Origin of the sequence: Rhizobium glycinendophyticum, assembly GCF_006443685.1 — a bacterium.
In the GTDB taxonomy this organism is placed as follows: Bacteria; Pseudomonadota; Alphaproteobacteria; order Rhizobiales; family Rhizobiaceae; genus Allorhizobium; species Allorhizobium glycinendophyticum.
In genome coordinates this window covers 1-115,343 of record NZ_VFYP01000002.1, presented here as the reverse complement: position 1 = coordinate 115,343, position 115,343 = coordinate 1, and the positions used below count along the sequence as shown (strand labels likewise).

The window sequence follows — 115,343 nt, the reverse complement described above, 5'->3', positions numbered from 1 at the left end:
GCGGTTTCGCAGAAATTCTGCGGCATAATACCAGGCGACGCTATAGACAGCGATGAAGAGGACGATCAAAACGCCGAGCAGGAGCACCTTGCGACTGGTCGGGCTTTGCGGCGCTGTCGACGGCATGGCCATGGAAGTCTCCTCGCTGCGTAGTTTCTATTTATGGATTGGCCTGGGATATGGACGAATTTTGGGTCTTTGGCTACGGCTCGCTGATGTGGAACCCGGGCTTTCCTTATGAGGAAAGACTGACGGCGCGTCTTGCCGGCTACCGGCGGTCTCTCTGCGTGCGCTCCTATGTCCACCGTGGCACGGAGGAGCGCCCCGGTCTAGTGCTCGGCCTCGACCGCGGCGGGTCCTGCAAGGGCGTGGCCTTTCGGGTCTCTGAGCCGGACTGGAACCATACTCTCGCTTATCTGCGCGAGCGGGAACTGGTCACCAGCGTCTATCTTGAGCGCTCGGTGCGTCTCGTGCTCGGCGATGGGCGTCAGGTCTCTGCGCTCACCTATGTGATCGATCGCTCCCATCCGCAATATGCGGGCAATGTCAGCGTCGATGAGGCCGCGCGGGTCGTGCATGGCGCCGTCGGCCGCTCCGGCGCCAATCCGGTCTATGTCGCCAATACCGTCTCCCATCTGCGCGAACTCGGTATCCGCGATCAGTGGCTGGAGAGCGTCGTCGATGCGATCGCGAAGTTCGACCACACCGGCTGACAAGCGTCAAACGTCTCTCGCTGCGCCCAGTTCCTTCAACCGTTGTATGGCCGTCGGCGGCAAGGGAAGCTCCGGATTGTCGCGAGCGGTTTGAACCAGCAGTTCGTCGCTTGCCTGTTCCAGGTCATGCATCAGCTTGTCGTGGAAAGCATCCGGGTCCATGCCCGGCTCGATCGGCGGCAGGATGCGCACGGTGAAATGGCCGGGGAAGCGCAGGAACTTGCGCCGTGGCCAGAACAGGCCGGGATGCATGGCCACAGGCACGACAGGAACATTCAGGTCGCGGTAAAGCCGCGCAATGCCATATTTGTATTCCGGCGGGGCTCCCGGCGGGCGACGCGTGCCTTCCGGATAGATGATCAGCTGGCGGCCGGTTGCCATTTCCATCTTGGTGCGCTCGATCACCTGCGCCATGACCTTGCCCTTGGCGCCGCGGTTGACCGGGATCATCCGCTGCTTGGCAATGTACCAGCCGAAGATCGGAATCCAGGTGAGCTCACGCTTGAGGATATAGACCGGGTCGTCGAGCCAGGGCAGCAGTGCATAGGTGTCCCAGAAGGACTGGTGCTTCGGCGCCAGGATGTAGCCGCCCTTCGGAATGTTCTCCAGTCCCTCCACGGTGAAGGTCGTTCCGACGATCGTCTTCATCAGCCAGTGGTTGGCTTTCGCCCAATTCTTCGGAATGAAGTAGGCGCGCTTGCGCGGAAGCAGGAAGTAGATCGGCGACAGGACAATCATCCGAAGGATGAGGTTCGCATAGAAGGCAGTGTTGAACAGGATGGACCGGAAGGCAATCATGAAGGGCTCTCTCGACGTGCAGGTCGTGCTTAGACCAAAAGCGTCGCCAGCAAAAGCCGACTCACGGTCAGGAGTTGCGGCCAGATTCGGTTATTTCTCCGTCGGGCCGCAGTCCCTTGTCGCCACTCCAGCCGATAAGGCCCCTGACATAGGCGATGATGGTCTTGCCATATTCGAACAGCATGGTGCGCATGGCATCCGGCTCGCTGTACCAGGCTTTGGTTTTGAGATCGGAGGCAACGACCGGATAGCCGACGAATTCCGTGCCGGGGTCGCTGCGGCGCAATTCCATCAGGCTGCGGGCAAGGTGATAGTTGCTCGTCACCACCAGAACGGAGCGGTAGCCCTTGTCGCGGATCCACGATGCCGTTTCATTGGCATTGCCGATCGTGTCAATTGCTGAATAGCCGATATCGACGCAGCACTCGAAGATGTCAGGTGAGGTGCGGGTCGCCCTGCGGATCTGTCCGGCTGTCGTCTGTGGATTGACGCCCGAGATCAGCAGCCGCTTGCCATAGCCACGTTTCAACAGGTCGATTGCCTGTTCGATCCGCTGGTAGCCTCCGGTCAATACGACGATCGCATCCGCCTTCGCCACCTCCGGCGGTCGCAGATTGGTGACCTGGTCGGCAAAGACGAGAAAGCCCGCAACGATCATCGCGATCCCCAGCAGGACGAGGATGCCGCCATAGCGCAGCACGCGCCGGATGATGCCGCGGCGCGCAAACAGGCCGGCGCTCGGGCCGGGGGCCGCGCCGTTGCTGAATGGCTCGTTCTGCGGCTCGTGTCGCGTCATCCGCTCCATGGTCTTCGTGGGTGAATCGCCGGCATGTCTCACACGGAACAGGCGGCTTTAAGGCGAGTCAACATGTGAGATGTCATCAATCATCCAGTAACCCGTCGGTGCGGGATGGGTCGGACCGGATCAGGTCGATCTCGTAGATCGTCCGCATGACCGTGATCCGCGCCGTAATCGTCGTCAAAAGGGCTATGACGATCATGGTCGCAAAGATGCCGAGATAACCAGTCCAGCCAATGGTGAAGGTGCCGAAGAGTGCCGTTGCCTGATCGCTTTCCGGCGTCGCCAAGGACCGGCTCTGCCAGAAACTCGCGAGCGCAAACAGAGCTGCTGCCAGAATACCGCCGGCTGCCGCCCCCTTAAGGCTGATCTTCAGGAAGTGCTTCTGGAATTCCTGCGCCACGAAACTGCCCTCGGCGCCCACGAAATGCAGCACCTCAATGATGTGGCGATTGCCCGAGAGTGCGCCACGCGTGGCGAAAACCACCGTCAGCACCATGGCTGTAAAGACGAGGATCAGCACGCCGGCGCCAATCAGCACCGTCGTATGGGCCATCTGCACCAGTCGGTTCACCCAGGTGCGGTGGTCGTCGAGGAAGGCTTGCGGCACTTCCTCTTTCAAAAGCGCCCGCATCGCCTCGAAATCCGGAGGGTTGGTCTCGTCAATCGTGACGACGATCAATCTGGGCACCGGCAAGTCCTCGAGGTTGAGGCCGGTGCCGAGCCATGGCTCGAGCAGGCGGGCCGTTGCGCTGTCGTCCATGATCTGTCCGTCGCGCGTGCCGACGAAGGTGAGCGCCAGATCGCGCGCCTTGACAAGGGCTGCTCCCATATCCAGCCCGTCTTCCGGCTTGATCTGGATGGTAATCTCGCGGGAGATCTGACTTTGCCAGCCGGTCGCAGTCGCGCGCACCATCGAGACCGCGCCAAGCGTCAGACAGGCGAGAAAGGCCATGATGGCAATCACCACCATCAGCGCATTGCCCTGGATGTTCGAGGGCGGCAGGATCGGCGCGGTCGGCCTCACCGTCATCTCGACGCGGCGCTTCTGCTGCTTTGGCTCCGGCTGTGCGCGCTCATTCATAGATGTCGAGCCGCCCGTCGGTGAGGATCATGCGCCGCGCATCGACCTGATCCATCAGCGCCAGATCATGGGTCGCGATGATCACGGCAGTGCCCAGCCGGTTGAGTTCGAGGAAGAGGCTAAGCAGGCGTCTCGCCATCGGCGGATCGACGTTACCCGTCGGTTCGTCGGCGAGCAGGATTTCCGGCCGGTCGATCAGCGCTCGGGCGATCGCCACGCGCTGCTTCTCGCCGCCCGAGAGCACCGGCGGCAGCACATTGATGCGCTCGCCAAGCCCCACCCATTTCAGAAGTTCGATCACATCCTGCTTGTAGCTCTGCTCCTCTTTACCGCGCACGCGCAGCGGCAGCGCCACATTCTCGTAGGTCGTCAGGTGCTCCAACAGGCGGAAATCCTGGAAGACGATGCCAACGCGTCGGCGCAGCATGGGAAGCTCCGCGCGGGGGATGCGGGTGATGTCGCGGCCGAAGCTGCGGATCAGGCCGCGGGTCGGCTGCAGCGACATGAACAGCAGGCGCAGCAGCGTCGTCTTGCCGGCGCCCGAAGGTCCCGTCAGGAACTGGAACGACCCCTTCGGCACGTCGAAAGTGAGGTCGCGGAGAATCTCCGGTCCCATCCCATAACGCAGGCCGACATTTTCGAAGTGGATCAACGGCTGGGCCCAGTCTGACAAATCCGAGGTCTGGGGCTCGTAAACGAGGATCGTCAACGGCCGGTAAACGCATGCGGGGAAAGCGGTGCTTTAAGGGCTTCTTTCCGAAGCATTAACCATTTGAATTTACGTCTGGAGTGGATTCGTTTCAACCGCCGAGTTTCGGAGTCCCCGAATTTGGCTGTGCGAAAGGTCTAACCCATGCGTGCATTCCGTCATCAGCCGCAGGCTGCCCCTCCCGAGGCGAACCTCCTGCCGCCGGATCGTGCGCGACGGAAGCTTGATCGCAATCCCTCCCGCCCGTCCGGCGCTGAAGTCATCGATGCCCAATTCGTCGTCATCAGGGAGGTGCATAAGGACGCGCCGCGCACACAGGTAACGGAGATCCGGTCTCCGGTTGCCGAGCTGCAGGCCCGCGTCCGCACTGCCTTCGTTACCGTCGAGAGCCGGCTGCAGCGCCTTTCCGAAGTTTCTTTCGCGCTTATCGTCGCATTGGCCTTCGTGTCGATCTTCTCCCTTGCCGGTCATCTCGCCTTTGGCGGGGCGAGCCATCCCGAACTCGATGCCCGCCCGCTCGACCTCACCCATGTCAATCTCACCCCGCAGGACAAAAACGGCATGCGGGTGCTGCTGATCAGCGCCATCGTCGAAAACCGCACGGACCGTGAGGTCGCGCTGCCTCGTGTCCGGGCCGATCTACTCGTCGGCGGTCAGGTCATTGCCAGCACCTATGTCGAGCCGCCGGTGGCCTCTCTTGAGGGCGGGCAGAGCCGCGGCCTTGCCGCCCGCCTCCAGCATCCTGGGGGAAAAACGCCGGAACTCCGGCTTTCCTTCGAAGATGCGGGTGCCTGAGCCATTCGACTGTGCTAATGGCAGTGCCTTTCCGGCGGAGCTTGCCGGGTGAGGCCATTTCCGGCCCGCATCAAGGAGACCGCCATGCCCGTCGTTCGCGGAAAGAACATCGAACCGCTTTTCACACCTGAGCAGATTGACGCCCGCAATCGCGAGCTTGCCGCCGAGATCATGAAGGGTCCCTGCGACGACCTGCTGGTCATCTCCGTGCTCAAGGGCTCCTTCATCTTCGCCGCCGATCTCATTCGTGCGTTGCATCACGTGGGCTTGGCACCGGAGGTCGAATTCATCACCCTGTCCAGCTATGGCACAGGCACGGTGTCGCAGGGCGTGAAGATCATCAAGGACATCGACAGTGACGTGAAGGGCCGCAATGTGCTCCTCATTGACGATATCCTCGAGTCCGGCCGAACCCTGCTGTTCGCCAAAGAGCTGATGTACGAACGCGGCGCGGCAAATGTCACCATCGCCGTCCTTCTCGACAAGAAAGTAAAGCGGAAAGAACAGTTTGAGGCCGACTACGTCGGTTTCGAATGCCCCGATTACTTTGTCGTCGGTTATGGCATGGACGTGGCCTATGCCTTCCGCGAACTCCCCTTCGTCGGTGTCGTCACCGGCGACGCCTGAGCCGTCCCGATCTGGCACGATCCGTCTCCTCGACGAAGAGACTTGTTAACCATGGCGCCGGACGAAAGGTCCGGCGTTTACCACTCGACAAGGAAGATCTGGTGATTTGCCTGCCTGAACAATGAATCCATGACGGAGGCAGATTTCAACCATGGCGCGAATTCTCATTACCGAAGACGAAGACTCGCTTCGCTCCTTCGTCGCCCGTGCGCTCCGTCTGGACGGTCACGAGACCCATGAGGCCGCCGATGGCGCGGAAGGCTTAGAGAAGCTCTCCGAGGGCTCATACGACCTGCTGCTCTCCGATATCCGCATGCCGGTCATGGACGGCATCGAGCTTGCCCATCGCGCCTCCTCCGATTTCCCCGACATGAAGATCCTGCTGATGACCGGCTATGCCGAACAGCGCGAACGCGCCGACGATCTCGCCGCAAAGATCGTTGATGTCGTGTCGAAACCCTTTGCGCTGCCGGACATCCGCAGCGCCGTTGCCCGGGCGCTGGCGGGCTGACAGATTTCTAAACGTTCGATATTTTAGAAACGCTCCTGGTGCCCTCGGGCGCGAAGGACGTGCTGTGTAAGAGACGGGGCAAAAGCCCCGCTCTTCCATCTCATTGAATATCCAGCAACCGCTCAAGATACCGCCGCTCGATTTCGGGGCTGGAGTTTTGCCCAAGCTTTTCGCGAATGGCTTCTAGGATTTCGCGGGCGCGCTGCACGTCGATCTCGTCCGGCACCTTTACCCGCTCGCCGAAATCCGGGCCATTGGTGGCGCGGGGGCGGCCGAGCGGGTCGCGGTCGTTCTGGTTGCCTCGACCCTGGCCCATTTCCTGGCCCTGACCCTGCTGGCCGCGCATCGCCTGCATCATCTGATTCATCATGTCGCGGGCGCCCTGGCGGAGTGCTTCCATGGCGCGGCCCTGGCCTTGGACTGCCCGGTCGCCCTGGCTCTTGCCGAGCGCTTCGCCCGCGCCTTCCATTTCCTGCTGAGCCTGGCCAAATCCCTTGCCCGGTTTCATGCCCAGCCCCTTCAGCCCCTCCTGCAATTCACCGAGCTGCTTGCCGAGCCCTTCCTGCTGCTGCCGTAACTGCCTGAGTGCCTCGCGCAACTGGTCGGCTGTCATGCCGTCAAGATTCGGCTGACCGCCTTGCTTTCCCTGCTCGCCCTGCTGCCCCTGTTGACCCTGCTGGCCCAGATCCTGCTGCTCGCCTTCGGCGCCTTCTTCGCCCTGCTGCGGGTCGCCGCGCTGCATGCGGTCGCGCAGTGCCTGGTCGAGGCGGAAGGTTTCGTCCATCAGCTGCTGCTGCTGCTGCATGATCTCACCCAGCTTGTCGATCTGGCGGCGGGCCTCGCTGTTTTCCTGCTGCTGGCCCTGTTGCGGGCGTCCGGCCTGCAGGTTGTTCATCATGCGCTGCAGTTCGGACAGCAGTTGCTGCGCCTGGTCGCGATTGCCGGACCGCGCAAGGTTCTCCAGTTGGTCGAGCAGGTTTTGCAAGTCTTTCTGGCGCAGCGTGTTCTGTGCGTTCTGCTGCTGCTCTCCGCTCTGGTTGGGCATGCGTTGGGCGAGTTCCGAGATGAAGTCGTTCATCGCGGCGCGCAGCTCGTCCATCAGCTTCTTGATCTCTCGATCCGTCGCCCCGTTCTCCAGCGCATCCGCCAGCGCCTGCTGGGCGTCGCGCAGCCGTTTTTCCGCGGTGGAGAGCTCGCCATCCTCGATGCCGAGCGCGATTTCCCAGAGATAGTCCGCCGTGTCCTTCAGCGCTTCTTCGCCCTTGGCCTGAGCCATGCGGGCGCGGGCACTCTCGATCAGCAGGAAGTGACCGAGATTGGGGATGGTCTCGTCGGCACGGATCACCAAAGCCTCGCTGAGCGCGATCGCCTGCGGCATCTCGCGGGTGTCGAGCGCAAAGGTCTGACGCTGTTCGGCCACTGCTGCTGCCAGCGGTTCTGCAAAATTGCGCGTGGGCAGGACCATTTCGACCGGCTCGCTGCGGCCTGTCTGCCCGGCGCCATCGGTTGCCACCAGCGTGATCTTCACCTTGCTGCCGGCGAGCGGATGTTCGGTGATGTTGCGGCTCGCGACGCTCTTCATGTCACGGGCATTGTGGCGCGGCAGATCAAGCTTGTAGTCCGGCAGCGGATAAAGCGGCTTAGCGTCCGTCTTTTCCTCCACCGGGACAATTTCGGCATGAGCCTTCTGCAGGCCGTAGTCGTCCTTGGCGGTAAAGGCAATCTCGAGCGCCCCGTTCAGCGCCCGGCGCGGCTTGCCGTCAAAGGCGATTTCGGGCGCCTTGTCCGGCGTCACGCCGATCGTCCATTGGCGATCTGCCACGCGCAGCTGCCCGGCCTCGGCAAGGTCCAGTTCGTGCGTGCGGGCGACCTGTGGGGCAGTGGATACACCCGCCGGGGCGGAGGCCGCCTGCGGGGCTGCCGGTGGAAGCGCGGTTGGCGCCGGCGTCGCGCCATTCGCCGCCGCCTTCGGGTCGCTGGCTGCCACCTCGACCACCGTGCCGTCGCCCTGCTTGACGAACAGCACCTTCTCATCCGTCGCGCCACCGCTGATGCGCACGGTCATCTTGGAATTCTGCGGCACGACGATGCCGGAGGTCTGCGTGCCCAGCCCCGACAGGAAAACCGGAGGCTGGCCGGTATAGGCCGGCGGCGTGATCCAGGCATCGATGCGGATCGCCGGCTGCTCCGTCACCGCCACATGGCGGCGGAAGGCATCGGCGATCGTGCCGGCGCCATTGGAGCCGGAATAGGCAAGTGCCGTCACGAAGAGCAGGGCCGGAACGGCTCGCAGGGCATGGCGGTCGTAACGGGCGATATCGGGCTGCGGCAGGCCCGCGTCGAGAGCGGCGATGCGCTCGGCCATGCGCCTCTGGTGCTCCTGCCACAGCGCGCGGGCAAAGGGCGTGTCGGCCGCCAGCGCATCGTCCTGGACTGCGACCGGCTGATGCGGCAGTCCATTGCGTTTCTCCAGAAGCCGGTCGGCTTCACGGGCCGTGGGCATGGTCAGGCGCAGGAAGGGCAGGAAGGAAGCGACGAAGGCAAAGATCAGCAGGAAGACGAGGCCGAGGCGCAGGATCTCCGGCAGTTCGCGGAACACGCCGAACCACGCAAGCGAGACGAACAGTGCTGCGATGCCGAGGATCGGCAGGAAGAGCGGCAGGATCCGTTCAGCCAGAAGCACGCCCCGGGCCAGAACGCGTTTTACCCCGACGCGGCGCGCGAGCGCCGGGTCGTGCTGCAACGCGCCTTTCCGCTGGCTGGCCGGGCGGGAAAAGATCATCCGTCTGGTCTCCGAGAGCGCCGCCGATATGGCGGTGCTCGTGACATCAGAAGATAGCAGTCTTTGTGGCGAAGACGAGGGCGGGCAGGCGTCAGCGCCGCTTTTTCCCGCCCCATCGCTCAATTGTGAAGGATCAGGCCAGCCAGTCGGGCACGGAATCGAGCGCGATAAGATCCTCGTAAGTCGGACGCTTGCGAATCACATGAAACTCGTCGCCCTTCACCAGCACTTCGGGAATGAGCCGGCGGGTGTTGTAGGTGCCGGCCTGCACCGCCCCATAGGCGCCGGCCGAACCGACCGCCATCAGGTCGCCCGGCTTCGGCTTCGACATTTCGCGGTCGAGGGCCAGATAATCGCCGGTCTCGCAGACGGGACCCACGACATCCGCCTTAATGCGGGGCGCGCTCGCCGCCTGCAGCACCACCGGCTTCACCTCGTGATAGGCCTCATAAAGCGTCGGGCGGATCAGGTCGTTCATCGCCGCGTCGACGATGACGAAGGTCTTGTCGCCGCCGTCCTTCACATAGATGACTTCTGTCACCAGAATGCCGGCATTGCCGACGATCAGGCGCCCGGGCTCGGTAACGATGCGGCAGTTGAGGCTTGCTAGCTGATCCTTGACGATCCGGGCATAGGCGTCCGGCTCGGGCGGCGGGTTGTTGTCATCCTTGTAGGGAATGCCAAGGCCGCCGCCGACATCGACATGGTCGATCGAGTGGCCATCGGCGCGCAGGTTCTCGACCAGTTCGCGCAGCAGGCGGAAAGCGTCTTCGAAGGGCTGCAGATCGGTGATCTGGCTGCCGATATGCATGTCGATGCCGGAGACCTGGATGCCGTCCAGCGTCGCTGCACGGGCATAGACGGCGCGGGCGCGCTCGTAGGAAATGCCGAACTTGTTTTCCTTCTTACCGGTCGAAATCTTGGCATGGGTCTTGGCATCGACATCCGGATTGATGCGGAAGGAGACATGCGCCTTTTTGCCGGCCTTGATGGCGCGCTGGTTCAGGACTTCCAGCTCCGGCTCGCTCTCGACGTTGAAGCAGTAGATGCCGGCTTCCAGCGCCAAGTCCATTTCACTCGGCGTCTTGCCGACGCCGGAGAACATGATGCGGTTTGCCGGGATGCCGGCAGCGAGCGCCCGGCGGAGTTCGCCTTCCGAGACCACGTCGACGCCTGCGCCCAGTTGCCCGAGCGTCTTCAGCACCGCCTGATTGGAGTTGGCCTTCATCGCATAGCAGACCAGCGCATCAACGCCATCAAAGGCTTTCGCAAAGACCTTGTAGTGACGCTCCAAGGTGGCAGTCGAATAGCAGTAGAACGGTGTGCCGACCGCGCGTGCGATCTCAGGAATGGACACGTCTTCGGCGTGAAGAACACCGTCGCGAAAGTCGAAATGGTTCACGGGTAAAGCCCTGTCACAGAAGCGGATCGAGTAGGAAAGGCTTGTCAGCCACAGGTGCTACCTTGCTGTCGCGCTTGTTCTGCTGGTCCACAGGCGTGTTCGGCGGGTCGAGATCGCCCTTGCGGCCGCAGGCGGACAGAGCCAGCGAAGCGGCCAGCAGCAGAGAGAGCGTGAGCGTCGTGCGTTTCAGCGAATTCACCATGACCCGGTCCATGAAGATATTGTTGTGCTAGCGTGTACAGAAAAAAGGGGCGCTTGTGCACCCCTGATCTCGTGATGTGTCCCGCATGTGCGCGTGATCGGTTGCCCTGTCAGTTGCGGGCCCGCCACCAGGCGATCTGCTTCCTGACTTCCGACGGCGCCGTGCCGCCAAAACTCTTGCGGCTGGCGACGGAGGCTTCCACGGTCAGAACGTTGTAAACGTCAGCGGTGATCGCCGCATTGATGCTCTGAAGCTCTTCCAGCGAAAGCTCGGCGAGATCGCAACCCTTCTTCTCCGCCATGGCCACCGCATTGCCGGTGACGTGATGCGCATCGCGGAAGGGAAGGCCGGCTTCGCGCACCAGCCAGTCGGCGAGATCGGTTGCCGTCGAATAACCGGAACCGGCCGCCGCCTTCATCTTGTCGGTGCGGATGGTCATGTCGGTCACCATGCCGGTCATGGCGGCAATCGCCAGTTCCAGGCTTTCGGCCGCGTCGAAGACCTGTTCCTTGTCTTCCTGCATGTCCTTGGAATAGGCGAGCGGCAGGCCCTTCATCACGGTCAGAAGGGCGATGAGCGAGCCGTTGATGCGACCGGTCTTGGCGCGCACCAGTTCGGCGGCATCGGGGTTCTTCTTCTGCGGCATGATCGAGGAGCCGGTCGAAAACGCATCCGACAACCGGATGAAGCCGAATTGTGGGGTCGACCAGATGACGATCTCCTCAGCGAGCCGCGACAGGTGCACGGCGCAGATCGATGCGATCGAGAGGAATTCGAGCGCGAAGTCGCGATCGGAGACGGTGTCGATCGAGTTGCGGGTCGGCTCGCGGAAGCCGAGCGCCTTGGCCGTCATGTGGCGGTCAATGGCATAGCCGGTGCCGGCCAGGGCTGCTGCCCCGATCGGGCTTTCGTCGAGGTGTTCGATGGCATGGCGCACGCGCTGGCGGTCGCGGCCGAACATCTCGACATAGGCCATGCAATGATGCCCGAAGGTCACCGGCTGGGCCGTCTGGAGATGGGTGAAGCCGGGCATGACGGTGTCGGCATGCTCTTCCGCACGGTCGAGGAAGGCGGCGATCAGGCCGGAAAGCGCTGCTTCCGTCTTCTGCAGCTCTTCCTTGACCCACAGGCGGAAGTCGAGCGCCACCTGGTCGTTGCGCGAGCGGGCGGTGTGCAGACGGCCGGCAGCCGGGCCGATCAGTTCGGCAAGGCGAGCCTCGACGTTCATATGGATATCTTCGAGCTTGCGCGAAAAGACGAACTGGCCGCTTTCGATCTCTGACAGGATCGTGTCCAGGCCGTGAAGGATCTTGTCTTTATCTTCGCCGGAGATGATGCCTTGGTGCGCCAGCATGGTCGCATGCGCCTTTGAGCCACGGATATCCTGGGCGTAAAGCTTCTTGTCGAAACCGATGGAGGCATTTATCTCCTCCATGATCGCCGATGGCCCGGAGGCGAAGCGACCGCCCCACATCTGGTTGGAGGATTTGGTGTCGTTAGAGTCCTCGGCCATGGAATGCCCGTCCTGGAGAATGACATGACAGACAAAAGACGCAGTGGTCTCTTCTCTACCAAGCTGGTTGCGATCGCGGCGGTGGCCGGCATTGTCGCCGGCGCGGCTGCGGTATACGTGAGAGAGACCACGTCTGGCAATGCCGAGACGGCTCAGAATGCAGGGCCTTGCGCAGGTTCGCTCAACAAGGCGCGGGCGCTCGAACCCTTCTTCAAGGGCGATGTCGCGGCCATGGTGCCGATCGATCAGCCGCAGGCGGTCGAAGGTCTGACCTTCACCGATGCCACTGTCAAGGTAACGAGCATTGCCGACTTCGCCGGCAAGACCACGCTGGTCAATCTCTGGGCCACCTGGTGCGTGCCCTGCCGCGAAGAAATGCCGGCGTTGAACGGCCTGCAGAAGGCACTCGGCAGCGACCGATTCCAGGTGGTTGCGATCAATATCGACACCGGTGACGCCGAAAAACCGAAGGCCTTCCTTGCCGAAACCGGCGTCGATGCGCTCGGCCTCTACCGCGACGCCTCAATGGGGGTGTTCAATACGCTCAAGAAACAAGGCCTCGCCTTCGGCCTGCCGGTCACTCTTCTGGTCGACGGCAAGGGCTGCCTGCTTGGCCACATGAACGGCCCGGCCGCCTGGGACAGCCCGGATGCCAGGGCGCTGATAACGGCTGCGACCGGCGCCTAACTGGCGGCCTGCGGTAACCCCTATCTGTGCATGACTGCTGCTGCAGGCCGCCCCGCCATCAGGGCCTTGCGGCTCTGACCGATCTCTCCGCTCGCTCGGGCGATCAGCGGAGTAACCATATTCGCCCCCGTGACTTTACAATCACGGGGTGTGCGTGACATTACTAATTCATGTACTTCAAATGATCTGCTTTTCCAGACGGGTGTATTATGTTTCCTTCGTCCGTTGCGCCGCTTGGGCAGTTGAACGATATTCCGCTGGTCGTTGATCTTGATGGAACGTTGATTAAGACGGATCTACTTTACGAATCTCTCTTCGACGCCCTCTCGCGTCGGCACATCGAAGTGTTCAATCGGGACCTGCCGTCTCGCCTTTCTAGAAACGGCATCAAGCGCCATCTCCTGTCCTTCTGCGACATCGACCACGGCAATCTGCCCTACAACGAAAATGTCCTTTCTATTATCAACGCGGCCCGGGGCGCAGGACGCAAGGTCTATCTCGCGACGGCAAGTGATCGCTTTCATGCTGAAAAGGTGGCGGACCACCTTGAGGTGTTCGATGGCGTGTTTGCTTCCGACGAACACCAGAATCTAAAAGGCGAAACGAAGGCGCGAGCGCTCGTTGAGGCCTTTGGAGACGGGGGGTTCGACTATATCGGCAACGACACGAGCGACAAGGCAATCTGGCGTCACGCGCGGAGGGCTTATGGTGTCCATATGTCCGCCAGCCTTGCACGTGACCTGGCTGCAAGCCACCCGGATCATGTCGCCGTGCAGGGGAAACAGAGCCGCTGGACCGCGCTTGTTTCAGCCATGCGACCTCATCAATATGCCAAGAACGGTCTGATCTTCGTGCCGTTGCTTACCGCGCATCAGTTCAACCTCGAGGCTTTGTTCAATGCGTTCCTGGCCTTCATTGCCTTCTCTCTATGTGCATCCGGCGTCTACCTGCTGAATGATCTCCTGGACATTCAGGCAGATCGCGCGCACCCGACAAAACGGAAGCGGCCTTTCGCGTCCGGCCAGCTGCCCATTGCATTCGGCATGGCCTTCATACCGCTTCTGACCCTCGCCGCCTTTGCCCTTGCCTGGTGTATTTCTTTCCATTTCTTTCTGACGCTGCTCATCTACTACGTCGTGACCAATGCGTATTCATTCGTCATCAAGCGTAGGATGATCATCGATGTCGTGACCTTGGCCTGCCTCTATACGCTTCGGGTCTTTGCCGGTGCGGCTGCGATCGACGTGTCGGTATCGGACTGGCTCTTCACATTTTCCTTGTTGATCTTCACGGCGCTCGCATTGCTCAAACGGTACATCGAGCTTGCCGGTCGTCTTGATCGCCAGCTCAGTGATCCGAGCAATAGAAACTACAAGGTCGCGGATCTGCCTGTGATCATGGCTCTTGCTGCTGCTGCGGGCATGAATTCGGTCATGGTGATCGCGCTCTATGTTTCGTCCGATACCGTTGCCGGTCTCTACACCCACCCGCGTTTGCTCTGGGGCCTATGCCCGCTGTTCCTCTATTGGATCGCACGCGCCGTCATGCTCGCCCATCGGCGGTTGATGGATGACGATCCCATCGCCTTCGCCTTGAAGGACAATCGGAGCTGGGGCGTCGGCCTCGCCGCCGTCTCACTGGTCCTCGCCGCCCTTTGAACACAGGTCTTCCCGTGACGTCACGAGCCATGAATGCCTTATCGCAGCGGTTGTCGCAGGTCCTTGATCTGCCGCACTGGCTGTTGATCGCCGCTGCTACGGTGATCTCCTTCCTGTATTCGGGCTACTCGCCTATCTTCAACAACAACATCTATCACGTCCCCATCCTGCTCAAGAGCTACGACCTGCCGCAGTTCTCCGACGACGCCTTCATCCAGTCGCTGCGCAATTTCTCCTCCGGCTTCTGGCTCCTGTTTGCGGGTGCCGGACACGTGGTCGGTGTCAAGCTGTTCCTGGCACTCAGCCTCATCATCACACATCTCGCCTTCTTCATCGCAGCTCTCCATCTTGCCGGGAGCATCGGCCTCAAAGAGACGCGTGCCCGCAATCTGTTTCTCCTGCTCCTGTGCTTTTCCCCTTGGGTCTATGGCTACACTGCGGGAGGCGGCGGGATCTTGCTCAACTATTTCACCCACTCGGAACTGGCCAATGCCAGCCTCCTGATGGGTCTCTCTTTCGCCCTCAGGCGTCGCTATGGGGCGGCGGCCGTTGCTGCTTGCCTGACTTTCTTCCTCAATGCCTTCATGGCCATCTGGATGGTGCCTCCGCTCGCCTTGCTCACCGGATACCAGCTCTTGACCGGCCGGATTACACTTCGGCGCTTGCTGGTCCCGGCGGCGATCGGGCTTGTGGTCGGCAGCCCGCTCCTCTTTGTGCCGCTGCACAATATTCTGCAGAACCCGGAGATCGGGGGCGCGAACCCGTTTTCCTATCGCCAGTATTTGTGGGATTTCTTCCCGTTCCATTTTTTCCTGTGGTCGCTGCCGCCGAGGCAACTCGCAGTCACCGGCGTCCAGATCGTTGTCCTGCTTCTGTCCATCCGCCTGATGGGGGCAAGTTCCAGGGCGGTGCTGATGCTCGCTCTCGGAATGCTGTCGGTCTTGGGCCTTGGTGTGCTGGCGCCGCTGGTGACGGATTCGCGGTTTATCCTGAACCTGCATCTCATCCGCAGTTTCGTGATGATTGCCATGCTGCTCGCCATCAGTCTCGCCATCGTCGCGTCAGGCTGGATCCTCGATCCAGCGCGCCCCATGCAGAAGACATTTGGCCTCGGTCTCGCCGTCGCACTTATGGCCGGCAAGGTCGGGGTGCTGATTGCCCTCGCGCTGTTCCTGTTGGACCTCTGGAAAATCCCACCGGCCCTGAAACTCCCGCTCGAACGCCGCACAGTGCGCGTTTACGTCTCTTGCCTGCTCGCCTTCTGCCTGGTCTTGGGTCTGGTGGCCAATGGTCAGAGGCAGTGGGCTTATGAGCAGGATAGAGCCACGCAGGAAGCCTGGGAAAAGGTTGGCCGCTGGGCAAATGCCGCAACGCCGACCGATGCCGTTTTTCAGGTGCCTGCGGAGGCCTCGCTCGGCTTTAGCCTGACCTCCGAGCGCCAATTGTGGTTCGATGGAAAATATGGTGCGGCGGTCATGTGGTCGCCCTCCTATTATCCGATCTGGAAAGAGCGGCACTCCGTCCCGCTCGCCCGCTCGCTGCTCGATCGCAAGAGCGTCGGGATAGATTTTCTCGCAATGCCGTGTGACGCCAATCTGACTGAGGTCCCCGTGCATCGCGAAGAGGGCATCTGTGTCTACCAGTTGACCTGACCGAACACTCCAACCATCCGCAATCGGAACCGCCATGACCTATGTGCTAATCCTGTTCAGCGTCTGCCTGAGTGCATTCTCCCAGGTCATCCTGCGCTTTGGGATGACCCGCCCCGACGTTGCGGAGGCGCTCGCAGGAGGGGCGTCACCTCTTCAGGCCATTGGCGCCATCGCCCGCTCCCCTTTCGTCATCGGCGGCCTCGCCTGCTACGGCTTCGGCGCGATCGTCTGGCTTCTGGTCCTGTCGCGCATCCCCGTCTCGCACGCCTATCCCTTCGTTTCGCTGGGTATTGTGCTGACCGCGCTTGCCGGTGTCGTCGCTCTTGGCGAAAGCATCAGCCTCACCGCCTGCCTCGGCATCCTGCTGATCATATCCGGGATCCTCTGCATCGCCGTCGGGCGCTGAGAGCAAAGCCCGGCTCTCCGCTGCGGTGGCCTCTGGACGCGGCCCCCGGTTGCGTTATTCTCTCTCCGGTTGTGCGGTGAAAGCAGACGCGTTCTGCCAGACGCATCGGAGAGGATTGCACGCTCCGACCAGGGCGATGGCCTCGCCACACAACTGGAGTGTGAGCGATGTGGCGAAAACCATTGAGCATCACGTTTGTTATACGGAAAACCCGCACGGGCTGGCAGGCTAGCGTGCGGGTCACATTCCGATAACAAGCCAGAGGGGCGGGCGGAAGCTCGCCTCTCACTCCGCCAATATAGTCGCAAATGCCCGCTTCAGCAAGGCGATCTGCCTTACCGTGTCGGCACCGGCACGTCGCCGCGATAGTCGTAGAAGCCGCGGCCGGACTTGCGGCCCAACCAGCCGGCCTCGACATATTTCACCAGCAGCGGGCAGGGGCGATACTTCGAATCCGCCAGACCGTCATGCAGCACCTGCATGATCGAGAGACAGGTGTCGAGGCCGATGAAATCGGCGAGCTGCAGCGGGCCCATCGGGTGGTTGGCGCCCAGCTTCATCGCCGTGTCGATCGCCTCGACAGAGCCGACGCCTTCATACAGCGTGTAGATCGCCTCGTTGATCATCGGCAGCAGGATGCGGTTGACGATGAAGGCCGGAAAATCTTCCGCCACCGTGATCGTCTTGTCGAGCGAGGAGACGAAGGTCTTGGCCGTCGCGAAGGTCGTCTCGTCAGTCGCGATGCCGCGCACCAGTTCAACGAGCTTCATCACCGGCACCGGGTTCATGAAGTGGATGCCCATGAAGCGCTCCGGACGGTCGGTCGCCGAGGCCAGACGGGTAATGGAGAGCGACGAGGTGTTGGTCGCAATAAGCGCTTCTGGTTTGAGCACCGGGCAGAGTGTCGCGAAAATCTTGCGTTTGACGCTTTCGTCCTCGGTCGCGGCCTCGATCACGAGATCGGCTGCGGCGAGGTCATGCACATCGGCGGAGCCGGAGATCAAAGCCAGCGCCTGCTTGCGCTGCTCGTCGGTGATCTTGCCGTTGGTCACCTGGCGGGCGAGATTGCCGTTGATGGTGGCGAGCCCCGCCTCGATCCGCTCCTTGGAGAGGTCGTAGATCGTGACCTTGTAACCGGCGGCGGCGGAGACCTGGGCGATGCCGCAGCCCATCTGGCCGGCACCCACGACACCCACATTGCTGATCTTGTCCGTCATCGTCTCGCTCCTCACCCGTTCTCGTCTTCACTCAAGAAGATGGCACCGACAAAAATGCCGGACCCGCTCATCACGGACCCGGCTGATTGATAGACCGCAAACCGGTCTTTGACCAGTCCTTTCGCAGCTGCGAGATGGCGCTCAGAGCGCCTTCTCGAGCTCCGGCAGGGCTTCGAAGATGTCGGCCACGAGACCGTAATCGGCGACCTGGAAGATCGGGGCTTCCTCGTCCTTGTTGATCGCGACGATGACCTTCGAGTCCTTCATGCCGGCGAGGTGCTGGATCGCACCGGAAATGCCGCAAGCGATGTAGAGCTGCGGGGCAACGACCTTGCCGGTCTGGCCGACCTGCCAGTCGTTCGGAGCGTAACCGGCGTCGACAGCCGCACGGGAGGCGCCGACGGCAGCACCCAGCTTGTCGGCGACCGGCAGGATGACTTCCTGGAACTTCTCGGACGAGCCGAGCGCACGGCCGCCGGAGATGATGATCTTGGCCGAGGCCAGTTCCGGACGGTCGGACGACGACAGGGCGTCGGAGACATGGCTGGAGACGCCCGGATTTGCCACAGCGGAGACGCTCTCCACGGAGGCCGAACCCCCTTCACCAGCAGCAGCGAAGGAAGCCGTCCGTACCGTGATCACCTTCTTGGCATCGGTCGACTGCACGGTCTGGATGGCGTTGCCGGCATAGATCGGGCGCTTGAAGGTATCCGCCGAGACGACTTCGATGATTTCGGAGACCTGCATCACGTCGAGCAGCGCTGCCACGCGCGGCATGACGTTCTTGCCGACCGAGGTCGCGGGCGCGATGATCGTGTCGTAAGAGCCGGCGAGCGAGACGATGAGCGCTGCCAACGGCTCTGCCAGATTGTTGCCGAGCGAGGCGTCGTCGGCGATCAGCACCTTGGAGACGCCGGAAAGCTTGGCGGCGGCATCGGCGGCCGCCTTGGCGCCTGCGCCGGCGACCAGCACGTGGACATCGCCACCGATCTTGGTTGCTGCCGTCAGGGTCTTCGCGGTCTGTTCGGAAACGGTTGCGTTGTCGTGTTCTGCGAGAAGAAGAATAGCCATTTTATGTTTCTCCTGTCCGTTCCGCTTACAATACGCCGGCTTCGTTCTTGAGCTTGTCGACCAGTTCGGCGACGCTCTTCACCTTGATGCCCGCCTTGCGGCCACCCGGCTCTTCGGTTTTCAGAACCTTCAGGCGCGGCGCAATGTCGACGCCGAAATCGGCCGGAGCCTTCTTGTCGAGCGGCTTCTTCTTCGCCTTCATGATGTTGGGCAGCGAGGCATAACGCGGCTCGTTCAGGCGCAGGTCCGTGGTCATGACGGCCGGAAGCTTCACCTCGATGGTCTGCAAACCCCCGTCGACTTCGCGGGTCACGGTCGCCTTGTCGGCGGAAAGTTCGAGCTTGGAGGCGAAGGTCGCCTGGCCCCAACCCATCAGGGCAGCCAGCATCTGGCCGGTCTGGTTCGAATCGTCGTCGATCGCCTGCTTGCCGACGATGACGAGGCCCGGAGCTTCTGCCTCGACCACGCCCTTCAGGAGCTTGGCGACGGCGAGCGGCTCGACGGTTTCGTCTGTTTCGATCAGGATGCCGCGGTCGGCGCCCATGGCGAGTGCGGTGCGGATGGTTTCCTCGGCCTTGGCCGGACCGATCGAGACGACAACCACTTCCTCAGCCTTGCCGGCTTCCTTCAGCCGCAGGGCCTCCTCGACGGAGATCTCGTCGAAGGGGTTCATGGACATCTTGACGTTGGCGAGCTCGACGCCGGAGCCATCCGGCTTGACGCGGATCTTGACGTTGTAATCCACAACCCGCTTCACTGGGACGAGTATCTTCATGGGGTCCTTCCTTCAAATCTTCCGCCGGAAAATGCGCGCAAATGCGCTCCGTCGTTTGTCGATTGGCGACATCGATACGCATTTTTCGTCCAAACACAACGCTTGAACGGGAATGCTTCTCCCTGGCGACAGGAATAATTGACGTTGACGTGCACGTCAATATGGATGGCCGCGACCTGTTGTCATCGGCCCCAATGGGTGACCTTGCGGGGTGGGGTTCCAGGGCCGGCGCCTGTCCCCATTCTATTCTGAACGTCTCTGCCTTCGCTAAAGCCTTGATCTGCGCCCAGGTCTGTCCGGGCTGCGGCTCCATTTCGGGTGGCGACCTCTGTCGTCGTCTCCCCGCCCAGGTTATCGTCCGCCCGCGACGCAGCCGGGGTGCGACCCGCGGCCGGGAAGGGCGGTCTCGCACCCCAGGGTCCTGCTGCCAAGCCGTCGACCGGCTGCACACCATGCTCCACGGCCCTTGGTGTCACGATGCTGCGGTCGAAGAGCGGCACGCCGGGGCGTCGTAAAATGATCACCAGCAGGGTGCCTGCCAGGATGCCGCCGACATGGGCGCCCCAGGAGACATTGCCCTCGGCATCGATGGCCAGCATGACAAATTGCTGACCAATCCAGAACAGGAGGGGGATGAAGGCCGGCAGCGGCACTGGAAAACGCATCAGCACCAGAACCCAGACCCGAACCTTCGGATGCAGCATCACATAGGCGGCAACCACCCCCGACACGGCCCCCGAAGCGCCGATCAGGGGTGCCTGGCTCACCGGGGACACCAGCCCATGCACCAGCGCGCCGGCAGCAGCGCAGGCGAGATAGAAGAACAGAAATTTGAAGTGCCCCAAGGCATCCTCGACATTATCGCCGAAGACCCAGAGGAAGAGCATGTTCGAGCCCAGATGAAGCCAGCTCCCATGCAGGAAGGCATAGGTCACATAGGTCGCCCAATCGGGCACCAACACCAGCGACGGATCGAGTGTGGCTCCGCCCAGCAGGATCGCCGGAATGAAGCCCAGCCCATAGACCCCCAGCTCATAGGCGGCGTCCGGCACTACGCTTGCCAGCGCGTAGGAGATGACATTCGCCGCAATCAGCCCCAGCGTCACATATTGCCGCCGGATGTGCTTCAGCGCGTTTCGGTCATGCAGGGGAATGAACATCGCGCCTCGTCGGGTTGCCGGAATTGCGTCGACGGATGCTAGCGCAGGTTGGGGGATGGGGACAGGGGGAAGGTCACGCAGTCGGCTCCCACCTCCCCCCATGCGGGGGAGGACGGAAATTCGAAGGCTTGAGGTCAGCGCAAGCCGCCTAAACTTCAGATTTTCCAGTAGAGGGGCACGGTTCCGTTGGCACCCACCTCACTCGAGCCCCTCTCTTGCGAAATCTGAGGCTGGGCCCCGATCGGGCCAATTCTTCTCACAGCCTTCGCGCGGCGTCGCGCTCAGGCCTCCGTTCGCTGAAATCGATTCACTGGATCGATTTCTGGCCTTCGGCCAACGCTCCGAAGTCTCCCCCGCAAGGGGGAGATGAGCCCGCAAGGGGGAGATGAGCCCGCGGCCCTCGCTTGTGTCTGGATCCTCGGGTCATCCTCGGGTTTAACCCGAGGACGAGGATGACGACCTTTAGGGGAGACAAGGGTATCCTCCTCAGACCTTGTGCGGTGAAGACATTAGCGGAGGATACCAGGCGCTTTCTCCACACTCCGTCATCCTCGTTCTCGGGTTAAACCCGAGGATGACCCGAGGATCCAAACACAAACCTTCCACGTCAGACGGTCACGCCAGAGCGCGCCATTTCCTGAAGAAAGGGGGGACGCTCCGCAGCGATTTCCCAACGAAATCAGACCCCGACACATTTTTTCATCCCCGCCCATTTTTCCTCCCGTAGACTCAACTCCGTCCCGCCCTCGGATACACCTGACGATGCGATGTCAGGCGAGGCGGGGCCGGCGCCGGGATGGAGGGTTGTCGCAGATCCAAGATCCCGGCCCGCTGCAACGGTCTCCCTCCGGACGAAGGGCTTGACGAGGGTGATGGGGACGGATGCCCCCAAAACCTGGATACCCTGATCGGAAGGACGTGCCTCAGAGGCACACAGACAAGGCGCCCGCGCTGTCGCGAACACCCAGACAGCGGGGCGAAACAAACGGCGGGGATGATGGCCGAGCCAGTGATGGCCAGACGATCATCCCCCGGGCGAGGGTCCCGGTCGGTATGGTGCACCATCCGGCGGGAACCTCCCGGGCCACCGGCCAGGCTCTGGCAGAACACTCTTCGGAGGTGACTGCCAAGCCGGACCCTACGCCCGGTCATCCTCGGTCCTCGGTTAAACCCGAGGATGACGAGGACCGTCGCCGCCTTGCCAGAGGGACGCATGCAGCGGGAATAGACGCTGAACGAGGCGCCGGAAGGAGCCACATATTTACTTAGACAGGTTGCTTCTGGCGCCTCGTCCGAGACAAGTCTGACCCCACCCGGAGGGAGATGATCCCCACCGGTGGCGAAGCTTGGGATTTTTGACAGTCCGAATATGTGCGGCTGCCTTGCACCTTGAGACTGCAGACACGCTAGCAGATCCTCGGGACATCCTCGGGTTTAACCCGAGGATGTCCCGAGGGATCTGCCGAGGGTTCAGCCCGCGCGTGGTCAGCGGTGGGCGCAGGCCTCACTCCCCCATCGCCAAACCTTAAGATTTCGCAAGAGGGGGGGCTTGGTAAGGTGAGCACCAACGGAACGCTGCCCCTCTCCTGGAAAATCTGAAGTTTAGGCGGCTTGCGCTCGCCTGAGCCTTCGATTTTCCGTTCTCCCCCGCAAGGGGGGAGATAGGTCCCGCGCTATCAGAAGCCCTACCTGTTCTTCCCCGGCACCCACAAAATATCCGCCCGACCGCCGTCATTGGCATGCCGTGCCGCGACGAACAGAAAGTCCGACAGCCGGTTCACATATTTGAGCGCCGGCTCACCGACCTCCTCGCCGTCGAAACGGGAGAGTTCGACCATGATGCGCTCGGCCCGACGCGCCGTGGTGCGGGCGAGATGCAGATAGGCGGCCGCCGGCGTGCCGCCCGGCAGGATGAAGGATTTGAGCGGATCGAGATGGGCATTGAGCTGGTCGATCTCCTTCTCGATGCGGTCGACCTGGGCCTCGATGACGCGCAAGGGTTCGTAGGACAGCACTTCGCCGGTTTCGGGGGCTGCCAGATCCGCGCCGAGGTCGAAGAGGTCGTTCTGGATGCGGAGCAACATGGCATCGAGCTCGGGCATGTCCGCCGTGTGCAGCCTTGCGATGCCGATCGCCGAATTGGTTTCGTCGATCGTGCCATAGGCGTCGACGCGCAGGTCATGCTTCAAGCGGCGCGGGCCGGTCACCAGCGCCGTGGTGCCGTCGTCGCCGGTGCGGGTGTAGATCTTGTTGAGCTTGACCATGGCGTCAGCGGCCTCCGCCGGTCAGCCACAGCGTCAGCATGATCAGGGCAATCGCGATCGCCTGCAGCACGATGCGGGCCTGCATCAGCTTGTTGGAGGTGTTGCCGTCGCCGCCCTTCATCATGTTGAAGAGGCCCCGGACGAGGACGAGGGCGACGAGCCCCATGACGATGATGGCGAGGACATAGGTGAATGTGGACATGAGTTAAGATGAGCCTTTGTTCGTCGCCGGTCAGTCCAGCGAGCGCATCAGTCGATAGAAGAGGTCGGCCGGCAGCCAGCGTTTGATCAGTGCCCCCTGTTTCGCCGGCTTGGTCACGAGATAATGTGGGCGGGCACGCTTGGCGGTCAAGGCGTGCACGAGGACTTTGTAGACCGCCTCCGGCCCGAGTTTGTGGCGGTTGACGGGGCCTGTGCCATCAAGTCGCGCCAGTTGCCGGCGGTAGTCCTCGGCATGGACGGAGTTTTCGAGGTCGATCGCCTCGCGGATATGGGTGAGCGCATTGGCGGTGAAGCGGCTTTCGATCGGGCCGGGTTCGATCAGGCTCACCTGCACGCCGGATCCTTCGAGCTCCATCCTGAGCGTCAGCGACAGGCCTTCCAGCGCAAATTTCGAGGCCGTATAGGCGCCGCGCCAGCGATAGGGCACGATGCCGAGGATCGAGGAGCATTGCACGATCCGGCCTTCGCCCTGGGCGCGCATCGCGGGGATCACGCGGCGGGTCAGGTCATGCCAACCGAAGAGATTGGTTTCGAACTGGGCGCGCAGGGCTTCCGTCGGCAGATCCTCAACAGCACCCGGCTGGCCATAGGCGCCGTTGTTGAACAGCGCGTCGAGGCGTCCGCCGGTGCGCTCGAAGACGGTGGAAACCAGCGCCTCGATGCTTTCAGGATCGGTGTAATCCATGAGCAGCGCTTCGATGCCCTGCTCGGTGAGCGGCGCGAGATGTTCGGGCTTGCGCACCGTCGCAAAAACCCGCCAGCCATCGCGCTTCAGGGCCTCAGCGCAATAGGCCCCGATGCCGGACGAGCAGCCCGTGACGATGATGCTTTTCACCTTCGACCTCGACTTTCCTGTACAAACGGTCCCCGGTTTCCCATATTCGCCCGCAGCTTACAATCGGCGCTGTTGCAATCGTATTTGGTCGTCAGAGGAGACTGGATGCCGTCATTCTTCCGCAGGCTCTACCACGTCACCTTCGACGCGCTCTGGCATTTCTCCCTGGATGACGGCTGGGCCATGGCGAGCCATGTGGCGCTGTCGGCGATCCTGGCGCTCTTTCCCTTCTTGATCTTCGGTACGGCGCTGGCGAGTTTCCTCGGCGCCGACCAGTTTGCCGAAACGGCGGTGCATCTGATCTTCGACACCTGGCCGGAGACGATCGCCAAGCCGCTGTCCGATCAGGTGGTGCAGGTGCTGACCATTCCGCGCGGCGGGCTCTTGACGGTTTCGGTTCTGGCGGCCGCCTATTTCGCCTCGAACGGCGTCGAGGCGCTTCGCGTCTCGCTCAACCGGGCCTACCGCGTGACGGAAACGCGGCCGTGGTACGTGACTCGCCTGGTCAGCTTCGGCTTCGTGCTTGGCGCCGTCATCGTGCTTGCCGTGATCAGCCTGCTTCTGGTCGCGGTGCCGGTGGCGCTTGCCTTTGCCGAGCGCTATTTTCCGCTGCTGAAGAACTTCCTTCTGACGGTTGCAAACTGGCGCATCTACGGTACGGTCGCCTTCCTTGTGGTCGGGCTGATGGTGTTCCATCTCGGCCTGCCGGATGGCCGGCGACGGGTCATCGACGTGATGCCCGGCGTGCTCCTCACCTTGGTGCTCTGGCTCATCGGGGCTCTGGTCTTCGGTTATTACATTGGCACCTTCGCCAATTATGCCGCCACCTATGCCGGTCTCGCCTCGATCATGGTGGTACTCGTGTTCCTCTACATGGTGAGCGCCATTTTCATCATTGGGGCCGAATTCAACGCGGCGCTGATGAAGTTTCAGGTGGTGCCGGTGAAGGGACAGCCGGATGTTGGGATTTCAAATCCCGACCATGGCGCGGATATCTGACGGGATCTTGCCGTCGGCGCGCAGGCTCGCCAGCGCCGTGTCGCCGGCACTCTTCGACAGCTTGCGGCCATCCGAGCCCAGGACCAGGCGATGGTGATGGTAGATAGGCTGCGGCAGGCCGAGCAGGTCCTGCAGCAGTCGGTGCACGGACGTCGCATGAAAGAGGTCGAGGCCGCGCACGACATGGGTGATCCCTTGTGCCGCGTCATCCACGGTGACGGCGAGGTGGTAGCTTCCTGGCGCATCCGAGCGCCAGAGCACAACATCGCCCCAGGCTGCGGGGTCAGCGGAGATCTCGCCCCGCTTGCCATCGCCGGTTTCTTGCCAGGAGAGCGGATGACCGACGGCCGCAAGCGCCTTTTCCATGTCGAGGCGAAGCGCATGGCGCTCGGTGGACGCGAGCTTTCCGGCACGTTCCTCGGGTGACAGATTGCGCTCTTCGGTCGGATAGAGCGGCGCGCCGTCCGGGTCGCGGGGCCACACCCTGCCGTTCTCCTCGAAGGCTGCGACCCTCGCCTTCACCTCGCCGCGCGTGAGGAAGGCCGGGTAGACGAGGTCACGGGCGATCAGGGTGTCGAGCGCTTGGCGGTAGAGGGGAAAATGCTCCGACTGGCGACGGACCGGCCGCTCGTAAGGGATGCCCAGCCAGTCGAGATCGTCGAGCACCGCCTGTTCGAGTTCGGGGGTGCAACGAGTGAGATCGATGTCCTCGATGCGCAGCAGTAGCCGGCCGCCCGTTTCGGCTGCCATCTTCGCATTGGTCAGGGCCGACAGCGCATGGCCGAGATGCAGCCGGCCGTTGGGGCTCGGGGCGAAGCGGAAGACGGGGATTTGACGGGGCGGTGCAGCCATGGTTTTCCTTCGCATGATGCGCATGCGAGGAAAAGGGGAGGGCTGCCGATGATCATCCGCAACGAGGCGGATCTGGCCGAAGGTCTCGAGCTCCTTCTGGAGCGGGATCCACGACTTTCGGTGTTGGCGGAAAGCGCAGGGCCCCTGGCGCTGCGGCTCTCGCCGCCCGGCTTTGCCGGCCTCGCCTCGATCATCGTGTCGCAGATGGTATCGCGTGCCAGTGCGGACGCGATCTGGCGGCGGATGACGGCGGTTCTCGGGCTCCGGCCGACGGCGGAGGATTTTCTCGGGCTGCCGCGGGAGGTGGTTGCGACCTTCGGCCTGTCACGCGGCAAGCTCGTGGCGCTCGAGGCAGCGGCAAAGGCCGATCTCTGCGGACCGCTGAGGCTCGATGAACTGGCGGTTTTGCCGGCCGAGCAGGCGATGGCAACGCTCACGGCGCTGAAGGGGGTCGGGCCGTGGACGGCGGAGGTCTACCTGATGTTCTGCGGTGGCCATCCGGACATTTTTCCGGTGGGCGACGTGGCGCTGCGGATCGCCGTTGGGGCGGTGTTCTTTGGCGGCGCGCGGCCGCCGCCGGAAGCCGTGGCCACGCTGGCGGAGGCCTGGGCGCCGGTGCGCTCGGTCGCGGCAAGGCTGTTCTGGGCGCATTATGCAGGGCTGACGGGCCGCACGGCGTTGCCGCGCTAAAGGCATTTCAGGGGCCGCGTTAAAGCGACGCGGCGGGTTCCAAAAATTCAGGCTTCACAATGCTGTAACAACGGACCTAATATAGAAGGGCAGATGCCGAATCGATCAGGAGTACGCCTTGACGATTGCAGTTTCTCCCCAGGCCCTGCCGGCGCTCGTTCTGAATGCCGACTATAGGCCACTGAGTTATTATCCCTTGTCGCTCTGGTCCTGGCAGGACGCGATCAAGGCGGTCTTCCTCGACCGTGTGAACATCATCGCCGAGTATGAACATTCCGTTTGCTCGCCGAGCTTCTCGATGCGGCTGCCGAGTGTCGTCAGCCTCAAGACCTATGTTCAGCCGACGCGAAACCCGGCCTTCACTCGCTTCAATGTCTTCTTGCGCGACAAGTTCGAGTGCCAGTATTGCGGCTCGCCCGACGACCTGACCTTCGACCATGTCATCCCGCGCGCCCATGGCGGCGAAACGACCTGGGAAAATGTCGTGGCGGCCTGTTCGCCGTGCAATCTGCGAAAAGGGTCCAAGCTGCCGAAGCAGGCGCAGATGTTCCCGCACCAGAAGCCCTACCGGCCGACGGTGCAGGACCTGCACAACAACGGCCGGCTCTTTCCGCCAAATTATCTGCACGAAAGCTGGGTCGACTACCTTTACTGGGATACCGAGCTGCAGCCGTAAGCATCCGGTAGGCAGGCTTATTCAAGGCATGATGGACGCGACCGGCGGCTGAACCGCCGGTCTTTTGCTGATCAGGCCGCGCGGTTGCGAAAAGCTGCCCATATGGCGATAGCGGCGAGAGCCGCACTCGTCAGCACGTTCCAGCCGGCAAAGGAAAGGCCGAGCACGCGCAGCGTCGCTTCGGTGCAGGACGGCGCCTTGGTGGCGTTCAACGCATCGAGCACGTTGACCGGCGTGTCCCCGCCGGTCGCGCCGATGGTGCAGCTTGCGGGGCCTTCCCAGAACTTCCACTCGACGCCCGAATGATAGATGCCCAGGCCCATGCCAACCAGCATCAGCACGGCAATAGTCACGAACAGCAGTTTCGTCACAATCGGCGGCAGGCGAAGGATCGACGAGAGGACCGCGACAACGCCGACGCCGATGCCGATGTAATAGGGATTGCGCTGCATCAGGCAGAGCGCGCAGGGAATGTAGCCGCCGATATGTTCGAAGCCGAGGGCCGAACCGACAACCAATGCCATGCCTGCCGTCAGCAGAACGGCAAGAGATGTGTCGGAATGGAGGAGGGACCTGTTGCTGTGCATCGTGTCGACTTTCAGAGGATGACCTTGACCAGATAGAAGCCGCCGATCAGCAGCGCCATGAAGAGGGTGAAAAGAAGGCCGAGATATTTCTCGATGAAGATGCGGATCGGTTCGCCGTACAGCTTCAGGAGGAAGGCGACGAGGAAGAAGCGGGCAGCGCGACCGATGATGCTGACGACCGTGAAGGTCAGAAAGTTGAGGCCGGTCGCACCGGAGAAGATCGTCAGCACCTTATAGGGAAACGGTGTCACAGCGGCAAAAAGCACGCCCCAGCCACCCCAGGTGTTGTACCACTGTGCTACCTGATCGAAGGCGTCTTCCTTGCCGTAGAAGGCGAGGATCGGACGGCCGATCGTCTCGAACAGAAACATGCCGATGGCATAACCGAGGAAGGCGCCCAGAACGGAAGCGACTGTGCACACCACTGCGAGCCGCAGCCAGCGGTCACGCCGGGCGATCACCATCGGGATCAGCAGCACATCCGGCGGGATTGGAAAGAAGGAGCTTTCGATAAAGGAGACGCCGGCAAGCGCTTTTTCGGCATGGCGCGTGCCCGCCAGTGACATGGTCCATTGGTAGATTCGGCGCAGCATGAAGAATTCCGTGGCGAGATGTTCCGGCGTTTTATGGGACTGCGCTGCGGCTGTAAATGCTCCGGCTCCGCGCAACGCTCTGGCACGGGAACATTCGTGTGATGAGGGCTTCGCCAAAAAGGCGGTTGACCGGAGCCCAAGCCTTCGTATAGTCCGGCGCTGTCATCCGACGCTCATGTGCCCCGTTGGCGGAATTGGTAGACGCGCCTGACTCAAAATCAGGTTCCGAGAGGAGTGCTGGTTCGATTCCGGCACGGGGCACCAATTGCGTTTATATCTGCGAACCGTGTTTTCGCTGCTTGATCCGTCATCAAGACCGGTTTCGCGTGTAATCTCACCTTTTAGATCAGACAGCCTGCCAACGATGCTGATGTCACTGCTGCCAACTTCGACGCGGGCAACTACCGCAGCAAGATAGCTTTTCATGCTAACCCGGTTCGATTTTCGCAACCTCTTGATGATCAGATTCGAAAACCAATTGATTTGCTGCTCTGTGATCGTGACGTCATTCTCCCCACTCGCCAGTAACACTTTCAAACCGTTTCGATTTCGGGTCAGCTCACGCTCTACTTCGGCCAGCTTGCTAAGCAAGATGGGTTCGCTGCCAAGCGACTCGGAACTGGCGACAGCTGTCAGCAGATTTTTGTACGCGCGCTCGGAGGCTTCCAGCTCAAGTCGAAGCTCATCAGCGCGGGCTTCACTGTGCCTCCCGGCAACAGCAATCTTCTCATTCATCGAATCGAGAATACCGCGAAGCCTAACAGGCACTAGAACATTTGAGATGACCGACTCTACAACGAAATCATCTAGCTGTTTTTCCGGCACGGTTGCTCCGTTACAAGCATGACGCCCCTGTTTTGCGACACTGGAACAGTGGTAGTATCGATAAATCGCCCCTGAGCGTCCTGTACCTGTGCGGAGAGTCATCGCTGCGCCGCATTCACAGTGCACGAGACCAGATAGCAACAGCGGGCTGCTCACTGTCTTCGCCGCCCCCTTCCGAGGATTCTTTGAACGAAGCAATTTCTGTAATTCAGCAAACTCATCAGGCGTGATGATTGGCGGCACCGGAATTTCTACAATCTCGGCGGCTACCGGCGTCCATCGCTTGGCCTTGGCGTTCTGGTTGTATATCTTTCTCCCCATGTATATCGGGTTGGTTAGCATCGAATGTATGTTGTTGGTTGAGAAAGGCGCGCCTGATCGAGTTCGGTAGCCCGCGCAATTGAGGTACTTGACGATGGCTTTGATGCCTAGGGCAGGACCGTCACCATTCCCGTACAAGGCAAGCTGGAATATTTTCGCCGCCAGCGGCCTCTCAGTCTCGTTGACTACAACACGTTTCCGTCGCGGATTAAGCTCGTCAGGTTGCAATTTATAACCCAAAGGCTGGACACCACCGACGCCGTATCCTTCTTTTGCCATCGACGTCATGGTCCTAGTGACGTCTGTCGAAGTTCGCCTAGAATGATACTCGTCGAATACAGCCGTTGTTGTTTCTGCGATAAACCCGCCCGTATCATTAGAAAACTGCTGAGTTAGACTGACAATCTCAACACCATTTTCGTACAGTTGATTTGTAACACGATTGTAGTCCGCAACATTGCGAGCAAACCTGCTGATAGAATGTACTATTATTTTCTGGACAGGCTGTGATGAATCCAAAGCCTCAGCAATCATCAACTGAAACTGAGGTCGATCCGCAGTTTTGGCAGATAGTCCCGGTTCGATGAACGTCTTACGAACCGTCCATCCGTTCTCGGCTGCGCGCGCTTTGGCCTGGCGTATTTGATCAGGTATAGAAAGATCGCTTATGACGCTTTTGTTGTCGGAAACTCTGCAATAGATGAAAACGCCGAGATTGGCCGTGCTTTCACTAGAGGGGCGCAAGCTTGGCGCTTCAATTGTTCGTCGCCTCGCCTCTACCGAGAGGCGCTTGGAGGAACTGGTCTGCGACGACAGCTTTTCGGTTTGTTGAATACGTTTTTTTCTAGCCATGCTGATCGACCTTTCAATGAAGCGTGAAAGTGAGGCGAACAAACCTGACTGCTATGTTGGAAAGCGTTTATCGTCTTTGAGACTAGGAAAGATCGACCGCAGCTCCTCATGCAGGGCCGTCAGCAAGGCGGTAGTCTCCAAGTCGGAGAACAACCCCTTGCTAGAAAAATGACAGCGTAGGGCCCGCTTTGCTCGCGGTTTAGCCTGCCTAATGTTTTCCTTGCGAAATCTTTTCTTGCCGGTTTTCGTCAGCGTTGAACCTCGGGCCAGCGCTATTTCAAGCGCAGCGGGGCTGTGAGCTTCCCCCTCAGCGCGGCGGTCGCGGTCTTCACTCATCCCAATGCTCCATCCTACCTACAATCAACAAATGGTAACGTGAGGCACTTCCAAATTTCTGCGGCGTTTAGTTGCCTTGAATTGCGAGCGAAAGGCTGTAATACTTCGGTTGCTTTGTAAACACCAAACTATATACGCCATAACGTCACGTACGATTGAAATGCAGTAGGTTGAATGTCAACATTCATGTCATTAATCTCGATTTTTCCTATTTAATTCCTTCCGATTTCGAGAATAAATCCTTGTGTTATCGGACTAGGTATATTTTAGCGTATTCGGGAGAATTTTTTATATATTCAGAATTTCTATTACATTAGTTGCTTCACTTTTTCGTGATAGCTGACGCGAGGTGTCGGAGTGTATCGAAACGAAAGCCCCCATCGGAACAGGCGGCGTTGATAATCCCATCAGAGCAGGGTCATGATTGCTGACGAACAGAACGGCTACACGAGAGCTACGAAATCAAATTTGGAATGTCGCTGTAGCTGGCGGCACGTTTAATTGCCTTGCAAGCTTTGCCTAGGATTGGATTTGCGCGATTGGCGCGCCGGAATGCTTCTAGCGTTCGTTTGTCAACCAGAGTGAGGTCCGCATATGCTGAAAGGCATGCTAGATGCGTATCTGTCAGATCGCTTCCTTTGCGCTCTGGTAGCGAGGGTCCGTGTTGTCTGAGCGATGACGAGATCACCCATGAAGGAATTTGGTCTTGAGACACGGCGCGCTTTAGATCATTGAACGAGATAGTCGAGCGGGCGGTTGCAATCTTCATTTGCCGAAGAAAAAGGCCTCGATCAAGCGCCTGACCCACCGTCATATTCGGTGAGATGTCACTCTCTTCAATGCCCATTGCGGCCAAACTCTGCAGGACTAAATCGGCGGCGGTATCCGGCAAATTTTTTCTGGCTTCAGCAACTTTTTCGACAAAATCTCTAGCAACAGCTTCGGGATTTGTGATGCGCTTGTCTCCGTGCTTAGCGATGTCGAATGCAAAACTGCCTTCAATTAACTTAAGCTGGCGTAAGAGGTCTTTCTCGCCACGTATTTTACCCCGCATGAGTTCACCGAGCGGCATGGAGGAAAGATCGACAACGTTGCTATGTGCGACGGCCACCAGATTGCGCGAGTGCTCGGACCGCCTCAAGAACTCCTCCCTGAGTAGCAACCAATCCTCCAGGAAGGGGCCAAGAAGTTCCTCCCCTGTGCCAACCTGGATTAGAGCACGCGAAGCTAAATCCCGGACTCTGGTGATGCTCGCCCCAGGTTCGGCAAAAGCTGCCAAGGCTTCCGCGCGCATGATGGACGTTACCCCGGCCGGACCTGAGTTCGCCATTCCATCGGATATCCAGGCGACAAAAGGCAGAGAATGGAGAAATCGGAGCCTCCACAACACCGTGTCTTCGTCATTGTGGACACAGAGTTCCTCAATGTGATGCAATGAAATCAAGGGCAATGTGCCGCTACACTTGAGCCAATCTGAAAACGTTTCCGCACTTTTACGTTCGGCGCTTTTTGTTGATAGAGCTTCTCTAATCCAATGATTTAGATGCGAAGTATCGAGTGCAATAAAGAAGGGCTTTATCAGGGGCATAGCCATTTCACTATTTTATGCGCCGCACCGCGTTGTGAACAACCCTTCTGGGGATTGAAGCTCGCGCGCCATTTGATTGCACGGGTGCATTCTTTCGGATTTCTACTTTTGCCTGTGGATTGGGCGGCGGGCTAGCTTTTTCACTCTGACGTTTATCCGTAGACCTCAATACCATACGCAATGGACGGAGCGAGCTTCAGCATGGGAGTTGCCGAAAACTTTCGCGCATTTCGAGACAAGTATCTAATCCCGACGGATACAGTCGGCTCGATATCCTACCGATACAAGCGCATTACCAAGCAGTTGAACAAGGATTTTTGGAATACGGATTCCGAAACCGCTCATAGCTTATACGTTGGTTCCTATGGGAGAGACACTGCCGCAAAGGGCGTGAGCGACCTCGATGTTTCGTTCACGCTACCGAATTCGCTGTATCACACATACAACGCTTACGCGAACAACGGACAATCAGCGCTTCTCCAAGCTGTCCGGCAGTCAATCATGAGAACATACTCGACTACGAGTGTGGGCGGCGATGGCCAAGTCTGTGTTATCAAGTTTGATGATGGCATCACATTCGAAATTCTGCCGGTATTTGTAAACAGCGCGAACACCTTCAATTTTGCCGATTCGAACGGTGGAGGAAGTTGGCGAACATGCGATCCACGGTCGGAGATGCAGGCGTTTCTAGCCCGCAATCGTGAGGCAAACGGCAATTTGAAAGCTATCGCACGAATGGCGCGGGTTTGGAAGCAGCACAGCAACGTCCAGATCAGCGGCATGCTAATCGACACACTCGCATTCAACTTTATCAGCGCTTGGGAGTACAAGGACAAGTCTTATCTGTACCATGATTTCCTAGTGAGAGATTTTATGCACTATATGGCAACACGTGACGTTAATCAGGAATACTGGCTGGCTCCCGGCAGTGGGTCTCGCGTCTATCGTACCGGTAACTTTCAAAGGCCCGCCGCTACGGCATATCAAAACGCATTAAAGGCAATTCAGAATGAAACCGACAATCAGTTCTGGGCAAGAACCCAAGCCTGGCAAGCAATCTTTGGTAGCGCCTATCCAAGCTGACATAACGGTTAATCTTGAAGCGCTGGAAAGTCAGATCAGAGAATGCTTCGGTCGTGTCGTCTATGCCCATAAGACGCATGAGAAGGATGGCGATCTCTGTGCTCAAACACTTCGCCGATTCAAATTGCTCCAGATAATCGTGTCATCGATCACGGCGTCAGGCACGCTTGCGGTGCTGCTGGCTGACGAACTTTGGATCAAGCTTGCAACCGCTTTAGTTTCTCTGATCGGGCTCTTCATAACTGGGTACATGAAAGGGTTTGACCCAGGTGCCGCAGCTCAGAAGCACCGCGACACCGCAGCAGACCTCTGGGTCATACGCGAAAGCTATCTTTCATTACTGACTGATATGGCTTCTCATTCAACTACTTTGACCAATGCAACCGAGAGGCGCGATCAACTTCAATCAGCTCTTGCTGCAATCTACAAGTCAGCGCCGCACACGACGCCCAAGGGCTATCTGAAGGCGCAAGAAGCGCTTCAACGACTGGAAGACTATACATTCAATGACGGCGAGATTGACAAATTCCTACCGCCTAACCTGAAAAAAACGGGCATCTAGTCGACTTACTGGTCAAACATACACACTATCGCCAGACCGACGGCAGTACGCTTGGGGCAGTGAAATGAATGGCCACAGAGGGAAATAGACCATCAAAAATACCCGTATGCCAGCACCATACGAGGCCGTTACCACGCCAATCCGATGGCGATGCCTTCTTCCAAATCTATACAGGTGGAATGCGAGCTGCAGAGGCATTTGACAATCAGTGGCATATTGAACCAGTTTTGGATAACGGTCATCCCTGCTTGAAGGGCGTGATGTCGCCAAAAAGCCTGCAGCCGTTTTTCGTCCAGCATGGCTTCAAGTTCATCGCCTTTCATCGCATCGGTTGGCACAGAGGAAGTTATTTCTCTAGCTGGTCCCCGTTTATTCCTGGTGAAACAAACCACATGCAGGGGCCCGCCGATCTTTGGAGCCATGTTGCGAGCAACATCGCACAGGCCCGGGTTGAAGGCGATCTGGCCGCCCTTGGCCAACCTAGTAGTGAGCAGATCGCTGTTCTCCTGGGCAACAGAACGGAGGCCGAGCGCCTAGCCAGTTCCATTAGCCTTAGTCTTCGCAGCATGGACATCAACGTTGAACAGATTGCTGAGTTTTATAACGAGCAGTTGGTCAATCACATGGCATCTGGAATCTTAGATGGAAGGCGGTCTTCGTCCACCTTAGATCAGACTTTGTTTGCCCACGTGCATTCCTTCTTTATGCACCTCGGCGCGGCACGCGATTATCTTGCGGCATTTTGCGCTCTCAGAATCGGCAAAGACGCGCAGAAGGTCGACTCATTTGCGAAGTTGACCGAAACCCTACGGCAAGAGCATTTCGACCTCGACGATCTTCTACAGCTGTTCCATGCCAGGAATTATCTCCGCCCAAAGCCAACCAGTTCGAGCAAATTTGAGGTGTCTGGTTGGATGAAGGAAGTCACAGACCTCAGAAATGAATTCATGCACCAGCGGCCCTATGGAGATCGCTTTGTTGAGCGTATGGGTTTCGCTGAGCCGGTTGAAATCAACGCTGGCCTGTATCGTTACATCCGACCGATTGTTCTGGAAAACACCGAGGACGATGTGCAGGAGGTAGTTTTACGCCACTACCGGGAGATGACCGGCTTGTGCCACGCTGCTGCAGTAGCGTCAGGCAAAAACATTTCGATACCAACGTTGAAAGACGGAGTTATCGTCTCTGTAGAGCTTGAGGGCGGGAATGGCAGCAATCAGCAAGAGACAAGTGACCCATGACAGACGGTACTGGAAGCGTGTCGAAACCTGAACCCTCTACCGAAATGTCCTTTGCTGAGTTAGCAATCGGCAATCTCCACATTCGCGAGAACGACGCTTTTGCGTTCTTCGCGATTTACGCTCGCTATGAGTACGCAGCCAAGGTCTGCCAACTTGTGCACAAAGGACCGGATCGTCGAGACCTTACCGTGAATCCGCAGTTGGTAGCGGACAAGGCGCGTGAAGAATTTTGGAGACGGGTTGAAAAGACGCCTCAACTTGCGGAAGCCGTGGACTATTATATCCGTAACCCACCGAAGAAACAGGTCTGGGACGGAACTAGCGGGGCATGGACCGAACCAGACTACCAAGGCGCTGATAAGTTGAAAATCCTTTTGTTGCAGCTTGGCCAGGCACGAAACAATCTGTTTCACGGCGGCAAGGGCTGGAAGCCGGACACCCCGGAATGTGATCGAGATAACGATCTCATTCGCCATGGCTTGATTATATTGGAAGCTGTCATCAGGTCTGACGAAATACTGTTTCACGAGTTTTCATCATTTCAGTGATGCCGCACAGAGTTCTGAACGAGGGCTTTACGACGTGCGTGCCGGTATCGCCCTGAGCGTCAGATCGATTCCGATGATTCTTACAGCATCAATGTCGAAACGAGTTGCGACCAAAGCCTCCGCATACGCCTGCAGCGCCACACAAAGCTTGCTGAAATCCAAACCTTCCCCAGTAACTGGATGGTTCCACGACGATTGTTTTCCGTTTCGCAACAATAAGAAAATACCGTTCGATGATCGCATGTCACGAAGGTAATCGTTGCACAGCTGGTTTTCGACCCGTTCAAACAGCTTGGGGCCAGACCAGCGGTCGACAATTTTAACTTCGATTGGCACAGGGCCGTCAAAGCCGGTTGTCAAGAAACGAAGGTCCGGTCTCTTCGCGTCAGCTAGCTCGTCCTCTTGTGGAACCACGTACCGGCTACGGGCGCGATCTCGAAGCCATCCTCCTACGAAGTTGCGCAGTTGAGTTTCCCTGGTCGCGTTGACCAATATGTCGGCTATGCTCGTGTCACCATTTTCCAGGTCGTCCTTGAGATCGAGAAGGCGCGAGCACGCAAGTTCGAATAATTGGCGGTGATCGGAAGGCAGGATTTCAGCTTCGCGCGAAAAATCTTTCACATCATTTGGCTGCCATGCGGACAAATCAGAGTCTTGGATAGACCGCCCGACGGCATGGGTCATCATCCAAGCCCGTGTCTCGATTTCTGGATAGTTCTCCGCAATTTCTTTGAGTGCAAGGTAGGTCTCCTTACCTGGAATCTCACACAGCAACTTGAAAACGGTATTCCTCGCGTCTTGGGCGTCGTCTCGGAGGCCTGGAGAATAAACGCCTTTACCTGCGCGCTCGATGTCATCCTTGCGCTTGATATTCTCATGGAGGACAAAATAGAGCTGTCGCAAGTGCCGAGCATTTTTGTAATTTTCCCGAAACTTACCACCAGATCGTCTGCCACCTAAAAGCTGCACGGCAAAATTCATACAAAACTCCGTTCGCAATTGTTCATCGTCGAGATCGCGAAGGACGTCTTGAAGTCTCTCAATGCCAGGATCAGGATCAACAGAGACCAAGAGCGCAACAAGGAAGGATTTGGTTATGAAATCTGATGTCTTCGCAATCACGTTCGAAGCAAATATCGATATTTCCTTGTCCGATATCACCTCGTCACGAACAACAATAAGAAGAGCATTTTCTAGACTACGGTAGCTCTTAGGAAGTCGACGTTGAAGTATGTCGATAATTGTCCGAGAGATGAAAATTTGAAGGTCATGGCCATGCCATAGCAAATCTGACAAAATGTAATTGGGTTCAACCTCGTTGCCAGACGTAGTGACTTCCCATTCGATCTCGCCAGCAAATCGGTCATGAACGATCTCAGGAAACGCTTTGCTCAAACTCACCAGCCATGCCGGAAATCCGTTCATTTCCCACAATGCGTACCGCACTGCTAGGTCTGCTTCCGCTTTCGTCAGCCCGGACGGCCAATCGATGGTTTCGCTGCTTTCAATGGCGATTCCGCTGAGGCCAAGAACGATGGCCTCCGGAACTCTGTTCGGATTTTCTAAGCCCTCAGATCGTAGAGTCGGCTGATACTCGCGCCAATAGGCCACCATGCTATCTCGAAACGATTGGGCTACAGCAGAACCGTAGATCACTTCCAGGTCACGCCAATTGGAATAGGCCCATTTATTCCCGTCTGGCGCAGACTGGCGCATTTCTGAGTGAAGGTTCATCTGGCAACGCCAGACCGACCCTTTCGCTGCTTCACGATTGTCCAGCATCTGGGTGTGGTTCTCGATGAGCCACTGCCGATTTTGCTCGTATATTTCCGCAGACCTCTTTTCTCGTTCGCGGCGTCGACGCTTATATTCGCTATCCTGCTTTTTCCATTTCCGCTCCGTTTCGGAAAGTTTGGCAGGCCGAAGGCGTCCCTTCATCACAGCTTCCAGCTCCGAATTTCCTTTGACCTTTCGGCGAAGGGCTCTCAATTCTACGGGTGGCCTTCCTGCCTGCACATAAAGGTGTAAGGCCATGGTCAATGCGACGAGCTTGTCATCCTGATCTTCACGCTCTTCTATCTGCTCGATGAAATATGGGAGTTCTTCAGCTCGGAATTCCCAGTAGTCCCTGAAAATCCGGGCATGCCACCAATCGGTTAGTCGCTCACCATTTTCAGCTAATTTAAGCTTTCGGGCATCCTCCACGTCAAACCAGAAGAGCGCCCTGTTGAGGTCTCCCCAAGACCTAACGGCATCTTGAAAATTATGACGTTCATCGCCATTCCCGTTCCCGTTCCAGTTCCTATCCAGAGAGGTGAGGGATATTGCTACAAGGCTGTCGCGTTCCAGGGCGTGCCTAGATTTCAATGCGATCAATTGTGCCGCGATCTTGGCTGCTATGGGAAGAAGCCATCTAAAAGCTTTTGAAAGCTCAAGCTGATTGCGTTCCGCGAACGGTGAGCGCTTCAACAGCGGTGACAGCCCATGAAGCGTCTCAACGAGGTCGCCCTCTGAAAGGCGGCTGACCAGATTTCTAAGAGATCGTTCGAGGTCAGAGTGGCCTATCTCCTTCGGCTCGATGGTATGTTCCAGGCAAGCCAAAAGCTCGCTGATAGGCAGGTGCTCTGGTACGAACAGATCGACCACCTCAGATAATAACCGTCTGCTGGCATGAGGTCTCGATCTTACGATCAACGTGGCTGCATCCGTTTTCTGCTGGTTGACCCCCACCACATCCAAAGCCCGTACGGCAGCAATTCGGCTGTACTTATCCTGAGCCGGATCAATGGCGATCTCAAACGCAATATCCCGGCATGAGGCGTACTTTCCTTGCCAAACAAATCCAAGAAGAAGGGTGTTCAGGTTGGGGTCGCTTTTGTGGAGGACAAGCAGGCGGTTGACCGTATGCTCCAAGTCATCGGTCGCGAAACGCCTTATCGCTGAATAATCCAATGAAGAGCGGAATAGCGTTTCCTGTTTGATTCGGTTGCACACGTCTCTAATGATCGCCGCTCGATCATCGTGGGGAAGTTTCGTTGGATCACCATCGTGAAAAAGAACTTCCGGTGCGATCTTCATCACTCGTTCGCGAATACGTTGATCGCCGATGGACAGCCAAGGGAGTATTGGCTTGGAGGTGGGCACAACGACTTCAAGGCCATATTGCACCCTGAACAACAAGTTTTCGATTTCGCGGCGGGATTTCCCTTCTGCAATCAGTTCCAGTAGCCAAGCTGCACAAAGGAACTCGCGAACAGAACGATGATGAAATCGAACCGTACCGTATATTGCTTGGTCGAAAATTGGGCGGGATAAAAGGGAAGAAATGTCGTCCGCCAACCAATCGTCCAGCACCTTCGAAGGATCGATGCAGTCGAGGCGCAACTGACTGTCTGGCACCTGAATGCGAGACATTTTCTGATACGTCACTGCAGCAGCAAGTCGCTTTGCGCCAAGATATGCTTTGCTCCAAGTCAGCGGTTTTAGCCGGTCTCGATTTGGATCGCGCTCCCGAAGCCTCTGTTCGATATCCGCTTCCAGCAACTCTGCACGCGTACCAATACGCCCGTTTGTCTTCCAGAAGCTGACCAACTCAATAAAATCTTGGGGGCGCGAGAGGTAATCTCTGACATCTCTTCTTTCGATCTGGTCGAAGAATTCCCTTTCATTCGTGACGTTTAATGCCTGAGCCAATTGCTTAACCTGGTCATCATCTAAAGGACCAAGAGTGACGACGCGAAACGTCCCTCGCATTTTTTCAGGCTTTGATGTTTCGCCATCATCCTCAATATCGGGGAAGAGCACCTCATCCACGCGTTCCGGCCCCGCCATATCGACGTTAGGTCGGATCGCTCCAGCTTCAGCCTGATAAGGTAGCTGGGCGACAAGAAGATCAAGGTCAGTCTTTGGACGCCATTCTGAAATCCTGCTCGTTATGAAGATATGGGTACGTTGACACGCCGACCCGAGTTTTCTGGCTAGCTTTCTGATCGACTTTTCGAAGTCCCGGGGATCGCTGAGTCTCGCTTCGTCGACAGAGTCTAGGAACAACCAACCTTCATCATCAGACCTGAGCCAGCAGTCAAATTCATCGAACGTACCCGTCTGCGGGTCATCGAATGCATCTTCTATTCCATCCAGAAGATATTCGAGACGAATGAAAAATGCATGCTTCCCGGCCGCTCTGACCCTCTTCGTCGCTTGCTGTATTTCTATGGTTTTCCCAGACCCAGCCTCTGCGAGAATGATGGTCCGATATTCACTCTCTAGATCATCCCAATGAATTGCCGATGAGAAGGCCCAACGCGGCATCTCTTCGTAGTCGGCCAGATTTGATACGTCCTTCGGAACGGCGTAAAAATTGCGACGAAGCTCTATAAATTCATCCATCGACCGTTCACCTACGACTGATCAAAGATTACGAACTGCAGGCGAGTACCCCGTCCGGAGGGGCTGAGTGTGGACAGAGACCTATCACGCAGGCGAGCGGAAATTCGGTTCTCAAAGGTTGGTATGGTTCGAACGATGACTGCGGACTCAACCAAATTCAAGCCTTCGCAGCAACTCAAGCATCCGGACATCGGTTTTCAGGAATGGTTCGGCTTCGCCGATGCGCTTAAGTGCGCGAGCAGCTCCGTAGGGCCACGATTTCGCGTTTTCGGGCAAAACCGCATATAACAATTCCAAAAATTTAGAAGGAAACTGTTCTATAACAGTGTTTTCTGTGCTGTCGGCTATAGGTGAATACATTTGGTCGCCCTCGATCTTTGAGACAAGTGGCAGGATAGAATCTACCATTACTTCGAAATTATCTTCCGCTGAGAGCGCTAGGTCGCAAAGGCGAGAAGAGATTGCCGGAGATTTCGCTGCCTTCTGCTTGGGCCATACATCTTTTAGGAGCATGACAAGCAGCTCGGACCAATTGAGGCCTGTCTCCGGTACAGTTGCATCCTTGTCGTCTGCGAAGCTCTTCGCTTGCCAAATCACGTTTTGACGAAGGTCATCGTCCGAAGTGGTAAGAAGATCATGGAATTCCTGATCGCTTATGAGCTTCTCACCTGATTGGTCACGACTGGCCCATCCAGCCAGCAGCATTCCCGCGATCACCTGGTTGTAGCCACGCCGACCGGAGTTTTTCTCACGCGCTCGCCTAAGCAGATGAGGTTTTAGCAATTGGTAAAGTTCGGTGTTTGGCACCCTTGCAGCCCAGAGGAATCCTGCCCACATCGCATCTTCGTCGAGAGTATCCTCTCCGTCCAACACCGGCAGGATATTTGAGCGTGTCCAGTCAGGATCGACAGCATCGAGCCAACTGATTTGGTGCGAGAAGATTACCAGTGCGTGACGGCGGAGATCGCCCGGCAGATTAAGCAAGCCCTCCACGTGAGCAAGCCACTTGGCCGGAAACCCTTGCTTTGCAGTCAATCCATCTTTTCTCGGGTCTTGGATCAGGGCATCCGCCAGATTTCCAACGGGAGCATTGATTGCCTCCATCGTCCAGTCCGGCTCCTTGTTGCCACGAATAATCGCCGACACTCCACTCTCGGGGTTCGCCTTCAGGATTTCAACAAGTTTAGAGAACAGTTGATCGAAGACGCTCACATCCGAGCGAGACAGTTTTCCCGCGACCGTTTTAAACCAACGGGCAAGCGGCCTAATAATGAAAGTTAGGCAATCTACCGGATAACGGATGACCCTCTCTGCGATCAGGCAGATTAAGCGTTCCTTGTCCGACGTTCTCGCGTCGGCTGAAAGAAAACGATCCCACGCCCATTGTGGGAATTCGTTAGTCCTCGCTGCATAGGTAAGTGCGGCTAAAGCTCGAAGAGGATACTTCTCAACAAGTCCTGCAAAAGGGTCGCGTTCGACGAGAAATTCACGCCTGTTGCTGGATGCTTGGCGCGAAAAAGCAAGCACCTCCGAAGCTGGCATATTATTGAGCGAGGAGATGTCTTTGTCCTTTTGAACAACCCCACCGCGTCCTTCCAAAGACTCGGTTGCTCCATCTGCGTAACCGGGGTTCCAATCTGGTGCTGATATACGTAGCTCGGCGAGCAACCCGGTCACATCAAAGCTTAAACCGTCTGTATTGGATGCGAGCCATTGAATACGTGAAGCAACAGCCCATGCTCGCCTCTCATCATATTTTTCCTGATCTTCCTCTTCCCACCGAGCAGGACCTTCACAAATTCGCCGTTCGAACTCCGACTTTTCTGTTGCCCCAAGGCTTTCCCATCGCTGCTTGATGGACAAAAGCAAATCTCGCTGATGGTATGGAGACCAGAAGGCATCTCGACTGATCATGTCCATGGTCTCGGAAACGCTAGACTCCGGCACCATTTTATCGTTCCCAAGAGCCCAAATTCTAAGCCTTGCAAATATGGTGTCGTCATCCAACGGCCAAGTCATCATTTCTCTACGACAGGCTGTCGCATTTACTTCAAGGTAGGCACTCAGCATCTTCACGTAGCTTAGTACGAGCCTGCTAAGACCTCGGAAGCGTTCATGTCCATCAATTTGGGGGTCCGGATCACGGTTGATCGGACTGATCCGGTCAAGATCAAAGCCGCCGGTCTCGGTTTCAAGATCAAGAGCGGTTTCCAGGTTGCGCCGACATTCGCGTATTAATTGAAGAGAAAGCTCAGCCGGTACTGAAACGTCCATCGTGACATCTGGATATTCCACATCCGCTCGAACAACGCGGTCAATATCGACTGTAGCCTCTGGGTCCGGCGGGATAGGCCCTTCGAGATAAGGGGGCTTTGCCGTCAAGTATGGACGACTTATCGATCCGAGTTCTCTGATAGCTGTCGAAGTCCAACCATCCAGCTTGGTTGCTTCCTGAAGTTCATACCATTCGCGCCGATGAGGTCGCGGCCGGTGCGCCCAGCTTTCAAAAAGTAAGCGCCAACACCTGCGAACATCTGAATCGGCTCCATCTTGTCTTAGTTCCCATCGAATACGTTCGCACAGCTCTGGATTGAGCCCGACTTGCCGCCCGGCCCACCATACTGCTGTGGGACTATGAGCTACTTTCGTGATCCAATCCCCAATAATTTGAAGTCGAAGTGGAATCGCTGCTGGTGCAGTGGAGCCGTAGCCCCGAAGAGGCGAAGATAGATTAGGACTGCTGCCGGTGAAATCTCCAGGATTGACATCGAAGGCACTCCAAGCCGAGCGTGGTATCTCTCTCTTCGGGAAATGGTCGTCGGGATCGATTTGCTTAGGAGGGTCATCTGTGTCCAAGCCGTAGAGGTCGAAGGGATCAACATATGGGCCACGCTGATGATTCACCCAGAGATGACTGGGCCTGGCGAAGCGGACCCCCTGGTCGAACACACACAGCCACTCTGCTGGTAGCGTCTGGTCGTACGTCGCAAATCGCTTCGCGCCTTCGGGCGTACTCACTATGTGGGCGACCTGACCGCGTTCATGTGCTGCTAGATTTCTCGGCCCTTCAAGGGCCTTCCGAAGTACACCATTATGCCAACCGTCGATATCACGGGCCCGTACCGACCATGCCTCCAACGTCTTCCAGAGCGCTTCATGCTGAGCTTTTGGATCGTAAGGAATGGCTTGAACGCCTTTGTGCCTCCAGCGTTCGACCGCCTCGTCTTGCGCCCCTGATTGAAAGGCGTACACCCCTTCGAGGGTGCCCAAATCAAGATTTAATGCTTCTAGAAGATATTGGACGGGTGGATCATCAGCAGTGTAACCGACGAAAACCACCACAAAGCGTTTTAGAATCTCTTTGAAAAACGAGGTTGCCCAGCCATCCGACAGATAAGCTCTGCCGAAACTTGCGCTCGAAAGCACAAATCCTTCGTTTTCAGCTGCGTCGTACTCAGCTGTCGCCCGGCCATGCAAGTAGACGATTCCGTCAATATCGCCTTGGCGGGCGGGATCGGGAAGGCGCGGGAACTGCGAGCATCCCACGCCAGCCTTGCATTCATTAAATAAGCGGTCGAAATTCGTTGTAACCAATTGGACCCTTCCATTCGGAGCGGTAGCAAGGTCCAACAATATTTGATGTGCGGACAGATCGGCGTTGTCTTTCGGGCGAAGAGACTTTGCCACTGCCGCTTCGATGTCACGGCGAAGATAATCCCGTTCGAGGAGGCCGAAGAGCTTATCTGCTGAGATAAGACCGGCGACCCCGGTGCGGTTCTCAATATCCCTCGCTTCAGCAAGAATCTTATGGGCTGGACTAGTCGCCGGAACTCTAAGTTCCTTTATGACGGCCTCGGCGAGGCCGAAAAAATCTGGCAAACCGGTTCGTGCTCGGGAAACACCTGCTCCGCAAAAAAATATGACACGCCCGTTGTCACGGGCAACAAGGAGTTCATCGGGAATCGCGGGGCCGCCTGCAAGAAATCTCAAATGTGATCTCCAAAAAAATAGCGTTCAGCTACAGGTTCTTCGTTGGATTTTGATCTGAACCGATATCTGCATTGAGGGAGATCAAATGCTGTCTCGCCGCCTTCCAATGCCATGGGATCGAAGACTTGCGACGTCTTTTTCCATTGCGTCGTCCGCTTTAATGATCGCGATCAGCGATAGACCCTTGGCTCCAGCAGCGCCTCCTAGGCCCATGTTCTTCCGACCGCTTCTTGATCAGGCCTCCCGGGGAATGCCGCGCTGCCTGTCATGATCCATGACGGGGTGTGTGGCATTGAAAATCGGCCATTCGCTAATCGGTGCCTCGTTACATGCCTTTTGAAGGTATCACTCGAATCCTCCGTCCATCGTCATTACAAGCATGACGAGAAAGGCTCGAATGGCAAGGCGAATTGTATAGGAGCACACCCTGACCAAGGCGTCTGAACCACACGGACATTCACCCGATTTGGCTAGAAGCGAGCTGACAAGCATGCACCCTGTAATTCAGCTGCTGTACAAAAAGACAAACATGTTCTGGCGGTCAAGCGGTGATCTAACCGCCAAGGGGATTAGGTTGGTATCGAGGCACTCAACGCAGTAAGCCGTTTAGGGAGCTGATGTCGTTAGACAGGTTCCCTCCGAGCGACCCTAAAAAGAATGTTCAGAACGTCGCTAGCCGTTGGCTACGTTTACGGTCGTATGCCTAGGGCAAACAGCACATCTGCGATCATGCCGAGAAATCCAAAAAATCCAATTATCACGAGGACACCTGAAATCAAAAGCCCTCGGATGGAATCGCCCATGTTCAGTGGCGCTTCCATCTGCTTTGGCGGGGACAGCAAATCAATTCGAGGACTGAATAATTCAGTGAAGGCGTCTGAAAACTTCCACCAACACAACAACCATGGATGGACGGCAAAGGCCATTACGATGACTTTGGCCAGAAGGAGCACGTTGTGAAGGTCTGTTGGTTCTGACAAAGGTACCATCTTCCACATCGGAAATGAGGGCGGGAGAGCGCTTAAAGCGACTCTGTCCGCGATATACAATTAAAAGACCATTCTCTACGGAGTATGAGTTTACAACTCCTTAGGTGGCGATGCTCAGAGTTCAATTGGCTGTGGACGACATAAGAGCTTGCCCAGCCACTGTGGAAAGCACGAGCTTGCAATCGGTCTTCTGAGACAGAATGCGCTTGGCCGATTTGCTAGATGTCGATCACGAAGTCCAGTCGAAATCCTGTTGCCTCTCCGGAGTTTATCGGACTTGCGCTGTACGCTTGTCTTACAAGAAACACGCGTCGCCAGCGTTCTACGGTGTCACCACCACGCTGTTTAGGTCTTGGTCTCGGGTGAAGACTGCACGGCGGGTGCGCCTAGGTAGGGGACGGAGAATGGTGTCCAGGTCATAGCCGAAGACACTCCGTTTCTTCTTCAAAGCTTTGGCCAATGATACGACCACGTCCTTGTATTTCCTGAGAGTTTCACGCGCTTCGTCGAGTTCAGATTGTAAGATTTCGTCAACTTCCCGCTGAATGTACGGATACTTCTGAAAGAGAGCCGCATCCTTGGTGTCAAGGAAACGCGTCGGTAGGACGTTTAGTGTGCTACCCATTCCAAACATAGTGACCATCTTAAGGGCTAGTTCGGTCGCTTCGGCGAGGTCACCTTTCTCCAGTCCCCCTGAGGCTGTCGACCGATCTCCGACGAAGACTTCCTCGGCCGCGAGGCCAGCCAGTTTCATCGCGATCTCGGCACGATATGAACTCTCAGTGTGCAAGGTCGAACGAGGGGTCAATATCATCGTTCGTCCATGAATATCGTCATCCTGGTCGGCACGATTGTCATCCGTATAAACCTCGACAGAGGTTATCGTGCCGATATCAAATACTTTCGCGAGCACAGCGTGGCCTGCTTCGTGAAGGCATATTCGCCATAATTCATCAGGCTTCAATGGGATGAAGACGGGCACCACTTCGACAAGGTCTGCGATCCTGGCTGGGCGGCTTTCGTCTCGCGCACGCTTCCGGACTTGGCGAGCTATATACTCAAGATCAGCACCGCTTTTGCCGTTTAAATTCCTCGCGGCCTCTTTCAAGGCCTCGTTCCCGGAGAATTCGGGTAGATAGTGTGTGAGGATTGCCTCTCGCCCTGCGGTATCCGGTTTTGACAATTCGATGTGTTTTTCCAGACGCCCAGGACGAAGGAAAGCCGGATCAATCCGTTCAGGAAGATTGCTCGCCGCGACGATGATCACACCATCGCGGCCGGTAGCGCCGTCCACTGCTTCAAGCATCGCGTTGATGACTTCCAGCATGTACTGGGCATTGTCGCCAGAGAGCTTCGCCCGATGACCGAATGAATCGAACTCGTCTACTAACAATATTGAGGGAGCAGATGCCTTTGCTTCTGCAAAAGTCGCGTACATTGCTTTGAGCAGATCGCCCATGTGTCCCGAACTCTGCCATTGACCGAGTGAGGAAGCGATAAAGTGGGCATTGCACTCGACGGCTAATGATTTCGCAAATGTCGTCTTGCCGGTTCCAGGAGGTCCGTAGAGCAGAATTCCTTTGTCGATCTGGTTCCAGGGGAGAACTCCTTCCCTCCAAAGCGCAAGATCACGCTTCAGGCGTTGTCCCCATTCGCCTGCAGAACCAAATGATGACAAAGGAAGGGTGGGTTTGTCGGCTCCATGCGACACCAGCTTTCTAAGTCTCCCAATAGCCCTTTCTGCGGGCTTGCCGCGCCGAAACGCACTGTCGATAACGCCGACGTCCTGTTGCTGAAGAAATTCTCTGTCATCGTCAGAGAGCCTACCACTCCCCAAAAATTTGCAGAGACCTTCAACGCACCGAGAATCCAGAACATCCAAATCCGCTGTCCAGTCGACCACTGCTTCGAATTCCGCGTGCAATTCATTTCCCTTTGAAATGAACACGATTGTCCTAGGTGCAGAGAGGTATCTCTGCGGCTGGAAATCCCATTTGCCCTTTCGGTTCCGTGAGGTGTGACAGCACACACTGAAATCTAAGGTGTCTCTGTTCTTGCCAGGCCCCAAACATAAATCCGCAAGAGGCTCGAAGTCTTCTATGGGCCAGCGAGAAGGCACTCGTACTACCAGGACCCCACCGCCTTTTGACAGAAATCCATATTGCCGTTTGAGAATGCGAACTAGGGCGCAGTATCCAAGGAATTCACGCGGGCTTTTATCAAGTAGCTCCCTGCCGCGACCACCATAAAGCCGCTGAGGAGCTTCTTGAATTACACGATTAAGCTCTCGTTTTGCGTCCGCCACTGCTCGCAACGCATCGATAAACTCATCAACCTGATAACCGTGCTTGTCGCTCATCACATCACCAAATGGTCGTGGATACCGGGGCCTAACCGGTACCAGCGATTGAACGACCGAGCCAAACCAGCGGTCGTATCAATATAAAATATCTCGGTCGTCGCACCGATATTGCCATTCTTGATTGAGGGGTGACCCATCATCTTTCCTACGAGGATGGGCACGATCCGATTTGCGAAAGTCCACTCCGAAATCGAGACACTAGCTTCGATCCCCTCAGGACCGACAGAACTCAATTCATCAAGAGCGAAGGCAAGGTCTCGCAGCTTATTGGCGAGATCAGCTAATTCGGTGCGAGTGTCCGCTTTGTCAGATGGCGACATCACACCTCTCCACAAGCCAGCGGCAGCCGCGACATTTGAGGAGAGACCTGGCGTGCAAAATCATCCACATCGAACATGAAAGCGAAGTCGAGTTGATTGCTTTTACGTTCCAGCGGCACTTTCGAGCGAAATCCAGGTGCAAACTTAAAAAGAATTTCGGTCATCGGACGTCCTCTTGATTCGTTTGATACGCACCAAAAACACCGATTCGGGACCGATTTGCAAAGAAAAAGATCGAAAACTCACAAAAAGGATCGAAATAGAGCCTATGTTGACATTTCAAGCTCCAGCGATTTCTTGAGAGAATGCAATCACTTCCGGCCCTTCTGCGAGCTGCACGATTTCTCCTTGGCTATAACCAAAGTCATGTTGAGACCTCGTGCAAGCTAACTGGCCGATTCCTAATCACTTTGGAGAACGGTACGCGGCAGCGGCTGCCAAGCGCAGCTTTGACAGTAAAAGCCTTTTACGAAGTACACGGGGTAGAGTTTCTTGATCCAACAGACGGATACGGTGCTGGAATCCGATGGAAGTCACCAGACAAGGCAGACGCGTTTGGTGGGCAAGCTTTTCGCGCCGCGCGAGGTCTGGCCGACCTTTCACAAGAGAAATTGGCCGAGCAAGCTCAAATTGGACGAAAATTTATAGCTTTACTCGAACGGGGAGAATTGAAATCGATAAACCTGGACACTTTGAAAAAACTTGAGCTTTGCCTCAATGGCCTGAATGTCGAGATCACGAAGGGGAATTCATCTCACGGAGCAGGAACGCGTTGGATCAACAACCTGTTTGGGTAGTAGCTTGGACGTCACGGTAAGGGCTCAGATATCCGAGTATTCTGGCTTCCGTGGCGAAACTAAAGACACCGAGCCTACAAACCTTCGCCCGATTTGACGTACCGTTTGACGGTCGACAGCGACACATCTAAAGCGATTGCAATAGACGCTAGTGAACTCCCAGCAGCCCTTAGAGCAAGCGCCTTCTGGACCAAAGAGCTAGGTGCAGGTGACTGTTTTTTAAACGAAAAACTCCAAAATTTTTCGGGGTTCGCTTTTATATCACTCGCGGTGCACCAAGACATTTTCAGCGTGCCGCTTATCGGTGGATGGATCTGCGATCTTTGATATCCGATGTTGCCAGGGTCGTGGCCATTCGATCTCCGCACATCTGTGCCTGGGGCTGGCAGGTTGCTGGCTAATATTTCCAAGCGAAGAAACAGAGCCGCCGGCGGTCGCTGATCGACAGCCGGCGGTTTCTTGCATTCTGCCAACGCGGTTCGTGGAAATGGTGACTAGACCAGCGCGGTATCCTCTACGACAAAGTCGAGATAGGTGATGGCGAGATTTTTCGAGATGGTGGCGAACTGAACGGCGGCGAGGCCGCCTGCGCCGTCAGCGTCGTAGAACAGGGTGCCGGCGGTCTTGTCGTAGATGATGTGATCATTTGCATCGAGCGCCTGCGTGCCCACGACGAATTCCGCGGCTGACAGCTGGCCTGTGGCAAGGGCGGAGAAGATCGTCTTATCGAGCACGATCGTGTCATCCACCACCTTGAAATCCTTGACCGCGTCGACGTTCGACGAGGAGAGCGCGGTGGAGAAAACGAAGCTGTCCTTGCCATTGCCGCCAGTCAGCGAATCCTTGCCGAGACCACCGTCCAGGCGGTCATCGCCATTGTTGCCGGTCAATGTGTTGGATGCGGCATTGCCGACCAACACGTTGTTGAATTCATTGCCCTTGAGCGAGACGGAGGAGGTGCCGGTCGCCTTGACATATTCCACCTCGGAGCCAGCCTGCAGCGTGAAGGACGAGGTGGTCAGGACGCGGTCGTATCCCTCGCCGACGACCTCGATCACCTTGTCGCCCGAAGCATCCACGTAATAGGTGTCGTTGCCGGCATGGCCATACATCGTGTCGGAGCCCTTCAGGCCGTCGATCGTGTCGTCGCCGGACCCGCCATGCAGAATATTGCTGCTGTTGTTCCCGGTGATGACCTGACCGGAGGGGGAGGTGACGGAGATGGTGAAGCTTTGGGCGGCACTCTCCGCGCCGAGCGCATCGACCACCTTGTACTGGAAGGTGAAATCACCGGTCGCGCCGGAGGCTGGTGTATAGGAGAAGGTGCCATTGGGATTGAGCGTCAACCCACTGAGTCCGCTGACGAGCGCGTAGCTGATGGCATCGCCCTCGATATCCGCGCCGCTCGGCAGGGCCCCAGCAATAACGGTGTTCGCCAAGCCCGAGGCGGCATTGCCAGCGGCCGCTGCCGTAGGCGCGTCATTGACGGGAACCACGGTGATGACGAAGGCCTGTGTGGCGCTTGTGGCGCCCGAGGGATCGCGGACGGCATAATTGAAGGAAACAGCGCCATTGAAATTGGCGACCGGCACATAGGAGAATGTGCCGTTGGCATTCAGCGTCAGGCCAGGGACCGTCCCGACCTGGACGTAGGTAAGCGTATCGCCGTCCCAATCGGTCCCTGCCGGGATCGTGCCGGTGATCGTTGTGTCCTCGTTACCCGAAGCGGTGTTGCCGGCGGCCGCTGCCATCGGGGTGTCATTGACCGGATTAACCGTGATGGTGAAGGTTTGAGCAGCACTCTGCGCCCCCTTCGCATCGACGACCACATAATTGAAGGTGACCGGGCCATTGGCGTTGCTGCCGGGCTGATAGGAGAAACTGCCATTGGAATTCAGCGTCAGGCCGGCAAGCGTTCCGACCTGGACATAGCTCAACGCATCATTTTCACCGTCGCTGCCGGCCGGTACGGAGCCGATAATCAGCGTGTCCTCGTTGCCGCTCGCGGTGTTGCCGGTGGCAGATGCGACGGGCGGCGTGTTCTGCGGGATCACCACATCGGTGGCGAAGCCATAATCTTGTGCGACAAAAGCGGATTCGCCGATCGGCGTCTTGATGCGGAAGGTTTCGGTATAGCTGCCGTCCTGGACCATCCAGTTGCCGCCGCCCAGATCAACCAGCACGGCTGCCGACGAAAAACCGGTGAAGACGATCGAATCGCCGAGCCCATCGCCCTTGCCCGTGAAGTCTTCAATCACGTCGCCGGCGAATTCACCCTTGCGTAGAATGAATGTGTCGTTGCCACTGTCGCCATAAAGCTGGTCGGCACCCAATCCGCCTTCGATAAAGTCGTCACCATCCATACCGTGGATCTTGTTGATCCCGTCATTACCCTTCAGCACGTTGGACAATTCGTTGCCGGTGGCGTCGCGGCTGAGATTGCCGGTCAGTGTCAGGTTCTCGAGATTGGCGCCGAGAACATAGGTGAGCGAACTCAGGACGGTGTCAAATCCCTGGTTTGCAAGCTCGTTAATCACGTCGCCGGTGTGGTCAACGACATAGGTGTCGTTGCCCTTGCCGCCGGTCATGATATCGGCACCACCCTTGCCATCGAGAACGTTGTTGCCATCATTGCCGATCAAGGTGTTGGCGGAGGCATTGCCGGTGCCGTCAAGATTGCCGGTGCCGAGCAGGATCAGTTTTTCCACCTCGGCAGAGAGGGTGTAGCTGACAGTGCTGTAGACCGTGTCATAGCCGCCGGCACCCGCATGGTCCTTTTCGACGATCGCGTCGCCGACATTGTCGACGAAATAGGTGTCGTTACCGTCGCCACCCTGCATGATATCGGCGCCGAGGCCGCCGTCCAGGATGTCGGCGCCTCCCAGACCTTCCAATTCGTTGTTCAGATTATTGCCGACAATTTCGTTGGCGAGATCGTTGCCGGTGCCGCGGATGGCATTGCCGGTCAGATAAAGATTTTCGACGTTGGCGGCGAGCGTATGGTTGAGCGAGGCAATGACCGTGTCGTTACCCGCATTGGGCTGCTCGGTCACAACATCGAGCGAATGGTTGACGATGTAGATGTCATCGCCGCCGAGGCCGGCAAAGTTATCGCCGCTCGCGGTGCCGTAAAAGATGTCGGGACCTTCTGTGGCCGAGTGCGGCGGGATGAAGATGTCGCCGCTGACTTCCCCCGTGACGGTATTGCCGTAAACAATGGTGCCGGACGGATTGTCGGCGGTCGAATTGGTCGATTCCTCGCGTATGCCGTAACGCGCGCGAATTACTCCATCCGCATAGATCAGGTTATCATAGATCTTCGTATCTTCGGAATAGTATATCCTTGGCGGATTTACAGTATCGTCTACCCGCAGGCGGATATTGATTTCGTCGTAGACGCCAGCGCTTTCCTGGGAGTTGTTGAAGATCGTGCTGTCGTGGATTGTCGTATTGGTCGCACCTTCAATCCGGATGCCTTGACGCATGTTGTCGTGAACGCTGGCACCGATCACGGTGACGCTGTCCGAGAGCTTGATGAGAATGCCCTCACGCTCGTTGCTGTAATACTCGCCGCCGATGACGGTAATGTTCGTTGGCCAGGGAATATCATTCTGCCCCTCCGGGAAGATATCAGCCCGCTGGGTGACAAGGCCGGCGCCGCCATTGTCATAGGCAATATTGTTTTCCAGTGTGATGTCGTGGCTGCTCGTGGTGATATTAAAGCCATGACGGTCGTTGTCGTAGGCAATATTGTTTCTGTAGAGCCCGTTCACGACGTAATCGGCAACGAAACCATCCTTGCCATTGCCGTGCGAGATACAGTCTTCGACGACCAAATCATACGTAATTTCATGCGGATTGATGCCATAGGCATTGCAATTCATGACCTCAACACCGCGGATCGTGATGTCCTGATGGATGAGGCCGGTCTCCTCCTTCACGCCCGTGATGATGCCAGCCTGGTGTTCTGTGTTGTTTGCCCGGTTGCCGTCGATCGTCAGATTCTCAATGACCACATTGCTGACGTTTTCGTCGACGGGCGTGCGGACCATGCCGTTGATACGGGTGTCGAAGTGGTCGACCAACTTGAGTACCGTTTCACCAATGCCGGCGCCGCTCAGGGTGACGTTGGAGCGGACTTCGATGCAGCCGTCCGAGGAATTTGCGGGGTTTCCCGTCATCAAGAAGGTGCCGGCGGGGATATAGACGGTACCGCCACCCGCCGCATAGGCCGCATCAATTGCTGCCTGAATGGCTGCACTGTCGACCGTGTCGTCGTCGGGGGTTGCGCCATAATCCAATACATTAAAAATCGCCATGTTTTCCCCATCGCCCTCAGGGCCGTTACCTCTCAATTCCTTCGAGTGTAAAAGCGGTAACTGGGAAAGGATATAAATGCAGATCAACGATGGCTGGTTTTATTTGGTCCAAGCCGAGTATTATTTAGCCCTATTCGAGGTCAGGGATATTTCACGTCGCCGGTCGTGCGCATATCATTGAAGTGGGGCGGAGCGACCGCAACCGCCTCAAGATGCCGGCGGGAGGGGGGGCGTTGGCGAAGCCCTGTGCGCGTCGCGAAATCACGGGCGCTGTCTTCCCCGCGAGAGACCAGACGGTAGAGCCTGTCGAGGCGGTCTTCGCAGGGCAGGGCGATTGCACCCGCCGCAGACAGGCGGATGGCGAGCCCTGCCAAGGCACTATAGGCATAGAGGTGATATTCATAGGCGCGCTCGGCGCGGGCGAGTTCCAGCGGCAGATATCCCTGCTCATCGATCTGGCAGGCGCCAATGGTAAATGCCTCCCTAGACCAAGCCTGCATGTCCTTGTCGCCCAGGATCTCGGCGATCTCGGCTACGGCGATGCCTGCCCAATAGCGGTGGTTGTTGCGGCGGGCTGTCGCCCCCGCCTTGCCATCATAATAGGCCATGGTCTGGCGAGCGAGCGTTTCCAACCAAGTACGGACTTCGACTTCGCCACGCAGATCCTGGCCACGGGCCTGCAGCATCATCACGACACCGGCGATGTCAGAGGTGAAGCGGTCTCGGCTCAGATTGGCATCCGACGTCGCCATCTCGGTCAGGGCGCCGATTACGGCCCAGTGGCGCAGCGTGGCGATTGTGCAGGTGGCGGTCCGGTTGATCTGGTCGGGGCTGCCGTTGCGGCGAGTTGCCACCACAAGCGAGCGGATGGCACTTGCCACCGGCATCAGCTGGTCCTCCCGGCGTTGGCGGGCAGCCGGATCGATCACCGACTTAGAGGCGAATGACTGATCGTATTTCGAAGTGGTCTCCAGCCGACGAGGCAGATCGGGCATCGGAAGGCAGCCACCATCGGAAGGGGGCACTGACGTTTGCAGTGGGCTGCCGAACGGTTCCCCGGTTGTCCGAGGAATATCCACCGGTTGGCCGATGGCCTGCCCAGCCATGACCAGCACAGCGCCGAGGCACACGGAGATTCGGCGCGCGGTTTGCCTTGCCAACAGGAAACTCCAGAACGAATTTCATGCTGGTATAAAGATGAAGGCTTACCCCACACTTAATCCCATAGTGGACGATGGACTATTCTTGGCGTTGCCAGATCCTGAATGGATCAGTTTTTGCCTGTTTCGATGATCAAGCGAGCATCGGCGACAGTCAGCGGGCCGAATTTCTTTGCGGCCTGTGCGGCAAACTTGTTGCCGCCTGCAGCAGATAGGACCAGATAGGCCCTAGCGAGATCATGCTGACCCGTGTCGCTGGCATCGCCAAGCAGAACAAGCGCTAACTGGTACTGTACTTCCGGATCGCCAGCGCGAGCGGCGACTTCCATGAAGGTCAGACCCTTTGCGCGCATTTCGTCCGATGTGGTTGCGCCGAAGACATAATGAGTGCCAAGCGCCAGGTTTGCCCATGGGACGCCGGCCCGCGCCTTTTCCTCGAGAAAGGCTAAAATGTGATCCGACAGAGGAGACTGGCTGATGGCGAGCAGACGCCCGAGTGCTTCATAGGCATCCGGATTGTTGGCGATCGCCGCCTGCTCGTAGAGATCGACGGCCTTTGCCCGTTCGGTTTCGGTCGCTTTCTCCTCGTAATGCCGGGCTAGCAGGATCTGGGCGCGCACGTCGCCTTTCTCGGCCAATGGCTCAAGCCAATCAAGCAGCTTCTCGTCGCCGTTCGCCATGGCGCCAGCAAGGGTCTGGTAAGCGCTGGCGGCATTCAGCTGGCCGCTCTTATCATTCGACACGGCCCGTTCCAGCCAATAGAGGGCCAGTTCCGGCTCTTCACGCCCGGGATGCATGAGGGCCTTGCTGATCTCCAGCATTTTGCGGCTGCGCTGGTCCGGAGGCAATTTGGCGAGCAGTTGGTTGGCGCGCTTTGTATTGCGCTGGACGCCCCAACCGAGGGCATAGGCGAGGGCTGCATTTTTGGCGGCGCCGAGATTGCCCTTCGCGCCGCCCTTTGCATACCAGTTCGCTGCTTCCTTGGGCTTTTTTGGGCCGCCGATGCCATATTGGAGCAGGATCCCATAGGCGTTGGCCGCAGCGCTCGACCCGCGCAAGGCCTCGCTGCGCAAGAGCGGCCGAATCTGAGCCGCGGACTTGAACGAGCGCGGCCCGATGCGGATGATGGCGCGGGCAACTTCCCGCACCGCGACACGGTTGCCGCGCAGGGCCGCCGGCAGGTTGTTACGCAGCAAGGTCTCGGCACCGGCCGCAAAACTAACACTCGCCACGGGAGCGCCCAGTGCAACGGAGAAACCGAGGCCGAGCACCAGACCTATGCGTGTCAGACGCGAGCCGGTGCGACGAATGGGCTGCGACAGCAGCGCGAACACAGCCTGAAACTTACTGAACAAAACCATTTTCAAGTGCCTTCTGGTGCCAGGTTTTTGCGGATTTCGCATCGGATTCGACGCCGAACCCGAGGTCGAGGGCGAGAGCGTATTGGAACATGGCTTCCGCATCGCCTTCTTCCGCGGCCATACGGGTCCACTGGGTGCTCTTGGCTGCCGAAACCTGTCCATCCAGGCCCGACGCATGGAAGCGGGCGAGGATCTTCATCGCCGCGACATCCTTCCGGGCGGCGGCTTCTTCAAGCAAGTGGATGCCTTCGTCGCGGTCGGCCCCGGTGCGGGTGGCCAGCAACATGCCCAGGCTGCGCAAGGCCGTGACGTTGCCGGCTATGGCTACAGATTTCAAGGCTTGGAGGGCATTCGCATCTGCGCCGCCACTCGCAAGACGAGCAAGCTCCGGGACGGCGGTCTGCTCGTCCGCCAAGGCTGCGCGGCGATACCAGTCGATGGCCTCAAGGTGCCGGTCTCCGAGCTTGCCGCCGTCGTAAAGTCGAGCGAGCGCCAGACTCGCCTTTCCGTAGCCGGCTTCGGCGCTCTTCAAAAGAAGACGGGCGGCGCGTTCCGTATCGTCCGTTGCCTGCGGCGTGATTGCCATGACCGCCTGGGCGAGCGCAAAGATCTGGCGGGGCGAGCGGGTCGTGGCCACTCGCTCTGCCGTGGCCAGAGCGGCAGATGCAGCGTCTTGGTTGCCGAGCAGTCGATAAAGCCGCGCCTTTTGCGCCAGCGTGTCGCCATCGCAGAGAAGGACATTTTCGAGGCTGGCGGTAACGCGCGTCAGTACTGCTCGATCCGTCGGCAGGGTGGAAAGAGCTTCGGAATTGCCTTGTTCCGCTGCACGTATCAGCCACTCGGTTGCCTGTGCGGCAGTGGCCTTGTCCGCAGCCAGCAGGTGAGCGAGCATCAGCATGGCGTCGGCATTGCCGGCAGTCGCCGCGCGTTCCAACCGCTGGCGCGCTTCCGGATCGATTGAGGTGATGCTGCCGGATTTCAGCCGATCGCGCACGATCTCGACATCGGCGGCCGGGTCGAAGCTCGCGGTGAGTGTCTGCAGGAGAGCAGTGCTGCGCCCGGCATCTTCTCCGAGGCGACCGTTGCGAAGCGCCTGATACAGCGCAAGACGACCGGCAATGATGCCCTCACCAGGGGCGCCGGCTGCGTCTATCAGTTCCGCGGCGACCTTGGCTTCCCTCCCGGCTTGTTCAGCCTCGCGGAGTATAGCGGCGGCTCGCTCGATCATGGCGATACGGTCGCCGAGACTGGCCGCCTTTTCGAACAGTGTGGCCGCCTGCGCCTTGTTGCCAACATCAAGGGACAGGCGGGCCAGTTTGCGCAGGGCGAGTGGATTGCCTGCAGAGGCGGCCTTGCGCAGCAGTGCCGGCTGGTCGAAGCCGGTTTCTTGCCGGCAGGCGGCGATGTCGGCGAGCGTGGTCGTGACCAGCGCTGAACCAGTCGCCTCGGCCTTTTGGAGATGGGTGACGGCCTGCTCGATCCCTGCACCCGATTTCAACAAATAGCGACCATAAATGGCTTCGGCGTCGGCCGTTCCGTATGCCAGAATGCGCTCGTAGATTGCCTTTGCTTTCTGTAAATCGGGAGCGGTGCCCTGACCGGACAGCATCGCATTCCCCAAAATGTCCAGCGTAAAGATCGAAACATCCGACCGCGCGGTGGCTTGATCCAGGACCTGCTGCAGCGCGCGGAAATCAGCCTTGGCGTTGAAGTCACCGCGATAGAAGCGAGCGGCCAACAGGAAGGCATTGGGATCGCCATTGGCCATGGCCAGTTGAAGCCGGTGGCGGACGTCCTGCGTGTCAAGACCTGCGATGAGGTCCTGTTCGGCCAGGGCGGCAAGGCCGGCGACCGATCCGGCTTCGACCGCCCGGGACCAATATCGGCGCGCAGCTTCGGGCTGTGCTTCCACGCCGCGCCCCGTGGCGTAGGCGCGGGCGAGTTTTTCAAGGGCGTTGCGGTGGCCAGCCTTTGCTGCCACCTCGAACCAGGCTACGGCGCGCTGGGCCCCGTCCGGGAGGTTTTTGTCGACAAGGAACTGGCCAAATTCGGCCGCCACGGCACAGTCGCCCGAAGCGAGCGCGGTCTGCAGGTTGATCGTCCCGAGATTGGCGAAATGTGCGGCGGCCTCTTCAAACGGTGCGGGCAGCGCGCCGTTTGCATAAAGTGCGGAGAGTTCGAAGGCGGCCATCGGCTCGCCAAATCCCGCGGCGATCCCCAGGTAACGGGGCGCGTCCGGCAAAGGAAGACCGGGGAGCTCGCCCTCAGCAATCAAACGTCCGAGGGACAGAGCGGCATCTGTTTCCTGAGACGCGGTGGCTTCGACGAGCAGGTCCGCAGCGCGTTTGCGATCTTGCGGCCCTGCCCGGTCATCGAGCAGCAGCAGAGCCAATCGCCGCCGCGCCCCGAGTGCAGGGCCCGTGCCCTGGGAGACTAGCATTTCCAGCATGCGCCGTGCGAGCGGCAAATCGCGCGTGACTTCGCTGCCGCCGTCGATGAAGCGGATGGCATCGGCAAAGACCTGCTGTTGAGAGACGGGAACCGGGCCGCCGGTCCAGCCACGCCAGTCGAAGGCGAGCGGCGCCGGGACATCGGGCTTGCGGCAGATGCGCCCGTAATCGAGCGCCGGAGGCGCCGCCGGATAAAGGGCCTCTGTGGCCTGGGATACGGCATGGCTGCGCTCGCCAAGGCTGGCCGCCGCCAGGACCGCGGTTGCGAGCACCATTCCGAAGCGGCGGATACGAAATCCTTGCATATGCTGTCCTCCAGTCGCGTTGCTTGCATGCAGTCATTTCATCGAGGCAGCCCCTGCGGGCCGCCATGTGCCCGTTCTTCAGTCTGCGGTGTCGGAGACGATCGCGGCATCCTCGGCCTTCGCGCCGTCACGAACCGCCTTCAGAGTGCGGGCGGCGAGCAGATTTCCGGACCGTGCCGAACGATCAAACCAGATCGAGGCCTGTTCCACGTCCTTCTCGACCCATTCGCCGGTCAGATATGCGAGGCCGAGCTGATAGGCGGCGTTGGGATGATTGCGTTCCGCCGCTTTTTGCAGCCAGGCAATGGCCTGACGTGTATCGCTCTCTGCCTGGGGACGCAGAGCAAAGACGCGGGAGATCTCATACATGGCGGCGGTATTGCCGGCATTGGCCGCGCGCTCCAGCCAGCCAAGGCCCGCCTCGCGCGACTGGCTGAGTCCGTAGCCGTTCAACAGCATGTGGCCCAGGGCCGCCATTGCTTCCTTGTCTCCGGAATGGGCAGCCGCATACATGCGGCTGGCGGCGGCATCCGGCCGGATCGCCGGCCCGAACCCATTGAGATAATATTCGCCGAGGGCGCGCTCGGCTGCTGAGGAACCCCGGGCCGCCTGGGCATTGAGGAGTGCTACGGCTTTGGCGGGATTGCGACCGTCGGAGGAGAAGGCGAGCCAATCTGCCTCCAGCAATGTGGCTTTCGGCATGCGCATGCCGTTCTCTCTGCGCACATCGCCGACCAGCGACGCCGCCTTGCGAGCATCACGCTCGACGCCGATGCCGAGCATGTATGCGCGCGCAAGCAAGAGGCGGGCTTCGGGATCCTTCGGATTGTCATCGAGAATTTGCTGCAGCATCGCGATGGCGGCCGGGACCTTGTCGCGCTGCATGACAGATGACAGGTAACTCGACGCGAGTGCGGTGCGGGCATACTGGGAACCGCTCGCTGCCGCCTTTTCAAGCATCGAAATGGCCGCAGCCGTCTGTTCGGGCGTAACTGCCGTAGCTGATTTCAACCTCCCCAGAGCCACGAGGTCTGCGGGCTCCAGCTCATCTTCCCGGAGGCCGGACAGAAGGGTGTCCGCTTGCTGGAGGTGGCTGGGAATGCCGCTGGAAATGAGCAGGGATGCAAGAGCAATCCTGTCATTCGGCGCCTGAATGGCGGATTTTGCCCGTTCCAGTGTGATCCCGTCCAAGTTATCCTGGCGCAGGTGTGCCTGAACCATGGCCAGACCGCCGCGCGGATCTCCGGCATCGATCTCGCCGAGATAGAAACGATCAGCTTCTTGCCGTTCGCCGGGATCGCGCGAGGCGGCCTGCATTTCGGCCAATTCCCAGCCTGCGCGTTCGACGGCATGCTCACTGGCCTGAATGAACCAGCGTTTCGCAAAGCTGTCGCTGCGTGCCAGTTGATCGCCTTGGCGGTACAGCTGGCCGAGCCGCAGCATGGCTTGACCGACATTGTCGTCCGCTGCCTTGAACAGCAGGCGTATCGCTTCGTTGCGACTGAGAACGGCTTCCGACATCCGCCTATCCAGAGCCAGGCTGGCAATGGTGAAATTGGAAAACCCGACGCTGACGAAGGGGGTTTTTCGCAGGCTTACAATAAGGGCGCGGGCGATAGCGTCGGGCAGGGGGCGTCCATTCGCTTCAAGCCAGGCATTGTAGGCGAGCGCAGCGACGCTGCGACCGTTCAGGGCCTGTTTTTCCAACAGCGGCAGAAGAGCCTTGCCAATCACCTCGGAGTCGGTCGAGTGCCAGTTGTGATCGGCGAGATTGGCCAAGGCGTCCGGATCGTCGGCGATCGGTTCGAGGGCTGCCATGATCAGCTTTTCGCGCTCCTCGGGCGCCCCCTTGAAGGCCAGTGCAATCTTCAGGTCCAGGTTCGATAATTCGACCGAGGCCGTGCGCACATTGGCTTCGCTCGCGCGCTGCAGCCACCACCGGGCTTCGGCGTTTGATACCGGCATGTTCGTCTCGGTCATCGCCGCGCGACCAAGTGCCAGGGCCGCATTGCGCCCGCCAGCGCGGGCGGCCTGACGGAAGAGATCGGCGGCGCGGACCGGATCTGACTCGACATTGAGCCCCAGAAGATACTGTTCCGCCAGTTGCTCGACGGCTCCTACCGGATCGTTTTGAGCCGCCTGTTTAAGCCATTTCATGGCCGTATGCGGATCACGATCGGTCAGAAGACCATCTGCGTAAAAATGGAACAGCGAAAGCGAGGCCGCGGCCTGCCCCTCTTCGGCACGCTGGGTGAGACGGGTGAGGACCGCCTGTTTAAGCGTGTCACCCACCGGGACCCCGGCCGCGACGAGGTCCCTCACGGCTCCGGCGCTTCCGAGCATTGCAGCCGCTTCAAGCCTCGGGATAGCCTGCTCCAGAGGCATGTGGCGGTTTTCCATCGCATCAATGGCGAGCAGATAAGTCGCATCCCCGTTGCCCTCGAGTGCCAGTGCCTGCAGCGCAGGTTCTATCGCGGAAAAGCCTTGGCCGCCCGAGGCGCGCATCAGCAGTCGCCCGAGAGAGACGATGACGGCGGGCGAGCTGTCACCGAGCTCCATCGCTCGGCGATAGGCGGCGATCGCAGCGTTGCGATCGGCCTTGCGGATCGGGTTGTCGGCGCTGAAGATCAGGCCGTCGCGATAGAGATCGCCCAGTTGCCGCTGATCCTGGGGCATCGTGCTGTGGGAGAGCGTCGCCACCAAAGCTTGCTCCGCGGCGAAGCGAGCGGCGAAATCGGTTTCCTCGGCGGCAACTGCGGACTGAAGCAGGCCGAGGATGGCGAGACCAACGGCGAAGATTTGTGCAAGGCCTGTCATGGCTGCCCCCAGAAACATGTCGAATTTCCACCAATGAATTCATCAATCAGAGGCCGTCGTGCCACGATCTGCCGCGAAAAGAGGTCCTTCAGCCTATCGAAGGCGAGGCCGTGACCGGAAAGAATGGCCGCCTCGGCCCAGCCCATGTAGTGGCGTCCGTGACCACGGGTCTCAAGGAAGCCGAGTTCCAGCTGATGGAAGTCTTTTTCAGGCCCGGGAATGTGGTTTTCGGCTGAATAGACGGCGACCAGGATCGGCGAGGCTATGCCGTTGAGAAGCGCGCCGAGCAAGGTGGCGTAAGAGCGCCCTTCGGGCGAGGTGCGGCCGTAGAGATCAAAGCCCTGACCGCGTGCCGTCTCGGCCATGACGGTCAGGCTTGAGAGTGTCTGGCGCTGATACCAAAGGGCACGAGCGCCCCGCCTTGCCTCCAGGGCCAGGGTTCCATCCGGCCTGACATCGTCAAGAACGGTTTCGTATCTGGCGAGACCCTTTTCCATCATGGCTTTGTTACCGGTCTGGGCGCCCCAGACGGCAAGCACACTGTCGGCCAAGACCCGGTGGTTGTTATGGTCGACGTCCCCATCGAAGGTGTGGTCGATCTTGCGGACCAGGCCATCGATCCAGGCGCGCAGGCGGCCCTCCCGTTCGGCCTCCATGCCGGGCTCGAGAATGGCATAGGCGACGCTCAGCGGCAGCAATTGCCGCTTCAGCGCATAATAGGCATCGTTGATCTCTTCCGTTTCGGTGAAGGCTGCGGCGGCTGCCCAGCGGTCAAGCAGATCGCTCAGGCGGCTGCGAGCACCGGCGTCGCCGGCGAGAGCACGACCGGAGAGCACCATCACAGCCCAAGAGAAATCCTCAGCCGAGGTGTCGGAGCCGTAACCTTCGGTAGTTGCGAGCCTGCGGATCGGTTTCAGCGTCTCCCAGGCAGGATCGATGGCGATCGCGAGGCACAGCGCGCGAATGTCTCTGTAGGCGTCGGTCTGAAGGGCGTTGGCCCGGCTCTTGACGTCGAAGAGGCCTGCCCAGCCCGATGCCATCGCCGGAAGCGCAAGGCCCAGCAAAAGGCAGGCCGCAATCACGAGCGAAAAGAGCCTAGCCATCCCGTGCCGCCTCGCCGATCGCGGCCGGTGCCGGGGACAGCATCATCCCGGTGCAGATGTTGCGCTTACGCGGCGGATGCGGCCATTCGCCGAACCTGCAGCTTTGTACTGGCTCTTCCGGCTCACAGCTATTGTCGGTGAGGAGAGCCGATGTCTCGCGCAGGCGCAGCAGGAAGGGGGATAGTTGGCGCAGGTCTCCAGCGAAGATGTTGTCGCGCTGGCGCCGATACATGTTGCCGTCGAGCTGAAGTTGGGCAGCGCCCGCAACATTGATGGCGTCTGCGTTCTCGGAGAAGGCATTGCCGCTGATGACGGCCGTGACCAGTGTCTGGTAGGGGTCGAGCTCGAAATTCCGGGTCTTGCCTTCCGGCGACTGACGCAGGTCGGCGACATAAATGTCGGCGCCGCTTTGCGTGTTGGCCTCTACGCGATTGTCGTAAATGCCGACATCGGCGCTGTTGCGGATCTTGATGCCGGCGCGACGGTTGCGACTGAGGTCGTTGGCCGCAGCGATGTTGCAGCCGCTTTCGTAGAAGGTGAGGCCGTCACCCTCGTTTGCGACCGCCGTGTTGGCATAGACGATGTTGCGGACACTGGTGCGGTCGAGCATGATGCCCGAGCCTCTGTTGTGAACGGAAACATTGCCGACGATGAAACTGTCGTCGACTTCGCGCGAGACGATGATCCCGTGCTTTTTCTGCGAGCCATAGGCGGTGTTGAGCGCAATCAGCAGGTGACGCGACCGGTCATGCGGGTCGATGCCGTATATGATGTTGTCGCGATATTCGTTGCCGATGACGCGGACATGATCGACCTCGTAGCTGTAATAGCCATAGCGCAGGTTCTCGAAGCTGTTGTCGACGATGTTGCCCGTAGGGCGATTGTCGTCGAAGGCATAGAGCGACTGCACGGCGGCGCCGCTGGACTGGGTAAGGCCGAAGGCCTTGCTGCTGTCGTAGCCCAACATGGCGAGGCGACTGCCGGCGATCTGGATGTCGCTGCCGCCCCAGGCGGTGATGAATGGACGGAAATTCGCCCGTGTCTTGTCGGTTGCAACGGCCGGGCGGGCGGCAATCTCGTCATAGCCGATGATTTCGGCATCCTGGACGACGAGGCGTCCGGCAACGGCGATGAAGGTGCCGGATTGGGCGCCGAGCTTGTACTGGCTGAATTCCGCGCCTGACATCAGCAGCGTTGCACCGGGCAGTACGATGATGGGAACGCGGACCAGAAGGGTGTCGCCCTCAACGGACAGAAGGCGGCGCGCGGTGGTTTCCGGGAGGTCGCGCAGGAGAGTGCCGAGTGTCACGACACCCTTTTCGACGGCGATGTAACGCGGCCATGTCATCTGCTGGGAGATCTGGACCTGATGGATGGCAGCCTCGCCACCGGTGCTCAGCTTGAAAGCCTCCAGGCTGAAGGGACTGAAGCCGAGAATTGCGAGATGGCCTACGCCCCCGGCCGGGGCGGGGACGCGGCTCCGCAGCATGGCTGCATCATGCTCGAAAATGTTCGGCATCCGAATGCCGGGGAGTGCCCTCGTCGAGGGCGCCGGGGCGACAATCTGATGGCGGCCGATGGCAAAATCGGCCGGTTGTCCCGCTGCAGCAGGCGTGGTCACCGCCAAGGGATCGATCTGAGGATCGCTCAGCCATCCCTTGACGTCGAGCGTTATTGCCCGGGCTTCAGCCATCCGGCGCAGGGCCGGGACGCGGGCCTGCCAAGGGAGGCCGGCGACGCTGGAGACGAAGGTCTCGACCTCTCCGGTTTTCTCGAAGTTTGCATAGGCCAAATCCGCACGCAGGGTCGCCGCGAGATCGGCCGGCAGGCGGGGCAGCCGGCGTTCTGCCGGTTCCAAAGCGCCCTGCTTCACCAGGAGATCGGCGATTTCGCTTTCGGCCTCTTTGCGGGCGCCTTGGTCGCCGATGGCGTCGAGCAGGCTGTCAGCACGGGCGAGCTCGCCAATTCGGGCGAAGGCGATGGCAATTTCCGCACGGCTGTCGTCGACGTCCCTGCCGTTGGCGAGGAGGGCAACCGCTTCTTCCAGGATTTCCCGGGCGGAGGCCTTGCCCTGGGTGGCGAGCGCGATCTCGATCAGGATGCGGCAGCGGGTTTCGTCACCGGCGGCCTGGACCAGAAAATCGCGAGCAAGGCCCATGTCGCCCTTCTCGACGGCATGCTCGGCGAGCGCCTCGAGAACCCGATCTCGATCCGCCCCCGGGTCGATCTTGACGAGACTTGCTGTCGCCTCCTGCGTGTTGCCGCGTTTGACGAAGGCACGGGCAATGGCAGAGCGGGCATAGCTCTGATCTTCCCGACGCGAGATTTCCGCCAGCAGTTCGTTTGCGTCGTCCAGCCGGTCGTCATCAGCGAAACCTTTGACCAGGCGAGACATGGCGAGGGACCGTTCGTTGCCTTCCGGCAGCGCGCGGGCGAGGGTTTGCGCTGGCCCGAATTCCGCGAAGGCCGCCAATGCCGCGACGAGGTTCGCCGTGGCATTGGGGTCATCGAGTTTCAGGGCGACATCCTGAAGCAGGATCTCGCGGCCGGCTTCGACATAACCCTGACGGCGGAGATTCTTGGCGATCGCAATATCGGCATCGACACGCGCCTTGGCCGTCAAAAGCAGGGGAACGATTTCGCGAGCGCGCAAAGCCTTGCTGCGGTCGATCCGGACGTCGATGAGTTGGCGCAGCGCCTTGTTCTGATCACGGTCACGGGACATGGATTTTGCCGTGCGCAGTGCGAGCGCATCGTCGCGCTTGTCGAGCGCCAGGCGCAGGATGTTGTCTAGGAACTCGACGCGGACATCCTCATCGCGGTCCAGTGCCTGGGTAAGCACAAGGGCGCGTGCGCCATTCTTGGCGGTGAGCGCTGCTTCGATAAGCGGCGTCAGTGCATCTCTGGACGGGTTGAGCATGCCTTCCGCGGCCAGCGCATCGAGGGCGACCCTCTGATATAGTTCGGCACGGGTGCGGGCGAGGACGACGGAATTGGTGGCTATCTCAAGAATGCCTTCAGGCAGCTTGCCACGCGGAAAAACCAAGACTGCGGCCCGCAGGGCACCGTCGCGTGTCGCATCCCGGTCGATGCCGCGTGCGTCCTCAATGGCGAGTGTCGCCAGACGTTCGGCCTCCTCCCCCTGTTCGGTGCGGACATGGGCTGCGGCGAGCGCGCTCCAGCCTGCTGAGCGGTAAGCCGGATCCCTGATGGCCTCCATTGCGGCTTTGGCGTCTAGGTCCGCCTGAAGGCCGGCATCGCCGGGGCCGATGAGTGCTGCCAAGGCCTCGACGAGGCTGAGGCGAAGGACATCGGGGAGGATGGCCTGCGCAGCGAGGTCCACCAAGGCTTTCTTCGCTCCGGCATCAGCCGGATCATCGCGCCCCAGCCCCTCCAGAACACCGATTGCGTCTACCGCCTCGTTCAGCAGGCGGACACGCGCCTGAGGGTTTCGCTCGGAATCCAGCTTCACAATACCCTCGGTTACGATGGTGCGTGCCATGTCCACTTCACTCTCGATGGACGCGGAGGCTGGTGCGGCAAAGGCCAGGTAACCCGTGAGCAAGAGGAGGCACAGGCGGGTTCCGCCGGGGCAAAGGGTGAGCGTGGCCATCAGCCCACCTTCCTTTGCTGGGCAAGGCTTCCTGCCTCTTCCACGGCGCGCGTGACGCTCAGCATCAGGGTTGCAGTCTGCTCGCCGGGATTGCGCAGGACGAGTTTCTGGGGCGCTCGGAGATCAAGGCCAAAACCCTGTGTCAGGACTGTTTCAGCACCCGGCTCGCCGAGCACAGCCTCGCCGGACAACATCACGATGCTGACCGAGGCCGGTGTTTCCTCCCGTTCCAGGTCCAGCATGGCGCCCGGCAGGATGTCGATGCGTTCGACACGGAAACCCGGTCCCTCTTCAAGCAGGCGGCGGCTTCCGCCGGACTGCTGGCGAAGGAGGTGGCTGTCAGCGGCGGGATGGCCGAGCTTCGCCAGATGCTGGGCGACAAACTTCACATCCTGTGACTGTGCGCGCGAGGCGACGAGCAGGACATCGTCCGTATCGACGACGACGATGTTGGAGAGGCCGATAACGGAGATCAGGCGGCGCGAACCGCTGATGTAGCTGCGGCGGACGTCGCGCAGCAGGACGTCGCCTTTAAGAACATTTTCCTCCGCGTTGCGCTGGCCAGTTTCCCAGAGCGCTTCGAAGGAGCCGAGGTCATTCCATTCCGGCGAGACCGGGAGAACGCCGAGCCGGGATGAATGCTCCATAACAGCGTGGTCAATGGAAATTTCCGGTGATGCGGTAAAAGTCTGCGACAGGCGCAGGCTGTTGTCCGAGCGGCTTGCCTCGGCGATACTGGCATCGACTGCGGCGAGGACCTCTGGTGCGTGACCAGCCAATTCCGCAAGGATGGTATCGGCGCGGAACATGAATATACCGCTGTTCCAGGTGTGGCGGCCATCTGCGACGAGGCGGGAGGCAAGGTCGAAGTGCGGCTTTTCGACGAAGCTGAGCACTTTCAGCACGGCGCCTGCGCCGTCGGCTTCGGCTTCGATATAGCCGAAGCCCGTTTCGGGTGCCGTCGGCCGGATACCGAAAAGAGCGATCCCACCCTGCTGCACGAAGGGCAGGGCGGCGCGATAGGCATCCTGCAGGCGGTCTGAGCGACCGATGCGGTGGTCGCTCGGCACCACCAGCAGAACGGCGTCGGGATCTTCGGCCACCATGACCCTTGCTGCGGCGGCAATGGCGGGCGCCGTGGAGCGCATTGCGGGTTCGACGAGCACGAGCGGACGTCCGGCAGGATGGTCAATCTGCTGCAGTTCGAACTGAACGCGGGGTTCCTGCAGCGCATTGACGAGCACCGTGGCGCGCCCAAACTCTTCGTCACGGAAGCGGGCCAGCGTGTCCTGGAACAGTGAACGCTCACCCCCCAGGGTCTGGAACTGCTTGGGCTCCAGACGGCGGGAGAGGGGCCAAAGCCGCGTACCCGAGCCGCCGCAGAGAATGACAGGACGAATTGGGGTCATGGCGTGATCTCCTCAGCCACCGCCTGCGCGGCTGTTTCAGCGCCGAATGCGGCGGCAGCGGTGTGAACGAGGCGGCCGATGGTGCTCTCGGAGAAGAGATCGAAGCGGACTTCCACCGGCTGACCGATCATGTCGGTCGACAGGGTTTTTTTCGGTGCGATGAGCACGGTCAGCGGATCGCGCGGGAGATCCGACTGCGATCCGCCCTTGCCGGGAAGCCAGAGGATTTCGGCATCGCCGACCTGGGTGCCGTCGGGATAGACGAGCGAGGCTGTCTTCACGCCGTAGAGGCTCATCAGCTTGTTATCGCTGACGGCTGCCGAGACGACGATCGGGGCATCGGCGCGCATCAGCCGGACGACAGGATCCCCTGTGCGGACAAAATCGCCGCTGGCAAAGCGCTGTTCGGTCTGCACGCAGTCGCAGGGTGATTCTACCGTGATGGGGTCGCCGACAGCCGGATTGACGGTGATCAGCGGTTCGCCGAAGGCGAGTTGCGCCTTCTCATTCAGGAAGGTGATGCGGCCGACAGCCGGGGCGGCGACATTGACCGTCTTTGCGGCAATGCTCGCGCTTTCCGGACGCACGACATATAATTCGTCGTAAACATTCGCCGACAGGAAGGCGACAAGGGCTGCACCTATGGCGGCAACACCTGCGGTGGCCGCCACACGGCGGCCCAATTGGGCAATGCGGCCTCCGGTCGACAGGCGCGGCGGTGCGGGCACCTGCTTGGAGCGGACCATGTCGGTGCGGCGAGCAACATCAAGCACATCGCCGGCTCTCACAACCTCACCTGCGATGATGGCATCGGTCATGTAGCTCAAGAGACTGATCTGGCTGTCCTCCAGTGCGCTGAAGACCAGGCTGGTGCGGCCCTCGCCATCGGTTGCATAGAGCACCTCTGAGGGGACGTGCGTCAAACTGAAGTGATAGCCACTGAAGGGGATGGTAAGGTGCGCCATTACCTTCTTTCCGGCCGGCAAACCCTTGGCGTTGATGGCGAAGCCATTCATCGACCAGTCGTGCACGTCGTATTCCCGCCCGTCGATCGTGGCCTTCATCGGGAGCCTGTAGCGGGGGTGCTGACGCTGCAGTTCAGCTTCGTAAGATATGCCTCTCATGATCGAGACTCCGTTTCGTGTTCAAAGACGGGACATGGTGGTGATGCCAATCATCACGCTGCAGGCGGTGATCAGCGCGAGAATGCTGACCGACTGGTAGAGCTTGGATTCAAACTTGCGGTAGCTGACGAGCCAACTGCGGTCTGCCTTGGCCAGTGTCGTGTTCTGGCGGGTCCACTTCTGCCGATCGAGATGGAAGAAGATGAAGACCTTCATCGCCGAGCCGAAGATCTGGTTGAAATAAAGCAGCAGAGGCGCAACGACGGAGATCTGGCGGCGGGCCGTGAAGAGCGAAAGTGTGATTGCGTAGCGGGATGCCAGGATCCAGACGCCATAAACCAGGATGGTGAAGGGCGAGATCAGCAGGGTGGCAAGGATGGCGCTGGTCGCACCGATCAGACAGGTCCACATGGACATTCGCTGATCGAGGATCGCCCACCATACGAAGTAGCCGATCCGGCGCGGGCCGAGCGCAAGCGCGCGGCGGTTGGTGCGCAGCATATTGCCATACCAGCGAACCATCAGCATGGCGGCGGAACCGAAGAAGCTCTCCGTCGGCGGATCCTCGATGGTCTTGATCATAACGTCGGGCAGATAGAGCATCTGGTAGCCGTTGCGCAGCAGCCAGAACCAGCTCGACTTGTCGTCCCCGGTCAAAAACTTGAAGCGACCGAGCCTGGGGTGGTCGATAAAATCCACTTCGACCTGGGCGACGAAGTCCGGATTGCAGATGATCGAGGCGCGGAACATGGACATGCGCCCCGTCAGCGTCAGGACCCGGCGCGAGAGGCCCATTGACGACATCAGGATGTGGCGCTGGGCAAAACGCAAAGCATACCACTGCTGGAAGATCCATTTCCCGCGCACCTCGGCAAACTCATCCGTGGTGAGCGCGCCGACCTTCGGATCGTGGAAGAAAGGGGCACATTTTTCGACGAGGTCGTCGGGGACGACGCTGTCGCCATCAATCACCGCGACCATGGCATCCGGGGCGGGGAAGAGGCGGGCGATGGCGCGAAATCCCGAGGCGAGTGCATCGCGCTTGCCGCTGCCATCGATCCGCACGATCACGAGATCGACCGGATCCGTGTCGGCCACCATTGCGGCGTAGAGTTTCTTGATGATGCGCTGATCCGAGAGATCGACGATCGATGCGACCACGGTCGCAGGCCCTGGCGCCTTGAGTGCGGCTGCGAAGGCGGCACGGTACACTTCGATCGTCGTTTCCGTTGGAATGCGGAAGCTGGTGACCAGGAAATAGGAGGCAAAGCCCTTCCGCTTTTCGGCCATTGCCGCACGTTTCATGCGTGGATAGACATGAGCGCGGTAGAGGGTGCCGCGCAGGAAGTGGAGGATGCCCCAGCCATAGCGCCAGGCGCCGATCAGGCCGATGGCCAGCCCGGTCTTGCTGTCAATGATGGCATAGGCCTGGCTGGGCAGCGACGTCGCTGCCACAGCTATGCCGAGCACCATCAGGACATGTGCGACCGGGCTGTAGGTGAAGTCACCAGCAGATGCCATGATAATTGCCTTCACTGCGCAGCGTCTTGTCGACGCGGACCAGGTCGATGATGTGGGTCTCGGGTTTGACCCGCTTCAGTGATCCGTTCATTTCGGCCCGGTTTCCAACGACGATGACGTCGGAGTCAGACAAGACCGATTCGATGTCCTCGTTGAGCAGTTCGGCCAGATGCGGCAGGCGGGCACTGACGAAGCTCGCATTGGCACCGGTGAGACGGTTCATCCGAATGTTCGGATCGAAGATCTTGATCTGGTACCCGCGGCCGTAAAGGCGTTCGGCGAGCTCGACCAGCGGACTTTCGCGCAGATCATCGGTATCCGGCTTGAAGCTCAGGCCGACGATGCCGACCTTGCGGCTGCCCTGGTTGGCGATCAGGCTGTAGGCGCGATTGATCTGCACCTCGTTGGCCGAGAGCGTCGCTTCAAGCAGTGGGGCCGGGGTGCCCTGGCGACGCGACATGCTGATCAGGGCGCGCAGATCCTTGGGCAAGCAGGAACCGCCGAAGGCGAAGCCCGGGGTGAGATAGGCCTTGGAAATGTTCAGCCGGTCGTCGGCGCAGAGAATGTCGAGGGCGACGTGACTGTCGATGCCGGCCTTGCTCAGGATGTTGCCGATCTCGTTGGAGAAGCTGATCTTGAGCGCATGCCAGGCATTGTTGGTGTATTTGATACCCTCGGCGGTCTTGATGTCGACGACGAATTTCGGCCGGTTGATCGGGGCATGGATCGCTTCAAGCCGGTCCAGAGTGAATTTGTCGGACGCGCCGAACACAATGACTCCGGGATCGTAGTAGTCTTTAATTGCCGTGCTTTCGCGCAGGAATTCCGGCAGATAAGCGATGCCAAAATCTTCGGAGGCCTTCATCCCGGATGCGGCTTCAAGTGCTGGGATGACAATGCCCTCCGTGGTGCCGGGCAGGCAAGTTGAGCGCACGACGACCGAATGGAACGTGTTCTTCAGCTTGATTGCTGCGCCAATGTCTTCGGCGACGCGCTTGAGATATTCCGTGTTGAGGTTGCCATCTGGGAGGGACGGAGTGCCGACGCAGATCAGCGACAGGTCGGTTGCTGCGATAGCGGCTGCGGCGTCTTGCGTCGCGGTCAGCCTGCCGGAGGCAACGCCATCGCGAATGATTTCCTCCAGACCCGGTTCAATAATGGGCGACTTCCCGGCCATCAGCGGGCCGATCTTGTTGGGATCCGGATCGACCGCCGTAACGTGGTGGCCCTCCTTCACCAGGCATGCGGCTGATACTGCGCCGACATAGCCGGCACCAAATATACTGATCTTCATGCTCAGCTCCTTTGTATAGAGCCTGAACTAAGCAAATATAAATGACAATCACATCAACATTTGTTAAGTAAAACTCAAATTTATTGGCGATTAATTTTACGCCCGCAAATATTTACCGCGAGGAAACGGTCCTCGCAGTGCATCTTTACAATCTCCGAGTTCGTCAAGACAGGCGCGCCTGGAAGCGCCGATTCAGGCAAAGGCCAGCCCTCAATGCGTCAGGCTGCAGCGACCAATTCCTCGCCCAGCTTCTCCAGCTTGGAGATGCTGTTGACCAGAATTCCGCCTCGGCTGGTGGCGATGATACCGCGTTTCCCCATGTCCCCGATGATGCGGTTGAAATGGATATGGGTCAGGCCGATTGCATCCGCCAAGAGGGATTGCGTGACGGGAATGAAGACGGGTCCGGCTTGACCGCCGGCGACCGACAGCCTGAGCGACAGCTCCTTGAGCAGCATGATGACGCGGGCGCGCGCATCGCTGCGCCCCAGGCTGGTGATATGGTTGCGCATGATTGCGTTCTGCTCTTCCGCCAGGGTCCAGAGAGCCTGGTTGAGGCCCACGACGCTGTTGCTGAGGCCGATCAGGCTCTCGCAGTCAAAGCGGTCGATGCGAACTGCTGTTACGGCAGCGATGCCATGATCCATCACGGTTGGATAAATATGCGGGTTGCAGATGTCGCCTGCGGCAAGAAACATGATGACCTGTCGGCTGCCGTCAGGCAGAAGGCGGTAGCGCATGGCCAGACCGTGTCCAATCGTCAGGACATGCCGCACCGTTTTGCCTGCGCCTAAGATTTCACTGCCCTTTTCCAGGCATGTTGAGCGAAAACCGATGGATTCCAACACCGGGCTTGTCCGACCAGACGAAGGGAGCAGTTGTCCCACGCGCCGCATAAAAGGTGATACATGATGCATTTTTTGACTTCCCCAACGCCAACATATCCCATTGAAAATCAATGCACTTTCATGATGTCCATTCGCCGCTGATCTCGGCGCACAAATACTCTCAGGTACAAAGCCTACTCAGTCATGAGCAAACCGTGTCCTGTTCTCTTGAATGTTTCCTCTGGGTCTTTTTATAGAATCTGCGGTCTAAGTCCGAAACTTTGCCGTCTATCGCGATTAGTACTTATTTGCATGCCGGCTGCGCGGCTAGTGACTAGATGATACGAAATTTGAACATATGAACAAGTCCGTAAATAGATTCTTTGCGAACTGTTTTTCTGTTTTTATTAACTCAGGTAAACGACGGACTGATTAATTGATTGGTAACGATAAGCTCCTTCCGTATGGGTGGAGTGAGAGCATGCGCGGCAATTCAGCCTGGAATAGACTCAATCTCAATTCAAATGTTGATTTTACACTGACACTCGAAGACGCCGGCCTTCAATTTCGCCGAATGCTGTTCGAGGACATATTGCCTCTTTGGTCCACGGTCGGCATTGATCGGATGCGAGGCGGCTTTTGCGAAAGTATATCTCAAGAGGGCCGTATTCCAACTTCTGCCCGGCGGGTACGGGTGACGGCCCGGCAGATCTATAGTTTCTGTGAGGCGGCCCGATTGGGCTGGAACAAGACGGCGGCTGCGGCGTGCCTGCGTCATGGCTATCGCTTCCTGCTCAATTACAGTGCTCCAGACGGTCTGCTGTTCCATGGACTCAGTGATGACGATAGCCTTGTCGACCAGGACCATCATCTCTACGATCAGGCCTTTCTGCTGTTTGCCTATGCCCATTCCTTCGCGCATCTGCAGGACGAGGATTACCGGCGACGGGCGCTCTTGGCGCTGGCCAGTCTCCGGGAGCGGCTCGGGCATGACGCCGGCGGTTTCAAGGACCATACGGCGGCGCCCTATCCCCTGCGTTCAAACCCCCATATGCACCTGCTCGAAGCCGCGCTGGCCTGGATGGAGCTGGACGCCAATCCGACGTGGCGGATGCTGGCCGACGAGATCGTCGCCCTGTTCAAAAGCCGCTTCTACGACCCTGACCACGGGGTCGTGCGTGAGTATTTCCATGACGACTGGAGCGTGATCGACGAGGACGGCCGGTCGCGGATCGAGCCAGGACACAACTTCGAATGGGCGTGGTTGCTTATACGCTGGTCTCAGGCGACCGGCGGCAAGATCGGTGACCGGGCGGAGCGCATGATCACCTTTGCCGAACAGCATGGGGTTGACCCCGTCCGTCGAGTGGCGGTGAACGAGGTGTGGTCGGATGGTCTGATTGCGGACGGCAAGGCAAGGCTTTGGCCGCAGACAGAACGGCTGAAGGCCTGGCTTGCGCTTGCGGAAGTGCGTGATGGACAGGAACGCTGGCTGGCCGAGCAAAACGCGCTTGAGGCCTGCCGTGCCCTGTTCGCTTATCTTGATGTTGATGCCAGGGGTACCTGGCACGACGTGATGTTGGAGGATGGAAGCTTCAACGCGGGACCAGCGCCAGCCAGTTCACTTTATCACATCATCTGCGCCCTTGGAGAACTCATGCGATATCTGGAGCGGCAGACCGTCACAGGCGCGCTGAATCGATATAGCGACAAAGCGGAGGTGCCGTCGCAGATGCCGGCCGGTATCATCATGGGGATGTTGTGATGGGTGTCCTTTCGTTGCAAGGAGTCTCTCCTTCTCCAACCGTCGCCTCCGCTCCGGTCGGTCTGTCCACTGCGCTCAGCGGGGATTTGAAATTCGGGACCTCAGGGCTCAGGGGGCTGGTTGCTGATCTGGTCGGCCTGCCCTCACGCGCCTATGCACTCGGCTTTGTGCGTCATGCGATGGCTTTTGCGCCGCAGACGAGGCAGGTGCTGGTGGGCCGCGACCTGCGGTCCAGCAGTCTGGCAATATCGGAGGACTGCCGGGCGGCCATCGGGTACACGGGATTGACGGCGGTAGATTGCGGCGCTGTGCCCACTCCTGCCCTTGCGCTTGAGGCCATCCGTCGCGGTTGCCCGGCCATCATGGTGACGGGGAGCCACATTCCCGATGATCGCAACGGGTTGAAATTCTATCTACCGCATGGCGAGATCTCGAAGGTGGATGAGGCTGCGATTGCGGCACAGGTGGCGTCGCTCAGCGACACTGTTCTCGACAGTCTGTCACGGGCAGCGGTCCGGAAGGATGTCCCGGCGCCATCGGTCAATGCGGCATATACGGCGCGGTATGTCGACGTCTTCGGCCCGAGAAATTTAACCGGCCAGCGGGTCGCGGTGTACCAACACAGTTCGGTCGCCCGGGACCTGATGGTTGACATTTTGCGGGGACTTGGTGCCGAGGTTGCGGTTTTCGGCCGGGCCGGACACTTTATTCCGGTGGATACGGAAGCGCACGAACCCGAAATGGTCGAGTACATCGCGGAGATTGCGCGTACGGGTCAATTCGATGCGGTTGTCTCGACGGATGGGGATGCGGACAGGCCGCTTGTCGCTGACGAGACGGGCGCGATCATGCGGGGTGACGTGCTTGGCTTGCTCACTGCCAAACTCCTGGGGCTGCAAACGATTGTTACTCCGGTGACGTCCGGCAGCGTGGTCGAGCGCGCCGGAGGTTCCGGCGAAGTGGTTCGCACCCGTGTCGGTTCGCCTTTCGTCATCGCGGCCATGGAGGCTGCCGCCTTCGCAGGTAAGGCCGGGATCATCGGTTTTGAGGCCAATGGTGGCGTCTTGCTCGGTTCGGATGCGATCTGGCAGGGCCGTGCGCTCACCCGCCTGCCGACGCGGGATGCGATGTTGCCGATCCTGGCCTGCCTGCTGGCAATCGCAAACTTGGAAAAGCCACTTTCGGCCATCGTCGGGGACTTGCCTGTGGGATATGCGCTCGCGGATCGGCTGAAGGATATCCCGTCCCCGTTGTCACAGGATTTTCTTAGCCGGATTTTGCAGGGCGAGGCGTTCTTGGACGCTTATTTCAAAACAGTGGGCGTCATCTGTGCCGTCGACCGTTTGGATGGCGTGCGTGTCAGTCTCAATGACGGCTCCGTCGTGCATTACCGCGCTTCTGGCAACGCACCGGAATTACGATGTTATGTTGAGGCACAGACGAAAGAGCGTGCGTCCAATTTGCTTTCTTGGGGCATCGAAGCCGCGCGTATTCAACTCAACAGCAAGCAACCCTTGCACATTCAACGCTAATTCCGGGGCGGCAGAAATGCTGTGCGACAATGCAAAGAGATCTACTGCCGGAGGAGCTTCCCGAGGGAGCGGCCGAAGATGTTTCTCCGGCAAATGCCGTGGCGCTGACCGTCAATCTGGTGCGAGCGTATGTCACCAATCACATCGTGCCGCCTGCACAGCTTGCCAGCCTCTTGGAACAGACCCACAGGACGGTGCTCGGCCTTTCCAACCTTAAGCCGGAGCCGCTGGAGGATACCGTTTCGGTGGATGCGCAGGGGGGTGAGCGGCTGGTGTGTCTGGAATGCGGCAAGGCTTTCCGGGCGCTTAAACGACATCTTTCGGCGCAGCATCAACTCACTCCGGAGGCCTATCGCATGCGGTGGAACCTGCCGCCGGACTATCCGGTCACGTCCCCTGTCTATGCGGCTCAACGATCGGACATGGCCAAGGCCACGGGCCTTGGCAAACGTCAGCGCGGTCGACCGCGCAAACCCCGCCTGCAGACGGGAGAGGAGCAGACATGAGCCGGACCGGATCCCCGAAAGTCGCTTTTCCTGCGGAAACCGGTGCTCGGCGGCCCTGGCTTCTGGAGGCGCTTTCCCGTTGCCGGAGCGCGTTTTTCGGGGTCGGTCTGGTCAGTGCCCTGATCAACGTGCTCTTCCTCAGCGGTCCATTGTTCATGTTGGAAGTCTATGACCGGGTGCTGCCGAGCCGGAGCGTGCCAACCCTCATTGCGCTGTTGGTAATCCTCAGCGGTCTTTATGCCTGCCAAGGCATACTCGACCTTCTTCGCAACAGGATCCTGGCGCGGATTGGCGCTTATGTTGACAGCATGGCGAGCGAAGCCTGCTTTGCCATGACGGCCGCGAGCCCGCTTCGAGCGCGCACGAGTGCCGAAGGGCTTCAGCCGCTACGCGACATGGACCAGATCCGCTCGTTTCTGGGTGGACCGGGACCGAGCGCCCTCTTCGATCTACCCTGGATTCCACTCTACATGCTGATCTGTTTCGCCTTCCATTTCTGGATCGGAGTGGCGGCGCTGACAGGGGCACTGGTCCTGTTGTGTCTGACCTTGGCGACCGACCTGTCCTCCCGCCGCACGTCGCATGCGGCAACAGTGCTGTCGATCCAGAAATCAAGCATGGCGGAGGCAACCTCACGCAATGCAGAGGCCGTGCGCGTGCTGGGAATGATGCCGCACCTGGCCAGCCGATGGTCCGGGCTGAACGGCGCCTTCGTCGACAGCCAACTTTCTCTCAGCGATGTGGCGTCCGGTTTTGGGGCGATGTCCAAGGCATTCCGGATGTTTCTTCAATCCGCTATTCTGGCTCTCAGCGCATTCCTGTTCATCAAGGGTGAAGTAAGTTCCGGCATGATCGTTGCTAGCGGCATACTGGTGTCGCGGGCGCTTGCGCCGGTCGAGGTGTCGATCGCCCATTGGCGAACGTTCATTGCGGCAAGCCAAAGCTGGCGGCGCCTGACAAAAATCTTTGATGGGCAAGTCTCTTGCGAACGACTGGAATTGCCGGCGCCGGTCGCACGACTGGATGTCGAAAACCTGGCAGTGGTCGCACCCGGCGGCTCCAACCTGATCGTTCACAACGCAGGGTTCAGTTTGCAAGCCGGCTCGGCCCTGGCAGTGGTGGGGCCGAGTGCTGCGGGCAAGTCCACCCTGGCGCGTGTCCTGGTGAGTGCGTGGCCCGCTACCCGAGGCTCTATCCGGCTGGACGGAACTCTGCTGGAACATTTCGAGCCAGAGATGCTCTCTCGGCATATAGGTTACCTGCCTCAGGATCTTGAGCTTCTGTCGGGCAGTGTGGCGGAAAATATTGCCCGCTTCGATCCGGCTGCCACAAGCGAAGCGATCATTGCAGCGGCACAGGCGGCCGGTGTCCACGAGTTGATCCTGCGTCTTTCCGGCGGCTACGACACACAGATCGGCGAAAGCGGCCATGTGCTGTCGACCGGACAGCGGCAACGTATCGGTCTTGCGCGGGCACTGTACGGGGATCCGTTCCTGGTTGTGCTCGACGAGCCAAACTCCAACCTCGACCAGGCCGGCGAGGCTGCGCTGACTTCGGCGATCCGCAGCGTGCGTGCCCGGGGCGGGATCGCGATCGTGATCGCCCACAGGGCAAGCGCACTCGATGCTTGCGACCAGGTCATGCTGGTCAGTGATGGACAGACACAGATGCTGGAGCGCAAGCGAGATCTCATTCGCCCGGTGCCGGCTTCGCCACATCCGGGCGCGGATATACCCCCGAGAGCGGGACAGTCTGGAGGTGGCGCGCAGGAGGATAGCGGCGAGAGGGCGGCTCTGGACGTCGGCGTCACCGTCAAGCCGCTTGGTGCGATGGGAGAGCGTGCATGAGCTCGGAACGTTCGCATCGGCTTGTTCGGTCGATCCGCAGCAATCTCATGGTCGCAACGGCGGCACTGGCCTTGCTGACGGCTGGAGGCGGCGTCGCGGCCACCGTCGAAATCTCGGGGGCGGTGATTGCGGGCGGTACGGTCGTGGTCAATTCGGAGGTCAAGAAGGTGCAGCATCCGGCCGGGGGGACAGTGGCCGAGATTCTCGTGTCGAACGGGCAGAGGGTGCGGGCTGGAGATCTCGTGGCGCGGCTGGACGCGACGGTAGCCAAGGCCAATCTCGCAATTGTCAGCAATTCGCTGGACGAGCTCGTGGCCAAGCGGGGGCGGCTTTTGGCGGAGCGAGACGGCCAAGCCGCGATTGCATTTGATGCAGATTTGCTGGCGCGCGCCGGAGACGAAGGGGTGCAGCATATTCTGACGAACGAGACCCGAGCCTTTTCTCTGCGCCGGGAGGCACGGGATGGGCAGAAGGCTCAACTACAGGAACGGATCGTCCAGTTGAGCGAACAGGTTACCGGGCTTCAGGAACAAGCGGTGGCGATGGAAGTGCAGGTCGACCTGGCGCGAAAGGATCTCGCGCTGGCGCAAAAGATGTGGGCGCAGAAGCTGGTCCAGTATTCGCGGCTGAATATGGCGCAGCGGGAAAAGGCCGATCTCGACGGAGAGTTGGCCGGCATCCGGGCCAATATCGCTCAGGCGAAAGCGCGTATTTCCGAGACCAATCTTGAGATCTTTCAGATCGACCAGCAGCTTCGGGGGGACGTGGCGAAGGAATTGAATGATGTCAGTTCCGCGCTGTCGGAACTCAAGGAGCGCAAGGTCGCGGCAGAAGATCAGTTGCGGCGACTGGATATTCGTGCACCACAAGACGGCACCATTCATCAGCTCAGCATCCACACGATTGGAGGGGTCATTCTCGCGCAGGAAACGCTCATGCTCATCGTGCCGCAGTCGGACCTCCTGGTGGCGGACGTCCGGATCTCACCACAGGACATTGACCAGGTGCATCTGGGACAGGGCGCCTTTCTGCGCTTTCCCGCCTTCAACCAACGGCTGACGCCGGAGCTTCATGGCACCATCGAGCGTATCTCGCCCGATCTCGTCGTCGACCCGCAGAGCCGAGCAGCTTATTACGAGGCGCGGCTGACACTCGAGCATGATGGAGATGCGCTAGCGCTCAAGCCGGGGATGCCCGTGGAGGCTTTTTTGCGTACGAATGACCGCACCGTCGGGTCCTATCTGACCAAGCCCTTCACGGACTTTTTCTCCAAGGCGTTCCGGTCCGAATAGGCGACTGGCAAGCAGCGCCGATCTGCCGGGATGCGTTCGCTGCATTCCCAGCGATCGGCCGCTGCGCGGCATTCCACGCTTCGTGCCCCTTCTTGTATTGTATGGGTTGGGCTGGTGTGCCGAGAGCTCGGTGACGATCATCGGCAGCCAAGGGACGTTTCCGACTTGCTTCGGAAGGGGAAGGCCTCAAGGCACGATCACGGCCGCTTGGTGGTCTGCTATCACCATCGCCAAGCGTTGAGTTGGGAGTGTCCGTTGAGCTTCGCCTGTCGATTGGTTGAAGAGCCGGTGACGAACTGGTAGTGCTCACTCCACATCAGCCCTGCGCCCGTGATGCGGAGTGGGGGGCTTGAGCGCACGGCCGCGCCCATCAAACACATTCGACGGAAGGCAGAGACATGACGACGTCCGGCAAGAAGATCCGCATTGCACAGCCCGTGAAACAGGTGACGATCGATGCGGGATTGTTGCCCAAGGTCAAGCCCGGTGCTGCGGCGGCCTCCGGTGAGGCAAAGGTGAAGATCGTTGCGCCAATCGCGCCGAAGGCCGTGGCGCTGCGTCAGTCGTTGAAGCAGCAGTCCGCCAAGGCAGCGATCGCGCGAGTCGATGCAGCGATCGAAGCCAATACGGTGTCGCCGACCGATGCGAAGACCCTCGTCCTGTCGCTTGCCGCCCGGTTCCTCGGACGGGGGCCTGCTGCGGAAAAATGGTATCGCAGCCACCATATCGCCGAGCTCGACGGCCGTACGCCGGCGCAGATGGTTCGGGCAGGGGAATTACAGACGCTAGTCGCCCATCTGCGCGCCGTTGCAGCAACCGCCAAGGCCTGAGCCGCTCGGCATCTGCATCTGCATCTGCATCTGCATCTGCATCAGTTGGTCGAGACATCGGCATCGGCATCGGGATCAAAATCAAGATCAAGATTGATCGAATTCGGTCGCGAAAGCAGTCCAAACCCGTCGGCGACCTTTCTGATGCAGAGCGCTTGTGCAGCTTCATTCCCTCCTGACGGAGGCTCTTCTTGTCGTACCGAAACTGGGCGGCTCCCGAGAGCATTGCCATGGCTGGCACTCGCCTTCGTTTACGCTGTTGCAGTAGGAACATTGTGCGGCTGCGAGATGGATGTTAGCACAGCCGGCATGAGGACACGGACCCCTGGCCATGCTGCTTGCACCTCGCGATAGCTTCAACGATCTTCGCCGCGATTTCCGCTGGGAGATCCCTTCAAATTTCAACATCGGCCGGGTGGTGGCGGACGACTGGGCGGCGAAAGCGCCGGATCGGGTTTGCCTTGAACACTTTTCTCCTGATGGCCAGCATCTTTCGATGACCTATGGCGCGCTTGCCGCGCAATCGGCGCAGCTTGCCCATGCCCTGTCCGGCCTCGGCGTTCAGCGCGGTGATCGGGTGGCGCTGCTTCTGCCGCAGTGTTTCGAGACGGTCATCGCCCATGTGGCGATCTACAAGATGGGCGCGATCGCGCTGCCGCTGGCGCTTTTGTTCGGTGAAGAGGCGCTCGAATATCGGCTCAAGGATGCCGGCGCGAGCGTTGTTGTGACGAATGGTTTCGGCCTGTCGCGGCTCAAGCCGATCCGGGAACGGCTGGCGGGTTTGCGCGAGATTGTGTCGATTGATGGTTCCGCGCAGGGTGTCGCGGGCTTTGCCGCCCTCCTCGATGGGCAGCCGTCTGTCTTCGACGTGGTCGAGAGCGGTCCTGATGAGCCGGCCCTGATGATCTATACGTCGGGCACGACGGGGCCGCCGAAGGGCGCTCTGCATGGACACCGGGTGCTGGCTGGGCATATTCCCGGCTTTCAACTGGCGCATGAATTTTTGCCGCAGCCGGGTGACAAGATCTGGACACCGTCGGACTGGGCCTGGGCGGGCGGGTTGCTCAACGCACTCCTACCGGCCCTGATGCTGGGCGTGCCGGTCGTCTCGTCGCCGGCGCAAAAGTTTGATCCGCATATGGCTTTCCGGATCATGGCGGAGATGAAGGTCAGGAACGCCTTCATACCACCGACGGCATTGCGGCTGCTGAAGGCAGTTGAGCGACCGCGCGACACGTATGACCTGGTCCTGCGCAGTATTGGATCGGCGGGAGAGTCGCTGGGGCGCGAGACCTATGAATGGGTGAAATCGGCGCTCGGGATCGTGCCCAACGAATTCTACGGCCAGACAGAGTGCAATTTCGTGTTGTCCTCGGCCGCGCATTTGGGTGTGACGAAGGGCGGTTTCATCGGCAAGGCGGTGCCGGGGCATGAGGTGGCGATCATCGATGAGCAGGGGCGGCTTCTGCCGGCTGGCGAGACGGGGCAGGTCGCGGTGCTTCGGCCGGATCCGGTGATGTTTCTGGGCTACTGGAATAATGCCGAGGCGACCGAAGCGAAATTCATCGGTGACTGGATGAAGACCGGGGATCTCGGGCGGCAGGACGAGGAGGGCTATGTGCAGTTCTTCGGACGTGACGACGATGTCATCACCTCGTCCGGCTATCGGATCGGGCCGGCGGAGGTCGAGGATTGCCTGAGCGGACATCCGGCCGTGCGGCTGGCGGCGGTGATCGGCAAGCCGGATGCGCTGAGGACCGAGATCGTCAAGGCTTTCGTTGTGCTGCAGCCGGGATTTGGGCCGGGGGAGGTGCTTGCCGCCGAGATCCGCGACTGGGTGAAACACCGGTTGTCGATGCATGAATATCCGCGCGAGATCGAATTCGTGGCCGAGCTTCCGCTCACCACGAGCGGCAAGGTGATCCGCCGCTTCCTGCGCGATGGCGAGATCGCCAAGGCAAGCTAGAGCCGTTCATTTAGAAATGAACGGCTCTCATCAGCCGCCGAAGCGGCGGTTCAGCACCTTGTCGCGCAGGATGCGGGCAATGTTGCGGGTGTTACGATACATGTGCAGCTGGGCGCCCACTTGGCGGACATCGCGGTCGGTGTTGGAGCGCAGGCCAATTACCAGCGTGCCCATGGCTTCCCGCTCCTTCCAGAAGCGCGCCATGATCGGATGATCGGGTGCTGCACAGCTGTCGGTGCGTCTTATGTTGGCGTCGTCGAGATGCCATTCGGTGAGATCGGCAACGAGCAGCTTGCCCGGCGAGAAACGGGCGTAGGTCTCATCGAAGGCAGTCTTCCAGGTATAAGCTTCGCCGGCCATGATGAAGACCACCATCGAGGCAATGGCCCTACCGCCGAGGTCGAGCGTGTGAATGCGGACCTGATCGGCTTCGGCAAGATTGGTGATCGCTTCTCGGGCAAAGGCAGCGCGCAGGCGGTCATTGACCATGGCGGTACGTTTGCGACCCTTCCAGCCGCTGGCTTCAAGTGCGAGGAATTCTTCCATGCGCACGCGAATTTCCTCAGGCTGGCGGGCGACATTGTAGGTAACGGGCCCGATCTCGCAGAGCATACGGAACTGGCGGCGCATCTCGCGGAGATGGTTCTTGTTGAGCGATGCGCGCAGATAGGTTTCGCCGTCGTCCAGGCTTTCCAGCATTGGGCGCTCGTAGGTGGTGGTGACGGTCAGCGGCAGGTCACGGCTGATGGCAACGGCGCGGGCGAGCTGGGCAAAACGCCCGTCGAGGCGCAGATCCGGGAAGACGAGGACACCGGGAAGCTTGGCTTCCGAACGGCCGAGCGCCTCCAGCAAGTTGTCCAGCGTCTCGGCTGCCCCTTCGGCGTCAACCAGCGGTGTGCCGAGTGGTCCGAAGGGGTTGGACCAGATGCGGATGATCGAGGGGCCGACAGAAAACCCGGGCTTCTCGACAGAGTAAGGAAAGAGCATGCGCAGGCGCGAGCGGCGCTCATCCTCGTCTCTGATGACGGCAAGGCGGACCTGCCGTTCTTCGAGACGCGGCATGGCGGGAGCGAGGAAGCGGGGGGCAAAGAAGACATTGGCTTCCATGACACGGTAGGTCAGGTGCTCCAATTCGTCCTGCAGGTCATATCCCATCTGGCCGGGATAGATGCTGAGGCGGCGGCCGGGGCGGCCGACTGCGATTTCTGCTTCCGCGCCATGCCGCATGTCGCCGCCGGTCAGGCTGCCGATCAGGCGGTTGGCGCCGCTGTTCATGCTTTCGGTATAGAGACGATCGGTCATGTGGCTTTCGCCTCCATCCTGTGGATCAGGGCGAGCGGATCGGCGAAGGCGAAGACGACGACGCCCAGCGCGCGGCGAACTGCCAGATGCAGCAGCAGGGCTTCAACGGCCATGGCGCTGGCGGTTGCGGCTGCGGCGCCGGCCAGACCCAGATGCGGGATCAGCGTGACGTTAAGGCCGATATTGGTGGTCAGCGCCAGCACATAGACGCCGACGCAGAGCTTTTGCCGCCCGGCCATGGTGAGCAGCATTTCGGCAGGACCCACCATGGCTTTCGCCATGTTGCCGGCAAAGAGGATCGCCATCAGCATGTAGCCAGCGGTGAAGGCGGGCCCGAACATGCCGAGCAGGAACTCGCCGAGGACAAGTACCAGCGCGCCGACGGCCAGCGACGGCCAGAATGTCCAGCGGGCGGCAATTCCGGCGAAACCGGCCAGCCCTTTGCGATCACCTTCGGCCATGAGTGCGGAAAAGCGCGGGGTGGCGCCGGCCTTGACGGCGAAGAAGACGAACTGAACGAGCGCCATGGTCTTGGCGGCCGCAAAATAGATCGCCACCTGATCGGGCGGCAGGTAGAGGCCGACGACGATGACGTCGGAATTGGTGAGCAGGAAGCCGAAGCCCTCGATCAGAAAGATCGGAAAGGCGACGCGGAACCAGGCCAGGAAATCGATCTTGCGGACGCCCTTCTCGTATCGACGGACTAGCCTGCGGTCCACGGTCAGGAATTGCCCGATGGTGGTGACATAGGTAGCGCCCAGGGCGGCCTGCATGGCGGTGGTGGCCGTTGCCGGCGCGCCGAGGCTGACGGCTGCCATCATGAAAACGAGGATGAGCGTCGGGCGGATGATATAGGTCGGGCTCATGGCGACGATCGGCCAGCGATTGGCGCGCGCCGTGCCGTCGAGCACGTCGCCGAGCGCGATCATCGGCAGGGCGAACAGCGCAAGGAAGAGCGGGATGAGATAGTAACCTTCGATCCGGTCACCGAACAAATGGAGTGCTGTCATGCCGATCAGCACGAAAGTGCTGGCACTCAGCATGGCGAAGACGCGGGCGGTCATGGTGAGGCCGCGGATTTCTGCCTCCGCCTTGTCGAGATCGTATTGCGGGAGGAAGCGGATCACGGCCGTCGGGAAACCGAGGCAGGAAAAATTACCGGCAAGAACGACGAGGACCCAGACGAAGACAAAGATGCCGTATTCGAATTCGCCCATCAGGCGGGCCTGGATGATCTGCGACACGAAGGCGATGGCGGCGCTCAAAACCCGGATGGCGAAGGCGACCACGGCCATCAGCCGGGCCCGAGACTGGTCGTCGTCAGCACGCAGCGCGCGGGCCAGAGCCGGGCCTGCGGGCAACCATTTCTCCGCTGCTTCCAGAACAGTCATCGTGACGAACGCAATACTTCTCACAGGGACGGGCGTGATGTGAGTGTTGACACATCAGGGTTAACGAAGTGTGCCCTCGGCGGAGGCGGGCGGTGCCTTCGGGGCGATTTCAGACCGCAGCGGAACTCCGTTGAAAAGGAAGAGGGCGAGGCGGCTTTTTCGCAGGATGCTGTGTGCGCCGTAGGAGAGGCAAAGCGTCGCCACGCAGACGATCGCAAACTCAATGACCGGGGGCCAGGCGGCCAGGAGAAAGAGGGTCACCCAGGCATAGATCAGCGGGTGATGGAGGAGGTAAATCGTGAAGGAGGCATCGACGACGCGGCCCACCGCGAGGTTGGGCCTGTTCCAGAAGCGAGTGGCGCAACCGATCAGGACGGCGCTCATCAGGATGGCGGCGATGGCATCGGTGGCGTTGTAGAGGATTTCGAGACCAAGGCCGGTTCGGCCGCGCAGGAGCGAGGCAGCGATGGCCGACGCGGCAGCGATCACGGGCAGGATCCAGCCGCCCTGCCAGACGAGATGGGACCGCAGGTCCGGCACGGCGCGGAGAACTACACCGAGCAGGAAGAAGGGCAGATATCGCAGATAGGGGTCGACGCCATGGGCCAGCAGGAAAGCAAGGGCGGAGGGCAGGGCCAGCAGCGAGACATGCGATAGAGCGATGGCGACTTCCCAGAGCATGGCGAAGACCAGCACTGCCGGCAATGCGAAGCTGCCGTGGCGCCTTAGCCCATCTCCTGCCGATCGAAGCCGCTGGCTCCAGCCATTCGCCTTGACCAGCGCCAGCGTCAGCGCAATCAACGTACTGTAGGCGAGCAGTGCCGGCAGGAACCAGAGATGCATGATCCAACCGAAGCCGGGATGGGTGACGTCATAGACTGCCTTGTCCATGGCGTGCGGCATGGTCATGACGCCGGTCAGAGCATCCTTCAGGTCGACAAAAAAAAGCTGCGGCGGGGCAAGTACAACGAGACCGGTGAGGAAAGGCACGCCGAGGCGAATGAGACGGCCGCGCTGCCAGTCCAGAGGCGGGCGGCGGGCCAGCAGCATGGCGGCAAAATAGCCGGCAACCATAAAGAATGCCGGCATGCGAAAGGTGACCAGGAAACCGCTGAGGAGGGTGAGCGCCTCGCTCTTGTCGAGGGACTGGACATCCCAGAGGACACGCGTGTTGTAGGCCATTGCTGCATGGTAGGGGATGCCGAGTAACATTAAGAGGGCCCGCAGGGAATCCCAGTGATGCTCGCGCCCTGGCACAGCTGACATGGCATCGCTCCCGCCTCGTGGAATTGGGAGCGAGGTGCAATGCGGCGTCCCGATCCTTGCGGCAGTCTCGCAGGGAAAGGTTTAGAAACCTTCAAGCGGGACCTGCGAGTGGGGAGGTCGGGGCGGGTGGCGGCAGAACTGCCCTTTCTGCGCCCAGCGTCGGTGCCTTCATGCTGGGCCGTGCGATTCCGTTGTCTTGAAATGCAGAACGCCCACGTTTTTGGCGCGGGCGTTCTGGCTTGCTTCGGTTGGTATCTGCGCCTGGATCAGACGCTTTCGAAGGCGCCGTGGCAGTGCTTGTATTTCTTGCCAGAACCGCAGGGGCAGGCCTCGTTGCGGCCGACGGTGCCCCAGGTTTTCGGGTCCTGCGGGTTGCGATCCTGCGGAGGCACCTGGGCGCCCTCGGCGAAGTCGTCCTCGCCGGTGGTGGCGTCGAGGTGGTGGCCTTCCATCACCGCCGGCGGGGTCGGTGCGGGCGGGGCTTCGCGGACCAGTTCCACGCGCGACATCTGCATGGTCACGGCGTCACGCAGGTTGGCGAGCAGGGCCTGGAAGAGTTCGAAGGCCTCGGCCTTGTATTCCTGCAGCGGATCACGCTGGGCATAACCACGGAAGCCGACGACGGAGCGCAGGTGGTCGAGGTTGACGATGTGCTCGCGCCACAGATTGTCGATGGTCTGCAGCACGACCGACCGCTCGACATAGGCCATGAGTTCGGCGCCGAAGCGCTCGGCCTTGTCATTGTATGCCTTGTCGGCAGCTTCGATCAGGCGGTTGTAGATGTCGTCCTCGGCGATGCCTTCTTCGGCCGCCCAGGCTTCGATCGGCAGGTCGAGGTTCAGCGTGGTTGCGACCTTTTCCTTCAGACCCTTCACATCCCACTGTTCGGCATAGGCGTTCGGCGGCACATGGATGCCGACCATGGTCTCAATGACTTCATGGCGCATGTCGGCGACAGTGCCGGATACGTCCGTCGCGTCCATCAGTTCGATGCGCTGCTCGAAGATCACCTTGCGCTGGTCGTTGATGACGTCGTCATACTTCAGGAGGTTCTTGCGGATGTCGAAGTTGCGCGCTTCGACCTTCTTCTGGGCGCGTTCCAGCGCCTTGTTGATCCAGGGATGGACGATGGCTTCGCCTTCCTTGAGGCCCAGCTTCTGCAGCATGCCGTCCATGCGGTCGGAGCCGAAGATGCGCATCAGGTCGTCCTGCAAAGACAGGTAGAACTTCGAACGGCCCGGGTCGCCCTGACGGCCGGAACGGCCGCGCAACTGGTTGTCGATGCGGCGGCTTTCGTGGCGTTCGGTGGCGATGACGTAGAGACCGCCGGCTTCGAGCGCCTTCTGCTTCAGGGATGCGATCTCCGCCTTGATGGCTTCGGCCTTGGCATCGCGCTCCGGACCCGGCTCCATCTCGGCCAGTTCGTGCTCGAGGCGCATCTCGAGGTTGCCGCCGAGCTGGATGTCGGTACCGCGGCCGGCCATGTTGGTCGCGATCGTCACGGCGCCGGGAACGCCGGCCTGGGAGACGATATAGGCTTCCTGCTCGTGGTAGCGGGCGTTCAGGACCTTGAAGTCCTTGAACCCGGACTGGCTCAGCATGTTGGCGAGCAGTTCCGATTTTTCGATCGAGGTCGTGCCGACGAGAACCGGCTGGTTGCGCGCGTTGGCGGTCTTGATCTCTTCGATGATCGCCTTGAACTTTTCTTCGAAGGTCCGGTAGACCTCGTCGTCCTCGTCGATACGCTTGATCGGCAGGTTGGTCGGGACTTCGACGACTTCCAGACCGTAGATGTTGCCGAATTCTTCCGCTTCGGTCGCAGCCGTGCCGGTCATGCCGGCCAGCTTCTTGTACATGCGGAAATAGTTCTGGAAGGTGATCGAGGCGAGCGTCTGGTTCTCGGGCTGGATCTGCACCTTTTCCTTGGCTTCGAGCGCCTGATGCTGGCCTTCCGAATAGCGGCGGCCCGGCATCATGCGGCCGGTGAATTCGTCGATGATGACGATCTCGCCGTTGCGGACGATGTAGTCCTTGTCGCGCTGGAACAGCTTGTGGGCCTTCAGCGCATTGTTGATGTGGTGGACGATCGCGACGTTTTCGACGTCGTAAAGGCTCTCGCCCTTCAAGAGGCCGGCCTGGCGGAGCAGGTTTTCGAGCTTTTCCGTGCCGACTTCGGAGAAGTTGGCCGAACGCTGCTTTTCGTCGATCTCGTAATCTTCTTCCGTCAGCGCCGGGATGAAGGCGTCGATGGTGTTGTAGAGGTCGGAGCGGTCGTCGAGCGGACCGGAAATGATCAGCGGCGTGCGGGCTTCGTCGACGAGGATCGAGTCCACTTCGTCGACGATCGCGAAGTTGTGGCCGCGCTGGACCATCTGGGCGCGCTCATACTTCATGTTGTCGCGCAGATAGTCGAAGCCGAGTTCGTTATTGGTCGCGTAGGTGATGTCGCAGGCATAGGCCGCGCGGCGCTCGTCATCGGACAGGCCATGCACGATGACGCCGGTGGTCAGGCCGAGGAAGCCGTACATCTTCGACATGGTCGCGGCATCGCGGCGGGCGAGGTAGTCGTTGACGGTGACGACATGCACACCCTTGCCGGCGAGCGCGTTGAGGTAAACGGCCAGCGTCGCGACTAGCGTCTTGCCTTCACCCGTCTTCATTTCGGCGATAGAGTTGTCGTTGAGGATCATGCCGCCAATCAGCTGTACGTCAAAAGGACGCATGCCAAGCGCACGGCGCGCGCCCTCGCGGGCGACGGCGAAGGCCGGGACGAGGATGTCTTCAAGCGTCTTGCCGGCCGCGAGCTGGGCGCGGAATTCAACCGTCTTTGCCGCCAGTTCCTCGTCGGTGAGTGCCTTCATCTTCTCCTCAAGGGCGCCGATGGCGGCCACCTGAGGCTGATAGGAGCGAACCCGGCGTTCATTCGACGAGCCGAAAATCTTTCGCGCAAGTCCACCAAGACTGACCATATCGATGGTCCTTTCTGACCTTCGTCATAACGTTGACCCAGTCTTCCGGCCCTTATGAGCACAGACGAATAGGCGCAAAGCGTCCCGAAACTACTCTGGACGCGAGGTTGCGTGACAGATAAGAGGGGGGTCGAATGATGTCAACGGCGCAGGGCCACGGGAAAGACCTGCTTTTGTGGGGCGTCTGACAATTTTTTGCCTGATTCGAACGGTCTTCAAACGGTTCACCATCCGAAAGGTCTTTCATGCTTCGCCTCAATAAATTCGTGCTTGCCGCCTGCGTTTCGCTCATCGCCTTCCAGGGCGTTGCCGTTGCCGAGGATGCCGTGGTCGCCAAGGTCGGCTCCCTGGAAATCAAGCAGTCCGAGCTCGACCTCGCTGTCGCCAATCTCGACCCGCAGCTCGCCCAGCTGCCCGACGAACAAAAGAAGGTGGCCGCCCTGTCCGGCGCCATCGACGTCAAGTTGCTGGCCTCCAATGCCGAGGCTGCCGGCATGAAGGACGATCCCGAATATCAGCGTCGCATGGCCTATATTGCCGAGCGCGAACTGCACAACGCCTTCTTCAAGAAGAACGTCGTTGATGCCGTGACCACGGAAGAGGTCAAGGCCCGCTACGACAAGGAAGTGGCAGGCCTGCCGAAGCAGGAAGAAATCCGCGCGCGCCACATCCTGGTGAAGACAGAAGAAGAAGCCAAGGCGATCATCGCCGAACTCGACGCCGGCAAGAGCTTCGTTGATCTGGCCAAGGAAAAGTCGACCGACCCGAACAAGTCTGAAGGCGGCGATCTCGGCTACTTCACCAAGGGCCGCATGGTTCCGGAATTCGAAGAAGCAGCGTTTGCTCTCGAAAAGGGTGCGTACACCAAGACCCCGGTCAAGACGCAGTTCGGCTTCCACGTGATCCTGCTCGAGGACAAGCGCGAAGCCGCCCCGCCGGCCTTCGAAGCCGTCGAGCAGCAGGTTCGCCAGCTCGTCATGCGCGACAAGTATCTGGCCCTGATCGAAAAGGCCAAGAGCGAACAGAAGGTCGAGATTGTCGACGAAGCACTGCGCAAAGGCTATGAAGAGGCCAACAAGCAGGAACAGCAGCAGTAAGCTGCTGTCACCTTCCACATAGATCCTTAGAAAAGGCCCGCAGTTTGCGGGCCTTCCATTACAGGCCAGGCACCATGTCTTCCAGCATTTCTCCCCTCGCTCCGAAAACCTATGCCGACATGCCCGTCATCCGTGGGGTGCGGATGGCGACCGCGGCGGCCGGGATCAAGTACAAGAACCGCACCGACGTGCTGCTGATGGCCTTCGATACACCGGCGGCCGTGGCCGGTGTCTTCACGAAGTCGAAGTGCCCGTCGGCGCCCGTGGATTTCTGCCGGCAGAACCTCGGCCATGGTGTTGCTCGCGGCGTGGTGGTGAATTCGGGCAATGCGAATGCCTTTACCGGGATCAAAGGCAAGGCGGCGACGGATCTGACCGCCAAGTCTGCAGCGAAGGCGCTGGGCTGCGGCGAGAACGAGATCTATCTCGCCTCGACCGGGGTGATCGGCGAGCCACTCGACGCAACGAAGTTTGCCGGCGTGCTGGACCAGATGGCTGCGGACGCCAAGGGCGATTTCTGGCTGGAAGCGGCCAAGGCGATCATGACGACGGATACCTATCCGAAGGTCGCGACGCGTTCGGCCACGATCGATGGCATCACCGTCACGATCAACGGGATCGCCAAGGGTGCCGGCATGATCGCGCCCGATATGGCGACGATGCTGTCCTTCGTCGTGACCGATGCCGCCATTTCGTCCTCTGCACTGCAGGCGCTGCTCTCGGCCGGCGTCGAGCCGAGCTTCAATTCGATCACCGTCGACAGCGATACCTCGACCTCCGACACGCTGCTGCTGTTTGCGACCGGTGCGGCCGCTGCTGATGGCCAGGCTGTCGTCGAGCAGGCGGATGATGCACGTCTTGCCGGCTTCAACGCGGCGCTGAACGATCTGCTCAAGGATCTGGCGCTGCAGGTGGTGCGCGACGGCGAAGGTGCGCGCAAGATGGTCGAAGTGACTGTGAAGGGTGCCGAGAGCGATCTGGCGGCCAAGAAGATCGCGCTTTCGATCGCCAATTCGCCGCTGGTCAAGACCGCTGTTGCCGGCGAGGACGCAAACTGGGGCCGCATCGTCATGGCCGTCGGCAAGTCTGGCGAGATGGCGGATCGCGACCGGCTGGCGATCTGGTTCGGCGATATTCGCGTCGCTGTTAACGGCGAGCGCGATCCCGACTATTCCGAAGCTGCGACGACCGCCGTCATGGAAAAGGAAGACATCCCCGTCACCGTCGATATCGGGCTAGGTTCCGGGACGGCCACGGTCTGGACCTGCGACCTTACCAAGGAATATGTCGCCATCAACGGCGATTACCGGAGCTGATGGCCGGAATGCACGCATCTGTTTCCGATCCGAACCTGCCGCTCGTCCGGCGTCTGGAAGCCGTCGGCTTCCGTGCCTGGCCCGCGAGCAGCGTCCTTTATGACGGCAGCTGGCAGGTGCGGCTGACCGGCAGCCATCCGTCGAAGCGGCTGAACTGTGTCGTCGCGCTCGATCCCTCCGACCATCGCGACATCGCGCTGCGGATCGAAAAGGCCGGGCGGCGTTTCGAGGCTCACGGCCGGCCGCTCCTGTTTCGCCAGACGCCGCTGTCGCCGAAGCTCCTGATCGATCATCTGGCGGCCGAGGGCTGGGAGTGCTTCGAAGAGGTCGTGACCATGACCTGTGATCTGACGACGCTCGAGCTTCCCGACACCATGGATCATCTGCCGACCCATGACATCGGGCGCTTCGTCGATGCCGATATCACCGTGCATGAAACGGATCCAGCGTTGAAGCCGGCGCTGGCGGAAATCATCACCAGCATCAAGCCGCCGACCGGGCTGTTCGTGATCGAAGATCCAGAGACGGGCCCAGTGGCCGCGACGCTCTGTGTGCAGGACAATGATCTTGCCGGGTTGATGTCGCTCGCCGTGCGTCCGGACAAGCGTGGAAACGGCATCGGTGTCGAGATCCTGAGCACGGCGCTGCGCTGGGCGCGGATGCGCGGTGCCCGCACAGCCTGGCTGCAGGTCGTTTCAGACAACGAGCCGGCGCTGGCGCTTTATGCCAAGATGGGTTTCACCGAGGCCTATCGCTATCATTACTGGCGGAAGAAGGCCGGGGCATGAGCGACAAGAAGAAGCCGATCCTGCTGGTGGCGGCCTGTGCGCTTGTCGACACCGACAACCGCATCCTGCTTGCGCAGCGCCCTGAGGGCAAATCGCTTGCCGGCCTTTGGGAGTTTCCCGGCGGGAAGGTCGAGGCCGGCGAGACGCCGGAAGAAACGCTGGTGCGTGAGTTGAACGAAGAATTAGGTATCGTTACCAAGGTGGCGTGCCTTGCACCCTTGACCTTCGCCAGTCACACCTATGAGAGCTTCCACCTCCTGATGCCGCTCTATATCTGCCGGCGTTACGAGGGCATTCCGCAGGGACGGGAAGGTCAGGCGATCAAGTGGGTCAGATCCAAGGCCCTGCGCGACTATCCGATGCCGCCGGCCGACGAGCCGCTGATCCCGTTTCTCCAGGACCTTCTGTGAGCTTTCGCGAATTCTTCGCGCGTCGTTAATACAAAGTTTATACCCCGCACCGCAATATACCCTCTGTTCATGCGTCGTAAACGTGTGTGGAGCGTAACATGGTAAACGAGGATTTCTGGAAGGCCGCACGGTCGAGAGAGCGGTCTTCGATCAAGTCTGGCCGGACCGGTGTTCTGAATATCGCCTTGCTGTTCGGCACGGCTGCGATCGCGCTTTCGCTCGTCCTGACACCGATGCTTGCTTCCAAGACGGACCGCAAGACGCTGGCTTTCGAGCCCGCCGAGTACGACATGATGACCACTGGTTCGATCCCGAAGGGCGACCCTGGCAAGCGTTATACGATCCGTCGTAGCGTGCTCCAGGAGACGCCGGGATCCGTCTGCATCATCGACGGCTATGGTAACGGCCAAGCCTGCTAATTCACACCGTGCCCGGAGCGCTGCTCGGCAGGCTCCGGCTCGATCGCCAGGAGCCAGAATGCGTCTTTTGCGTCAGATGATTGCTGGTAAGTCCGGGGCGACCGCGATTGAATATGGATTGATTGCCGCGATCATGAGCGTGGCTCTGATCGCCGGCTTTGGCGCTTTGAGCACATCGGTTCAAGGGGTCTTCGAGACCGTGACGGCGACGATTACGGCTGCCTGGGGTTAATCCTTTTCTTCCTTTGCCGATGGCAGCGACCTGTTGGGGTCCAGCGCGTCTGCGAGCCGCATTTTGGCAGAGCCCGGTTTCAGCGGTTTCTGCTGGCTTTCATGCGGCGCCCAGCCAGAAACGAAGATGATCGAGAAGGTGGCGCGGATACGGCCATCGGGATCGGCGTAACGCTCTGCGTAAAGCTCGGCTGCGCGCATGAAGAAACGGCGTGAGACAGGTTTCCGACTGCGGCCGATCAGCGGATTGGCCATGCCCATGGCTTTGAGGTCGCGCATCAGCGCAAAGATGTGGTCGTAGCGGACGGTAAAACTCTCCTCATCGATGACGGGCAGTGCGAAGCCCGAGCGCTGCATGAGCGCCCCGATGTCGCGGATATCGGCGAAGGGCACGACGCGGGGGCTTGCACCGCCGTATATCTCGGTCTCCGCTGCCAAGAGGACGTCGCGCAGTTCGGCCAATGTGCCTGCGCCCGGAATGGCGGCGAGCAGCAGGCCATCCGGCTTCAGCGCGCGGCGCATCTGGATCAGCATGCCCGGCGTGTCATTGGTCAAGTGCAGGGAGAGCGGGGAGAGGATGAGGTTGACCGACTGGGGCTCGAGGGGGACGCTCTCAAAGTTGGTGACGCGTCCACTGCCCTCGTCGAGCAGGCGCGCATTGGTTTCAATGCGCTCCAGATCTCCGATCTTGCCGGTGGCAAGCGCTGTCTGGGCTACCACACCCGTTGCGCCGAAAAGTTCGGCGGCCTTGTCGAAACGGCGCTCGACGAGGGAGAGGCGATCGCCCAGTTCGCGCGCCGTCAGTTCCAGCAAAAAATCGGCACCCTCGGCCCTCTTCTCCCAGGCGCGGCCGCGGTTACGGGCGATCAAAGCTTCATCGAAAATTTCATTCATGGCGGTCTTCCCTGGCTGACACGCATTGGCTGTGCGCCTCACTGGGCGTAAAGTCATCGCATGCTGGCTCACTTAGTGCAGAAATCACTTTCCGTCAGCCTGGATCGTTCCGGGATGATGCTGCGTGGGCTGTTTCATCTGGTTTATCCGCCGACCTGTGCGCATTGTCATATGCAGATCCTGACGCACAACGCGCTCTGCAGTGACTGCTGGTCGACACTGAGGTTGATCGAGCGGCCGTTCTGCGAGGTGCTGGGTCTGCCGTTTGCGCATGATCCGGGGGAGGACATGCTTTCGCCCGAGGCGATTGCCCATCCCCCGGTCTTTGACCGCCTGCGCTCGGTGGCACTGCATGAAGGCGTGGCACGCCATCTGGTGCATGGGCTGAAGTATCGCGATCGGACGGATCTCGCGCCGATGATGGCGGCGTGGATGGTGCGGGCGGCCTCTGCCGAGATTACGGCGGCTGACGGGGTTGTTGCAGTGCCACTGCACCGGATGCGGATGTTCCGGCGGATGTTCAACCAGTCGGCGGAACTGGCGCGGCATGTGGCGCGGCAATCGGGCAAGCCGTTTCTCGCCGAGGCACTGATCCGGCGCAAGCGTACGCAGCAGCAGGTGGGGCTGACGGCCAACCAGCGCGCGCTCAACGTGCGCGGTGCGTTTCTGGTGCCGGAGGGGCGCGAGGATCTGGTGTTCGGGCGCCGGCTCATCTTGATTGACGACGTCTACACGACCGGGGCAACGGTCGGTGCTGCAACCGCGGCGCTGAAGAAGGCAGGGGCTGCTGACGTCACGGTTTTGACCTTTGCAAGGGCTTTGTCCGCGCCTATATGAGAGATCCGGTCCCGCACAGCACTTTTCGGTGCCCCTCACGTGAGGAGTTTTTCCATGGCTAATGTCACCGTTTATACCCGTCAGTTCTGCGGCTATTGCGCCAGCGCAAAGGCGCTGCTCGACAAGAAGGGGGTCGCCTATGTCGAGCATGATGCGACAGGCAAGCCGGAGCTGCGCGAGGAGATGATTTCGAAATCGGGCCGCAATACGTTCCCGCAGATCTTCATTGGCGAACAGCATGTCGGCGGCTGTGACGACCTGCATGCGCTCGACCGGGCCGGCAAGCTCGATCCGCTTCTCGCCGGTTAACGCTCTCACTCTTGTTTTTGCGCAGTTTCTGACGCAACCCCACCGCAGTTTGGTGGAACTGCTCTTAAGGAAAACGACCCATGGTGTTCAAGGCCGCTGCCGTCCAGATGTGTTCCGGCGTCGATCCGGAGAAGAATGCGCAAGCCATGGCGCGGCTGGTACGTGACGCCGCTGCCCAGGGCGCGATCTATGTGCAGACGCCGGAGATGACCGGTGCCGTGCAGAAGGACCGGGCCGGGCTCGCCGCGATCCTGCGTGACGAAGAGAACGATCTGATCGTCAAGGCGGCCTCCGACCTTGCGAAGGAACTGAAGATCCACCTGCATGTGGGTTCGACGGCGATCAAGCTCGCCGACGGGAAGATTGCCAATCGGGCCTTTCTCTTCGGACCTGATGGCGCGAAGATAACTTCCTATGACAAGATCCACATGTTCGACGTCGATCTCGACAATGGCGAGAGCTGGCGTGAAAGCTCAGTCTATCGCCCCGGCGAGCGGGCCGTGGTGGCGGACCTGCCCTTCGGCAAGCTCGGTTTCGGCGTCTGCTACGATGTGCGCTTCCCGCACCTCTTCCGGGCCGAGGCCATGGCGGGTGCTGAAGTCCTGACGACGCCGGCGGCCTTCACCAAGCAGACGGGCGAGGCGCATTGGGAGATCCTGCTTCGCGCTCGCGCCATCGAAAACGGCGCTTATGTGATCTCGGCAGCGCAGGCCGGTGTGCATGAGGACGGGCGCGAGACCTATGGTCATTCGATGATCATTGGCCCCTGGGGCAAGGTTCTGGCGTCTGCCGGCGGTTCCGGTGAGGCTGTGGTCATTGCGGATGTCGATCTCGAGGCGGTCAAGGCTTGCCGGGCGAAGATCCCGAACCTGAAGAACGGGCGCGACTTCCAGCTTGATGTCGCACCGGCGCTCGCCAAGGGAGGCGTCACGGTTTGATCCGCTACTCTCTGTGCTGCGAGAAAGCCCATGAGTTTGAAGGTTGGTTCTCGCAGAGTGCCGATTTCGATCGTCAGAAGGAAACCGGCTTTCTGACCTGCCCCGTCTGCGGTTCGGCGGAGGTGTCCAAGGTGCTGATGGCGCCAGCGGTCGCGACCGCGCGACAGAAAGACGAGACGCAAGCGCTCGCCGTCTCCGAAGCGCAGAAGCAGGCTTTCGTGAAGCTCAAGGAAGCCATCCGCGAGATCCGCGCGAGCAGCGAGGATGTCGGCGAGAAGTTTCCCGAGGAAGCGCGCAAGATCCATTACGGCGAGGCGGAAGCCCGCGGCATCATCGGCCAGGCTTCACCTGTCGAGGTGAAGTCGCTGATCGAGGAAGGGATCGAGATCGCGCCGCTGCCGGTCCTGCCGGATGATGTGAATTGAGTTCCGTTTCGCATCATCTTGCGATCTATAATTTCGGCATTCATGTCCAGTCCTATGCCACGGCCCCGGTGCAAGGTTTTGCCTTGCGGGAGCCGTTCAACTTCGAAGCGGCGGCGCGGGCAATCGGGTTTGTCGGCAGGTCCGGCTACGAAGGCGAGCCGGGGCCGGAGAGCTGGGGTGAGCATGCCGTCCCGACTGTTCTTGGCGATCTCAGAGGGTGCTCCACTGTGTCCTCCCTGTCGCTTTGGGAGGATATCGAGAGCCTTTCGGCTTTCAGTTATGCCGGTGTCCATGCCGATGCGCTGAAGCATGCGCGGCAATGGAATATCAAGCAAGACTGGCCGCCGCTGGTGCTGTTCTGGGTTCCCACGGGTGACAGACCGACCTGGTCGCAGGCTGTGGAGCGGTTCGAAGGACTGATGCGCAATGGACCTGCGCCGGCGCATTTTTCGTTCAAGAATGCGTTCAGTCCCGACGGGGAGCCGTATCAGCTCGATCGCGCACGGGTGAAGCAGTTGAGCGCAGACAACCTGATCGGCCAGCAGGATCTCCTGGCCATCGTCAAGACTTTGCCGGTGTGATCCTCAGCCCTTGAAGCCATCGGCGTCGAGATAGGCGCGTTCCTCTGCTGTCGTCTCCCGGCCGAGGGCCGGATTGCGATGCGGGAAACGGCCGAAACGGGCGATGATGTCCCGGTGGACGACGGCATAACGCAGGCATTCTTCGTCGCCGACACGCTCGTGATGGTCGGTGAACAGCGCCATGCTGTGTTCCTGTTCGGCACGGTCCTCGGAATGCTCGAAGGGCAGGTAGAAGAAGATCGCCATCGGCGGTTCTACCTGTTGGTCGAAACCCTTGGCCAGCGCCTGCTTTGCGAGCGACAGCGCCAGTGGATCGGTGGCGAAGGCGTGGCCCGAGCCTCGGAAGAGATTTCTCGGAAACTGGTCGAGCAGAATCATCAGGGCAAGCGCGCCCTCGGCGGTCGTGCACCAGTCTGACAGTTCGTTGCGGGCGGCGCGGAAATGCAGGTCGAGAAAGCGCTCGCGGATCATAAGATCGAGTGCCTCATCCTTGACGAACCACTTCTCCCGACCGGCTCCGCGCCAGAAGGCGATGACCGCCTGCGGCGTGCTCATGCGGCCGATGCCGGGCGGCTTGCCAGGACCATGTAGTTCACGTCGATGTCGGACGAGAGGTTCCACTGGTTCTGCAGGGGATTGAAGAAAACGCCCTTCATCTCGACAACGCCCATGCCGCTCATGGCGAGCGGGCCTTCGATCTCTTCCGGACGGACCAGCTTTTCATACTGATGCGTGCCACGTGGCAGCCAGCGAAGGACGTATTCGGCGCCGAAGATGGCAAGGGCTGCCGCCTTCATCGTACGGTTGATGGTGGAGACCAGCATCAAGCCGCCGGGGCGGACCATGGAGGCGCAGGTCGAGAGGAAGAACTCCACGTCGGCGACGTGTTCGACGACCTCCATATTGAGGACGATGTCGAAGGTCTCGCCCTGAGCGGCGAGCGCTTCTGCGGTAACGGCGCGATAATCCACCTCGACGCCGCTTTGCGCGGAATGAGTCATGGCGATCTTGATGTTCTTTTCCGAGGCGTCGGCACCGAGAACGCTTGCGCCCATGCGGGCGACCGGTTCCGAGAGAAGGCCGCCACCGCAGCCGATGTCGAGGACGCGCAGGCCTTCGAGTGGGCGGTGGCTTTTCGGGTCACGGCCATAATGGGCGCAGACCATGTCACGGATATAGGCGAGGCGTACGGGGTTGATCTTGTGCAGCGGCTTGAACTTGCCGGTCGGGTCCCACCACTCGGCTGCCATGGCAGAAAAGCGGTCGACTTCGGTCTGATCGATGGTGGTGCGTGCGTCTGCACTCATGTGGAAAACCTCCTGCGGCGCCTGGCTCATCAACTCGTCCCGATGAGGCCCAAAGTCAAGGGTATCGGGCGTCGCAGCGGCGCGCTCTGCTGGGGGAGACGGAACCCGGGCTCTGGGCCACGCGTTTGCTGCTCATGTCACGGTTCGCCGTTTCCAACATCAGGAGATCCACCCATGAAGAAACTCTGGCTCATGGCCGCCGTTGCGGCCTCGACGGTCGGCCTGCCGGCTATTGCCGAGGCAGCGCCCGCATTCTCGACCGGCAACGTCAACATGCGCTCCGGCCCGAGCACGCAGTATCCGCCGGTGATTGTCATTCCGGTAGGCAGCCAGGTCGATATTCGCGGCTGCCTGTCCAGCGCCAATTGGTGCGATGTGGCCTATGCCGGTTATCGCGGCTGGGTGTCCGGCTCCTATCTGCAGGCAAGCTATTCGCAGCGCCGCGTCTATGTCGATCCGCAATATTATCGTCCGCTCGGAATCCCGACCGTGACCTTCAGCATCGGCAGCTATTGGGACGATCACTACCGCAACCGTTCGTTCTACCGAGACCGCGATCGCTGGCGGGATAACGACGGCTGGCGCGACCGCGATCGTCAGCGGGAACGCGACCGGGACTGGGATCGTGAGCGGATCCGGGATCGTGACCGAGACGGTCGCCGCGACAATGATTTCCGCCGACCGGACAACGACCCGCCGCGGTTCGAGGCGCCTCGGCGCGACAACGACCGGCCTCGGGAAATGAACCGTCCGCGGAACCAGGATGCCGACCGCAACGACAACAGGCGGCGCGAGGACTTTTCGCACAGGGGGGAAGAGCAGAAGAAGAATGTGCGCCAGATCCCCCGACGCCAGAGAGGCGAGGCGGTCTGCGATCCTGCCCGCCAGCCTTGCCCCTGAGGCCTTCCTTAGAGCGTCTCGACGGTGCCTGAGGTCTCGGGGTTGAGATCATCGCCACATAAAGAAGGGGCCGCATCACCTGCGGCCCCTTTTGCAGTTTTTGCCGCCTATTGCCCCAGGCGTTTCGTCAGACCGTCGGCGATCTGTTTCGCCAGAGCCGGATAATCGCCATCGAAATGGTGTCCCCCGTCGAGCTCGATGGTTTCGACCCCGCTGCCGACGAGATCGCGGCAGGCATCGTCTTCCTCGTCGGCGCCGTAGAAACATTGGACCCGTGCCGGATCGATGCGCTTGATGTCGTTGAGCGGATCACCGGCACCCTTGCCGCCGCTGGCACCGAGCCAGCCGGAGACGGAGATCTCGTAATCGACCTGGTGCGAGACGGCGAGCAGGCTGATCTGCGGCACGCGGGCCTTCAGCTTGTCGGAGAGGCCGTTATAGGCGGCGGGCAGAACGTCGGCGCCGAAGGAGTAACCGACCAGCAGCACGTGCCGGACCTTCCACCGCTTCTGATAGGTGCGCATGATGGTGGCGAGATCGGCGCTGGTTTCCTCCGGCGTGCGTTCCGACCAGAAATAGCGCAAGGAATCGACACCGACGACGGGGATGCCATCGGCCTGGAGATTGGTGGCGACCTCGCTGTCGATGTCGCGCCAGCCGCCGTCGCCGGAATAGATCACCGCCAGAGTGTCACGGGTCGGCGTGGTCTCGAGAATGGTCAATGGCAGGCCGAGCGGCGTATCGGCGGAATTGCCCAGCGCAATCAGTTCGTCGATCGCGTCGGAATAGGCGTCGGTCACGTCGCCCTTGACGTCGCGCTGGTCGATGTCCGGATGGGCGGCGACCAGGCTTGCGACATGGTCGCGGCCATCGGCGGGGGCGGCCGGGCTCAACAGGACGACAGCGGGATCCGGCAGATCGCCATCCGTCAGACCATAGATCATGCGGTCGCCCGTGAGGGTTTTCTGGGCGGGCGTGCAGAACTGCTTGGTCACAGGGATCCCGGCTTCGGGATCCAGGGCGAGCGTCTGGCCGATCGTGGCTTTCGGCGTCTGGGCGAGGATGGCGAGCGCCAGCGCACCGCCCTGACCGCGACCGGCGATGATCGGCGGCAGGAAGGCCGAGTTACCGGCCTTGCGCTGCAGTTGATGGCCGAGTTCCTCGATATCGGACACGGTATAGATGCAGTCGCCTGTGTCCTTGGCCAGCGAGGCGAGATATTTCGGCGTGTCGATGCCGACGACGATCGCTCCGTTGCCCTGAAGCCGTTCGGCCTGCTGCTGATCGGCGTCCTGCCAACCGTCCTTGTCCGAGAGCAACACGACCAGGGCTTTCGGGGTGTCGTCGGGCAAGAGCGTGAGCGGTGCCGGGATCATGCCGGTGTCCAGCGGCGGGGCGTCTTCGGCGAAGGCTACGGATGCCTGCGATAGCGCCAGGACCAGCGCGAAGGCTTTGAGGATCGAGGTCATTTCTTCACCACGCCTTTCAGTCCACCGCCGATCAGAAGCGTCGCGTCGAGAAGCGCGAGGACAGGGTTGAGACCGCCAGCCACGGCGAGATAACGCGGCTGCCAGTCGGGATGGAACTTGGCCTTGAAGGCTCTTAGCCCCTTGAAGTTATAGAAGCGTTCGCCGTGCTCGTAAAAGGTGTTGGCGATGCGGTCCCAGACGGGCGCGACCTGCCGGCGCGACAGGCCCGAAAGGGGCGCCATGCCGAGGTTGAAATGGCGATAGCCCTGGTCGCGCAACTCGCTCATCAGGCGGACGAAGAGAAAATCCATCGAGCCTTTCGGGGCATCGGGAGCAAAGCGCATGAGGTCGATCGAGGCTTCTTCCTTGGTGGCCGTCAACAGGATGTTGGCGAAGGCGACGATGCGACCTTCGCAACGCAGGATGGCCACCGGCTGGGCGGTCATGTAGGCGTCGGTGAAGGCGCCGAGCGAGAAGCCTTTTTCGCGGGCGCGGTGATGGTCGAGCCAGCTGTCGGAGACGCGGCGCAGGTCGTAAAGGATCGCAGGCACTTGATCCGCCGGGATGGTCTCGAAGGTGAGGCCGTCGCGTTCGCCGCGGGTGGCGGTCTGGCGCAGGGTCGCCCAGCGCCCACCCTTGAGGTCGAAGCGGGAGAGATCGACCATGGCCAGTTCGCCGAGCTTGAAGGCCTTCATGCCGGCATCCGCGATCGCAGGCAGCAGGGCCGGTGAGGCCTGGTAGAAGACGGCGCGGCAGCCTGCGGCACGGGCCGTTTCGACGAATTGCCACACGAGTTCGTCGCGCGAGGCCTTCGGTCCGATAGGATCCAGGAAAGCGATGAAGGAGCGGCCCTGGCGGGCATACATCAGGAAGGCTTGGCCATCGGGCGAGAACATGACGCTCTTATCGCCGGTTCTGACGAGATTGGCATCGGCGATGTCGTTGATATCGAGGATCTCGACGGCCTTGTCGACATCCGGTGCCTCGGCGGGCGGCACCGCGAAGGTGGCCGGGCGCAGGAGGCTGAACAGGCTGATTGCCATGGAGAAGATCGTGAGGCCGAGTACGGCGCGTAGCGAACGGGGGGCTTCAGCGGAGAACTCGAATTGCCACCAGAGGTCATGGCTGTATTCGACGTCGCGATAGACGAAGAGCAGGACGGCGATGGCGCCGACGAGCAGCACCCCAACGGCAAGCAGCCAGGCGGAATTCAGCGCCTGGAGCAGCGAGGCGGGGCGCCGGAAGAGGCGGCGGCTGGCGACGAGGCCAACCAGCAGAAGGGCCAGCATGGCGGCTTCGTAGATGGCGACGGCCTTGGCAAGGGATAGGACAAGTGCTGCCAACGCCACGAAGATGGCTGACCACCATGCACCGTCCAGGCGCTGGGCAAGGCCGCGCGCGACGATGACCAGCAATAGCCCTAGAATGCTGGCGAGGAAATGGGCTCCTTCGAGGACCGGGAGTGGCAGGATCTCGGACAGGGCGTCGAGGTTGCCGTCTGGCGCCGGGGTGACGCTGGAGAGGACCAGCATGACGCCGAGGAGCAGAGCGAGCGTCGCAAGAAGCGTTGGAGCGAGACGTCCGGCGGTGCGGGCGACACCGGCGGAGAAGGGGGTGGCGGCGAGCTGGCGGAGTTCGGAGATCGTGACAAGGAGGATCGCGACAATCAGCGGCAGGACGTAGTAGATCAGACGATAGGCGACCAGAGAGGCGAGCACGGCGTCCGTGCCCAACTGGTTGCCGAGCGCCGCCACCATCACTGTTTCGAAGACGCCGATCCCGGCCGGGACGTGGCTGATTACGCCGATGCCGATTGCAACGGCATAGACGGCGAAGAATGTCGGCCAGCTGATGTCGGCGGCCTGAGGCAACAGGGCGTAGAGCACGGAGGCGGAAAAGGCGATGTCGAGCACGGTGACGATGAATTGCCGCGACATGGTGCGGCTGTCGGCGAGGCGCAGGCTCCGGCCACCAATCGTGACACCGTTGCCGCTGGCAAGCAGCAGGACGACTGCGAGCGCGGCCAGCAGGATGACATCGCCGGCAACGAGTACGTTCTGGGAAAGGCCAATCAATGGGGCTATTTCGCCCGCGACGGGCAGGAGGGCGAGTGCGGTGACGAGAACCAGGCCGACAGAGAAAGATATCGTGACGAAGGCGATGATGCGGCCGATGTCATCGGGCGACAGGCCGGCGCGGGAATAGGCGCGGTAGCGGATCGCACCCCCTGACAAGGCCCCGAAGCCGGCGACATTGCCGACGGCATAGGCGCTGAAGGCCGTTAGCGCCACTTCGGCCCAGGGACGGCGGCGACCGATGTGGGACAGCGCGTTGATATCGTAGAGACAGAGCGTCGCGAAGCTGAGCGCGGTGAAGAGGATGGCCAGCGCAATCGAAGTGGGACTGGTCGATCGCAGGCCGTTCACCACATCCGCATAGGTAACCTCTTCGGTCAGCCGGTAGATGGCGTATCCTACAGCGGCGAAGACGACCAGGATGGCAACGGCTGCGAGGGGACGAGCATAACGGTTGAGAAGCGAAGCGCTGGCTTCGGGTTCGGCCCCGTCGCGTGGTGGGGAGAATTCTGCGCTGGATGTCATGCGACCCTATCCGGATTGAAGGCTTACCCTTTGATAAACCGGCTCCCAGCCCGGTTTGGCGATGGTTGGCGCTCCAATTGGTTCCAAATTAAGGCAGTCGAAATGCCGTGGTTTTCAGGCGAATTTCCCGGCTCTGCCGTACCGTTTCGGCCCCATCTGGCCGTTGCGCCCCAGGAACATATTCGCTAAAAGCCCGGCAACCTGCAGCCTTTGGTGCAGGGCGTCAGTTTCTTCGCCGCTCCAGCGGCGTGTTCTCAAGGGCATATGGTTCAAGTCTATGGCTCGCATCGTGATGAAATTCGGCGGGACCTCCGTCGCCAATCTGGAACGCATCCACAACGTGGCGCGCCATGTGAAACGGGAAGTGGATGCCGGCCATGAAGTGGCCGTGGTCGTCTCGGCCATGTCGGGCAAGACCAACGAGCTCGTGGACTGGGTCCAGACCATGCCGAAGGTGGCGGGTGCCGACTCGCCGTTCTATGATGCGCGCGAATATGATGCCGTCGTTGCCTCGGGCGAACAGGTGACGTCGGGGCTTCTGGCTATTGCGCTGCAGTCGATGGGCATCAATGCCCGCTCCTGGCAGGGCTGGCAGATCCCGATCAAGACCGACAACGCCCATGGCGCTGCCCGTATTCAGGAGATCGACGGTTCCGACATCGTGCGCCGCATGGGCGAAGGCCAGGTCGCGGTCGTCGCCGGCTTCCAGGGCATCGGTCCCGATAACCGGATCGCGACGCTCGGCCGCGGTGGCTCGGACACCTCGGCCGTGGCGATCGCTGCCGGCCTGAAGGCGGATCGCTGCGACATCTATACGGACGTCGATGGCGTCTACACGACCGACCCGCGCATCGAGCCGAAGGCGCGCCGCCTGAAGAAGATCGCGTTCGAGGAGATGCTGGAAATGGCGTCGCTCGGCGCCAAGGTCCTGCAGGTCCGCTCGGTCGAGCTTGCGATGGTACACAAGGTCCGCACCTTCGTGCGCTCCAGCTTTGAAGATCCCGATGCGCCGGGCATGGGCGATCTCTTGAACCCGCCCGGTACATTGATTTGCGATGAGGAAGAGATCGTGGAACAGGAAGTCGTCACCGGTATCGCCTATGCCAAGGATGAAGCGCAGATCTCGCTGCGCCGTCTGTCCGACCGTCCGGGTGTCTCTGCCGCCATCTTCGGACCGCTGGCCGAAGCGCATATCAATGTCGACATGATCGTCCAGAACATCTCCGAAGATGGTTCGAAGACCGACATGACCTTCACGGTGCCTTCGGGCGATGTGGACAAGGCGCTCGCTGTTCTCGGCTCGAACAAGGAGAAGATCGGCTTCGACGTCGTGCAGAGCGAAAAGGGCCTGGTCAAGGTGTCCGTCATCGGCATCGGCATGCGCAGCCATGCAGGTGTCGCCGCGACCGCCTTCAAGGCGCTCGCCGAGAAGGGCATCAACATCAAGGCGATCACCACGTCCGAAATCAAGATTTCGATCCTGATCGACGGTCCCTATGCCGAGCTTGCAGTTCGCACTTTGCATTCGTGCTACGGTCTGGATAAGAATTGATTCCGTAGAGCGGACACCCGATACCCAACCCCTAAAAAGGTAAGGGTAACAATCCGCTGACCAATGGGAAGTGGAGCCAATACGCGATGAGAGACCTTTCTGCGGGTCCCCGCGTCCTGCTCAAGCGGCTGCGCGAAATGATGGCGGAGCCGCTCGAGCCGCAGGAGCGTCTAGACCGGATCGTTCGCCAGATCGCGAGCAACATGGTCGCCGAAGTGTGCTCCGTTTACGTGCTGCGCTCGGACGGCGTGCTGGAACTCTATGCGACTGAAGGTCTGAACAAGGACGCCGTTCACCTTGCCCAGTTGAAAATGGGCCAGGGTCTCGTCGGCACGATCGCGGCGTCGGCGCAATCGCTCAATCTTTCGGATGCCCAGGCGCATCCGGCTTTCCGTTATCTCCCTGAAACGGGCGAAGAGATCTACCACTCCTTCCTCGGCGTGCCGATCCTGCGCGCCGGCCGAAGCCTCGGCGTTCTCGTCGTGCAGAACAAGGCCGCGCGAAACTACCGCGAGGACGAACTCGAAGCGCTCGAAACGACCGCCATGGTGCTGGCGGAAATGATCGCCACGGGCGAACTCAAGAAGATCACCCGGCCGGGCCTCGAACTCGACCTGACGCGTCCGGTGTCTATCGACGGCGACAGCTATTCGGAAGGCATCGGCCTCGGCTATGTCGTGCTGCACGAGCCGCGCATCGTCGTCACCAACCTCTTGAACGAAGATAGCGAGACGGAAATCCGGAGGCTGGCCGACGCGCTCGGATCGCTCAGGATCTCGATCGACGACATGCTGTCGCGGCGCGAGATCTCCATGGAGGGCGAGCATCGCGACGTGCTCGAGACCTACCGCATGTTCGCCCATGACCAGGGCTGGGTGCGGCGCATGGAAGAGGCGATCCATAACGGGCTGACGGCGGAAGCCGCGGTCGAGAAGGTGCAGAGCGACACGAAGGCGCGGATGATCCGGTTGACGGATCCCTACCTGCGCGAGCGCATGCACGACTTCGATGATCTGGCGAATCGCCTGCTCAGGCAGTTGACCGGCTTTTCGCCGCGCAGCACGGCCGAAGGTTTCCCGAACGACGCCATCGTCTTTGCTCGCGCCATGGGTGCGGCCGAACTGCTCGATTATCCCCGCGCCAACCTGCGCGGGCTGGTGCTCGAAGAGGGCGCGGTGACGAGCCACGTGGTGATCGTGGCGCGAGCCATGGGTATTGCGGTCGTCGGCCAGGCGGCGGGTGCCGTGGCATTGGCCGAAAACGGCGACCCCGTGATCATCGACGGGGACGATGGCAAGGTGCATGTGCGCCCCGTTGCCGACCTGCAGAAGGCATATGAGGAAAAGGTCCGGCTGCGGGCCAAGCGGCAGGAGCAGTTCCGCGCGCTTCGCGATGTGGAACCGGTGACGAAGGACGGACATCGGATCAAGCTGCAGATGAATGCCGGCCTTCTGGTCGATCTGCCGCAGCTTTCGGATTCCGGCGCCGATGGTATCGGGCTGTTTCGAACCGAATTGCAGTTCATGATCTCGTCCACCATGCCGAAAGGCGAGGAGCAGGAGAGCTTTTATCGCAGCGTGCTGAAACAGGCGGCCGGGCGGCCGGTGACCTTCCGGACGCTCGATATCGGCGGCGACAAGGTCGTGTCCTATTTCCGCAGCCAAGAAGAGGAGAACCCGGCGCTCGGCTGGCGGGCGATCCGCCTGTCGCTGGACCGGCCGGGGCTGTTGCGCACGCAGTTGCGGGCCCTGCTCAAGGCGGCTTCCGGCGCCGAGCTGAAGATGATGCTGCCGATGGTGACCGAGGTCGCCGAAATCCGTGCCGTGCGCGAGCTGATGCAGAAGGAAGTGCAGCATCTGTCGAAGTTCGGCCACCAGCTGCCGAAAAAGCTGCAATTCGGCGCGATGCTGGAAGTGCCGTCGCTGATGTGGCAGCTCGACGAGCTGATGGAGGAGGTCGACTTCGTGTCTGTCGGCTCGAACGACCTGTTCCAGTTCTCGATGGCCGTCGATCGCGGCAATGCGCGGGTGGCGGATCGGTTCGACGTGCTCGGGCGGCCGTTTCTCCGGATCCTGCGGGACATCGTCAGGGCATCCGAACGCAACAACACGCCGGTGACGCTGTGCGGCGAGATGGCATCGAAGCCGCTTTCGGCCATGGCGCTGCTCGGGATCGGCTTCCGTTCGATCTCCATGTCGCCGACCTCGATCGGTCCGGTGAAGGCCATGCTGCTCGGGTTGGACGTCTCCCAGCTGTCAGATGTGCTGACGGCTGCGCTTGACGACAACACACCCGGCGTGTCAGTGCGCGAGATACTCGTCCGCTTTGCGGCCGAGAACAACATTCCCGTCTGACATTTGACGAAGAAACCGGAGTAAAGGGTGGCGAAGCTTCCTGTCGAGAAAATGCGCGAACTCGAACGCCGCTTCGGCGAAATCGAGGCGCGAATGTCGGCGGGTCCGGCAGCCGACGTCTATGTGAAGCTGGCATCGGAGTATTCCGAGCTCGAGCCCGTGGTGAAGAAGATCCGTGAATATCAGTCGGCCGTCGACGAGGCGGCGGATCTGCGGACCATGCTGGCCGACAAGGCGACGGATCGCGACATGCGCGATCTGGCCGAAATGGAATTGCCCGAGATAGAGACCCGGATCGAGGGCCTCGAAGGCGAGATGCAGATCCTGCTTCTGCCGAAGGACGCTGCAGACGAGAAAAGTGCGATCCTCGAAATTCGTGCGGGAACCGGCGGATCGGAGGCGGCGCTGTTCGCCGGCGACCTGTTCCGTATGTATGAGCGTTTTGCCTCCACCAAGGGGTGGAAGGTGGAAGTGCTTTCCGCCAGCGAAGGGGAAGCGGGCGGCTACAAGGAAATCATCGCGACGATCAGCGGACGCGGCGTGTTTTCCAAGCTGAAGTTCGAATCCGGCGTGCACCGGGTGCAGCGCGTGCCGGAGACAGAGGCGAGCGGACGCATTCATACGTCGGCGGCGACCGTGGCAGTCTTGCCGGAAGCGGAAGAGATCGACATCGAGATCAAGCCCGAGGACATCCGTATCGATACAATGCGCTCGTCCGGTGCCGGCGGGCAGCACGTCAACACGACGGATTCGGCCGTGCGCATCACGCATCTGCCGACGGGATTGATCGTCACCTCCTCGGAAAAGTCGCAGCACCAGAACCGCGCCAAGGCCATGCAGGTGCTTCGTTCGCGCCTGTACGACATCGAGCGGCAGAAGGCGGACAGCGAGCGCTCGGCGAGCCGCAAGAGCCAGGTCGGTTCCGGGGACCGGTCGGAGCGTATTCGCACCTATAATTTTCCGCAGGGCAGGGTGACGGATCATCGGATTAACCTGACGCTCTACAAGCTGGACAAGATGATCGAGGGCGATATCGACGAGATGGTCGATGCCCTGATCTCCGACTATCAGGCCGGGCAGCTCGCGCAACTGGGCGAAGCCCAGTGAGCGAGAAACGCGCGACGGCGAGAGCTCTGATCCACGACGCCCGCCGGCGCTTCGAGGAGGCGGGGCTTGCCGACGCCGACCAGGATTCGCGCATCCTCGTGATGGAATTGCTGGGGCTCAGCCATACCGATCTCGTGCTCGACGGTGACCGGCGGCTCGCTGAGGAGGCGGTCGCGCGGGTCGAAGATGCTGTCTTGCGGCGGCTGGCAAGGGAGCCGGTCTATCGCATTCTCGGATCGCGCGAATTCTACGGTCTCGACCTGAAACTCAGTCCCGGTACACTCGAGCCGAGACCCGATACCGAAGTCCTTGTCGATGCGCTTCTGCCGCATCTTCGACACAGGATTGCTTTACAGGGGACGGCAGAGATCGTCGATCTCGGCACAGGGACGGGCGCGATTGCGCTCGCTCTTCTTGCGCAGTGTCCCGAGGCAAGGGCCGTTGGTGTCGATATCTCCGAGGATGCACTTGCAACGGCTACGGCCAACGCGGCGGCTCTCGGGCTTGTCGATCGGTTTTCGACAAGGGCCGGTCCATGGTTCGCACAAACGCCTGAGAGCTTCGATATCATCGTGTCGAACCCGCCGTATATTCGCACGGCTGTGATGGAAGGGCTCGAGCCGGAAGTGGCAAATCACGATCCTGTTGCGGCGCTGGATGGCGGCGAAGACGGGCTGGAAGCTTACAAGGCCATCGCTGCAGAGGCGGACGCCCATCTCAATTCCGGCGGCGTCATCGGCCTGGAGATCGGCTTCGACCAGCAGGACGGTGTGCAGCAAGTATTTGAACAGGCGGGTTTTTTGCGGCTAGAGGCGCATCGGGATCTCGGCGGGCGGGACCGGGTGTTGATCTTCGGCCGCAAGCAAGACTGACGTGTTTGCTGCGCGTGCTAAGGATAATTCCGGGAAAAACAGAAAAAGGCTTGGTTTTCCGCGGGAAGCGTAATAGTTTGCGGGCACGTAACGGGCGGCGGGGTAAAGAACGAAGATTCGTTCATGTCTGGGCCGGCTTCGACAACGGTTCGCTTTCGAGCCCCGCGAAGCACAAAAAGACCGGTGCGTAACTCAGTAAACTCGACTTTCACCAGCGGCGAGCAAGGCGAGAGCGCGGTCTGCCGGCGGCGCGTGGAGACTTGGTCCGGGCTAACCAGAACCAGCGGCTTTGCCCTTTTTCAGCACAACAGAGACATTCAGGTGAATCATCTATGAGGCCAGGACAGCAGAACAAGCGTGGTCGGGGGCGTAACAACAATAATGGCGGTGGCGGCGGCGGCGGAAATGGCGGCGGCAACTTCAACCGCAAGGGCCAGAACCCCCTGACCCGGACCTATGACAGCTCAGGTCCTGACGTTAAAATCCGCGGCACGGCACAGCATATCGCCGAAAAGTATTCGACGCTGGCGCGGGATGCACAGAGCGCCGGCGACCGCGTGATGGCGGAAAACTACCTGCAGCACGCGGAGCATTACAACCGCATCATCGCAGCCGCCCAGGCGCAGATGCAGGAACGCTTCCAGCGCGACGATCGCGATGGCAATGAGGACCGCGACGATCGTCAGGACTTCAACGAGCGTGACGGCGAAGATTTCGACGGTTCGGACGACAACAACAACGTTCAGAACGTTGAGCGCGGACAGGACCGTGGCGGCGATCGCGGCAACCAGCAGCAGGGTCGGCCCCAGCACCAGAACCGCCAGCAGCAGCACAATCGCCCGCAGCGTCAGCCGGAGCGGCAGGTCGAGCCTCAGCCTCAGCCCGAGATTGCCGGTTCCGGTCCCCAGCCTGTGATCGAGGACATGCCGGCCGAGGTTGTCGCCGCGGTTGCCGAAAGTGCCGTCGAGGCCGGTGGCGAACGCCAGCCCCGTCGTCGTGCTGCCAGCAATCGCCCGCGCCGCCAGCCGCGCCGCAGCGCCGGTGCCGACGAGGGTGGCGAAGGCGCCGGCAATGGCGAAGGTGGAGATGCTCCGGCGCTGGCTTCGGCCGAGACCGAGTGATCTCGACAACGGCAATTTGACCAATGCCAACTCCGGGCGAAAGTCCGGAGTTTTTTCGTTTAAATGCCTCTTTAAAGGGCACAAATCCACTCCCATATCTCGATTAAGGGCGCGGAGATCCGCGCCAAGGGCCCGCCGCTTCCGGGGGCTCGATCCACAGCATCCGTTCTGCGCCGAATGCGGGCAGCACGGGGAAACGGAGACAGACCATGAATATCGAGAGTTATTCCGAACGCGTGCGCGGCTTCCTGCAGTCGGCACAGACCTATGCCCTTTCCGAGGGCCACCAGCAGTTCACGCCCGAACATGTCTTGAAAGTCCTGCTCGACGACGATCAGGGTATGGCATCCTCGCTCATCAGCCGGGCCGGCGGTGATGCGAAAGCCGTGCGGCTTGCCAATGACGCGGCGCTTGCCAAGCTGCCGAAGGTGTCCGGAGGCAATGGCCAGGTCTATCTGGCGCAGCCGCTCGCCAAGGTTTTTTCCACCGCCGAAGATGCGGCCAAGAAGGCCGGCGACAGCTTCGTCACCGTCGAGCGACTGTTGCTGGCACTCGCCATTGAATCGTCTGCCTCCACTTCTGCTTCGCTGAAGAAAGGTGGGGTGACGGCGGCTGCCCTCAACCAGGTGATCAACGATATCCGCAAGGGTCGCACTGCTGACGGCGCCAATGCCGAAGCCGGTTTCGACGCGCTGAAGAAATATGCCCGCGACCTGACCGAGGAAGCTCGTGAAGGGCGGCTTGATCCCGTCATCGGTCGTGATGACGAGATTCGCCGGACGATCCAGGTTCTGTCGCGCCGCACCAAGAACAACCCTGTGCTGATTGGCGAACCCGGCGTCGGCAAGACGGCGATTGCCGAAGGTCTGGCGCTGCGCATCGTCAATGGCGACGTGCCGGAAAGCCTGAAGGACAAGAAACTGATGGCGCTCGACATGGGTGCCTTGATTGCCGGCGCGAAATATCGCGGCGAATTCGAGGAGCGGCTGAAGGCCGTGCTTTCGGAAGTCCAGTCGGAAAGCGGCGAGATCATCCTGTTCATCGACGAGATGCACACGCTTGTTGGTGCCGGCAAGGCGGATGGGGCTATGGATGCGTCCAACCTGTTGAAGCCAGCACTTGCCCGCGGCGAGCTGCACTGCGTCGGTGCCACCACGCTCGACGAATATCGCAAGCATGTCGAAAAGGATGCGGCGCTTGCCCGGCGCTTCCAGCCCGTGATGGTCAACGAGCCGAATGTCGAGGACACGATCTCGATCCTGCGCGGCTTGAAGGAAAAGTACGAGCAGCATCACAAGGTGCGGATCTCGGATTCGGCGCTGGTTGCGGCAGCCACGCTGTCCAACCGCTACATCACCGACCGGTTTCTCCCCGACAAGGCGATCGACCTGATGGACGAGGCCGCGTCGCGGCTGCGCATGCAGGTGGATTCCAAGCCGGAAGAGCTGGACGAACTCGACCGCCGCATCATGCAGCTGAAGATCGAGCGCGAAGCGCTTAAGAAGGAAACCGATGCGGCGTCTGCCGACCGGCTGAACCGGCTCGAAGCCGAACTCACCTCGCTCGAGGAAGAGGCGGATGCGTTGACGGCCCGCTGGCAGGCGGAAAAGCAGAAGCTCGGCCTTGCCGCAGACCTGAAGAAGCAGCTCGACGAGGCGCGCAACGAACTGGCGATCGCGCAGCGGCAGGGCGAATTCCAGCGGGCGGGCGAGCTTGCCTATGGCGTGATCCCGAACCTTGAAAAACAGCTGGTCGAGGCGGAAGCCCAGGATGGTTCGAGCGCCGGCAATATGGTGCAGGAGGTGGTCACTGCCGACGGTATCGCCCATGTCGTGTCGCGCTGGACCGGCATTCCGGTCGACCGGATGCTGGAAGGCGAACGCGACAAGCTGCTCCGGATGGAAGACGAACTGGCGAAATCGGTCGTCGGTCAGGGTGATGCCGTGCAGGCGGTCTCGCGTGCGGTTCGCCGTGCCCGCGCCGGGCTGCAGGATCCGAACCGGCCGATCGGCTCGTTCATCTTCCTCGGGCCGACCGGCGTCGGCAAGACCGAACTCACCAAGTCGCTCGCCCGCTTCCTGTTCGACGACGAGACGGCGATGGTCCGGCTCGACATGTCGGAATTCATGGAGAAGCATTCGGTCGCGCGGCTGATCGGAGCGCCTCCCGGCTATGTCGGATACGAGGAAGGCGGGGCGCTGACGGAAGCCGTGCGGCGCAAGCCCTACCAGGTCGTGCTGTTCGACGAGATCGAGAAGGCGCATCCGGATGTCTTCAACGTGCTCCTGCAGGTGCTCGATGACGGGCGCCTGACGGACGGGCAGGGCCGGACCGTGGACTTCAAGAACACGATCATCATCATGACCTCGAACCTCGGGGCCGACTACCTGACCTCGCTCGGCGAGGATCAGGATGTCGATCAGGTTCGCGACCAGGTGATGGATATAGTGAAAGCCTCGTTCCGGCCGGAATTCCTCAACCGCGTCGACGAGATCATCCTCTTCCATCGGCTGCGCCGCTCGGAAATGGGCGCGATCGTTGATATCCAGATGAAGCGGCTTCTGTCGCTCCTGTCGGAACGCAAGATCGCCATTGATCTCGCCCCCGATGCCCGTAGCTGGCTGGCCGACAAGGGATATGACCCCGTCTATGGTGCCCGTCCTCTGAAGCGGGTGATCCAGAAATACCTGCAGGATCCGCTCGCCGAGCAGATCCTCTCGGGTCACGTGCTTGACGGTTCGGAGATCCTGATCGAGGCCGGCAGCGACCGGCTGCTGATCTCGCCGAAGACGGCGGTCAGTGCCGCGGCCTGATTGAGAGCCTGTTGAAGACAAACAAAACGGCGGCCCGGAAGGGCCGCCGTTTTGCGATCACGGTCCGTGAATTTGCCGCCTTAGCGGCTCGCCACCTGGGCCGGGCGACCGCCGCTTTCGAGAAGCGTGTCGATGCGCTGGCGCTCCTCTTCGAAGGAAGCAAGAGCTGCACCGTCCAGCGCCTTGCCGCCGGGCAGACGGACCTTCATCGCGTCGACCTTGGTACCGTTGACGATCAGCTCATAATGCAGATGTGATCCGGTCGAGGAGCCGGTCGAACCGACGAAGCCAATCACCTGGCCTTGCGTCACCTTGGCGCCGGGCACGATGCCCTTGGCGATGCCGCTCTGGTGGTTATAGGAGGTGACATAGCCATTGGCATGGCGGATCAGGGTCTGGTTGCCGTAACCGGAGGCCCAGCCCGCCTTCTCCACGACGCCATTGCCCGCGGCAATGATCGGTGTGCCGCTGGGGGCTGCCCAGTCGACCCCGGTATGCATGCGCGAATAGCCGAGGATCGGATGGCGACGCATGCCGAAACCGGAGGTGAAGCGGCCATTGGGTACGGGATTGCGCAGCAGGAACTGGCGGATCGACTTGCCATTCTCGTCGAAATAATCGATCGAGCCGTCTTCCGGGTTCTGGAAGCGGTAGAACTGGGTGATCGTGTCGCCGAAGCGGGCACGGACATAGAGAAGCTCGGAATCTTCCGTCGCCTTGCCTTCCTCGTCGGTAACGGAGAAGACGGCTTCCAGCATGTCGGTTGGCTTCAATTGCGCCTGGAAATCGACATTGGACGCCAGCAGTCGCACCACAAGTGCCGTGAGTTCCTTACTCATGCCGTAAGAGAGCGCTGCGCGATAGATGCCGTCATAGGCTCTCGGCAGGTCGCGCCCGGTGACGATGGCGGGGCTCGATCCATCAAAGGCACCGGAGATCGCGGCCAGTTGCGGCGGTTCGCTGCCTTCCACCAGACGCCCCGCGTCGTTGACGGCCAGCGTTACCACATGATCGGCATTGTGATAGAGTGAGAAGCGCACAAGGCGGACTTCGTCACCGCGCTGAATGAGCCCGACCCGCAGCACGTCGCCGACCGCGAGCAGCTTGCCCGGCATGTGAGCGGCCAGAGCCGATTCCACATCGCCGGCCTTGGACGCCGGGTATCCAGAGGCCACCATCAAGGCGGAGACCGATTGCGGGCTGCGGACCGGAAGCACGTCGTCGGCGAATTCCGGCGTCATGGGGGTGACGGTTTCCGGTTCCGCGACGCTCATATTCTCTTCGACGACGCGAGCCGAAAGGCCTGCTGTCAGATCGAGCCCGTTGTCTTCGGTGTCGAAGCGGCGAGGGTCTATATAATAGAGCGCCGCGACCTGGCTGTCGCCGTCGGTCAGGACCGAACCGTTGGAGCGGACATTTTCCTCGACCTCGTCGAAGGTCATTTCACCGGCGAGCGGGAGCGACGGCTCGCTGGGAAAGGGGCTCGATTTCAAAATGACTTCGGATTCGACATCCGACCCATAGAGAGAGCCGGTGCGGTTGGCGACCGGGGGCGTTGCCTGGTCGATGGCAAAGATCGCGAGCGGATCGAAAGCCGGATAGCGGTCCTGCACCGCGTAATCGGCGGCAAGCGCCATCTTTACATGGGCGAAGGGCTGCTTGCGGACCAGTTCGCGTTCGCCGTCCTTGATCACCGTGGGAACATCGAGGATGGCCTTGTCGACGGGGCGCGCAGCAATCTTCGGCCCGAAGAGGCGGGCGCCGCGCACGGTGTCCTGTGCTGCCGGTGCGCCACCATCAGGCGGGGCGACTGCATAGGCTTCGGCCGGGATGGCAAGCTGCTGGCGGCCGTCAAGGGCTGCAAAGAGCGCCACACCCATGAGGATGCAGGAGGTGATGCCAGTGAGGAATGTGCCGGAGAGCCAGCGGAGGGAGATCTCGCGACGGTCCGGTGCCCGAAAGCCGTCCGCCAGGATCGGCGGTTCCGTGCCCAGCGAGCGGATCATGTCGCGGTCTGCCGTCATGCCGTTCTGTCGATCCCTGTCCTGTTCATGGTCAAGAGGCTGAAAAGCCCAGCCAGCGCCACAAGCGGCTCTCATGTCTCATGTTTTGGCCACCGACGTCAAATCAGCGGTGGTTTGCAGCCTCTGTGTGGACGTCAATTATGGAGAATGCTGGGCGCAGACCTTCGTACAGGAGAGAGATGTTGCCTATGGGGAGAGAGAGGGGGCGGGCGGGATGGCAAGGGCGGCAGCTTTTTGAAGCAAGCCCGGATCTGCGGGCTTCCCTACTGAATTGGGACCGGGGTTTGAGGGCGCGATCGGTTTGAAGACGAAATTTCCGTATTATTACAATGGGATCACAGATCTTTTTGAAAAAGTTGAATCTGGCTGTTGACGAGAAAAAGGAGTGGCCGTATAAGCCGCTTCACCGAACGAGAGGGCGGCGCCGACGAGGCGAGCGGCAGTCTGGTTCAGAGAAAACCTCAACGAAATTGGCTGAGATGCTGATTGAATGCCGGGTTCAGGCTTGGCGGGATGGTTTTTTGACGG

Annotated in this window: 91 protein-coding genes, 1 tRNA gene and 2 pseudogenes (1 of these 94 running past the window's edge); 42 read left to right on the top strand and 52 right to left on the bottom strand. The window is 60.2% G+C overall.

Going from position 1 to position 115,343, the window contains the following annotated elements; all coding sequences use genetic code 11:
* Positions 1 to 132, bottom strand: partial view of a DUF2125 domain-containing protein gene (locus FJQ55_RS15145; RefSeq protein WP_140829454.1) — the 5' end (the start) only. It extends 882 nt beyond the left edge of the window; 132 of the gene's 1,014 nt are visible here — the first part of the coding sequence; its start codon is at positions 130 to 132; its stop codon lies off the left edge, out of view.
* 47 nt (positions 133 to 179) lie between these two features.
* Between FJQ55_RS15145 and FJQ55_RS15140 the strand changes: the two genes are divergently transcribed.
* On the top strand, positions 180 to 713 hold the full coding sequence (locus tag FJQ55_RS15140; protein ID WP_140829453.1) for a gamma-glutamylcyclotransferase: 534 nt from the start codon (positions 180 to 182) through the stop codon (positions 711 to 713).
* A gap of 6 nt (positions 714 to 719) precedes the next feature.
* Here the strand turns inward: FJQ55_RS15140 and FJQ55_RS15135 are convergent, their stop codons facing one another.
* The 4 genes from FJQ55_RS15135 to ftsE all read right to left on the bottom strand — a co-directional run bounded on the left by FJQ55_RS15135 (position 720) and on the right by ftsE (position 4,046).
* Complete coding sequence (locus FJQ55_RS15135; protein WP_140829451.1) at positions 720 to 1,511, bottom strand: lysophospholipid acyltransferase family protein; 792 nt, start codon at positions 1,509 to 1,511, stop codon at positions 720 to 722.
* Between the two features lie 67 nt (positions 1,512 to 1,578).
* Positions 1,579 to 2,307: a YdcF family protein gene (locus FJQ55_RS15130; RefSeq protein WP_246085154.1), complete on the bottom strand. Its 729-nt coding sequence runs from the start codon at positions 2,305 to 2,307 to the stop codon at positions 1,579 to 1,581.
* A gap of 85 nt (positions 2,308 to 2,392) precedes the next feature.
* The gene (locus FJQ55_RS15125) at positions 2,393 to 3,394 is read right to left on the bottom strand and encodes a cell division protein FtsX (protein WP_140829447.1); all 1,002 of its coding nucleotides are present in this window, start codon (positions 3,392 to 3,394) and stop codon (positions 2,393 to 2,395) included.
* Entirely contained in the window at positions 3,387 to 4,046 is a 660-nt protein-coding gene (gene ftsE, locus FJQ55_RS15120; protein WP_167507738.1) for a cell division ATP-binding protein FtsE, read from the bottom strand. The genes FJQ55_RS15125 and ftsE overlap by 8 nt, the downstream gene beginning before the upstream one ends.
* Before the next feature lie 201 nt (positions 4,047 to 4,247).
* Here ftsE and FJQ55_RS15115 point away from each other — a divergent pair, with 201 nt between their 5' ends.
* The 3 genes from FJQ55_RS15115 (at position 4,248) to FJQ55_RS15105 (ending at position 6,036) form a co-directional block, all read left to right on the top strand.
* Positions 4,248 to 4,898 (top strand): hypothetical protein, encoded by a 651-nt coding sequence (locus tag FJQ55_RS15115; protein WP_140829446.1) that lies wholly within the window; start codon positions 4,248 to 4,250, stop codon positions 4,896 to 4,898.
* Positions 4,899 to 4,982: 84 nt separating this feature from the next.
* Positions 4,983 to 5,525 (top strand): hypoxanthine phosphoribosyltransferase, encoded by a 543-nt coding sequence (gene hpt / locus FJQ55_RS15110; protein ID WP_140829444.1) that lies wholly within the window; start codon positions 4,983 to 4,985, stop codon positions 5,523 to 5,525.
* Positions 5,526 to 5,676: 151 nt separating this feature from the next.
* On the top strand, positions 5,677 to 6,036 hold the full coding sequence (locus tag FJQ55_RS15105) for a response regulator (protein WP_113379275.1): 360 nt from the start codon (positions 5,677 to 5,679) through the stop codon (positions 6,034 to 6,036).
* 100 nt (positions 6,037 to 6,136) lie between these two features.
* Here FJQ55_RS15105 and FJQ55_RS15100 read toward each other — a convergent pair whose 3' ends face one another.
* From FJQ55_RS15100 to argH, 4 genes are all read right to left on the bottom strand, one after another.
* Positions 6,137 to 8,818 carry a TIGR02302 family protein gene (locus FJQ55_RS15100; RefSeq protein ID WP_140829442.1) on the bottom strand — a complete coding sequence of 894 codons (2,682 nt, stop codon included), beginning with the start codon at positions 8,816 to 8,818 and terminating at the stop codon, positions 6,137 to 6,139.
* A gap of 133 nt (positions 8,819 to 8,951) precedes the next feature.
* Complete coding sequence (gene lysA / locus FJQ55_RS15095) at positions 8,952 to 10,220, bottom strand: diaminopimelate decarboxylase (RefSeq protein WP_140829440.1); 1,269 nt, start codon at positions 10,218 to 10,220, stop codon at positions 8,952 to 8,954.
* A 13-nt stretch (positions 10,221 to 10,233) separates the two neighbouring features.
* A complete protein-coding gene (lptM, locus tag FJQ55_RS15090) occupies positions 10,234 to 10,422 on the bottom strand; it encodes an LPS translocon maturation chaperone LptM (protein WP_246085153.1) in 189 nt (62 codons plus the stop codon).
* A gap of 109 nt (positions 10,423 to 10,531) precedes the next feature.
* On the bottom strand, positions 10,532 to 11,935 hold the full coding sequence (gene argH, locus FJQ55_RS15085) for an argininosuccinate lyase (RefSeq protein WP_140829436.1): 1,404 nt from the start codon (positions 11,933 to 11,935) through the stop codon (positions 10,532 to 10,534).
* A 24-nt stretch (positions 11,936 to 11,959) separates the two neighbouring features.
* On the opposite strand from argH, the gene tlpA reads away from it, so the two are divergent.
* The 4 genes from tlpA to FJQ55_RS15065 all read left to right on the top strand — a co-directional run bounded on the left by tlpA (position 11,960) and on the right by FJQ55_RS15065 (position 16,338).
* Positions 11,960 to 12,622, top strand: a complete 663-nt coding sequence (gene tlpA / locus FJQ55_RS15080; RefSeq protein ID WP_140829435.1) for a thiol:disulfide interchange protein TlpA — start codon at positions 11,960 to 11,962, stop codon at positions 12,620 to 12,622.
* A 209-nt stretch (positions 12,623 to 12,831) separates the two neighbouring features.
* A complete protein-coding gene (locus FJQ55_RS15075; protein ID WP_140829433.1) occupies positions 12,832 to 14,280 on the top strand; it encodes a UbiA family prenyltransferase in 1,449 nt (482 codons plus the stop codon).
* A gap of 29 nt (positions 14,281 to 14,309) precedes the next feature.
* Positions 14,310 to 15,932 (top strand): DUF6798 domain-containing protein, encoded by a 1,623-nt coding sequence (locus FJQ55_RS15070; protein WP_140829432.1) that lies wholly within the window; start codon positions 14,310 to 14,312, stop codon positions 15,930 to 15,932.
* A gap of 34 nt (positions 15,933 to 15,966) precedes the next feature.
* Positions 15,967 to 16,338, top strand: a complete 372-nt coding sequence (locus FJQ55_RS15065; protein ID WP_140829431.1) for an SMR family transporter — start codon at positions 15,967 to 15,969, stop codon at positions 16,336 to 16,338.
* A 335-nt stretch (positions 16,339 to 16,673) separates the two neighbouring features.
* Here the strand turns inward: FJQ55_RS15065 and FJQ55_RS15060 are convergent, their stop codons facing one another.
* The 7 genes and pseudogenes from FJQ55_RS15060 to FJQ55_RS15030 all read right to left on the bottom strand — a co-directional run bounded on the left by FJQ55_RS15060 (position 16,674) and on the right by FJQ55_RS15030 (position 23,882).
* Positions 16,674 to 17,555: a 3-hydroxybutyryl-CoA dehydrogenase gene (locus FJQ55_RS15060; protein ID WP_140829429.1), complete on the bottom strand. Its 882-nt coding sequence runs from the start codon at positions 17,553 to 17,555 to the stop codon at positions 16,674 to 16,676.
* Positions 17,556 to 17,696: 141 nt separating this feature from the next.
* Positions 17,697 to 18,626 carry an electron transfer flavoprotein subunit alpha/FixB family protein gene (locus FJQ55_RS15055; RefSeq protein WP_140829428.1) on the bottom strand — a complete coding sequence of 310 codons (930 nt, stop codon included), beginning with the start codon at positions 18,624 to 18,626 and terminating at the stop codon, positions 17,697 to 17,699.
* A 25-nt stretch (positions 18,627 to 18,651) separates the two neighbouring features.
* Positions 18,652 to 19,401: an electron transfer flavoprotein subunit beta/FixA family protein gene (locus FJQ55_RS15050; RefSeq protein WP_140829427.1), complete on the bottom strand. Its 750-nt coding sequence runs from the start codon at positions 19,399 to 19,401 to the stop codon at positions 18,652 to 18,654.
* Positions 19,402 to 19,793: 392 nt separating this feature from the next.
* Positions 19,794 to 20,561: pseudogene (locus FJQ55_RS15045) on the bottom strand (rhomboid family intramembrane serine protease); the annotation flags it as partial.
* A gap of 1,685 nt (positions 20,562 to 22,246) precedes the next feature.
* Entirely contained in the window at positions 22,247 to 22,825 is a 579-nt protein-coding gene (locus FJQ55_RS15040; RefSeq protein ID WP_140829425.1) for a cob(I)yrinic acid a,c-diamide adenosyltransferase, read from the bottom strand.
* 4 nt (positions 22,826 to 22,829) lie between these two features.
* Complete coding sequence (locus FJQ55_RS15035) at positions 22,830 to 23,027, bottom strand: twin transmembrane helix small protein (RefSeq protein ID WP_110791082.1); 198 nt, start codon at positions 23,025 to 23,027, stop codon at positions 22,830 to 22,832.
* Between the two features lie 30 nt (positions 23,028 to 23,057).
* Complete coding sequence (locus tag FJQ55_RS15030; RefSeq protein WP_140829424.1) at positions 23,058 to 23,882, bottom strand: SDR family oxidoreductase; 825 nt, start codon at positions 23,880 to 23,882, stop codon at positions 23,058 to 23,060.
* Between the two features lie 105 nt (positions 23,883 to 23,987).
* Between FJQ55_RS15030 and FJQ55_RS15025 the strand changes: the two genes are divergently transcribed.
* Positions 23,988 to 24,881 (top strand): YihY/virulence factor BrkB family protein, encoded by an 894-nt coding sequence (locus FJQ55_RS15025; RefSeq protein ID WP_140829423.1) that lies wholly within the window; start codon positions 23,988 to 23,990, stop codon positions 24,879 to 24,881.
* On the opposite strand, the gene gluQRS is transcribed toward FJQ55_RS15025, so the two are convergent.
* Entirely contained in the window at positions 24,852 to 25,748 is an 897-nt protein-coding gene (gluQRS, locus tag FJQ55_RS15020; RefSeq protein ID WP_140829422.1) for a tRNA glutamyl-Q(34) synthetase GluQRS, read from the bottom strand. The two genes, FJQ55_RS15025 and gluQRS, sit on opposite strands and share 30 nt — an antisense overlap.
* A 33-nt stretch (positions 25,749 to 25,781) precedes the next feature.
* On the opposite strand from gluQRS, the gene FJQ55_RS15015 reads away from it, so the two are divergent.
* Together FJQ55_RS15015 and FJQ55_RS15010 are read left to right on the top strand one after the other, a co-directional pair.
* Positions 25,782 to 26,423: a DNA-3-methyladenine glycosylase family protein gene (locus FJQ55_RS15015; RefSeq protein ID WP_140829420.1), complete on the top strand. Its 642-nt coding sequence runs from the start codon at positions 25,782 to 25,784 to the stop codon at positions 26,421 to 26,423.
* Positions 26,424 to 26,541: 118 nt separating this feature from the next.
* On the top strand, positions 26,542 to 27,099 hold the full coding sequence (locus tag FJQ55_RS15010; protein WP_062282563.1) for an HNH endonuclease: 558 nt from the start codon (positions 26,542 to 26,544) through the stop codon (positions 27,097 to 27,099).
* Between the two features lie 71 nt (positions 27,100 to 27,170).
* Here the strand turns inward: FJQ55_RS15010 and FJQ55_RS15005 are convergent, their stop codons facing one another.
* Positions 27,171 to 27,686: a disulfide bond formation protein B gene (locus FJQ55_RS15005; RefSeq protein ID WP_140829419.1), complete on the bottom strand. Its 516-nt coding sequence runs from the start codon at positions 27,684 to 27,686 to the stop codon at positions 27,171 to 27,173.
* An 11-nt stretch (positions 27,687 to 27,697) separates the two neighbouring features.
* Positions 27,698 to 28,279, bottom strand: a complete 582-nt coding sequence (locus FJQ55_RS15000) for a YqaA family protein (RefSeq protein WP_140829418.1) — start codon at positions 28,277 to 28,279, stop codon at positions 27,698 to 27,700.
* A gap of 179 nt (positions 28,280 to 28,458) precedes the next feature.
* Here FJQ55_RS15000 and FJQ55_RS14995 point away from each other — a divergent pair.
* Positions 28,459 to 28,543 (top strand) — tRNA-Leu (locus FJQ55_RS14995).
* 531 nt (positions 28,544 to 29,074) lie between these two features.
* Here FJQ55_RS14995 and FJQ55_RS24005 read toward each other — a convergent pair.
* The 3 genes and pseudogenes from FJQ55_RS24005 to FJQ55_RS14975 all read right to left on the bottom strand — a co-directional run.
* Positions 29,075 to 30,277: pseudogene (locus FJQ55_RS24005) on the bottom strand (recombinase family protein); the annotation flags it as partial.
* 51 nt (positions 30,278 to 30,328) lie between these two features.
* Positions 30,329 to 30,613, bottom strand: a complete 285-nt coding sequence (locus FJQ55_RS14980; protein ID WP_140829417.1) for a hypothetical protein — start codon at positions 30,611 to 30,613, stop codon at positions 30,329 to 30,331.
* A gap of 454 nt (positions 30,614 to 31,067) precedes the next feature.
* Complete coding sequence (locus tag FJQ55_RS14975; protein WP_140829416.1) at positions 31,068 to 32,207, bottom strand: hypothetical protein; 1,140 nt, start codon at positions 32,205 to 32,207, stop codon at positions 31,068 to 31,070.
* A gap of 195 nt (positions 32,208 to 32,402) precedes the next feature.
* Here FJQ55_RS14975 and FJQ55_RS14970 point away from each other — a divergent pair, with 195 nt between their 5' ends.
* From FJQ55_RS14970 to FJQ55_RS14955, 4 genes are all read left to right on the top strand, one after another.
* On the top strand, positions 32,403 to 33,284 hold the full coding sequence (locus FJQ55_RS14970; protein ID WP_140829415.1) for a nucleotidyltransferase: 882 nt from the start codon (positions 32,403 to 32,405) through the stop codon (positions 33,282 to 33,284).
* Entirely contained in the window at positions 33,211 to 33,846 is a 636-nt protein-coding gene (locus FJQ55_RS14965) for an SLATT domain-containing protein (protein ID WP_140829413.1), read from the top strand. Before FJQ55_RS14970 ends, FJQ55_RS14965 begins: the two co-directional genes overlap by 74 nt.
* Before the next feature lie 68 nt (positions 33,847 to 33,914).
* On the top strand, positions 33,915 to 35,087 hold the full coding sequence (locus tag FJQ55_RS14960; protein ID WP_140829411.1) for a hypothetical protein: 1,173 nt from the start codon (positions 33,915 to 33,917) through the stop codon (positions 35,085 to 35,087).
* Complete coding sequence (locus FJQ55_RS14955; protein WP_140829409.1) at positions 35,084 to 35,635, top strand: hypothetical protein; 552 nt, start codon at positions 35,084 to 35,086, stop codon at positions 35,633 to 35,635. Before FJQ55_RS14960 ends, FJQ55_RS14955 begins: the two co-directional genes overlap by 4 nt.
* 27 nt (positions 35,636 to 35,662) lie before the next feature.
* Here FJQ55_RS14955 and FJQ55_RS14950 read toward each other — a convergent pair whose 3' ends face one another.
* The 6 genes from FJQ55_RS14950 to FJQ55_RS23345 form a co-directional block, all read right to left on the bottom strand.
* On the bottom strand, positions 35,663 to 40,024 hold the full coding sequence (locus tag FJQ55_RS14950) for an NACHT domain-containing protein (protein WP_140829407.1): 4,362 nt from the start codon (positions 40,022 to 40,024) through the stop codon (positions 35,663 to 35,665).
* 147 nt (positions 40,025 to 40,171) lie between these two features.
* Complete coding sequence (locus FJQ55_RS14945) at positions 40,172 to 44,014, bottom strand: SIR2 family protein (protein ID WP_140829405.1); 3,843 nt, start codon at positions 44,012 to 44,014, stop codon at positions 40,172 to 40,174.
* Between the two features lie 689 nt (positions 44,015 to 44,703).
* Complete coding sequence (locus FJQ55_RS14940) at positions 44,704 to 45,003, bottom strand: hypothetical protein (RefSeq protein WP_140829403.1); 300 nt, start codon at positions 45,001 to 45,003, stop codon at positions 44,704 to 44,706.
* Between the two features lie 322 nt (positions 45,004 to 45,325).
* Complete coding sequence (locus FJQ55_RS14935; protein ID WP_140829401.1) at positions 45,326 to 47,362, bottom strand: AAA family ATPase; 2,037 nt, start codon at positions 47,360 to 47,362, stop codon at positions 45,326 to 45,328.
* Positions 47,362 to 47,685, bottom strand: coding sequence for a hypothetical protein (locus tag FJQ55_RS14930; RefSeq protein WP_140829399.1), 324 nt, complete (start codon positions 47,683 to 47,685; stop codon positions 47,362 to 47,364). Before FJQ55_RS14930 ends, FJQ55_RS14935 begins: the two co-directional genes overlap by 1 nt.
* Positions 47,685 to 47,849 carry a hypothetical protein gene (locus tag FJQ55_RS23345; RefSeq protein ID WP_161596991.1) on the bottom strand — a complete coding sequence of 55 codons (165 nt, stop codon included), beginning with the start codon at positions 47,847 to 47,849 and terminating at the stop codon, positions 47,685 to 47,687. The genes FJQ55_RS14930 and FJQ55_RS23345 overlap by 1 nt, the downstream gene beginning before the upstream one ends.
* Before the next feature lie 141 nt (positions 47,850 to 47,990).
* On the opposite strand from FJQ55_RS23345, the gene FJQ55_RS14925 reads away from it, so the two are divergent.
* On the top strand, positions 47,991 to 48,482 hold the full coding sequence (locus FJQ55_RS14925) for a helix-turn-helix domain-containing protein (RefSeq protein ID WP_140829397.1): 492 nt from the start codon (positions 47,991 to 47,993) through the stop codon (positions 48,480 to 48,482).
* A gap of 74 nt (positions 48,483 to 48,556) precedes the next feature.
* On the opposite strand, the gene FJQ55_RS24000 is transcribed toward FJQ55_RS14925, so the two are convergent.
* The 13 genes from FJQ55_RS24000 to FJQ55_RS14865 all read right to left on the bottom strand — a co-directional run bounded on the left by FJQ55_RS24000 (position 48,557) and on the right by FJQ55_RS14865 (position 71,698).
* Positions 48,557 to 48,766, bottom strand: a complete 210-nt coding sequence (locus tag FJQ55_RS24000; protein WP_425467546.1) for a helix-turn-helix domain-containing protein — start codon at positions 48,764 to 48,766, stop codon at positions 48,557 to 48,559.
* A gap of 210 nt (positions 48,767 to 48,976) precedes the next feature.
* Positions 48,977 to 52,801 carry a tandem-95 repeat protein gene (locus FJQ55_RS14920; RefSeq protein ID WP_140829395.1) on the bottom strand — a complete coding sequence of 1,275 codons (3,825 nt, stop codon included), beginning with the start codon at positions 52,799 to 52,801 and terminating at the stop codon, positions 48,977 to 48,979.
* Positions 52,802 to 52,941: 140 nt separating this feature from the next.
* Entirely contained in the window at positions 52,942 to 53,796 is an 855-nt protein-coding gene (locus tag FJQ55_RS14915; RefSeq protein WP_161596990.1) for an alginate lyase family protein, read from the bottom strand.
* 275 nt (positions 53,797 to 54,071) lie between these two features.
* Positions 54,072 to 55,322 (bottom strand): tetratricopeptide repeat protein, encoded by a 1,251-nt coding sequence (locus tag FJQ55_RS14910; RefSeq protein ID WP_140829392.1) that lies wholly within the window; start codon positions 55,320 to 55,322, stop codon positions 54,072 to 54,074.
* Positions 55,306 to 58,077 carry a tetratricopeptide repeat protein gene (locus tag FJQ55_RS14905; RefSeq protein WP_140829390.1) on the bottom strand — a complete coding sequence of 924 codons (2,772 nt, stop codon included), beginning with the start codon at positions 58,075 to 58,077 and terminating at the stop codon, positions 55,306 to 55,308. Before FJQ55_RS14905 ends, FJQ55_RS14910 begins: the two co-directional genes overlap by 17 nt.
* A gap of 78 nt (positions 58,078 to 58,155) precedes the next feature.
* The gene (locus FJQ55_RS14900) at positions 58,156 to 60,912 is read right to left on the bottom strand and encodes a tetratricopeptide repeat protein (RefSeq protein ID WP_140829389.1); all 2,757 of its coding nucleotides are present in this window, start codon (positions 60,910 to 60,912) and stop codon (positions 58,156 to 58,158) included.
* Positions 60,891 to 61,997, bottom strand: a complete 1,107-nt coding sequence (locus FJQ55_RS14895; RefSeq protein ID WP_140829388.1) for an alginate lyase family protein — start codon at positions 61,995 to 61,997, stop codon at positions 60,891 to 60,893. Before FJQ55_RS14895 ends, FJQ55_RS14900 begins: the two co-directional genes overlap by 22 nt.
* On the bottom strand, positions 61,990 to 65,610 hold the full coding sequence (locus tag FJQ55_RS14890) for a NosD domain-containing protein (protein WP_140829387.1): 3,621 nt from the start codon (positions 65,608 to 65,610) through the stop codon (positions 61,990 to 61,992). The genes FJQ55_RS14895 and FJQ55_RS14890 overlap by 8 nt, the downstream gene beginning before the upstream one ends.
* Positions 65,610 to 67,019 carry a mannose-1-phosphate guanylyltransferase/mannose-6-phosphate isomerase gene (locus FJQ55_RS14885; RefSeq protein WP_140829385.1) on the bottom strand — a complete coding sequence of 470 codons (1,410 nt, stop codon included), beginning with the start codon at positions 67,017 to 67,019 and terminating at the stop codon, positions 65,610 to 65,612. Before FJQ55_RS14885 ends, FJQ55_RS14890 begins: the two co-directional genes overlap by 1 nt.
* Positions 67,016 to 68,143 carry a PilZ domain-containing protein gene (locus FJQ55_RS14880; RefSeq protein ID WP_140829384.1) on the bottom strand — a complete coding sequence of 376 codons (1,128 nt, stop codon included), beginning with the start codon at positions 68,141 to 68,143 and terminating at the stop codon, positions 67,016 to 67,018. The genes FJQ55_RS14885 and FJQ55_RS14880 overlap by 4 nt, the downstream gene beginning before the upstream one ends.
* Before the next feature lie 21 nt (positions 68,144 to 68,164).
* Positions 68,165 to 69,664, bottom strand: a complete 1,500-nt coding sequence (locus FJQ55_RS14875; protein ID WP_246085152.1) for a glycosyltransferase — start codon at positions 69,662 to 69,664, stop codon at positions 68,165 to 68,167.
* Positions 69,648 to 70,958: a nucleotide sugar dehydrogenase gene (locus tag FJQ55_RS14870; protein ID WP_140829383.1), complete on the bottom strand. Its 1,311-nt coding sequence runs from the start codon at positions 70,956 to 70,958 to the stop codon at positions 69,648 to 69,650. Before FJQ55_RS14870 ends, FJQ55_RS14875 begins: the two co-directional genes overlap by 17 nt.
* A 218-nt stretch (positions 70,959 to 71,176) precedes the next feature.
* Positions 71,177 to 71,698, bottom strand: coding sequence for a Crp/Fnr family transcriptional regulator (locus tag FJQ55_RS14865; protein WP_161596988.1), 522 nt, complete (start codon positions 71,696 to 71,698; stop codon positions 71,177 to 71,179).
* A 568-nt stretch (positions 71,699 to 72,266) separates the two neighbouring features.
* On the opposite strand from FJQ55_RS14865, the gene FJQ55_RS14860 reads away from it, so the two are divergent.
* The 7 genes from FJQ55_RS14860 to FJQ55_RS14830 all read left to right on the top strand — a co-directional run bounded on the left by FJQ55_RS14860 (position 72,267) and on the right by FJQ55_RS14830 (position 81,523).
* A complete protein-coding gene (locus FJQ55_RS14860) occupies positions 72,267 to 73,550 on the top strand; it encodes an AGE family epimerase/isomerase (RefSeq protein WP_140829380.1) in 1,284 nt (427 codons plus the stop codon).
* Positions 73,551 to 73,636: 86 nt separating this feature from the next.
* The gene (locus tag FJQ55_RS14855; protein ID WP_246085171.1) at positions 73,637 to 75,082 is read left to right on the top strand and encodes a phosphohexomutase domain-containing protein; all 1,446 of its coding nucleotides are present in this window, start codon (positions 73,637 to 73,639) and stop codon (positions 75,080 to 75,082) included.
* Between the two features lie 29 nt (positions 75,083 to 75,111).
* The gene (locus FJQ55_RS14850) at positions 75,112 to 75,588 is read left to right on the top strand and encodes a Ros/MucR family transcriptional regulator (RefSeq protein ID WP_140829378.1); all 477 of its coding nucleotides are present in this window, start codon (positions 75,112 to 75,114) and stop codon (positions 75,586 to 75,588) included.
* Positions 75,585 to 77,435 carry a type I secretion system permease/ATPase gene (locus FJQ55_RS14845; RefSeq protein ID WP_140829376.1) on the top strand — a complete coding sequence of 617 codons (1,851 nt, stop codon included), beginning with the start codon at positions 75,585 to 75,587 and terminating at the stop codon, positions 77,433 to 77,435. Before FJQ55_RS14850 ends, FJQ55_RS14845 begins: the two co-directional genes overlap by 4 nt.
* Before the next feature lie 47 nt (positions 77,436 to 77,482).
* Complete coding sequence (locus FJQ55_RS14840) at positions 77,483 to 78,727, top strand: HlyD family type I secretion periplasmic adaptor subunit (protein ID WP_246085151.1); 1,245 nt, start codon at positions 77,483 to 77,485, stop codon at positions 78,725 to 78,727.
* A 398-nt stretch (positions 78,728 to 79,125) separates the two neighbouring features.
* On the top strand, positions 79,126 to 79,557 hold the full coding sequence (locus FJQ55_RS14835; RefSeq protein ID WP_140829374.1) for a hypothetical protein: 432 nt from the start codon (positions 79,126 to 79,128) through the stop codon (positions 79,555 to 79,557).
* Between the two features lie 331 nt (positions 79,558 to 79,888).
* A complete protein-coding gene (locus FJQ55_RS14830) occupies positions 79,889 to 81,523 on the top strand; it encodes an AMP-binding protein (protein ID WP_140829372.1) in 1,635 nt (544 codons plus the stop codon).
* A 30-nt stretch (positions 81,524 to 81,553) separates the two neighbouring features.
* Here FJQ55_RS14830 and FJQ55_RS14825 read toward each other — a convergent pair whose 3' ends face one another.
* From FJQ55_RS14825 to secA, 4 genes are all read right to left on the bottom strand, one after another.
* Entirely contained in the window at positions 81,554 to 82,825 is a 1,272-nt protein-coding gene (locus FJQ55_RS14825; protein WP_140829370.1) for a GNAT family N-acetyltransferase, read from the bottom strand.
* The gene (locus FJQ55_RS14820) at positions 82,822 to 84,216 is read right to left on the bottom strand and encodes a lipopolysaccharide biosynthesis protein (protein WP_140829368.1); all 1,395 of its coding nucleotides are present in this window, start codon (positions 84,214 to 84,216) and stop codon (positions 82,822 to 82,824) included. Before FJQ55_RS14820 ends, FJQ55_RS14825 begins: the two co-directional genes overlap by 4 nt.
* Before the next feature lie 60 nt (positions 84,217 to 84,276).
* Complete coding sequence (locus FJQ55_RS14815; protein ID WP_140829366.1) at positions 84,277 to 85,482, bottom strand: acyltransferase family protein; 1,206 nt, start codon at positions 85,480 to 85,482, stop codon at positions 84,277 to 84,279.
* Between the two features lie 266 nt (positions 85,483 to 85,748).
* Complete coding sequence (gene secA / locus FJQ55_RS14810; RefSeq protein WP_140829364.1) at positions 85,749 to 88,451, bottom strand: preprotein translocase subunit SecA; 2,703 nt, start codon at positions 88,449 to 88,451, stop codon at positions 85,749 to 85,751.
* A 245-nt stretch (positions 88,452 to 88,696) separates the two neighbouring features.
* Between secA and FJQ55_RS14805 the strand changes: the two genes are divergently transcribed.
* From FJQ55_RS14805 to FJQ55_RS14780, 6 genes are all read left to right on the top strand, one after another.
* Positions 88,697 to 89,548 carry a peptidylprolyl isomerase gene (locus tag FJQ55_RS14805; protein WP_140829362.1) on the top strand — a complete coding sequence of 284 codons (852 nt, stop codon included), beginning with the start codon at positions 88,697 to 88,699 and terminating at the stop codon, positions 89,546 to 89,548.
* A 74-nt stretch (positions 89,549 to 89,622) separates the two neighbouring features.
* Positions 89,623 to 90,864, top strand: coding sequence for a bifunctional glutamate N-acetyltransferase/amino-acid acetyltransferase ArgJ (gene argJ / locus FJQ55_RS14800; RefSeq protein ID WP_140829360.1), 1,242 nt, complete (start codon positions 89,623 to 89,625; stop codon positions 90,862 to 90,864).
* 8 nt (positions 90,865 to 90,872) lie between these two features.
* Positions 90,873 to 91,652, top strand: a complete 780-nt coding sequence (locus FJQ55_RS14795; RefSeq protein WP_140829358.1) for a GNAT family N-acetyltransferase — start codon at positions 90,873 to 90,875, stop codon at positions 91,650 to 91,652.
* Complete coding sequence (gene mutT / locus FJQ55_RS14790) at positions 91,649 to 92,062, top strand: 8-oxo-dGTP diphosphatase MutT (protein WP_140829356.1); 414 nt, start codon at positions 91,649 to 91,651, stop codon at positions 92,060 to 92,062. Before FJQ55_RS14795 ends, mutT begins: the two co-directional genes overlap by 4 nt.
* Before the next feature lie 98 nt (positions 92,063 to 92,160).
* The gene (locus tag FJQ55_RS14785; protein ID WP_140829354.1) at positions 92,161 to 92,481 is read left to right on the top strand and encodes a hypothetical protein; all 321 of its coding nucleotides are present in this window, start codon (positions 92,161 to 92,163) and stop codon (positions 92,479 to 92,481) included.
* Between the two features lie 58 nt (positions 92,482 to 92,539).
* On the top strand, positions 92,540 to 92,713 hold the full coding sequence (locus FJQ55_RS14780; protein WP_140829352.1) for a Flp family type IVb pilin: 174 nt from the start codon (positions 92,540 to 92,542) through the stop codon (positions 92,711 to 92,713).
* Here FJQ55_RS14780 and FJQ55_RS14775 read toward each other — a convergent pair.
* Positions 92,710 to 93,606, bottom strand: coding sequence for a methyltransferase domain-containing protein (locus tag FJQ55_RS14775; protein ID WP_140829350.1), 897 nt, complete (start codon positions 93,604 to 93,606; stop codon positions 92,710 to 92,712). The genes FJQ55_RS14780 and FJQ55_RS14775 overlap by 4 nt on opposite strands.
* A 114-nt stretch (positions 93,607 to 93,720) precedes the next feature.
* Between FJQ55_RS14775 and FJQ55_RS14770 the strand changes: the two genes are divergently transcribed.
* The 5 genes from FJQ55_RS14770 (at position 93,721) to FJQ55_RS14750 (ending at position 96,696) form a co-directional block, all read left to right on the top strand.
* Entirely contained in the window at positions 93,721 to 94,443 is a 723-nt protein-coding gene (locus tag FJQ55_RS14770; RefSeq protein ID WP_246085169.1) for a ComF family protein, read from the top strand.
* Between the two features lie 54 nt (positions 94,444 to 94,497).
* Positions 94,498 to 94,752 (top strand): glutaredoxin 3, encoded by a 255-nt coding sequence (gene grxC / locus FJQ55_RS14765; protein ID WP_140829346.1) that lies wholly within the window; start codon positions 94,498 to 94,500, stop codon positions 94,750 to 94,752.
* A gap of 80 nt (positions 94,753 to 94,832) precedes the next feature.
* Entirely contained in the window at positions 94,833 to 95,690 is an 858-nt protein-coding gene (locus FJQ55_RS14760) for a carbon-nitrogen hydrolase family protein (protein ID WP_140829344.1), read from the top strand.
* Positions 95,687 to 96,115 carry a DUF1178 family protein gene (locus FJQ55_RS14755; protein WP_140829342.1) on the top strand — a complete coding sequence of 143 codons (429 nt, stop codon included), beginning with the start codon at positions 95,687 to 95,689 and terminating at the stop codon, positions 96,113 to 96,115. Before FJQ55_RS14760 ends, FJQ55_RS14755 begins: the two co-directional genes overlap by 4 nt.
* Positions 96,112 to 96,696 carry a DUF3291 domain-containing protein gene (locus FJQ55_RS14750; protein ID WP_140829340.1) on the top strand — a complete coding sequence of 195 codons (585 nt, stop codon included), beginning with the start codon at positions 96,112 to 96,114 and terminating at the stop codon, positions 96,694 to 96,696. The genes FJQ55_RS14755 and FJQ55_RS14750 overlap by 4 nt, the downstream gene beginning before the upstream one ends.
* Positions 96,697 to 96,699: 3 nt before the next feature.
* Here the strand turns inward: FJQ55_RS14750 and FJQ55_RS14745 are convergent, their stop codons facing one another.
* Positions 96,700 to 97,251 (bottom strand): DUF924 family protein, encoded by a 552-nt coding sequence (locus FJQ55_RS14745; RefSeq protein ID WP_140829338.1) that lies wholly within the window; start codon positions 97,249 to 97,251, stop codon positions 96,700 to 96,702.
* Positions 97,248 to 98,003, bottom strand: a complete 756-nt coding sequence (gene ubiG, locus FJQ55_RS14740; protein WP_140829336.1) for a bifunctional 2-polyprenyl-6-hydroxyphenol methylase/3-demethylubiquinol 3-O-methyltransferase UbiG — start codon at positions 98,001 to 98,003, stop codon at positions 97,248 to 97,250. Before ubiG ends, FJQ55_RS14745 begins: the two co-directional genes overlap by 4 nt.
* Positions 98,004 to 98,177: 174 nt before the next feature.
* Between ubiG and FJQ55_RS14735 the strand changes: the two genes are divergently transcribed.
* On the top strand, positions 98,178 to 98,903 hold the full coding sequence (locus tag FJQ55_RS14735; RefSeq protein ID WP_140829334.1) for an SH3 domain-containing protein: 726 nt from the start codon (positions 98,178 to 98,180) through the stop codon (positions 98,901 to 98,903).
* A 107-nt stretch (positions 98,904 to 99,010) separates the two neighbouring features.
* Here FJQ55_RS14735 and FJQ55_RS14730 read toward each other — a convergent pair whose 3' ends face one another.
* The gene (locus FJQ55_RS14730; protein ID WP_140829332.1) at positions 99,011 to 100,372 is read right to left on the bottom strand and encodes a virulence factor family protein; all 1,362 of its coding nucleotides are present in this window, start codon (positions 100,370 to 100,372) and stop codon (positions 99,011 to 99,013) included.
* Complete coding sequence (mprF, locus tag FJQ55_RS14725; RefSeq protein ID WP_140829330.1) at positions 100,369 to 102,972, bottom strand: bifunctional lysylphosphatidylglycerol flippase/synthetase MprF; 2,604 nt, start codon at positions 102,970 to 102,972, stop codon at positions 100,369 to 100,371. Before mprF ends, FJQ55_RS14730 begins: the two co-directional genes overlap by 4 nt.
* Positions 102,973 to 103,249: 277 nt before the next feature.
* Here mprF and FJQ55_RS14720 point away from each other — a divergent pair, with 277 nt between their 5' ends.
* From FJQ55_RS14720 to clpB, 6 genes are all read left to right on the top strand, one after another.
* A complete protein-coding gene (locus tag FJQ55_RS14720; RefSeq protein ID WP_140829328.1) occupies positions 103,250 to 104,524 on the top strand; it encodes an aspartate kinase in 1,275 nt (424 codons plus the stop codon).
* A gap of 86 nt (positions 104,525 to 104,610) precedes the next feature.
* Positions 104,611 to 106,878, top strand: a complete 2,268-nt coding sequence (gene ptsP / locus FJQ55_RS14715; RefSeq protein WP_140829326.1) for a phosphoenolpyruvate--protein phosphotransferase — start codon at positions 104,611 to 104,613, stop codon at positions 106,876 to 106,878.
* A 27-nt stretch (positions 106,879 to 106,905) separates the two neighbouring features.
* Entirely contained in the window at positions 106,906 to 107,985 is a 1,080-nt protein-coding gene (gene prfA / locus FJQ55_RS14710) for a peptide chain release factor 1 (protein ID WP_140829324.1), read from the top strand.
* Positions 107,982 to 108,857: a peptide chain release factor N(5)-glutamine methyltransferase gene (prmC, locus tag FJQ55_RS14705; RefSeq protein WP_140829321.1), complete on the top strand. Its 876-nt coding sequence runs from the start codon at positions 107,982 to 107,984 to the stop codon at positions 108,855 to 108,857. Before prfA ends, prmC begins: the two co-directional genes overlap by 4 nt.
* A 332-nt stretch (positions 108,858 to 109,189) precedes the next feature.
* Complete coding sequence (locus tag FJQ55_RS14700; protein WP_140829320.1) at positions 109,190 to 109,978, top strand: DUF4167 domain-containing protein; 789 nt, start codon at positions 109,190 to 109,192, stop codon at positions 109,976 to 109,978.
* A gap of 209 nt (positions 109,979 to 110,187) precedes the next feature.
* Positions 110,188 to 112,791, top strand: coding sequence for an ATP-dependent chaperone ClpB (gene clpB, locus FJQ55_RS14695; RefSeq protein ID WP_140829318.1), 2,604 nt, complete (start codon positions 110,188 to 110,190; stop codon positions 112,789 to 112,791).
* Between the two features lie 80 nt (positions 112,792 to 112,871).
* On the opposite strand, the gene FJQ55_RS14690 is transcribed toward clpB, so the two are convergent.
* Positions 112,872 to 114,815: a M23 family metallopeptidase gene (locus FJQ55_RS14690; RefSeq protein WP_140829317.1), complete on the bottom strand. Its 1,944-nt coding sequence runs from the start codon at positions 114,813 to 114,815 to the stop codon at positions 112,872 to 112,874.
* 324 nt (positions 114,816 to 115,139) lie between these two features.
* Positions 115,140 to 115,343, bottom strand: a 204-nt coding sequence (locus FJQ55_RS23555; protein ID WP_208758215.1) for a hypothetical protein, incomplete at its 5' end; no start/stop codon positions are given.

Excerpts from the sequence above, each read along its gene's own strand:
- FJQ55_RS14875 (WP_246085152.1), bottom strand. The coding sequence starts at position 69,664 with ATGGCATCTGCTGGTGACTTCACCTACAGCCCGGTCGCACATGTCCTG.
- FJQ55_RS14880 (WP_140829384.1), bottom strand. The coding sequence starts at position 68,143 with ATGAGAGGCATATCTTACGAAGCTGAACTGCAGCGTCAGCACCCCCGC.
- FJQ55_RS15135 (WP_140829451.1), bottom strand. The coding sequence starts at position 1,511 with ATGATTGCCTTCCGGTCCATCCTGTTCAACACTGCCTTCTATGCGAAC.
- FJQ55_RS14700 (WP_140829320.1), top strand. The coding sequence starts at position 109,190 with ATGAGGCCAGGACAGCAGAACAAGCGTGGTCGGGGGCGTAACAACAAT.
- FJQ55_RS14950 (WP_140829407.1), bottom strand. The coding sequence starts at position 40,024 with ATGGATGAATTTATAGAGCTTCGTCGCAATTTTTACGCCGTTCCGAAG.
- FJQ55_RS14920 (WP_140829395.1), bottom strand. The coding sequence starts at position 52,801 with ATGGCGATTTTTAATGTATTGGATTATGGCGCAACCCCCGACGACGAC.
- FJQ55_RS15005 (WP_140829419.1), bottom strand. The coding sequence starts at position 27,686 with ATGCACAGCAACAGGTCCCTCCTCCATTCCGACACATCTCTTGCCGTT.
- FJQ55_RS14960 (WP_140829411.1), top strand. The coding sequence starts at position 33,915 with ATGGCCACAGAGGGAAATAGACCATCAAAAATACCCGTATGCCAGCAC.
- FJQ55_RS15130 (WP_246085154.1), bottom strand. The coding sequence starts at position 2,307 with ATGACGCGACACGAGCCGCAGAACGAGCCATTCAGCAACGGCGCGGCC.
- FJQ55_RS14865 (WP_161596988.1), bottom strand. The coding sequence starts at position 71,698 with ATGCGCTACCGCCTTCTGCCTGACGGCAGCCGACAGGTCATCATGTTT.
- FJQ55_RS14795 (WP_140829358.1), top strand. The coding sequence starts at position 90,873 with ATGCACGCATCTGTTTCCGATCCGAACCTGCCGCTCGTCCGGCGTCTG.
- FJQ55_RS14970 (WP_140829415.1), top strand. The coding sequence starts at position 32,403 with ATGGGAGTTGCCGAAAACTTTCGCGCATTTCGAGACAAGTATCTAATC.
- mutT (WP_140829356.1), top strand. The coding sequence starts at position 91,649 with ATGAGCGACAAGAAGAAGCCGATCCTGCTGGTGGCGGCCTGTGCGCTT.
- FJQ55_RS15035 (WP_110791082.1), bottom strand. The coding sequence starts at position 23,027 with ATGTCCACATTCACCTATGTCCTCGCCATCATCGTCATGGGGCTCGTC.
- FJQ55_RS15115 (WP_140829446.1), top strand. The coding sequence starts at position 4,248 with ATGCGTGCATTCCGTCATCAGCCGCAGGCTGCCCCTCCCGAGGCGAAC.
- argJ (WP_140829360.1), top strand. The coding sequence starts at position 89,623 with ATGTCTTCCAGCATTTCTCCCCTCGCTCCGAAAACCTATGCCGACATG.
- FJQ55_RS15100 (WP_140829442.1), bottom strand. The coding sequence starts at position 8,818 with ATGATCTTTTCCCGCCCGGCCAGCCAGCGGAAAGGCGCGTTGCAGCAC.
- FJQ55_RS14930 (WP_140829399.1), bottom strand. The coding sequence starts at position 47,685 with ATGTCGCCATCTGACAAAGCGGACACTCGCACCGAATTAGCTGATCTC.
- FJQ55_RS14815 (WP_140829366.1), bottom strand. The coding sequence starts at position 85,482 with ATGTCAGCTGTGCCAGGGCGCGAGCATCACTGGGATTCCCTGCGGGCC.
- FJQ55_RS14720 (WP_140829328.1), top strand. The coding sequence starts at position 103,250 with ATGGCTCGCATCGTGATGAAATTCGGCGGGACCTCCGTCGCCAATCTG.
- FJQ55_RS14890 (WP_140829387.1), bottom strand. The coding sequence starts at position 65,610 with ATGGCCACGCTCACCCTTTGCCCCGGCGGAACCCGCCTGTGCCTCCTC.
- FJQ55_RS15040 (WP_140829425.1), bottom strand. The coding sequence starts at position 22,825 with ATGGTCAAGCTCAACAAGATCTACACCCGCACCGGCGACGACGGCACC.
- FJQ55_RS15055 (WP_140829428.1), bottom strand. The coding sequence starts at position 18,626 with ATGGCTATTCTTCTTCTCGCAGAACACGACAACGCAACCGTTTCCGAA.
- FJQ55_RS14840 (WP_246085151.1), top strand. The coding sequence starts at position 77,483 with ATGGTCGCAACGGCGGCACTGGCCTTGCTGACGGCTGGAGGCGGCGTC.
- FJQ55_RS15065 (WP_140829431.1), top strand. The coding sequence starts at position 15,967 with ATGACCTATGTGCTAATCCTGTTCAGCGTCTGCCTGAGTGCATTCTCC.
- FJQ55_RS15075 (WP_140829433.1), top strand. The coding sequence starts at position 12,832 with ATGTTTCCTTCGTCCGTTGCGCCGCTTGGGCAGTTGAACGATATTCCG.
- secA (WP_140829364.1), bottom strand. The coding sequence starts at position 88,451 with ATGGTCAGTCTTGGTGGACTTGCGCGAAAGATTTTCGGCTCGTCGAAT.
- FJQ55_RS15070 (WP_140829432.1), top strand. The coding sequence starts at position 14,310 with ATGAATGCCTTATCGCAGCGGTTGTCGCAGGTCCTTGATCTGCCGCAC.
- FJQ55_RS15060 (WP_140829429.1), bottom strand. The coding sequence starts at position 17,555 with ATGACGGACAAGATCAGCAATGTGGGTGTCGTGGGTGCCGGCCAGATG.
- FJQ55_RS14770 (WP_246085169.1), top strand. The coding sequence starts at position 93,721 with ATGATGCTGCGTGGGCTGTTTCATCTGGTTTATCCGCCGACCTGTGCG.
- FJQ55_RS14780 (WP_140829352.1), top strand. The coding sequence starts at position 92,540 with ATGCGTCTTTTGCGTCAGATGATTGCTGGTAAGTCCGGGGCGACCGCG.
- FJQ55_RS14850 (WP_140829378.1), top strand. The coding sequence starts at position 75,112 with ATGCAAAGAGATCTACTGCCGGAGGAGCTTCCCGAGGGAGCGGCCGAA.
- FJQ55_RS14775 (WP_140829350.1), bottom strand. The coding sequence starts at position 93,606 with ATGAATGAAATTTTCGATGAAGCTTTGATCGCCCGTAACCGCGGCCGC.
- FJQ55_RS14925 (WP_140829397.1), top strand. The coding sequence starts at position 47,991 with ATGCAATCACTTCCGGCCCTTCTGCGAGCTGCACGATTTCTCCTTGGC.
- FJQ55_RS14965 (WP_140829413.1), top strand. The coding sequence starts at position 33,211 with ATGAAACCGACAATCAGTTCTGGGCAAGAACCCAAGCCTGGCAAGCAA.
- ubiG (WP_140829336.1), bottom strand. The coding sequence starts at position 98,003 with ATGAGTGCAGACGCACGCACCACCATCGATCAGACCGAAGTCGACCGC.
- FJQ55_RS14730 (WP_140829332.1), bottom strand. The coding sequence starts at position 100,372 with ATGACCTCGATCCTCAAAGCCTTCGCGCTGGTCCTGGCGCTATCGCAG.
- tlpA (WP_140829435.1), top strand. The coding sequence starts at position 11,960 with ATGACAGACAAAAGACGCAGTGGTCTCTTCTCTACCAAGCTGGTTGCG.
- FJQ55_RS15140 (WP_140829453.1), top strand. The coding sequence starts at position 180 with ATGGACGAATTTTGGGTCTTTGGCTACGGCTCGCTGATGTGGAACCCG.
- FJQ55_RS14975 (WP_140829416.1), bottom strand. The coding sequence starts at position 32,207 with ATGGCTATGCCCCTGATAAAGCCCTTCTTTATTGCACTCGATACTTCG.
- FJQ55_RS14955 (WP_140829409.1), top strand. The coding sequence starts at position 35,084 with ATGACAGACGGTACTGGAAGCGTGTCGAAACCTGAACCCTCTACCGAA.
- grxC (WP_140829346.1), top strand. The coding sequence starts at position 94,498 with ATGGCTAATGTCACCGTTTATACCCGTCAGTTCTGCGGCTATTGCGCC.
- FJQ55_RS14785 (WP_140829354.1), top strand. The coding sequence starts at position 92,161 with ATGGTAAACGAGGATTTCTGGAAGGCCGCACGGTCGAGAGAGCGGTCT.
- hpt (WP_140829444.1), top strand. The coding sequence starts at position 4,983 with ATGCCCGTCGTTCGCGGAAAGAACATCGAACCGCTTTTCACACCTGAG.
- ptsP (WP_140829326.1), top strand. The coding sequence starts at position 104,611 with ATGAGAGACCTTTCTGCGGGTCCCCGCGTCCTGCTCAAGCGGCTGCGC.
- FJQ55_RS15105 (WP_113379275.1), top strand. The coding sequence starts at position 5,677 with ATGGCGCGAATTCTCATTACCGAAGACGAAGACTCGCTTCGCTCCTTC.
- FJQ55_RS14830 (WP_140829372.1), top strand. The coding sequence starts at position 79,889 with ATGCTGCTTGCACCTCGCGATAGCTTCAACGATCTTCGCCGCGATTTC.
- mprF (WP_140829330.1), bottom strand. The coding sequence starts at position 102,972 with ATGACATCCAGCGCAGAATTCTCCCCACCACGCGACGGGGCCGAACCC.
- FJQ55_RS14690 (WP_140829317.1), bottom strand. The coding sequence starts at position 114,815 with ATGACGGCAGACCGCGACATGATCCGCTCGCTGGGCACGGAACCGCCG.
- FJQ55_RS14900 (WP_140829389.1), bottom strand. The coding sequence starts at position 60,912 with ATGTTTCTGGGGGCAGCCATGACAGGCCTTGCACAAATCTTCGCCGTT.
- FJQ55_RS14825 (WP_140829370.1), bottom strand. The coding sequence starts at position 82,825 with ATGACCGATCGTCTCTATACCGAAAGCATGAACAGCGGCGCCAACCGC.
- FJQ55_RS14905 (WP_140829390.1), bottom strand. The coding sequence starts at position 58,077 with ATGCAAGGATTTCGTATCCGCCGCTTCGGAATGGTGCTCGCAACCGCG.
- FJQ55_RS14980 (WP_140829417.1), bottom strand. The coding sequence starts at position 30,613 with ATGAGTGAAGACCGCGACCGCCGCGCTGAGGGGGAAGCTCACAGCCCC.
- FJQ55_RS23345 (WP_161596991.1), bottom strand. The coding sequence starts at position 47,849 with ATGACCGAAATTCTTTTTAAGTTTGCACCTGGATTTCGCTCGAAAGTG.
- argH (WP_140829436.1), bottom strand. The coding sequence starts at position 11,935 with ATGGCCGAGGACTCTAACGACACCAAATCCTCCAACCAGATGTGGGGC.
- FJQ55_RS14760 (WP_140829344.1), top strand. The coding sequence starts at position 94,833 with ATGGTGTTCAAGGCCGCTGCCGTCCAGATGTGTTCCGGCGTCGATCCG.
- FJQ55_RS14870 (WP_140829383.1), bottom strand. The coding sequence starts at position 70,958 with ATGAAGATCAGTATATTTGGTGCCGGCTATGTCGGCGCAGTATCAGCC.
- FJQ55_RS14805 (WP_140829362.1), top strand. The coding sequence starts at position 88,697 with ATGCTTCGCCTCAATAAATTCGTGCTTGCCGCCTGCGTTTCGCTCATC.
- FJQ55_RS14935 (WP_140829401.1), bottom strand. The coding sequence starts at position 47,362 with ATGAGCGACAAGCACGGTTATCAGGTTGATGAGTTTATCGATGCGTTG.
- FJQ55_RS14820 (WP_140829368.1), bottom strand. The coding sequence starts at position 84,216 with ATGACTGTTCTGGAAGCAGCGGAGAAATGGTTGCCCGCAGGCCCGGCT.
- gluQRS (WP_140829422.1), bottom strand. The coding sequence starts at position 25,748 with ATGCGAAGGAAAACCATGGCTGCACCGCCCCGTCAAATCCCCGTCTTC.
- FJQ55_RS14940 (WP_140829403.1), bottom strand. The coding sequence starts at position 45,003 with ATGGTACCTTTGTCAGAACCAACAGACCTTCACAACGTGCTCCTTCTG.
- FJQ55_RS14895 (WP_140829388.1), bottom strand. The coding sequence starts at position 61,997 with ATGGCTAGGCTCTTTTCGCTCGTGATTGCGGCCTGCCTTTTGCTGGGC.
- FJQ55_RS14860 (WP_140829380.1), top strand. The coding sequence starts at position 72,267 with ATGCGCGGCAATTCAGCCTGGAATAGACTCAATCTCAATTCAAATGTT.
- FJQ55_RS24000 (WP_425467546.1), bottom strand. The coding sequence starts at position 48,766 with ATGTCTTGGTGCACCGCGAGTGATATAAAAGCGAACCCCGAAAAATTT.
- FJQ55_RS14910 (WP_140829392.1), bottom strand. The coding sequence starts at position 55,322 with ATGGTTTTGTTCAGTAAGTTTCAGGCTGTGTTCGCGCTGCTGTCGCAG.
- FJQ55_RS14745 (WP_140829338.1), bottom strand. The coding sequence starts at position 97,251 with ATGAGCACGCCGCAGGCGGTCATCGCCTTCTGGCGCGGAGCCGGTCGG.
- FJQ55_RS15015 (WP_140829420.1), top strand. The coding sequence starts at position 25,782 with ATGATCATCCGCAACGAGGCGGATCTGGCCGAAGGTCTCGAGCTCCTT.
- FJQ55_RS15050 (WP_140829427.1), bottom strand. The coding sequence starts at position 19,401 with ATGAAGATACTCGTCCCAGTGAAGCGGGTTGTGGATTACAACGTCAAG.
- FJQ55_RS15000 (WP_140829418.1), bottom strand. The coding sequence starts at position 28,279 with ATGCTGCGCCGAATCTACCAATGGACCATGTCACTGGCGGGCACGCGC.
- FJQ55_RS14735 (WP_140829334.1), top strand. The coding sequence starts at position 98,178 with ATGAAGAAACTCTGGCTCATGGCCGCCGTTGCGGCCTCGACGGTCGGC.
- clpB (WP_140829318.1), top strand. The coding sequence starts at position 110,188 with ATGAATATCGAGAGTTATTCCGAACGCGTGCGCGGCTTCCTGCAGTCG.
- FJQ55_RS14915 (WP_161596990.1), bottom strand. The coding sequence starts at position 53,796 with ATGCCCGATCTGCCTCGTCGGCTGGAGACCACTTCGAAATACGATCAG.
- FJQ55_RS15025 (WP_140829423.1), top strand. The coding sequence starts at position 23,988 with ATGCCGTCATTCTTCCGCAGGCTCTACCACGTCACCTTCGACGCGCTC.
- lptM (WP_246085153.1), bottom strand. The coding sequence starts at position 10,422 with ATGGTGAATTCGCTGAAACGCACGACGCTCACGCTCTCTCTGCTGCTG.
- FJQ55_RS14885 (WP_140829385.1), bottom strand. The coding sequence starts at position 67,019 with ATGACCCCAATTCGTCCTGTCATTCTCTGCGGCGGCTCGGGTACGCGG.
- FJQ55_RS14845 (WP_140829376.1), top strand. The coding sequence starts at position 75,585 with ATGAGCCGGACCGGATCCCCGAAAGTCGCTTTTCCTGCGGAAACCGGT.
- FJQ55_RS14835 (WP_140829374.1), top strand. The coding sequence starts at position 79,126 with ATGACGACGTCCGGCAAGAAGATCCGCATTGCACAGCCCGTGAAACAG.
- FJQ55_RS15125 (WP_140829447.1), bottom strand. The coding sequence starts at position 3,394 with ATGAATGAGCGCGCACAGCCGGAGCCAAAGCAGCAGAAGCGCCGCGTC.